Source organism: Paracoccus sp. P2 (assembly GCF_046335115.1).
GTDB lineage: Bacteria > Pseudomonadota > Alphaproteobacteria > Rhodobacterales > Rhodobacteraceae > Paracoccus > Paracoccus pantotrophus.
Genome location: NZ_JBGOSN010000005.1, coordinates 108,170 through 195,931 on the forward strand (window position 1 = coordinate 108,170; position 87,762 = coordinate 195,931).

Below are 87,762 nucleotides of genomic sequence, written 5' to 3' on the forward strand. Positions count from 1 at the left end.
ATTGGTTCGTGTCTTCCGGCACCGAACCGGCAGCGACCGAGCCGCCCGCCGCGCCGGCCGTCTCGTCCGAGCCCGCACCGGTCGATGACGGCGCCGTCTCGGTCGAGCCGCCGGCCGATGCTGCTCCGGCCGATCCCGCTGTTCCCGAGCCGGCCGAGCCTGCCACCCCGGCTCCGGCCAACTAAGGCGTCCCTCCCGGCGCCTTCGGGCGCCCTCTCTCTCCAGGGCCGGGGGGCGTTGTGCCCCTCGGTTCCTTGCCGTGTCATCTGCGACGGCCGAACAGGCCGCCCCTCCCATGCGCTGCGCCGCCGCGCCGTGCCCTTGTTCCCGGCCCCCGCCATCCTTGCCAGCCGTGCAGCCCCGCCGGGCATCGCGGGCTGCGGATGCCTTGCCGGGCCCCTGCCTTCCATCGCCGCCTTGCGCGCCCGGCCGACCCTCTGGGCGCCGGCCCGCCTGCGCGCCTTGCCGCCCAAGGAGTGATCCATGCTGACCCTGACCTGTCCCTATTGCGGCGTCGCGGCCGAGGAAACCGAGCTGCAACCCGGCGGCGAGGCGCATCTGAAGCGCTTCGGTCCCGGCTCGTCGGATGCCGAGTTCGAGGCCTATCTTTTCGCCCGCAAGAACCCCAAGGGCGTGCATTTCGAACGCTGGCGCCATGCCTATGGCTGCGGCAAGTGGTTCCTGGCGGCGCGTGACACCGCTACGCTGCAGGTCTTTGGCACCTACAGCGCCCAGACCCCGCATCCCACGCCCGAGATCGTCGCCGCCATCCAGGCTGCGCGTCCCGACTGGCAGCCCGACTGGCCCGAAACCTCCGCCGAAACCCCTGTCGATACCCCCGCCGAAAGCCTGAACGCATGACCCGGACCGGACCCTTCCGCCTGCCGCGCGGCGGCCGCCTGATCGACCGCGCCTATCAACTGCCCTTCCGTTTCGACGGCCGCCAGATGCGCGGGGTCGCGGGCGATACGCTGGCCTCGGCCCTGCTGGCCAACGGCCAGCTGATGATGGGCCGCAGCTTCAAGTATCACCGCCCGCGCGGCCCGATCGCCTCGGGCGCCGAGGAACCGAACGCGCTGCTGGGCCTCGGTCAGGGCGGCCGGTTCGAGCCGAACCAGCGCGCCACCACCACGCCGCTGGTCGCCGGCATGGTCACCGCCAGCCAGAATTGCTGGCCCAGTCTGAACGCCGATATCGGCGCAGTGAACAACTGGCTCTATCGCTTTTTCCCGGCCGGTTTCTATTACAAGACCTTCATGTATCCGCGCGGCTTCTGGAAACATGTGTTCGAGCCGATCATCCGCCGCTCGGCCGGCCTGGGCAAGGCCCCGACCGATCCCGACCCGGACAAGTACGAACAGGCCTATGCCCATGTGGACGTGGTGGTCGTCGGCGGCGGCATCGCCGGGCTGGCCGCGGCCCGCGACGCCGCGCGCCGGGGCAAGTCGGTCTGGCTGGTCGAGCAGGCACCGCATTTCGGCGGCCGCACGCCGACCGACCATGCCGACGGCCAAGCCCGCGTCGATGCGCTGCTGGCGGAATTGCGGGGGATGGAGAACGTCACCCTGCGCCGCTCGACCCAGGCGACCGGGCTTTACGACCACGGTTATCTGCTGGTGCGGGAATCGCTGGCCGATCACGACCCGAACGCGGGCATCCCGCGCCAGCGCCTGTGGCGCATCCGCGCGGGCCATGTGATCGTCGCCACCGGTGCGCTGGAGCGGCCGCTGAGCTTTGCCGGCAATGACGTGCCAGGGGTCATTCTGGCCTCGGCCGTGCGCGATTACATCGACCTTTACGGCGTGGCGCCGGGCCGGCGGATCGTCGTCGTCACCAATAACGACGATGCCTATCGCACCGCGCTGGCGGCGCTGGATGCCGGGCTCGAGGTCGCCGCGGTGATCGACGCGCGCAGTTCGGCCACGGGGGCGCTGCCCGCAGCGGTGCGCGCCCGCGGCCTGCGCGTCCTGACCGGCAGCGCCATTGCCGGCATCAAGGGCGGCCAGGCGGTCGAGGCGGTCAAGATCTGCGCCCATTCCGGCTCGGGCCAGGTCACCGAGACCGTGGATGCCGATTGCGTCGCCATGTCCGGCGGCTGGTCGCCGGTGGTCCACCTGTGGAGCCATTGCGGCGGCAAGCTGAACTGGTCCGACGCGCAGTCGATGTTCGCCCCCGACCCGAACCGCCCGCCGACCGGCGCCGACGGCAAGGCGATGGCCAGCTGCGCGGGTGCAGCGGCGGGCGACCTGCTGGTCCCGGAACTGACCGGCGCGCAGGCGGAATCCGCGACCATGCCGGTCTGGGTCATGCCGGCCCACGCCACGCGCAAGATGAAGTTCAAGATGTGGCTCGACTTCCAGAACGACGTGAAGGTCTCGGATGTCGAACTGGCCGCGCAGGAAGGCTATCACAGCGTCGAGCATACCAAGCGTTACACGACCCTCGGCATGGCGACCGACCAGGGCAAGGTCAGCAACATCAACGGCCTTGCCGTGCTGTCCCATGCGCTGAACCAGCCGATCCCGGCCACGGGCACGACGACCTTCCGCCCGCCCTATACGCCGCTGACCCTGGGCACCATCGCCGGCGAGGCGCGGGGCGAGATCTTCCAGCCCTTGCGCAAGACGCCCATGCATGGCTGGCACGAAAGCCGCGGCGCCTTCTTCGAGCCGGTCGGCCACTGGCGCCGCCCCTATTGCTACCCGAAGGCGGGCGAAAGCCATGGCGACGCGGTGGCGCGCGAGATCCGCGCGGTGCGGGCCTCGGTCGGCACGCTCGATGCCTCGACGCTGGGCAAGATCATCGTCAAGGGCCCGGATGCGGGCAGGTTCCTCGACATGATGTATACCGGCATGATGTCCACGCTGCCGGTGGGCAAGTGCCGCTATGGGCTGATCTGCAACGAGAACGGCTTCCTTGTGGACGACGGCGTGGCCGCGCGGCTCAGCGAGGACACCTGGCTGGTGCACACCACCACCGGCGGCGCCGAGCGCATGCACGGCCATTTCGAGGACTGGCTGCAATGCGAATGGTGGGACTGGAAGGTCTGGACCGCCAATGTCACCGAGCAATGGGCGCAGGTCGCCGTGGTCGGCCCGAAGGCCCGCGTGCTGCTGGAGCGGCTGGGCGGCATGGACCTGTCCCCCGAGGCGCTGCCCTTCATGGGCTGGGCCGAGGGCCAGATCGCCGGCATTCCCGCCCGCGTCTATCGCATCAGCTTTTCGGGTGAACTCAGCTTCGAGGTGGCGGTGCCGGCGAACCGCGGCCTTGAACTGTGGGAAAGGCTGCATGAGGCCGGGCGCGACCTGGACGTTACCCCCTACGGCACCGAGGCGATGCATGTCATGCGCGCCGAAAAGGGCTTCATCATGATCGGCGACGAGACCGACGGCACGGTGATCCCGCAGGATCTGGGCCTGAACTGGGCGATCAGCAAGAAAAAGGCGGATTATATCGGCAAGCGCGCGCAGGAGCGCAGCCACATGACCGATCCCCGGCGCTGGAAGCTGGTGGGGCTGGAAAGCGTCGACGGCCGGGTGCTGCCCGACGGCGTCTATGCGGTGGAAGAGGGCGTGAACGCCAACGGCCAGCGCAAGGTGCAGGGCCGCGTGACCTCGACCTATATGTCGCCGACGCTGGAGCGGCCCATCGCCATGGGCCTGGTGCGGCAGGGGCCGGAACGCATGGGCGAGGTGCTGGAGTTCCCGGTCGCGGGTCAGGAAAGCTACAAGGCGCGGATCTGCGATCCGGTCTTCTACGACAAGGAAGGGAGCCGGGCGAATGGCTGAGGCACTGGCGAAGATCTCTCAGGTGCAGGACTGGGGCATGATCCAGATCCGCGCCGACCTGGCGCGGGCGGGCGAGGCCATCGCCGCGGCGGCCGGGGTGGCGCTGCCCGGACAGGGCCGCATCACCACCGACGGCAGCCGCTCTCTCGGCTGGATGTCGCCGGACGAGCTGCTGCTGGTCCTGCCGTGCGCCGAGGCGGCCGAGGCGCTGGCCGCCCTGCAGGACGCGCTTGCGACTGAACACGCGCTGGTGCTGGATGTCAGCGACATGCGCGCGGTGTTCCGCATCCAGGGCGCCCGCGCGCTGGACGTGCTGGCAAAGCTCTGTCCCGCCGACCTGGCGGCCATGCCCGAGGACGGGCTGCGCCGCACCCGCGCGGCCCAGGTCGCCTGCGGCATCTGGCGCGAACCGGGCGGCTATGTGCTGATCGGCTTCCGCTCGGTCACCGACTACCTGCGCGGCATCCTGACCGGCGCGGCGGCGCCGGGCACGCAGCTTAGCCCGCGCTAGGACTTGTGGCGGCGGCAGGGCGGCGTATGGATGGGGGGTGAAAGCCACCCGGTTGATTCCATGCGCGCCGCCCTTGTCTTGCCCTGTCTCCTCGCCGGCCTGGTTTCACCGGGCCCCGCCGCCATGGCGCAGGCCTGGGGGCAAGAGCCGCCGGTGGTGATGATGTGCCAGATCCTCGACGAAAGCGGCACCGGCTGGGTGCCCGAGTTCATCATGATGACGCGCCAGACCGCCGGCCCGCGCCAGGGCCGGATCGAGGTCTTCGACCCGATCCTGCAGCGCATCGTCGGCCAGCCGATCGAGGCCAGGATCACCGCCGATGACCGCACCAGCCGCAGCTATGGCTGGGCGCTGGCCGGGGTGCGCAATGCCTCGGGGCAGCGGACCGAGCGGCTGGACTTTCGGCTGACGGTGCAAAAGGCCGATGGCAGCGCGCGGGTGACGGTGACGGCGCTGGGCTATGACAACATCATGACCGGGACCGGGGCCTGCGGCTCTCCTGGCGGGGGATAGGGCAGGAACCCGCGCCGCCTTGAAGGCGTTTAGCGGCCGACAGGGCTTTTCCCCGTTTGGCAGCTGTGCCAGAACAGATTCCGAAACCGTTGGAAAGGAAACCGAAAATGGCCTTCACGCTTCCCGATCTTCCCTATGCTCACGACGCGCTGGCTGCTGGCGGCATGTCCAAGGAGACGCTGGAATACCACCACGACAAGCACCACAAGGCCTATGTCGACAAGCTGAACGAGCTGGTCGCCGGCACCGAATGGGAAGGCAAGAGCCTTGAGGACATCGTCAAGGGCACCTACCAGTCGGGCGCCGTGGCGCAGAACGGCATCTTCAACAATGCCAGCCAGCATTGGAACCACGCCCAGTTCTGGGAAATGATGACCCCGAACCCCGGCGCCATTCCGGGCGAACTGGAAAAGGCCCTGACCGAAGCCTTCGGTTCGGTGGACGAGTTCAAGAAGAAGTTTTCGGAAGCCGGCGTCGGCCAGTTCGGCTCGGGCTGGGCCTGGCTCGTCAAGGACAAGGACGGCAGCCTGAAGGTCACCAAGACCGAGAACGGCGTGAACCCGCTCTGCTTCGGCCAGACCGCGCTGCTGGGCTGCGACGTGTGGGAACACAGCTATTACATCGATTTCCGCAACGCCCGGCCGAAATACCTGGAAAACTTCCTCGACAAGCTGGTGAACTGGGAAAACGTGGCCTCGCGCCTCTGATCCCGGCAAGGCATCGCGTCAAGGCCCGCCCCGTTCGGCGGGCCTTTTCCGTGGCGGGCGGAATCGGGTTGCGGCGCGGCGCATCCGGCGCCAGTCTTCGCCCGATGCGCAAGGAGACGAGATGAAACCGCTGCTGCCCGCCCTTTGCCTGGGCCTGATCCCCCTTGCCGCGCCGGCGCAGGATGCGGGGCTGGTCATCCATGGCGGCTATGCCCGCGCCGCCGATCCCCGTTCCGGCGCCGCCTTCATGGTGATCGAGAATCGCGGCGCCGGGGCCTGCACGCTTTCCTCGGTCGCCTCGGACGCGGCCGAGCGGGTCGAATTGCATACCCATCGCGACGAGGGCGGCGTGATGCGGATGGTCAAGGCGGGTCCGATCCGGATCCCCGCCGGCGCCCGGCACGAACTGGCGCGGGGCGGCGATCACGTGATGCTGATGGGATTGAAGCAGCCGCTTGCGGATGGCGAGGAACTGGCGCTGACGCTGGATTTCGGCCCCTGCGGCACGGTCCGGGCCCGCCTGCCGGTCGACAACAAGCGCATGCCCGGCCACGCGCATTAGCGCCGGGCTTCGGCCCTTTCGATCAGCGCCTCGACCTTGGGGCCCAGCGATTGCACGATCAGCCCGACCCCTTCGGCCGAGGCATGCAGCCCGTCGGGTTGCAGCATGGCCTTGTAGCCCTCGTCCGGCAGGTCGAAGAGCGGCTGATACAGGTTCTCCATCAGCAGCGCATCGTGCTGCGCGGCCATGCGCGGCCATATCTCGGCCCAGTCGCGGCGCAAGGGGTCGTCATGGTCGGGCGAGGCGATGCCGACCAGCAGCAGCGGCCGGCCGGTCTTGCCGGCCTGGCCCAGGATCGAATCCAGGTTGTCTGCGACCATGGCGGGGGAAAAGCCCATCAACAGGTCGTTGCCGCCCAACTCGACGATCACCGCATCGGGCTTGTGGCGGGCCAGCGAATAGCCGATCCGCACCCGTCCGCCCGCCGTGGTGTCGCCCGAAAGCCCGCCGTTCAGCACCAGCACGTCATGGCCGCGCGCCCTCAGCCAGTCCTGCAATTGCGGCACCAGCCCGTGCTTGCGCGGCAGGCCGTAGCCTTCGGTCAGGCTGTCGCCGAAGGCCAGGATGCGCAGCGGCGTCGCCGCCGCCATCGGTGCGGCCGCAAGGGCCAGGATCAGGACAAGGGCTTTCAGCATCATGCGGCACGCCTCAATCGCAACGCGTTACTGACCACGAAGACCGAGGACAGCGCCATGGCCCCGGCCCCCAGCATGGGTGACAACTGTGGCCCGCCAAAGGGCACCAGCGCCCCCATGGCCACGGGAATCAGGGCCACATTGTAGCCGAAGGCCCAGAACAGGTTCTGCCGGATATTGCGCATGACGCTGCGTGACAGGCGGATGGCCCGCGCCACGCCCATCGGATCGCCGCCGACCAGCACCACCTCGGCCGATTCGATGGCGACATCGGTGCCGGTGCCGATGGCAATGCCGGTCTCGGCCGCGGCCAGCGCCGGGGCGTCGTTGATGCCGTCGCCGACAAAGACCGTGCCGGGGCCCATCTCGCGGATGGCGGCCAGCTTGCCCTCGGGCAGCACGCCGGCGGTCACGCGGTCGATGCCCAGCTGGCGGCCCACCGCCTCGGCCGTGGCCTGCACGTCGCCCGAGATCATCGCGGTTTGCAGGCCAAGCGCGTGCAGTTCGGCCACGGTCTCGGCCGCCTCGGGGCGGATGGGGTCGGCCAGGGCCATGGCGGCGGCGTGCCGGCCGTCCACGGCCAGATGCACCGGGGTCGCGCCATGCGCCGCCCAGCCCTCGGCCGCGGCGATCAGGGCGGGGGCGGCGGTGATGCCCGCCTCGGCCAGCGCGGCGGCATTGCCGATCAGCAGCGCGTGCCCCTCGACCCGTGCCGAAAGCCCGCGGCCCGCCGCAGCCTGAACCGCCTCGGCCGTGGGCAGCTCCAGCCCCTTGCCGTGCGCGGCGCCGACGATGGCGGCCGCCAGCGGGTGTTCCGAACGCGCCTCGGCCGCGGCGGCAAGACGCAGGGCGTCCAGGGGCGCGATCTCCTCGGCCTCGATGGCGGTCAGGGCGGGCGCGCCTTGCGTCAGCGTGCCGGTCTTGTCGAAGCCGACGATGCGCGCCTCGGCCAGCCTTTGCAGCGCGTCGCCGCGCCGGAACAGCACGCCCAGTTCCGCGCCGCGCCCGGTGCCGACCATGATCGAGACCGGCACCGCCAGCCCCATGGCGCAGGGGCAGGCGATGATCAGGACCGCAATCGCCGCGACCAGCGCCTGCCCCAGCGCGCCGGCAAAGATCATCCACAGCGCGAAGGTCAGGGCCGCCAGCCCGATCACCACCGGCACGAAGACCGCGGTGATGCGGTCCACCAGCGCCTGCACCGGCAGCTTGGTGGCCTGCGCGTCCTCGACCATGCGGATGATGCGGGCCAGCACCGTGTCGCCGCCGGTCGCGGTGACGCGATAGGCCAGCGCCGCGTTGCCGTTCACCGTGCCGCCGGTCACGGGATCACCCGGCTGCTTGGCGACCGGCACCGGCTCGCCGGTCAGCATGGATTCGTCGATGGCGCCGCTGCCCTCGGTCAGCACGCCGTCCACCGCCACCCGCTCGCCGGGGCGCAGATGCACGATGTCGCCGGGATGCAGTTCGGCCACCGGGATTTCGACGATGCGGCCGTCGCGCTCGACATGGGCGCTGTCGGGAGCAAGTTCGATCAGCCGGCGGATGGCGTCGCCGGCCTGGCCCTTGGCGCGGGCTTCCAGCCAGCGGCCCAGCAGGATCAGCGTGACGATGACGGCAGCGGCCTCGAAATAGACATGCACCGAATCCGGCGGCAACAGGCCCGGCGCGAAGGTCGCCACCGTCGAATAGAGCCAGGCCGCCGAGGCGCCGAGCGCGACCAGGCTGTTCATCTCGGGTGCGCGGCGCATCAGCGCGGGGATGCCGATGCGGAAGAACATCCGCCCCGGCCCGGCCAGGACGGCGGTGGTCAGCAGGAACTCCAGCACCCAGAGCGTGCGCTGGCCGATGGCCATGTGCAGCCAATGATGGAAGGCGGGAAAGGCATGGCCGCCCATCTCGGCGACAAAGACCGGCAGGGTCAGCACCAGGGCGACCAGGAAATTGCGCTTCAGCGTGGCCGCATCGCCGCCATGGTCGTGCATGTGATGGCCGGCCTCGGCCTGCACCTGCGCCGGATAGCCCTTGGCGGTCACTGCATCGGCCAGCGCCTGCGGCGCGATGGCGGGGGAATGGCGGATGGTGGCGCTGCCGGTGGCCAGGTTCACCTGCGCCGTGGTCACGCCGGGCAGCGCGGCCAGCGTCTTTTCGACCCGGCCCGAGCACGAGGCGCAGGTCATGCCCTCAATGGCCAGGCGGGTTTGCTGCGGCTCGGCCGGGTAGCCGGCCCGCGCCAGCGCCTCGACGGCGCGGGGCAGGGCCTCGGGCGCGGCCAGGCGGAAATGCGCCCGGCCGGTGGCCAGGTTGACCTGCGGATCACGGACGCCCGGCACGGCGGCCAGCGCCTTTTCGACGCGGCCCACGCAAGAGGCGCAGCTCATGCCCGAGACGGTCAGCTCGGCATCGTTTGGGTGATGTTTCATCGGATTGTCCTGTCAGAATGGCGAAAGAAGGCGCGATTCAGACAGGGTGTGGCGGAGCCTGCGGATGGTGCGGTGCGTGGTGCAGAAGCTGCTGGGGCAGCGGCCCGTCGCCCGGCGCGGGGCGCCAGCGCAGCGGATGGCCATCGCCCGCCAGCATGGGACGGGCCAGGCGCGGACGGGCCGCGACATGGCAGCGGCAACCGCGCCCGCCCCGGCCCCGGCACAAATGCGGGGCGCGCACGGGCGCGCGACGCGGCGGGCGGCGGATGGAGGCACAGGTCGCGCAGGTCATGGCGGGCGGTCCTTTCCCGATGCAAGCTAGGCACGTTTGCCGCGCGTTTCAACCGCGTCACGGCGCTTTGAGTTGATCCCGGCCGCCCGAGCGGTTAGGCGCATGGTCAAGAAACGCAAGGATTCAGGACGGACAGATGAACCGCAGACAGATGCTGATGGCCGCCTTGCCGCTGGTGGCCGTGCCCTCGCTGGCCCTGGCACAGGCCCAGCCCGCGGCGCTGACCACCAAGGCCGAGCCCCGGCGCGATCCCTATGCCCCGACCGAGGTCTCGATCCGCAACGATTTCGAGGTCGGCAGCATCGTCGTGGTCTCGAAGGATTTCTTCCTCTATCACGTCATCGCGCCTGGCCGGGCGGTGCGCTATGGCGTCGCGGTGGGCAAGGCCGAGCTGGTCTGGAAGGGCCGCGCCACCGTCGGGCGCAAGACCGAATGGCCCAGCTGGACCCCCACGCCGGCGATGATCAAGCGCAATCCCGGCCAATATGCCAAATGGGCCGACGGCATGCCGGGCGGCCCGTCCAACCCGCTGGGCGCGCGGGCGCTGTATCTTTACGACGCCAGGGGCAACGACACCTCGATCCGCATCCATGGCACGACCGAGCCGAACTCGATCGGCCGCGCCGTCTCGAACGGCTGCATCCGCATGCGCAACGAGGCGGTGATGGACCTGTTCGAGCAGGTGCCGATCGGAACCCCGGTCTACGTCTACTAAGTGGACATCCGCCTGACATCGCTGTCGGACCCGGTGCTGTCCGGGTTCGATACCGTCATCGACACGCGCTCGCCTTCGGAATATGCCGAGGATCACCTGCCGGGCGCGATCAACCTGCCGGTGCTGTCGGACGAGCAGCGCGCGCAGGTCGGCACGATCTACAAGCAGGTTTCCCCCTTCGATGCCCGCAAGCTGGGCGGCGCCATGGTCGCCGCCAATGCCGCGCGTCATATCGCCGGGCCGCTGGCGGGTTTCGGCGGCGGCTGGCGGCCGCTGGTCTATTGCTGGCGCGGCGGCCAGCGCTCGGGGGCCTTCGCCACCATCCTGTCGCAGATCGGCTGGCGTGTCGGCCGCATCGAGGGCGGCTACAAGGCCTGGCGGGCGCTGGTGGTGGCGCGGGTCACGGCACCCGTGGCCGCGCCGGTGGTGGTGCTGGACGGCAATACCGGCAGCGCCAAGACCGAAATCCTGGCGCGGCTTGCGGCGCGCGGCCACCAAGTCATCGACCTGGAGGGGCTGGCGAACCATCGCGGCAGCCTGTTCGGGGCGCTGCCGGGCGGCCAGCCATCGCAGAAGCTGTTCGAAAGCCGCCTCGCCCTGGCGCTGGAGGCGCTGGACCCCGCGCGGCCGCTGCTGGTCGAGGCCGAAAGCTCGCGCATCGGCGCGCTGAACCTGCCACGCGGCATCTGGCAGGCGATCGCGGCGGCGCCGCGCATCCGTCTGGCCGTGCCGGTCGAGGCCCGCGCCGCCTATACCGAACGCGCCTATGCCGAGACCTGCGCCGATCCCGAGGCCGTGGCGCGGATCGTGGCGCTGTTGCGGCCCTTGCACCCGGCCGAGCGGATCGAGGGCTGGTTGCGCCTGGTCGATGCCGCCGACTGGCGCGGGCTGGCCGAGGGGCTGATGCGCGACCATTACGACCCACGCTATGAGAAGCACCGGGCGCGCCATGACGACGGTCGCGGGCCGGCGGTGGCGCTGGACGGGCTGGACGACCTCGAGGCCGCCGCTTCGGCGGTCGAGGCGGTGCTGGCGGGGCTTGAGCTTGCCGGGCCGGCGCCGGCGGCACGCTCGGCGGCCTCCGGCGGGGATATTTGAACAAGAAAGAAGCCGGGGTCAGGCGCCCTGGCCAAGGAAGCGGCGCAGGATGCGTTCCAGCTTGGCCGCGCCCAGCGGCGCCATGGCCTTGGTATGTTCGTGGCTGATCGATTCGTCCGAGAGGCCGGCGCCCATATTGGTGATGACCGAGACGGCGGCGCAGCGCAGGCCCAGGAAGCGCGCCAGGATCACCTCGGGCACGGTGGACATGCCGACCGCATCGGCGCCCAGGATGCGGGCGGCGCGAATCTCGGCCGGGGTCTCGAAGGAAGGCCCCGAGAACCAGCAATAGACCCCCTCGGGCAGCGCGATCCCATCGGCCTCGGCGGCGGCCCTGAGCCCGGCGCGGAGGCCCGGGTCATGGGCGTCGGTCATCGGCACGAAGCGCGCCTCGCTGGGTTCCCCGATCAGCGGATTGGTGCCGGCGAAGGCGATGTGGTCCGACAGCAGCATCAGGGATCCCGGCGGCATCTCGGCGCGCAGGCTGCCCGCTGCATTGGTCAGGATCAGCTGCCGGGTGCCGAGTGCCTTCAGCACCTCCAGCGGCAGGCGCATGACATCGGCGCGGCCGGATTCGTAGTAATGCGCCCGCCCGCCCAGGACCGCGACCCGCCGCCCCTCCAGCTGTCCGACGACCAGTTGCGGCACATGGCCCGACACCCCGGCATGCGGAAAGCCCGGCAGGTCGGAATAGGGGATCGCCACGCCCTCGACCGCCGCCGCCAGATGCCCGAGCCCCGAGCCGAGGATCAGCCCGTATTCCGGCGGCGCGTCCCCCGCCCGGCTGCGGATCAGATCGGCGAGTTCAGCGTTCCTTGACATAGGGCTCTCCTCCGGCGCGGGGCGGGATGGCGCGGCCGACGAAGCCGGCCAGGATGATGACGGTCAGGATATAGGGCAGGGCGTTCATGAACATCGAGGGCACGGTCACCACCCCCAGGTCGAGATTCGGGAAGCGGTTCGCCACCGCCTCCATCAGCCCGAACAGGAAGGTGGCGAAAAGCGCGCTCCATGGCCGCCACTTGGCGAAGATCAGCGCCGCCAGCGCGATGAAGCCGCGCCCGGCGGTCATCTCCTTGACGAAACCGGCCGAGATGCCGGTGGCGAGATAGGCGCCTGCGAGGCCGCAAAGCACCCCGCAGATCATCACGGCGGCAAAGCGCAGCCGGGTGACCGAGACGCCAGCGGTATCGACCGAGGCCGGGTTCTCGCCCACCGCGCGCAGCCGCAACCCGAAGCGGGTGCGATAGAGCACCCACCAGGTCAGCGGCACCATGGCGAAGGCGATATAGACCAGGATGGTGTGGCCCGAGATCAGCTCGGCATAGACCGGCCCGATCACCGGCACCGGGCGCAGGCTGTCGGCGAAGGGCAGGGTGATCTCGCCGAACCGCGCCGCGCCGGAGAGCGAGGGCGTGCGCCCGCCCAGCCCGAAGATCTTCTGCCCCAGAAGCACCGTCAGCCCCGAGGCGAGGAAGTTGATCGCCACGCCCGAGATCAGCTGGTTGCCGCGAAAGCTGATCGAGGCGAGGCCATGCAGCCCGGCCATGGCCGCGGCGCCGGCGATCCCGGCCAGCAGCCCCAGCCAGGCGCTGCCGGTGGCATAGGCGACCGAGGCCGAGGTGAAGGCCGCCATCAGCATCTTGCCTTCCAGCCCGATATCGAAGACCCCGGCGCGCTCCGAATAAAGCCCGGCCAGGCAGGCCAGCAGCAGGGGCGTCATCAGCCGCACCGCTGAATCGAGGATCTGGATCACGGTCGCGAAATCCATCACGCCCCCTTCCGGCGCAGCGCCGTGAACAGCCGTTCCAGCGGCATGCGCACCATGTTGTCCAGCGCCCCGGTGAACAGGATCACCAGCGCCTGGATGACCACGATCAGCTCGCGCGGGATCGAGGTCCACAGCGCCAGTTCGCCCCCGCCCTGGTAGAGGAAGCCGAAGAGCAGCGCCGCCAGGAATACCCCGAACGGGTGGTTGCGGCCCATCAGCGCCACGGCGATGCCGATGAAGCCGGCGCCCTCGACCGCGTTCAGCATCAGCCGCTCGGCCTCGCCCATGACGTTGTTGATCGCCATCAGCCCGGCCAGCGCCCCCGAGACCAGCATGGCCAGGACCGTGATCCGCACCGGCGAGATGCCGGCGTAAAGCGCCGCCTGTTCGGACTTGCCGAAGGCGCGGATCTCATAGCCCGGCCGCGTATGCCAGATCAGCAGCCAGACCAGCAGGCAGGCGGCGATGGCGACGAAGAAGGTGACATTGGCGGGCGTGTTCCGGCCCCATTCGAAGCCGAGCCCCAGCGCCATGTCCGAAAGCTTCGGCAGATGCGCCGCCGCGGGGAACCGGGCCGAGGCCGGGTCCATGCTGCCCACGGGCCGCAGCAGGTTGACCAGGACATAGTTCAGCAGCGCCGCGGCGATGAAATTGAACATGATGGTGGTGATGACGATATGGCTGCCGCGCCGGGCCTGCAGCCAGGCCGGGATCAGCGCCCAAAGCGCCCCGAACAGCGCCGCCCCGACCGCCGCCGCCGGCAGAGCGAAGGCCCAATGCGGCCAGGGCAGGGCCAGTACCACCAGCGCGACGCCCAGGCCCCCCAGGGCGGCCTGCCCCTCGCCGCCGATGTTGAACAGCCCGGCATGATAGGCGACCATGACCGCCAGGCCGGTGAAGATGAAATTCGTTGTGTAATACAGGGTGAAGCCCCAACCATAGCTGGATCCCAGTGCGCCCTGGACCATCACCTTCAGCGCCTCGACGGGATCTTCACCGATAGCCAGGATCACCAGTGCCGAGATGCCAAAGGCCAGCACCAGAGAAATCAGCGGCGTCAGGATCACATCCGCCCATTTCGGCATTCGCTCCATCAGCCCGCCTCTCCCGGTTTTCTCCGTTTTCCAAATACCCCCGCCGGAGGCATGCGACGGCTCATCCCGCACCGCCGCCGGCATCCGTCGCCGGCGCGGCCGCCGGCGGGATCGCCGCCTCGGGCGGCGTCAGGGCGGGATCGACCCCGGCCATCAGGCAGCCCAGATCTCCGGTCGTCGCCCCTTCGGCCGGGCGCTCGCCCATGACGCGACCGTCGAACATCACCGCGATGCGATCCGACAGCGCCATGATCTCGTCGAGCTCGACCGAGACCAGCAACACCGCCTTGCCGGCATCGCGCAGCGCCAGGATGCGCTTGTGGATGAACTCGATGGCGCCGATATCAACCCCGCGCGTCGGCTGGCCGATCAGCAGCAAGTCCGGGTTGCGCTCGACCTCGCGCGCGACCACGATCTTCTGCTGGTTGCCGCCCGAGAAATTCCGGGCCGTAAGGTCCGGGTCCGGCGGGCGGATGTCGAAACGCTCGATCTTGGCCATGGCATCGGCGCGGATGGCGGCATTGTCCATCAACGGGCCGCGCTGGAACTCGGGCGCGTGGTGATAGCCGAAGGCCGTGTTCTCCCAGGCGGTGAAATCCATGATCAGCCCTTCGGCCTGCCGGTCCTCGGGAACATGGCCGATGCCGGCGCGGCGCCGCGCGCGGCCGTCGGCCTCCGGACCATGCAGCGGCAAGGGCCGGCCATTGAGCCGGATCTCGCCCTGAAGCTTTGCCCCCGCCTCGGGAAAGCCGCCCAGGATCTCCAGCAGTTGCGTCTGGCCGTTGCCAGCCACGCCGGCGATGCCCAGGATCTCGCCTGCCCGGATCTCCAGGTCGATGCCGCGCAGCCGCTCGACGCCCTCGGCATCGACCATGCGCAACCCCCGCACTTCCAGCACCGGCGCGCCCGGCCGGGCGGGTGGCTTTTCCACCCGCAACAGCACCTTGCGGCCCACCATCAGCTCGGCCAGCTCGGTCGGGCTGGTCTCGGCGGTCTTGACCGAGGCCACCATCTCGCCGCGCCGCATGACCGAGACATTGTCGGTGATCTCCATGATCTCGCGCAGCTTGTGGGTGATCAGGATGATGGTCTTGCCCTCGTCCTTGAGCCCGCGCAGGATGCGGAACAGGTGGTCGGCCTCGGCGGGGGTCAGCACGCCGGTTGGCTCGTCCAGGATCAGGATGTCGGCCTGGCGATACAGCGCCTTCAGGATCTCGACCCGCTGCTGGTGGCCGACCGACAGTTCCTCGACCAGCGCATCGGGATCGACCTGCAAGCCGTATTCGGCGGCCAGCCGCTTCAACGTGCCGCGCGCGCGGGCCAGCGAGGGATGCAGGAGCCCGCCGTCCTCGGCGCCCAGGATCACGTTTTCCAGAACGGTGAAGTTCTGCACCAGCTTGAAATGCTGGAACACCATGCCGATGCCGGCGCGGATCGCGGCCTGGCTGTCGGCGATGGCGACGGGCTGGCCGCCGATCTGGATCTCTCCGGTATCGGGGCGGTAGAAACCGTAAAGGATCGACATCAGCGTCGATTTCCCGGCGCCGTTTTCGCCGATGATGCCGTGGATCGTGCCGCGCCGCACGACCAGGTCGATGTCCTTGTTGGCCTGCACCGGCCCGAAAGCCTTGGAAATCCCGCGCAATTCGATCGCCGGGGCGGGCGCGGCCGTCATCTACTGCACCGGGCAGGTATTGTCGGTCATGTAGTCATGCACCTTGATCCCGCCCGATTCGATGGCCTGGGCGGCGGCGTCGACGGCGGTGGCGATCTCGTCCGAGATCAGCGGCTTGTTGTTGTCGTCCATGGCCAGCGACACCCCGCCCGAAGCCAGGTCCATGACCCGGACGCCCGGCTCGACCTCGGTCCCGGCCTTGAAGGCCTCGTAGACGGAAACATCCACGCCCTTGACCATCGAGGTCAGCACCTGGCCCGGATGCAGGTGGTTCTGGTTGCTGTCCACGCCGATCGACAGCACGCCAGCATCCGCCGCCGCCTGCAAGACGCCGATGCCGGTTCCGCCCGCCGCGGCATAGACCACGTCCGCCCCCTGCGAGACCTGCGCCTTGAGCAGCTCGCCCCCCTTCACCGGGTCGTTCCAGGCGGCGGGGGTGGTGCCGGTATAGTTGATGATCAGCTTGCCGTCCGGCCGGGTGGCCTTGAAGCCCTGGGCATAGCCGCATTCGAATTTGTGGATCAGCGGGATGTCCATGCCGCCGATGAAGCCCACCGTGCCCGATTTCGACGCCAGCGCCGCGGCGACGCCGGCCAGGTACGAGCCCTGCTCCTCGGTAAAGACCACGGATTGCACGTTGGGCTGCTCGACCACCATGTCGATGATGACGAATTTCGTGTCGGGATAATCCGGCGCGATCTTGGCCAGCACCTCGCCAAAGGCAAAGCCGGTCATCACGATGGGATTGGCGCCCGATTGTGCCAGCCGGCGCAGGGCCTGTTCGCGCTGCGCCTCGGATTGCATCTCCAGTTCCTTGTAGGTGCCCCCGGTCTCGGCCTTCCAGCGTTCGGCGCCGTTATAGGCGGCCTCGTTGAAGGATTTGTCGAACTTGCCGCCCAGATCGAAGATCAGCGCCGGATCGGCCAGGGCTGCGACGGGCAGCAGGGTCAGGCAGGCGCCGGCGAGCAGGGATTTCATCAGGGACATGTCGGACCTCAAGACGGTTTGCGGGCGAGTCGGCCCAGGATGTTCGGATTAGGGCGCATGGGCCGGAATCCGTCAACAATCTTGTCTTGGGTCAGAGGGTGCGCCGCATCAGCACCGCATCCAGGCCGGGCGCGTAGTAATTCCGCCGCTTTCCAAGGGTTTCCCAGCCCGCGCCGGCATAAAGCGCCATGGCGGCCGCATTGTCCGCCGCGACCTCCAGGAAGGCCTCGCGCGCGCCGTGCGCCCGTGACGTGGCGGCGAATTCGGCCAGCAGCGCCGAGGCCAGCCCCTGCCGCCGCGCCTCGGGCGCGACGGCCAGCGTCAGCAGCTCGGCCTCGTCCGCGATGGCGCGGCCCAGCAGGAAGGCTTGCGGCCGGGTCAGCAGGAAATTCGGCGGGCCGGCCAGCAACGCCTGGAACTCGGCCGCCGTCCAGGGCCGCGGATGCGCGGCAAAGCAGCGGCCGTGCAACGCCGCCAGGTCGTCGGGCGTCATGACAGGATCAGCGGGCCGCGGTCGCGCGCCGGCGCGGCATCGGCCGGGCGCAGATAGATCGGCGCCGGGCGCGGCAGGTCCGGCTGGTCGCGGCGGGCGGCGGCGATGCGGGCGATGGCCTCGGCCAGCGGCATCACCGCGGGCAGGGGTGCGGGGCCGGGCGGCAAATCATGCGCGGGGGCCTGTTGCGGCCGGGTGGCCTGCCCGGTGCCGAAATCCTGCCAGATCACCTCGCCCGCACGCGCGGGCAGCGCGACGCGGCAGGGGCGGGGCAGGCCATGTGCGGCGGCCTCGGTCGCGCTGACGCCGATGGCGGGGATGCCCAGCGACAGCGCCAGCCCCCGCGCCGCCGCGACCGAGATGCGGATGCCGGTGAAATTGCCCGGCCCGATGCCGCAGCCGATGACGGACAGGTCGCGCCAGCCCAGGTCCGCCTCGACCAGCAGCTCTTCCAGCAGCGGAAACAGCCGCTCGGCCTGGCCGCGGGCCATGTCTTCCTGGCGCTGGACCAGCAGGCGGTCGCCTTGCAGCAAAGCGGCCGCGCAATGCGCGGCCGATGTGTCGAAGCCCAGCGAAAGCGCCTCAGCCAACGGGCCGCACCTCGGTCACTTCGGGGATGTAGTGGCGAAGCAGGTTCTCGATGCCCATCTTCAGCGTCAGCGTGGACGAGGGGCAGCCGGCGCAGGCGCCCTGCATGTGCAGATAGACCACGCCGCGGTCGAAGCCGTGGAAGGTGATGTCGCCGCCGTCCTGCGCCACGGCCGGGCGCACGCGCGTATCCAGCAGTTCCTTGATCTGGTTGACGATTTCTGCGTCGGGGCCGTCCTGGTCGTTATGGGCGCTGGCGGTCGCGCCCTCGATGGCTGGGGCGCCGGACTGGTAATGCTCCATGATCGCGCCCAGGACCGAGGGCTTCAGATGGTCCCAGACCGCGTCCTCGGCCTTGGTCACGGTCACGAAATCCGAGCCGAGGAAAACCCCGGTCACGCCTGGCACGGCAAAGATGCGGCGCGCCAGCGGGCTGGTCGCGGCGGCCTCGGCTGCGGGAAAATCGGCGGTGCCGCTGCCCAGGACGGTTTCGCCCGGCAGGAACTTCAGCGTCGCGGGGTTCGGGGTGGTTTCGGTCTGGATGAACATGGCGCGGGCTCCTTTGTGGCGGATATGGGGATCGAAGGGCGGACAAGTCAAGTCGGAGGGCCGCACGGCGGGCGGGCGGCCTTGAGCACGCGAAGAAACAGCATGTGCAGAAATCGCCATGGGCATGGCCGAAAGGGCTGCCCGCCAGCGCGGCAGGGACGCGATCTGCACGGTGCCGGGGGTCATTCCGGCCGCGCCGGCGCGGCAACGGTGCCGGGACCAGGCGTCGGCCAGGCGCAGCGACCATCCGCCGCAGCGGGCGGTTCGTCAGGTGATCTGCTCCAGCCGTTCGCGCGAGATGTCGCCGGGCACGATGGTGACGGGGCAGGGCAGGTTTGCCACCTCGCGCGTCAGCCGGGTGACCAGCGGTCCCGGCCCCGCGCTTTCGGTCGAGGCGGCCAGCACCACCACGCCGATCTCGGGATCGTCGTGGATCTGGGCCAGAAGCTCGGCGCCCGGCTCGCCCTCGCGCACCACCAGTTCCGGCTCGATGCCGGGACGGTCGCGCATCCATTTGGCAAAGACCTCGTAATGTGCCTCGATCCGCTCATAGGCTTCGGCGCGCATCACGTCGGCGACGCCCATGCCGTGCTGGATGGCCGTGGTCGGAATGACCGCGAGTACCTGCACCCCGCCGCCGGTCTTGGCCGCGCGCAGGGCGGCATAGCGGATGGCGTTCAGGCATTCGCGGGAATCGTCCAGAACCACCAGAAATTTCCGCATGAATCCGCCCCGGTTGCCCCAGAATGAGCAAAGACTGGCCGAAAGCTGGGGTTTGCGCAAGTGCGGCGCAGTTTATCCCTTGCGCTCATTCAAAATTAACGAGTGCTATGGTAGGGGGAGGATGGTAGCCACAAGCCAAATGCGGGACAGAATTGTGACGATTCTCCAGGACTGGGAAAAAGCCGACATTGCGCGGCTCGCCACAGTGGCCCAAGACGAGATGTCGTGGTTCAAGGACCATGTGCATCCCCCCGCCATGACCACCATGCCCCTGTCGAAACGGGTATTCGACATCACCCTGGCGCTGCTGGCCCTGGTGCCGCTGTCCATCGTCATGGCGGCCTTTGCCCTGATCCTGCTGGTCGTGCAGGGACGGCCGATCTTTTACGCGGCGCCGCGGATGGCGGCGCCGGGGCGGACCTTCACCCATCTCAAGTTCCGCACCATGTTGCGGCAAGAGGGCGATTTCGGCGTGACCGGCGCGCACAAGGCTTGGCGCATCACGCCGCTGGGCCATTTCATGCGCCGCACCCGCATCGACGAATTGCCGCAGCTGTTCAACATCCTCAAGGGCGACATGAGCTTCGTCGGGCCGCGCCCGACCATCCGCGAATATGTCGAACGCTATCCCGCGGTCTATGGCCAGGTGCTGAAAAGCCGCCCCGGCGTCACCGGCCTGGCGACGCTGATCTACCACCGCCACGAGGACCGCATCCTGCGCCGCTGCAAGAGCGCCGAGGCGACCGAGGCCGCCTATGCCCGGCGCTGCCTGCCCACCAAGCTCAAGATCGACCTGATCTACCAGAGGAACCGGACGCTGGCGCTGGATCTGTGGATCATCTGGCGCACCGTGCTGATCGTGCTTTACAAGGACGAGCGGCCCCGGCGCCGCGGCCGCAAGTAAGGTCCGCGGCGATTTTTCCGATCTTCGCGGATCCCCCGCCCCCGCCGGGCGTTATGGCGGCATATCCGTCGTAGACCCACAGGATCCTGACGCGACCGGCGCGGAAACGGAAAGGGAAAGGCTTGCAGCGTAAGGCGCTCGTTACCGGAGGGGCAGGGTTCATCGGCAGCCACCTCGTCGACCGGTTGCTCGCCGCCGGAGAGGAGGTCGTCGTCCTCGATGACCTGTCCAGCGGCAGGGCGGACAACCTGCCCCCGCAGGTGCGGCTGGTCCGGGGCGATGTCTGTGACGCCGATCTGCTCGGCAGGCTGCTGGCCGGGGTGGATTGCATCTTTCACCTTGCCGCGCGGGTTTCGGTGCAGCTTTGCATCTCGGACTGGATGGGGGCGCATCGCGTCAACCTGGGCGGCACCATCGCCGTGCTGCATGCGGCGCATCGGGCCGGCAATATCCCGGTCGTCCATGCCTCCTCGGCGGCGATCTACGGCAACCGCGCGGGCGCGACATGCCGCGAAACCGACCTGCCCCTGCCGATCTCGCCCTATGCCGCCGACAAGCTGGCCGCCGAGCATCAGGCCGCCGCCATGGCCGAGGTGCATGGCCTGCCCTCGGTCGGGCTGCGCTTCTTCAATGTCTATGGCCCGCGCCAGGATGCGGCCTCGCCCTATGCCGGGGTGATCTCGAAATTCTGCGCCAACCGGCTGGCGGACCGGCCGCAGGTGATCTTTGGCGATGGGCAGCAGAGCCGGGATTTCATCTGTGTCGCCGACGTGGTCGAGGGTCTGTTGCGTGCTCGCGACCTGGCCGGCCAGGCGCCGGGCGCCCAGGTCTTCAACCTTTGCACCGGGACCGAGACAACGCTGCTGGAGCTGGTGCGCCAGATCGACGCCATTGCCGGGCGGGGGGCCAGCGCCATCGAACACGCGCCGGCGCGTTCCGGAGACATCCGTGCCTCTTGCGGCTGTCCGCAGGCCGCGCGCGACCGGCTGGGCTTCGCCGCCGCCACGGATATGCGATCCGGGCTGGACAGGCTCTGGGACGCGCTGGTCGCGGCCGGCTAGTTCAGCGGGCCCTCGGGAAAGGGCGGGGGCTCATAGCCCACCCCGGTCAGGTAAAGCCCCTGCGACGGGCAGACCGGTCCGCAGGCGGCGCGGTCGCATGCGGCCAGCGCCTCGGCCACGCGGCCGGGCGGCCAGGCGCCGGCGCCGACCCGCTCCAGCGTGCCGACGATCGAGCGCACCTGGTTGTGCAGGAATGACCGCGCCCGCAGGGTAAAGCGGTATTCGCGGCCCTGCGGGATCCGGGCTTCCTCGATGGTCAGTTGGTCCAGCGTCTTCACCGGGCTTTTCGCCTGGCACATGGTCGAGCGGAAGGTGGTGAAATCGTGCCGGCCCAGCAGATGCGCCGCGCCGGCGCGCATGGCCGCCAGGTCCAGCGGATGCGCCACCTGCCAGGCGCGGCCGCGGTCATGCGTCAGCGGTGCGCGGCGCGAGACCAGCCGGAACAGGTAGCGCCGCTCATGCGCCGAGAATCGGGCGTGGAAGTCGTCCGCCACCCGCGCTGCGGCCAGGATGGCGACGGGGGCGGGTTTCAGGTGCCAGTTCAGCGCCTCGGACAGCCGGAACGGATCCCAGTCGCGCTGCAGGTCGGCATGGGCGACCTGGCCGGTGGCATGGACCCCGGCATCGGTGCGCCCGGCCGCCGCGATCCGCGCCCCGGCCGCGAAGCCGGGGTCGAGCCGGCCGAGCGCCGCCTCGACGGCGCCCTGCACGCTGGGCCGGTCGGCCTGGGCCTGCCAGCCGGCGAAGGGGCCGCCGTCATATTCGATCAACAGGGCGAAGCGGGGCATGGCTAGCGGCGCGGCTTTTCCGATTCGTGCGGGATCAGCAGGTCATCAAGCGTCATCGGGCGCTGCAATTCGGCGGGTTCTGCGGGCGCGGGCCGGGGCCTTACGCCTTCGCGTGCCAGCCGGTCGCGCAGCACACTGATCTCGATGTCCAGGTCGGTGCGGCCGCCTTCCAGCAGCCGGGCGCTGCGGGCGGCGAATTCGGTTTCCAGGTCGTCCAGCAGCGTCTCGTAATCCTGGCGCGTACGCGGGTCGCGGGTCTGGGCGTAGAGATCGGCGAACTTGACCGTCGCGTCGCGCGCGCCCTGCAGGTAGACGCTGAGATAGCGGCGCAGCGCGGCGATGGTTTCGGGATTGTCCTCGACATGGGCGAAAAGCGCGCGCGCGGCGGCGGCGAACATGGCGACGCGGGCCTCGAGCCGGCGGTCGCCGGTGCGCAGGATGGCATCCTGCATGGCCTTCAGATGCGCCTCGCCCTCGGCCAGGATGCGTTGGGCGCGGTCCTGTCGGACGCCGTCGACGCCTTCCATGCCCTTGTCGCGCATCGGGTCGCTGCCGAAGGCGAGCCAGTGCAGCATGGCGCCGGCGACGCCGATCACCCCGGCGCCGGCATCGGCGCCCGGCACCCAGGCGCCGATGGCAAGGCCGAGCCCGGTCAGGATGCCGCCGAAGAGCTTGCGCGGGATCGCTGGGCGGCGGGCGACGCGGCGGGCGTCATAGGCAGCCTCGGCCTGCAAGCCCTGGCGCGTCATCCACATGCCCCAGGCGAGGCTGCCGAAGGCGACGAGATGCAGGGCGAGCCCGGCCGGATCCTGCCAGAAGGCGCTGATGAGGAAAGGGGTCGCCATGATCGTGACCCAGCGGGTGCGCGATTCCAGCGGATGCCGGATCTCGCCCGGCGCGGGGCGGGCGGGTATGCGCGGGCCGGTTCCGTCCGGCCGGGGCTGCGGCGAGAAGCGGCCGCCGAAACGCCTTGCCATCGCCGCCCCCTCAGCCCGCGCCCAGGAAGGCGGCATAGAGCGTCAGGCCCATCAGCAGAAAGAAGGACAGGCGCTGCATGGCTTTGCGGGACATGGGCTTCCTTTCGGCGCGTCGGTCGGTTGGTCGGGCAATCTTGCCCGCAGGATATAGGGCCTTGGGTGCCGGAACGGAAGGGCGCGGCGGCCGGGGGCTCTGCCCCCCGCGCCTCAAGCGCCCCTCGACGGGGCGCATGAGGCGCTCCCCCCGGAGTATTTGCAAAACGGAGAAAGCCGGCCTGGGGCGGCTGGTTGCGGCATGCGGGGCAAATTGGAGCGGGTGATGGGAATCGAACCCACGTATTCAGCTTGGAAGGCTGCTGCTCTACCATTGAGCTACACCCGCGTTGCGCCTTTCTATAGGGGCTGGCGCGGGCTCGTGCAAGCGTCGCGCGCTTGACGGTCGCATGCCGGCGGGGCAAGCAGGCGGCATGATCGATATCCGTCCCGTGGCCAATATCGTCGGCAAGGTCGTCGTCACGCTGGGGGCGGCGATGGGGCTGCCCATGCTGGTCGATTGGTGGCATGGCGACCCGCATTGGCTGATCTTCCTGGAATGCGGCATCCTGACCATGCTGGCCGGCGGGCTGGTGGCGCTGTCCACGCGGCAAAAGGACAAGTCGCTGACCATCCAGCAGGTCTTCCTGCTGACCGCGATGCTGTGGCTGGTGGTGCCGGTGGCCGGCGCGCTGCCCTTCATGCTGGGCGCGCCTCAGGCCGGCTTCACCGATGCCTATTTCGAGGCCATGTCGGGCGTCACCACCACCGGCACCACCGCGTTCCCCGATCTCGACAACCTGCCCAAGGGCACGAACCTGTGGCGGGCCTTCCTGAACTGGGCGGGGGGGCTGGGGATCATCGTGGTCGCCATGATCTTCCTGCCGGTGATGAAGGTCGGCGGCATGCAGTTCTTTCGCTCCGAGGGTTTCGACACGCTGGGCAAGATCCTGCCCCGCGCCTTCGACATCGCGCGCGAGATGACCGGGGTCTATATCGCCATGACCGCCAGTTGCATGGTGGTCTATATCCTGCTGGGCATGAAGGGCTTCGATGCGCTGGTGCTGGCGCTGTCCACCTGCTCGACCGGCGGGTTTTCCCATTACGACGCCAGTTTCGCGCCCTTCATCGGGCCGGCGGAATATGCCGCCGCCTTCTTCATGATCCTGGCCTCGATCCCCTTCATCCGCATGGTGCAGCTGATCCGCGGCTCGGCCGAGCCGATCTGGCGCGACATCCAGGTCCGGGCCTATCTGCGCTGGACCTTCTATGCCATCGCGCTGGTGGTGCTTTACCGCCTGCTCTGGCTCAAGGCGAAGAATCCGTTCGACGTGATCCGCGAGACCACGTTCAACGTCGTCTCGACCTTTTCCGGCACGGGCTTTGCCTCGGCCGACGTGACGCAATGGGGGCATTTCCCCTTTGTCATCCTGATCGTGGTCGGGCTGATCGGTGGCTGCACCGGCTCGACCTCGTGCTCGGTCAAGGTGTTCCGCTATCTGGTGCTGTTCCAGGCGGTCAAGGCGCAGCTCAAGCGCATGCAATCGCCGCACCGGGTGTTCCCGCTGCTTTACGGTGGCCGCCCGCTGGAGGAGGACGTGGTCGATTCGGTCATGGCCTTCTTTACCCTGTTCATCCTGTCCTTCGGTCTGCTGATCGTCGGGCTGGCGCTGACCGGGCTGCATCCGCGCACGGCGCTGACCGCGGCCTGGACCGCCATCGCCAATGTCGGCGTGGTCTGGGGGCCGGAACTGACGCCCGAGGGGGCGGTGACGGATTTTCCCACCGCATCGAAATGGCTGATGATCTGGGGGATGTATCTGGGCCGGCTGGAGCTGATCTCGGTGCTGGTGCTGTTTTTGCCGCGGTTCTGGCGGGCCTAGAGCCGCCTAGTCCTGCGCTGCGGCCGGGGCGATGGCCGGGGCTTCGGGCTGGGCCTCGGCCGCGCCGGGGGCGAAGCGGGCCAGACTGTCCGAGATCTCGGCCGCCAGCCGGTGCTGGTTCTCGGGGTCCGAGACCGGCCAGATCAGCACGAAGCCCTGCACGCGGCCATCGACCACCCGGCCCTCGGCATGGCCGATATGGGTCTGGTTTCGGCCGTCCAGCACGACGCTGCCGCGTTCCACCTTGCGCTCGGGTGCCGGCACCCAGCCGAGCGCGGTGACGAGGCCGGTCAGGTCCAGCATCTCCTGCTGGCCGCCGGGCTGGCTGAACAGGATCAGCGCCGCGCCCGAGCCGTCCTTGGGCCCATAGATCGACAGCGCGCGCTCGGCGCGGTCGAATTGCAGCTTTTCCATCGGCGCGGGCAGCATCAGGCCGGTATGGGCGTCGCGCAGCTCGGCCAGGCCCATCTCGGCCCGCCAGGCCTCGCGGCGGCGGATCAGTTCGGTCATGGCGGTCGCGGTATCGGGCGAGGTGCGCAGGCGCAGGATTTCCTCGGCCATGGCGGCGCGAGTCTTGGGGCCGTCCTTGCCGTCGATGGCGCCGTCGTAATGGCCGGCCCAACGCAGGGCGCGCTGGATCTGTTCGAGCGGCGGCATGGGCACCGGCGCCGCATCCGGGGCAGGGGGGGCGCCCAGATCCGGCACCTTGCCGATGATCGCGATCTCGCCCATCTCCTCGCCCGGCGCGAGGAAGGCGTCCCTGGGCACGGCGCCCGCATCCCGGAACGCCTGGAGCCAGGCGGTGCCGGTCGCCCGATCCATCGGCCCGAAGCCGATGGCCAGCCGGCCGTTCGGCAGGGTCCACAGCCCGGCCTCGGGCAGGGTCTCGCGCCATTTCGCCAGCAATTCCTCGGCCCGCGCGCGGTCGGTGGTGGATTCGAGGCGCAGGAAGAACTGCTCGGGCGCGGGCTCAGCCGCGGTGCCGGCATCGGTGGTCGGGGCCGCATCCGCGCCGGCCAGGTCGCCGGGGAGGGGCTCGTCCTCTGTGGCCGCGGGCTGGGCCTGGGGGAAGGTCGAGGCATTGCCGGCGGATGCCGCCGCCTGGGGATCGGCGTCGGGTTCGGCGGCCGCGTCGCCGATCCGGGTCAGTTCGCGTCCCTCGGCGGCGGCCAGGAAGCTGTCGCCCGGCACCTTGCGCTGCTGCTTCAGCTGTTCCAGCCGCGCCGCCGCCTCTGCGCGCGGCATCGGGCCAAGCGCGATCCCGACCCAGCCGTCGGCCAGCGGGAAGGTCACGACATCGGGAAACTGCGCCCCCCAGTTGCGGGCGGTGTCGGCCGCGGCCTGCGCGCCGCGCTTGGCCTCGATGCGGATCAGCACATCCTCGGCCTGCGCGGCAAAGCCCAGAGACAGCGGCAGAGCCGCACCGATGACGAATGCAAAGCGCCGCATGGGCATGTCCCTCTCATTGACCCTGCGCCGCCCTCTGCCTAGAAGGCGGCAGACATTTCCTGCCAGTTATGCCGAAGGAAGCCCCGATGACCAGCCCAAAGGACCATCAGACGGCGAAACCCGTCTGCTTTCAGGACGTGATCCTGCGCCTGCAATCCTATTGGGCCGCACAGGGCTGCGCGGTGCTGCAACCCTATGACATGGAGGTCGGCGCCGGCACCTTCCACCCGGCCACGACGCTGCGCAGCCTGGGCGCGCGTCCCTGGGCCGCGGCCTATGTCCAGCCCTCGCGCCGACCGACCGATGGGCGCTATGGCGAGAACCCGAACCGGCTACAGCATTACTACCAGTATCAGGTCATCATCAAACCCTCGCCGCCGAACCTGCAAGAGCTTTACCTGGGCAGCCTTGCGGCCATCGGCCTCGACCCGATGATCCACGACGTGCGCTTTGTCGAGGACGACTGGGAAAGCCCGACGCTGGGCGCCTGGGGGCTGGGCTGGGAGGTCTGGTGCGACGGCATGGAAGTCAGCCAGTTCACCTATTTCCAGCAGGTCGGCGGGCATGACTGCCGCCCGGTTTCGGGCGAGCTGACCTATGGGCTTGAGCGGCTGGCGATGTATGTGCTGGGGGTCGAGCATGTGATGGACATGCCCTTCAACCCGCCCGGCAGCCCGATCCCGCTGAGCTATGGCGACGTCTTCCGCCAGGCCGAGCGCGAATATTCCCGCTGGAACTTCGAACAGGCCGATACGGAGATGCTGCTACAGCATTTCAAGGATGCCGAGGCGGAATGCGACCGCATCCTGGCCGCGGCCGAGACGGACGGCGCCGGGCGGCGCATCCCGATGGCGCATCCCGCCTATGACCAGGCGATCAAGGCCAGCCACCTGTTCAACCTGCTCGACGCGCGCGGCGTGATCTCGGTCACGGAACGCCAGGCCTATATCGGCCGCGTCCGCGCGCTGGCGAAACGCTGCGCCGACCTGTTCGTGACCACCGAGGCCGCGGTCCTGCAAGCGGAGGCGGCGGCATGAGTTCGGGCAAGATCGTCGCCTCGATGCTGGTGCTGGTGGCCGTCATGGCCGGCCTCGCCGTCTGGTATCTGCAGGTCTATGGCTTCTACGACCCGGTGGACGAGATCAGCGGCGCGCAGGACATCGTCGTCACCGACGCGCAGGGCGCCACCCATCCGGTCGCGGTCGCGGATTTCAAGGCCATCGACGCGGCAAGCTCGCCCATCCGCTATCGCGCCTGCTTCACGCTGGATCCGGCCGAACTGGCCGATGCCGCGCCCTATGACGGCGCGACGCCGTTGAACGGGCCGGGCTGGTTCAAGTGCTATTCCGCCCGGGCGCTGACCGCCGACCTGGAATCGGGCGCGGCGCGCGCCGTGCTGGGCCAGGCCGAGATCCGCCCCGACGTGGACCGGGTGATCGTGGTCTATCCCGACGGCCGCGCCTTTGCCTGGCACCAATTCAACGACAAGACCCCCGAACGCGGAGTGATGGACTGATGCCCGACCTTCTGATCGAGCTTTTCTCGGAGGAGATCCCGGCGCGGATGCAGGCCCGCGCCCGCGAGGATCTGAAGAAACGCGTCACCGACGGGCTGGTCGACGCAGGCCTGACCTATCGCTCGGCCGGCGCCTTCTCGACCCCGCGCCGGCTGGCGCTCGCCGTCGAGGGGCTGAGCGCGCAAAGCCCGACCACGCGCGAGGAGCGCAAGGGCCCCCGCACCGACGCCCCCGAGGCGGCGCTGGAGGGCTTCCTGCGCTCGACCGGGCTGACCCGCGAGCAGCTGGAGGCGCGCGACGACAAGAAGGGCCAGGTCTGGTTCGCGGTGGTCACGAAGCCCGGCCGCCCCGCCGCCGAGATCGTGGCCGAGGTGCTGGAACGCACGATCCGCGACTTCCCCTGGCCCAAGTCGATGCGCTGGGGCGCGGGCAGCCTGCGCTGGGTGCGGCCGCTGCATTCCATCATCTGCCTGCTCTCGGACGAAGCCGGCGCCAGCGTGGTGCCGCTGGAGATCGAGGGCATCCGTGCCGGCAGCACCACCCGCGGCCACCGCTTCATGGCGCCGGAGGAGATTGCCGTTTCGGGCTTCGAGGATTACGCCGCGAAACTTCGCCGCGCCCGCGTCATGCTGGACCCCGCCGAACGCGAGGCCGCGATCCGGCAGGAGGCGGCGAACCTCGCCTTTGCCCGCGGCTGGGAGATCGTGCCGGACGAGGGCCTGCTGACCGAGGTCGCGGGCCTGGTCGAATGGCCGGTGGCCCTGATGGGCGCCATCGAGGACCGTTTCCTGGCGCTGCCGCCCGAGGTGCTGCAAACCTCGATGAAGGAGCACCAGAAGTTCTTCTCGGCCCGCAATCCCAAGAGTGGCCGCATCGAGGGCTTTGTCACCGTGGCGAATATCGAGACCGCGGACCATGGCGAGACGATCCTGAAAGGCAACCAGCGCGTGCTGGCGGCGCGCCTGTCCGATGCGGCCTTCTTCTGGGACAACGACCTGCGCGAGGCCAAGGCCGGGATGGGTGACTGGGCCGAGGGGCTGAAGCACGTCACCTTCCAGAGCAAGCTGGGTTCGCAAGCCGACCGTATCGCCCGCATCGCCGCCCTGGCGCGCAAGATCGCGCCGCTGGTCGGCGCCGACCCGGATCAGGCGGAACAGGCGGCCAGGGTGGCGAAACTCGACCTGCGTTCCGCGATGGTCGGCGAGTTCCCGGAACTGCAAGGCATCATGGGCCGCTACTACGCGCTGGCGGCCGGCCTGCCCGAGCCGGTGGCCGACGCCGCCCGCGACCATTACTCGCCTTTGGGGCCCTCGGACGCGGTGCCCTCGGCGCCGGTGTCGGTGGCGGTGGCGCTGGCCGACAAGCTCGACACGCTGACCGGCTTCTGGGCCATCGACGAAAAGCCCACCGGCTCGAAAGATCCCTTCGCGCTGCGCCGCGCTGCGCTGGGGGTGATCCGGCTAATCACAACCAATAATCTGCGAATTCATCTCGATGACATTGCGGAGATGGCTGCCTCCATCCAGCCCACATTCGAATATAGTAAGAGAGAGCAGTTCCCCGGCGGGCTTTCGGACGAACAGGCAATGACGGAAATCGTCTCTTCCGTCTCGGTGGCGGCAGCCGTTGCCCGGACGCTTCGAGACTTCTTCCACGACCGCCTGAAGGTCCACCTGCGCGACCAGGGCATCCGCCACGACATCATCGACGCGGTGCTGAACATGCCCGGCAGCGACGACCTGGTGCTTCTGGTCAACCGCGCCACGGCGCTGAACGACGTGCTGAAGACCGAGGACGGCGCCAACCTGCTTCAGGGCTTGAAACGCGCCGGCAACATCCTCGCCCAGGCCGAAGAGAAGGACGGCGTCGAATACAGCTTCGGCGCCGATCCGAAATTCGCCGAGACCGACGAGGAACGCAGCCTGTTCGCCGCCCTCGACCAGGCCGAGCCGGCGATCCGCGAGGCCGTCCGGCTCGAGGATTTCCAGGCCGCGACCCAGGGCATCGCCAGCCTGCGCGCGCCCATCGACGCCTTCTTCGAGGCGGTGCAGATTAATACCGACAACCAGATCACCCGCCGCAACCGGCTGAACCTCTTGTCGCGCATCCGCGAGGCCGGCCGGCTGATCGCCGATTTCGGCCGCATCGAGGGCTGAGCGCCGCTTCTTTCTTGTCCAAATATCCTGGGGGAAAGCGCCTGCGGCCCCGTCCGGGGGCGGCAGGCGCTTGGGGGCAAAGCCCCCGCCACCCCCGCAGCTTGCGCTGTTCTTCGCACTTGCAGCAATGCGCCGGCCATGCCTAATGTGACGGCATCATGACCGCGCTGACAGATCCAGGTGCCATCGTCGAAATCACCCCCTCGGCGGGGATCCAGACCGCGCGCCATGGCTGGCGCGCGAAATGCCTGCAACGCCTGATCCGCATGGAACTGCCGGTGCCGACCAGCTTCGCGCTGTCGGCCGAGGCGGTGCGCGCCATCGCCGCCGGCCAGATGCCAGACCGCGCGCGCCTGGCCGCCATCATGGAACGCGCCGACGGGCTGGTCAGCGTGCGGCCCTCGGCGATGAACCCGGCCTGGGGCGGGCCGGGCACGGTGCTGAACGTGGGCATCAACCACGAATGCCACGCCCGGCTGGTGAAAAGCCGCGGCAAGGCGGCGGCGGATGCGATCTACCTGGGCTTCGTGCAATCCTATGCCATCCATGTCGCGCGGCTCGACCCCGACATGTTCTCGGACAGCGAGGGCGGGCTTGCCGCCGCCCTGCGCGCCTATGAGGACGAGACGGACGAGGAATTTCCCCAGGATCCGACGCGCCAGCTGGCCGAGGTGCTGCGTAGCATGGCGCGGGCCTGGGACGGGCCGACCGCGCGGCTCCTGCGCCAAGCCAAGGGGGCGCCGGCCCTCGCGCCGCTGGGGCTGGTGGTGCAGGACATGGCGCTGGCCATCGGGCCGGGCGTCACCGGTTCGGGCACCATCCAGTTCGTCGACAGCGTGACCGGCACGCCGCGCATCACCGGCCGGTTCCGCGGCCAGACCCAGGGCCGCTCCAAGGGCAAGGGGGCCGAGACGCTCTACCTGACCCGCGACCCGCGCGGCCCCTCGCTCGAGGAAGCCGCGCCCGAGGTCTTTGCCGACCTGGTCCGCTTTGGCGTCGCCGCCCGCGAACGCCTGCGCGAGGAGATGCAGATCGAATTCGTCGTCTCGGACAGCCGGCTGGCGATCATCGACGCGGTGCGGGTCAGCCGCAGTTCGCGGGCCAGCGTGCGCATCGCCGTGTCGCTGGCCCGCGACGGCATCATCCCGGCCGAGGAGGCGGTGATGCGGGTCGAGCCGCGGGCGCTGTCGGACCTCTTGCACCACCAGGTCGACCCGCGCGCGCCCCGCGACGTGATCGCCCGCGGCATCAATGCCAGCCCCGGCGCCGCCACCGGCCGCATCGTCTTTACCGCCGCCGCCGCCCAGGCCGCCGAGGCGCGGGGCGAGCGCTGCGTGCTGGTGCGCCGCGAAACCGTGCCCGAGGACATCCGCGGCATGCATGCTGCCGTCGCCGTCTTGACCGAGCGCGGCGGCATGACCAGCCACGCGGCGGTGATCGCCCGCGGCATCGGCCTGCCCTGCATCGTCGGTGCCAGCGGCATCGCCATCGACACGCGCGCCCGCACCATGCTGGTCGGCGGCCGATTGTTCCACGAGGGCGAGGAGATCACCATCGACGGCACCTCGGGCGAGGTGCTGGCCGGCGCCGCCGAGATGCTGGAGCCGGCGTTGGACGACAGCTTCACCCAGCTGCTCGAATGGGCCGATGCGCATTGCCGCATCAGGATCCGCGCCAATGCCGACACGCCCGAGGACGCCCGCACCGCCCGCAGGTTCAACGCCCAGGGCATCGGGCTGTGCCGCACCGAGCACATGTTCTTCGACGACGAGCGCCTGCCGGCCATGCGCGAGATGATCTTCGCCGGCAAGCCCGAGGACCGCCGCCTGTCGCTGGAGCGGCTCCTGCCCATGCAGCGCAGCGATTTCGCGGCGCTGTTCGAGATCATGGCCGGGCTGCCGGTCACCATCCGCCTGTTCGACCCGCCGCTGCACGAATTTTTGCCACATGACCGCGAGGGGATGCGGGAACTGGCCGAATCGCTGGACCTGCCCTTGTCGGACGTGACCCGCCGGGTCGAGGCGCTGTCCGAGTTCAACCCGATGCTGGGCATGCGCGGCGTCCGGCTGGGCATCACCGTGCCCGAGATCTATGACATGCAGGCCCGCGCCATCTTCGAGGCCACCATCGAGGCCAGCCATAACGGCGACCCGGTGGTGCCCGAGATCATGATCCCGCTGGTTTCCGCCCGGCGCGAGGTCGAACTGGTCAAGACCCGCATCGACGCGGTCGCCGCCGCCGTCCGCAACGAGACGCGCAAGGATTTCACCTATCGGCTGGGCGTCATGGTCGAGACGCCGCGCGCCGCGCTGCGCGCCGGCGACATCGCCGAGCATTCCTCCTTCTTGTCCTTTGGCACCAACGACTTGACGCAGATGACCTATGGGCTGTCGCGCGACGATGCCGGCCGCTTCATGGGCACCTATGTCAACCAGGGCGTCTATTCCGAGGATCCGTTCCACATCCTCGACCGCGACGGCGTGGGCGAGCTTGTTGCCATCGGCACCGAGCGCGCCCGCAGCCACAAGCCCGACATCACCATTTCGGTCTGCGGCGAACATGGCGGCAACCCGGAATCCATCGCCTTCTGCCTGCGGGCGGGGGTGAACTATGTCTCCTGCTCGCCCTTCCGGGTGCCGGTGGCGCGGCTCGCCGCGGCGCAGGAATCGATTCTCATGGGCCGGGAAGCGGCGGAATCGACGGCCGGGGCCGAGTCCTAGGACCAGCCGGTTTTGGCCGGAATCTGCCCGTCCGCCGATTTTCCGTCGGCGGGTTTCCGCCAAAATCGTTTGATTTCAATCGAATCGCGTCACTCACGTGCATGTGGGCTGGATCGGTCCGCCCTGTTTCGGGCCTTTAACGCCAGACCGCCGCCTCCGGGGCGACCTCGGGGCGGACCTTCCGACGAACCAGACCGGGCCGGGCCCGGACCGAAAACAGGACCAACATGTCGATTAGCAAGTCATGGCTGGCGCGCGTTTCCGTGTGTGTGGCTGTCGCCCTTTCCCCTGTCGCAACCACTCCGGCCATGGCCGATGGCAAGCATCAGGTCGCCTATGAAACCAAGGCCGGCCGCGCGCGCCAGGCGACCGTGAAGATCGATCCCGCCGATCTGCAATGCCTGTCCGAGGCGCTGTATTTCGAGGCCCGCGGCGAAGGCGTGCAGGGCCAGCAGGCCGTGGCCGAGGTGATCCTGAACCGCGTCGATCACCCGCGTTTTCCCCAGACCGTCTGCGGCGTGGTGAACCAGCGCGGCCAGTTCACCTATAACAAGAACGCCCGCATCCGCGAAAAAGGCACCTATGCCAGGGTGCAAAAGGTGGCCATGGCGGCCCTGGCCGGCGCGCCGCGCACCCTGACCAACGGCGCGACCTATTTCCACGCCCGCGGCGTGAACCCCTCCTGGTCCAAGCGGTTTGAGCGCACGATCCGAATCGGCAGCCATACCTTCTACCGTTCGGACCGCCGGCTGGCCTCGAACTGAGGCGGCGCCCCGAGGCGGCGTCGCAAATCTGCTGCCCGATGCGCGGCCCTGTCCCTTGCGGCGGGGCCGTTTTCCTGAAAACACGGGTGGCATGGACCAGCCTGACCGTATCCACCTGCGCGACTACATCCTTTCGGCCGAGATCGGCGCGTTCCAGACCGAACGCGGCCAGCCGCAGCGGCTGCGCTTCAACATCGACGTGGAACTGGCGAGCCATGTCGTCGGCGTGAATGACGAGGTGGACAGGATCCTGTCCTATGACATCCTGACCGGCGCGGTTGCGGCGGGGCTGGCGGATCGCCGCTATGACCTGCTCGAGACGCTGGCCGAAAAGATCGCTGCGCAGATCCTGGCGCATCCGCGCGCCGCGCAGGTCTCGGTCACGGTCGAGAAGCTGGACCGCATCCCCGGCGCGCTGGGGGTGACGCTGGTGCGCCGCCAGGCGCGGGTCGAGGCCGACCCGGTCCGGGCGCCGATCCGGGTGATCTTTCACGGCCGCGACCTGGCGCTGCCCGACGGCGCGGTGGCGCTGGTCCCGGACGCGCCGGGGCTGCCGCTGCCGCAGGGCGGCAACCTGCGCGAGGTCGAGCTGCTGGCGCTGGACCAGGCCGCCTGGGCGCTGGCCGGCCATCTGGGGCTGACCGTGGCCGACAGCCGCACCGAGCTGGACTGGGCCGCGACCGAGGGCCGCGCCGTGGTCTGGGCGCCCGCGCGCATGGTGCGCGACGTGGCCGGGCTGGCGGCCGAGCCGCAGGCGCTGGCGCTGTGGCTGGCCGAGCGGCTGGGGGCGAGCCGGCTCGACTGGGCGCTGCCCGAGGGTGCGCCCGAGCCGGCTGTACCGACGGGTTTCTGCATTCCGACCGCACGGCTTTGATCTTCGTGCTTGAATCGCCCGCGCACCGGCGTAGAGACGCGAAGCATGACCGATTACTATCGCCCGATTCCCTGTGAGACGGGCCGCTGGCAGCTTGCCGGCGGCTGGGTGCGCTTTTCGCAATGCGAGCTTTTGCGCCGCGGCGAGGCGCCGCGCGTGGTGGACGGCGCCCCCGATGCGGTGCTGGCGGCGCTGACCGCGCCCCGCGCGCCGCTGCTGGGCCTGTCACTGGACAGGCCGCGCATCATGGGCATCGTCAATACCACGCCCGACAGCTTTTCGGACGGCGGCGCCTATGACGGGGCCGAGCAGGCGCGGCTGTTGGCCGCACAGGGGGCCGAGATCCTGGACATCGGCGGCGAATCGACCCGGCCCGGCGCGCGCGAGGTGCCCGCGGCCGAGGAAATCGCCCGCGTGACCCCCGCCATCGCCGCGGGCCGCGGGCTGGCGGCGGTCTCGGTCGATACCCGCAAGGCCGAGGTGGCGCGGGCCGCCGTCGCGGCGGGGGCGGGGCTGGTCAACGATGTCTCGGGCTTCGACTTCGACCCGGCCATGGCCGGGACGGTGGCCGCGGCGGGCGTGCCGGTCTGCCTGATGCACGCCCAGGGCATCCCCGAGACCATGCAGGACAACCCGACCTATGGCGACGTGCTGCTGGATGTCTATGACGCGCTGGCCGAGCGCATTGCGCGTGCCGAGGCGGCGGGCATCGCCCGCGACAGGATCGTGATCGATCCGGGCATTGGTTTCGGCAAGACGCAGGCGCATAATCTGGCCATCCTGCGGCGGATCTCGGTCTATCACGGGCTGGGCTGTGCCGTGCTGCTGGGGGTGTCGCGCAAGCGGTTCATCGGCAGCATCGGCGGTGCCGAACGGCCGGCGGACCGGGTGGCGGGCACGCTGGCGGTGACGCTTTCCGGGGTCGCGCAGGGCATACAGATCCACCGCGTCCATGACGTGGCGGAAACACGGCAGGGCCTCGCCCTCTGGCGGGCCGTGACCACAGAAACGAATTGAGCGGGGCAAGATGAGCAGGAAACTTTTCGGCACCGACGGCGTCAGGGGCCGTGCCAATACCCACCCGATGACGGCCGAGATGGCGCTGCGCCTGGGCGCCGCCGCCGGCCGCTATTTCCGCCGCAACGGCGAGGACCACCATCGCGTCGTGATCGGCAAGGACACGCGCCTGTCGGGCTACATGCTGGAGAATGCGCTGACGGCGGGGCTGACCAGCACCGGCATGAACGTGCTGCTGCTGGGCCCGGTGCCGACGCCGGCGGTGGGCTACCTGACCCGCTCGATGCGGGCCGATGTGGGCATCATGATCTCGGCCAGCCATAACCCGGCCGCGGACAACGGCATCAAGTTCTTTGGTCCCGACGGCTTCAAGCTTTCGGACGAGGCCGAGGCCGAGATCGAATCCATCGTGGCGGGCGAGATCGTTCCGGCCCAGCCGCAGAATATCGGCCGCGCCAAGCGCATCGACGACGGGCGCGGGCGCTATGTCGAATATGCCAAGACCACCTTCCCGGCCGGGCAGCGGCTGGAGGGGCTGAAGGTGGTGGTGGATTGCGCTAACGGCGCCGCCTATCGCGCCGCGCCGGACGTGCTGTGGGAACTGGGGGCCGAGGTGATCCCGCTGGGGGTTTCCCCGAACGGCCACAACATCAATGACGGGCTGGGCTCGACCCATCCCGAGGCCTGCGCCCAGGCGGTGCTGGAACATGGCGCTGACATGGGCATCAGCCTGGACGGCGATGCCGACCGGGTGATGATCGTCGATGAAAAGGGCCAGGTGGCGGATGGCGACCAGATCATGGCGCTGCTGGCCGACCGCTGGGCGGCGCAGGGCCGGCTGCGGGGCGGGGCGCTGGTGGCGACGGTGATGTCGAATCTGGGGCTGGAGCGGTTCCTGCAGGGCCGCGGGCTGCGGCTGGAGCGCACCGCCGTCGGCGACCGCTACGTGGTCGAGCGGATGCGCGGCGCCGGCTTCAACCTGGGCGGCGAGCAGTCGGGCCATATCGTGATGACCGATTACGCCACCACCGGCGACGGGCTCATTGCCAGCCTGCAATTCCTGGCGGCGCTGGCGGATGGCGGCAGGTCGGCCTCGGAACTGGTGGCGCAGTTCGAGCCGGTGCCGCAATTGCTGAAGAACGTGCGCTATGCTGCCGGTGCCGATCCGCTGTCGGTCGATGCGGTCCAGGCCGAGATTGCGCGGGCCGAGGCGCGGCTGAACGGCTGCGGCCGGGTGCTGATCCGCAAGTCCGGCACCGAGCCCCTGATCCGCGTCATGGCCGAAGCCGAGGACGAGACCGTGCTGCGCGAGGTGGTCGAGAACATCGTCGCGGCGGTGGAGAAGGCGGCCTGACCGCCCTGGGCGCGGCGCCGGTGGCGGGCTTGGCAGGAGTATTTAAGAAACGGTGAAACGGGTGCGGGCGTGCCATGCGGGCTTGGCCCGGCGTTTTCACCGTTTTACAAATACTCATGCGGCGGCGACGCTGGCGTGGTCGCATGGGTATTTGGGGAACAGAGAAGTTCGGACGCCCGGCTAGGGGGTGGTCGGGTCGTGGTCGTAGAGCCAGGCGAAACGCTCGATCAGCCGGGCGGGGGCGAGGCGCGAGACGGCGCGCAGCCCGGCATGGGCGACCGCGCGGGTCGGGCCGCGCAGGTGGTAGTTGCGGGCATTGGCATTGGCCGCCTCGACGATGCGCCGGCAGCGCGGCTGGCGCAGGGCCTGGAACCGCGCCAGCGCGGCTTCCTGGTCCGGGCCGGCATCGAGGCAGGCGGCCAGCACCCAGGCATCCTCGATCGCCATGACCGCGCCTTGCGCCATGAAGGGCAGGGTGGGATGGGCGGCGTCGCCGATCAGCGCCCGCCGGCCGTCCTGCCAATGTGCGGCGACCGGATGACGGAACAGGCCCCAGATGCCGACATCCTGAACCTGCTCCAGCCATTCCGGCACCGGGCCGCCGAAGCGGGCGAAGGCGGCGCGCAGCTCGGAGGGCTCGCCGGGGGTGGACCAGCCTTCCTCCTGCCAGTCCGGCCGCTCGACCACGGCGACGAGATTGCGCTGGCCCTGGCCCAGCGGATAGCTGACCAGGTGCCGGCCCGGTCCCATGAAGACCTGTGCCACCGGCGCGGCATCGGGCTCGGCCGGGATCAGCGCGCGCCATGCGGTCTGGCCGGTGAAGAAGGGGGTCTCGGGGCCGTTCAGCGTCGGGCGCAGGCGGCTTTTCACCCCATCCGCGCCGATCAGCAGCGGCACGTCGGGCAGTTCGGTCACGTCATGGCCCAGCTTGATGCGGGCGCCGGCTTCGCGCGCGGCCTGTTCCAGCAGGGCGACCAGCCGGGCGCGATGCACCAGGCGGAACGGATCGCCGGGGCGATGCCGCGCCAGGTCCAGCCGCGCCACCATGCGGCCGGTCGAATCGCGCAGCTCGACCCGCTCGGAGGGCAGCGAGATCGCCCGGAACCGCGATTCGAGCCCCAGCGCCGCCAAGACCCGCATGGCATTTGGCGAAATCTGCAAGCCTGCGCCGACCTCGCGCAACGCCCCCGCGCGTTCCAGCACCGTGACCTCTGCGCCGCGCTGCGCCAAGGCGCAGGCGGCAGTCAGGCCGGCCACGCCTGCGCCGATGATGGTGACGGGATGATGCTTCAGGCCGGACATGGCGCCCCTGACTGCGAAAGCGGCCCCGAAGGGGCCGGCGGGTCAGTCGTCGCGATGCACGCGCTCGCGCCGCTCGTGGCGTTCCTGCGCTTCCAGGGTCATGGTGGCGATGGGGCGCGCGTCCAGCCGCTTGAGGCTGATCGGCTCGCCGGTCATCTCGCAATAGCCGTATTCGCCGGTCTCGATGCGGCGCAGCGCCGCGTCGATCTTGGCCACCAGCTTGCGCTGGCGGTCGCGGGTGCGCAGTTCCAGCGAGCGGTCGGTTTCCTCGGAGGCGCGGTCGGCCAGATCGGGCACGTTGCGGGCGCTGTCCTGAAGACCTTCCAGCGTTTCCGCGGATTGGTCCAGAAGTTCCTGCTTCCATGCGATCAGCTTGCGGCGGAAATATTCGAGTTGCCGTTCATTCATGAAAGGTTCGTCTTCGGCGGGGCGATAATCTTCGGGCAGAAAGGTCTGGGCTTTCATCGTTCCTCCGGGAGCCGGGCGACTGGATGCCCGATCCTTGGCGCCCGCATAAAGTATGGCAGACCAATTGTCACTAGGCCATTCCGACAGGTCGGGCCTGCGGCTTGCGAAGCGGGCGGGCGCTGGCTAGGGTCGCGCAGATTGCGCAAAGGACAGGCGAATGCAGTTTTCCTCGACCGAAACCTATGTGGCTCCTGCCGACCTGGCCATGGCCGTGAATGCGGCGATCACGCTGGAACGCCCGCTGCTGGTCAAGGGCGAGCCGGGCACCGGCAAGACCGAACTGGCGCGGCAGGTCGCGGCCAGCCTGGAGTTGCCCATCATCGAATGGAACGTGAAATCGACCACCCGCGCGCAGCAGGGGCTTTACGAATACGATGCCGTGTCGCGGCTGCGCGACAGCCAGCTGGGCGAGGCGCGGGTTCACGATATCGCGAACTACATCCGCAAGGGCAAGCTGTGGCAGGCCTTCGAGGCGCCGGGCAAGGTCGTGCTGCTGATCGACGAGATCGACAAGGCCGATATCGAGTTTCCGAACGACCTCTTGCAGGAACTCGACCGCATGGAGTTCCATGTCTACGAGACCAGCGAGACGGTGGTGGCCCGGCACCGGCCGGTGGTCATCATCACCTCGAACAACGAAAAGGAACTGCCGGACGCCTTCCTGCGCCGCTGCTTCTTCCACTACATCCGCTTTCCCGATGCAGAGACGCTGAAGCGCATCGTCGAGGTGCATTATCCCGGCCTGAAGCCGCGGCTGCTCGACGAGGCGCTGACGCAGTTCCTGGAGCTGCGCGAGGTGCAGGGGTTGAAGAAGAAGCCCTCGACCAGCGAACTCCTGGACTGGCTCAAGCTGATCCTGGCCGAAGATCTGGCGCCCGAGGACCTGCGGCGCCCGGCCGGAGAGATGCTGCCCAAGCTGCATGGCGCGCTCTTGAAGAACGAGCAGGACGTGGCGCTGTTCGAGCGGCTGGCCTTCATGGCCCGCCGCCAACGCTGAGGGCGGCAGCGATGATCCGCGCGCTTCGCCCCGAGGATCGCAAGGGCTGGCAGCGGCTCTACGAGGGCTACCAGGCCTTCTACGGCTTCGACGACCGGCCGCCGTCGTTCTACGACCGCGCCTTCGACCGGCTGATGGCACGCAACCCGCGCGACTTTCACGGTCTGGTGGCCGAGGCGGAGGGCCGGCTGCTGGGTCTGACGCATTACGTCTTTCACCCGAACCTGTGGCGCGAGGAGGGGGTCTGCTATCTGCAGGATCTGTTCACCGCCCCCGAGGCCCGCGGCCGCGGCATCGCCCGCGCCCTGATCGAAGGCGTCTATGCCGAGGCCGACCGCGCCGGCGTGCCTGCCGTCTATTGGCTGACGGCCGAGGACAATTATCCGGGGCGAATGCTCTATGACCGGATGGCGGTGAAGTCGCCCTTCATCCGCTACAATCGCAAGCTGTGATGCGCCTGTAAGGCAAGGGGCGGCCCGAAGGCCGCCCCCGCGATCCGCTGTCCCTCGCCTCAGCGCAGGCCGGTGGCTTGCAGCAGGCCCTTGCGCTTGGCCTCGTAGTAATAGCCGCGGGCATACCATTTCACCGCGGCATCCTTGTCGCCGTCGGCGACCATATAGGCGCCGCGCAGGTATTTGACGCCGTATTTCAGGTTCGTCTCGGCATCGAGCAGCCCGGCGGGCGGGCCCTGATAGCCCATGCCGCGCGCGGTGGCGGGCAGGATCTGCATCAGCCCGTAATAGGGGCCGTTGCGGGCGCCGGGACGATGGGTCGATTCGCGGATGATGACGCGCTGCACCAGGTCCACCGGCACATCGTATTCCGCCGCGTATTTGTTGATCAGCCGGCGCAGTTCCGGTGTCTCGTTCGGATGCAGCGCCGCGACCTGGGCGGCCGAGGCGCGGGGTTCGACCAGATAGCGGCGGTCGGGATCGACCCGGTTGTCGCCGCAGGCGCCGACGGCCAGCGTGCCGGCCAGCGCCAACAGTCCGAGGATGGATTTCATGACTGCCCCTTGTCTTTTCATTGACCAAGGGATTAGCCGCAGCTGCCAGAGTCGGGGAAATCAAAAGACAGGACCGCCCGGTTCAGGGGCGGTCCATTGGCGGAAACCCGCCGCAACATGGTGCCGGTTTCGGTGGCGATCCGCCGATCAGGCGTGGATCGCGCCGTCGCCGCAGGCCAGCGCCGCCTCGCGCACCGCTTCCGAGCAGGTCGGATGGGCGTGGCAGGTCAGTGCGATGTCCTGGGCCGAGGCGCCGAATTCCATCGCCACGCAGACCTCGTGGATCATCTCGCCGGCATTCGGGCCGATGATGTGGCAGCCCAGCACCCGATCGGTCTCGGCATCGGCGATCATCTTGACGAAGCCCTCGGCCTGGAACAGGGCCTTGGCGCGGGCATTGCCCATGAAGGGGAACTTGCCGACCTTGACCTTGCGGCCGCTTTCCTTGGCGGCCTCTTCGGTCAGCCCGACCGAGGCGACCTCGGGCGTGGTATAGATCACGCCGGGGATCACGTCGTAATTCACATGGCCATGCTTGCCGGCGATGACCTCGGCCACCGCCATGCCCTCGTCCTCGGCCTTGTGGGCCAGCATCGGGCCCGGCACCGCGTCGCCGATGGCGTAGATGCCCTTGACGCTGGTCTGCCAGTGTTCGTCGATCTGGACGAAGCCGCGATCGGTCAGCGCGACGCCGACCTTGTCCAGGCCCAGCCCGGCGACATAGGGGCGGCGGCCGGTGGCGACCAGCACGCATTCGGCCTTGATCTCATGCTCGCTGTCGTCCTTGCGCAGCTTGTACTTGACCTCGGCCTTGCCCTTTTCGACCTCGACCTCGGACACGGCCGCGCCCAGGACGAATTTCAGCCCCTGTTTCGCCAGGATGCGCTGGAACTGCTTTTGCACCTCGGCGTCCATGCCGGGGGTGATGGCGTCCAGGAACTCGACCACCGTTACCTCGGCGCCGAGCCGGGCATAGGCCGAACCCAGTTCCAGCCCGATCACGCCCGCGCCGATCACCACCATCGACTTGGGGATCTTCGGCAGCGACAGGGCGCCGGTCGAATCGACGACGATGCCGGCGGCATTATCGACCTCGACCCCCTTCAGGCTGGCCGGTTCCGAGCCGGTGGCGATGACGATGTTCTTCGTCTCGTGGACGGTGTCGCCGACCTTGACCTTGCCGGGCGCTTCGATGCTGGCCCAGCCCTTGAGCCAGTCGATCTTGTTCTTCTTGAACAGGAACTCGATGCCCTTGGTATTGCCGGCGACCGTCTCGGCCTTGTAGCCCTGCATCTTGTCCCAATCGACCTTGGGCTTGGCGCCCATCAGGCCCATCTTCTCGAAATTCTCGTGGGTCTCGTGCAGCATGTGGCTGGCATGCAGCAGCGCCTTGGAGGGGATGCAGCCGACGTTCAGGCAGGTGCCGCCCAGCGTCTCGCGTCCCTCGACGCAGGCGACCTTCAGGCCCAGCTGGGCGGCGCGGATCGCGCAGACATAGCCGCCGGGACCGGCGCCGATCACGATCAGGTCATAGGTGGACATTCAGGTCTCCTTGCAGTTCGCGGCGCGCTTGCCGGCGCCGCCCGTTCGGTTCAGGTGAATAAGGCGATCAGGATCATCGCCAGCGTGGCGACGAACCCCACCCCCCAGATGACCGAGCGCCAGGGCGACCAGCCATAGGCATAGGCGGGAATATAAAGCAGCCGCGCCAGCAGGTAGCTCCAGGCGCAAAGCACGGTCAGGGCCGAGCCGGCATCCGACAGCACCACCAGCACGACGGCGATGGTAAAGAGGATCAGTCCCTCGAAATGATTGTCCGCAGCGCGGCGCAGCCGTCCGGTCAGCGCGGAAAACTCCGGCTGCCTGTCGCGCGGGCTGGCGTTCCATTTCGCGCCGACATCGCGGTTCATCGAGGCGGCGGCCAGGCCGATCTGCACGGCTTGCAGCAGCGCGGCCAGCGCCAGGGCGGTGGTTTCGGCGGCCATCAGGCGGTCTCGACCAGGTGGAAGGCGGTGGCCGAGACGCCGGCCTGGCTGTTGAAGACCCCCGCTGCCCCTTCCAGATAGGCCCTGGCCACCGCCGCGTCGCCCACCTGGAACAGCGCCCAGGCGCTCTGGTCGTTCTCGCGCCACAGCTGCAGCAGCGACAGGCCGCTATTGCCGCGATCCTCGGCATCGGCGTCGAAGGCGGCCTTGAAGGCGGCGTAACCGGCGATGGTGTAATGGGCGATCATCTGGGTCATGGGGGACTCCTCCGTTTCGGCCCGGCTTCCCGTCGGGATGAGCGGCAAGGCGGCCCGGTGCGGGTCAACGGATACAGGCCGGAAAGAGTTGCGCGGCGGCTTCCTGGGCGCGCCGGGGGCGGGCCTGCCGCCCCCGGCAGGCCGGGATCACAGGTCCATGAGCAGGCGGCGCGGATCCTCCAGTGCTTCCTTGACGCGCACGAGGAAGGTCACGGCGCCCTTGCCGTCCACGATGCGGTGGTCGTAGCTCAGCGCCAGGTACATCATCGGCCGGATGACGATCTGGCCGTCCACGACGACCGGGCGGTCCTGGATCTTGTGCATGCCCAGGATGCCCGATTGCGGCGGGTTCAGGATCGGCGAGGACATCAGCGAGCCGTAGACGCCGCCGTTCGAGATGGTGAAGGTGCCGCCCTGCATTTCCGCCATGGTCAGCTTGCCGTCGCGGGCGCGGGTGCCCAGCTCGGCGATCTCCTTCTCGATCCGGGCGAAGCTCTTCTGGTCGGCATCGCGTACCACCGGCACCACCAGGCCGCTGGGCGTGCCCACCGCCACGCCCATGTGGACGAAGTTCTTGTAGACCACGTCGCCGCCGTCGATCTCGGCATTGACCTCGGGCACTTCCTTCAGCGCGTGGCAGCAGGCCTTCACGAAGAAGGACATGAAGCCGAGCTTGACCTTGTGCTTCTTCTCGAACTGGTCCTTGTAGGTGTTGCGCAGGTCCATGATGCCCTTCATGTCCACCTCGTTATAGGTGGTCAGCATCGCGGCGGTGTTCTGCGCGTCCTTGAGCCGGCGGGCGATGGTGGCGCGCAGGCGGGTCATCTTGACCCGCTCCTCGCGCGCCGCGTCATCGGCCGAGCTGGGCGCGCGCGGCGCCTGGGCCGGGGCCGGGGCCGGGGCGGGCGAGGCGGCGGCCGGTGCCGTAGCCGCGCGGGCCACGTCCTCCTTCATCACCCGGCCGTCGCGGCCGGTGCCGGTGACGGCATCGCGGCTGACGCCGGCCTCGGCCATGGCCTTCTTGGCCGAGGGCGCATCCTCGACATCCTTGCGCGGTGCGGGGGTTTCCGGGCCGGCGCCGGGCGATTGCACGGCGGCTGCGGCAGCAGCAGGGGCCTCGGCCCCGGGGGCCGCGGTCGCGCCCTCGGTGATGACCGCCAGCCGGGCGCTGGCCTCGACCGTTGCGCCCTCGGGGGCGAGGATCTCGGCCAGCACGCCCGCGGCGGGAGCCGGAACCTCGACCGAGACCTTGTCGGTCTCAAGCTCGCACAGCATCTCGTCCTGCGCGACCGCATCGCCGACCTTCTTGAACCAGGTCGCCACCGTGGCCTCGGTCACGCTTTCGCCCAGGGTGGGCACCATCACGTCGACGGATTTTCCGCTCATCTTTCTCTGTCCTTCCTGAGCCTTCGTGCCCGCATCAGCCTTGGGCAACATTTCTTCCGGGCCGGCATCGCCCTGTTCCATGATCTGTGCGAGCAGCGCGTTGGGCGCGACCACCGTGCCTTCGGGCGCGACGATCTCGGCCAGCTTGCCGGCGACGGGCGAGGGCACCTCGACCGTCACCTTGTCGGTTTCCAGCTCGCACAGCATTTCATCCACGGCGACGCGGTCGCCCGGTTTCTTGAACCAGGTGGCCACCGTCGCTTCGGATACCGATTCCCCAAGCGTGGGGACGCGTAGTTCCACTGCCATGTCAGGCCCCGATGGTGATGGCTTCGTGGACCAGGGCCTCCTGCTCGGCCTTGTGGCGCGAGGCAAGCCCGGTGGCCGGCGAGGCCGCTGCATGGCGGCCGACATAGCGCGGACGGCCATGCTTGGCGCCGATGCGCGACAGCACCCATTCGATATTGGGCTCGACGAAGGTCCAGCCGCCCTGGTTCTTGGGCTCTTCCTGGCACCAGACGATCTCGGCATCCTTGAAGCGTTCCAGCTCCTTGGACATGCTGTGGGCCGGGAAGGGATAGAACTGCTCGAGCCGCAGGATATAGACATCCTCGGCCCCGGCGGCGTCGCGGGCCTGCAAGAGATCGTAATAGACCTTGCCCGAGCAGATCACCACCCGGCGGATCTTGTCGTCCGGGGCCAGCTTGAACTCGGACTTGCCGCGGTCGGCATCGTCCACCAGCACGCGGTTGAAGGTCGAGCCGGCCAGGAACTCGTCCGCCGTGGACAGCGCCAGCGGGTGACGCAGCAACGATTTCGGCGTCATCAGCACCAGCGGCTTGCGGAAGGGCCGCTTCAGCTGCCGGCGCAGGATGTGGAAATAGTTCGCCGGCGTGGTGCAGTTCGCCACGATCCAGTTGTCCTCGGCGCACATCTGCAGCCAGCGTTCCAGCCGGGCCGAGCTGTGTTCCGGGCCTTGGCCCTCGTAGCCATGCGGCATCAGCATGACGAGGCCCGACATGCGCAGCCATTTCTTTTCGCCCGAGGTGATGAACTGGTCGAACATGATCTGGGCGCCGTTGGCAAAATCGCCGAACTGGGCCTCCCACATGACCAGGCTGTTCGGCTCGGCCAGAGAATAGCCGTATTCGAAGCCCAGCACCGCATATTCCGACAGCATCGAGTCGATGACCTCGTAGCGCGCCTGCCCGCCGCGGATGTGGTTGAGCGGGTAATAGCGTTCCTCGGTCGCCTGGTCGATGAAGGCCGAATGGCGCTGCGAGAAGGTGCCGCGGGTCGAGTCCTGTCCGGCCAGGCGCACCGGATGCCCTTCCAGCAGCAGCGAGCCGAAGGCCAGCGCCTCGCCGGTCGCCCAGTCGAAACCCTTGCCGGTCTCGAACATCTGCTTCTTGGATTCCAGCAGGCGGCCGACGGTCTTGTGCAGGTCGAACCCTTCGGGCACGCGGGTCAGCGCGCCGCCGATCTCGGCCATGGTCTCGGGCGCGATGGCGGTCTGGCCCAGGTTCTCCTCGGCATGCTCGGCCTCGAGCCCCGACCATTTGCCGTCCAGCCAGTCGGCCTTGTTCGGCTTGAAGTTCTTGCCGACCTCGAACTCCTCGTTCAGATGGGCCTGGAAGGCGGCCTTCATCTCCTCGATCTCGCCCTCGGGGACCAGGCCGTCGGCGACCAGTCGCTCGGTATAGCGTTGCAGCGTGGTCTTGTGGCCCTTGATCTTCTTGTACATCACCGGGTTGGTGAACATCGGCTCGTCGCCTTCGTTGTGACCGAAGCGGCGATAGCAGAAGATGTCGATGACCACGTCCTTGTGGAATTTCTGCCGGAACTCGGTCGCGACCTTGGCGGCATGGACTACGGCCTCGGGGTCGTCGCCGTTGACGTGGAAGATCGGCGCCTCGACCATCAGCGCGATGTCGGTCGGATAGGGCGAGGTGCGGCTGAAATGCGGCGCGGTGGTGAAGCCGATCTGGTTGTTCACCACGATATGGATGCAACCGCCGGTGCGGTGGCCCTTGATGCCGGAAAGCTGGAAGCATTCCGCGACGATGCCCTGGCCGGCAAAGGCCGCGTCGCCGTGCAGCAGGATCGGCAGCACCGCCGTGCGATAGGTCTGGTCCGACAGCTGGTCCTGCTTGGCGCGCACCTTGCCCAGCACCACCGGGTTCACCGCCTCCAGGTGCGAGGGGTTCGCGGTCAGCGACAGGTGGACGGTGTTGTCGTCGAAGGTGCGGTCCGACGAGGCGCCGAGGTGATATTTCACGTCGCCCGAGCCGTCCACGTCGTCGGGCTTGTAGCTGCCGCCCTGGAATTCGTGGAAGATGGCGCGATAGGGCTTGCCCATCACATTGGCCAAGACCGACAGGCGGCCGCGATGCGGCATGCCGATCACCACGTCCTTGACCCCCAGCGCGCCGCCGCGCTTGATGATCTGCTCCATGGCCGGGATCAGCGCCTCGCCGCCGTCAAGGCCGAAGCGCTTGGTGCCCATGTATTTCACATGCAGGAACTTCTCGAAGCCCTCGGCCTCGACCAGCTTGTTGAGGATGGCGCGGCGGCCTTCGCGGGTGAAGGCGATCTCCTTGCCGTAGCCCTCGATCCGCTCCTTGAGCCAGGCGGCTTCCTCGGGGTTCGAGATGTGCATGAATTGCAGCGCGAAGGTGCCGCAATAGGTGCGGCTCATCAGGTCGACGATCTGGCGGATCGTGGCGATCTGCAGGCCAAGCACGTTGTCGATGAAGATCGGCCGGTCCAGGTCGGCCTCGGTGAAGCCATAGGTCTTGGGGTCCAGCTCGCCATGGTCGGGGATCTCGCGCATGCCCAGCGGGTCCAGGTCGGCATGCAGGTGGCCGCGGATGCGGAAGGCGCGGATCAGCATGATGGCGCGGACGCTGTCCAGAACCGCGCGCTTGAGCTGCTCGTCCGTCAGGTTCACGCCCTTTTCGCCGGCCTTGGCGGCGATCTTGTCCAGAGCCGCCTTGGCCTCGGCCTTGGGCAGCATCGGCCATTCGCCGGTCAGCGCCGCGGTGGTGTCGTCCGCGGGCAGCGGCGGCCAGTCGGCGCGTTGCCAGCTGGCGCCCTTGGCCTCGCGGGTGACCACGGCCTCCTCGTCGCCCAGGCTGCGGAAGAAGGCGTCCCACGCCTGGTCGACCGCCGCCGGGTTCTGGGCCCACTGGCCGTAAAGCTGCTCGACATAGGCCGCGTTATGGCCTTGCAGGAAGCTCGAATCGTGGAAGGCCGAGTTTGGGGATTGATCGTTCATTGGCTTGCCTCCGGGAAGTCCTTATCCGTTCGCGCCCGGATCAGGGGCGGTCGCATTGTTCTGGCCATGTCCGGGAGCGGTCCCGGTGATCAGCCTGGTCTGAAGATCCTGATACCATGCCGGCAGCCCGGCGCGCGGCTGGCGCAGCAAGGCGGGCAGGTGGCGGCCGGCCAGCAGGGCGCCGCGGAACTGCGGCAGATCCCAGCGGGCGCCGGCGATGTCCTTGGGCAGTTCGGCCAGCGCCATGCGCAGGTACCACAGCCCATAGCGGGCCAGGTCGCGCCCCTGCCGTTCGGAATTGCGGCGTACGAAATAGGCGATGTTGAGCAGGGCCAGCATGGCGCTGATCCGGCGCCGGTCTCGGCCCGCAGCCGCCTCGAGGTGGTGGATCAGCGCATCGGGCGCGATGGCCAGCATCCCGTGCCGGCCAAAGCGATAGCTGGCATCCAGATCCTCGGCGATGGAACTGCCGACCAGCCCTTCGTCGAAGGGCTCGCGCAGCGCCAGGTGGCGGCGCAGGGTCAGGGCGAAGCCGACGATGAAATCGACGCGCAGCAAGCCCTGCGGCAGGGTGGCATCGCCTTGCCAGCGCCGCTCGGGGCGATCATAGCCCAGGAAACGCTGCTCGGCCGGAATCATCAGCAGGTGGCGCAGGGCAAGGTCGATGCTGCGCTGCACCGGCCCTGACCGGCCCGCGGCCAGCTTGGCGGCTGGGTTGGTGCGCTTGCTCTCACCCCCGCCCGTCACGCCATCCGAGCCGGTGTTCCGGGCCGAGATCGCCACGATGCGGCCCTGGGTGTCGGCGCGGTATTGCGCCATGATCCGCCCGGCGCAATCGGGATGCAGCAAGGCGTCGTCATCGATCATGAACAGGATGTCGGCCCGCGCCAGCGCGACGGCCTGGTTGCGCTGCACGGTCAGCGATTTGCGCCGGGCCGGCACATAGGTCAGCGGACAGCCGCCGGCCGCGGCGATTACCGCCTCGACCCTTTCGCGGTTCTGCGCCCAGTCGGCGCTGGCATCGACGATGACGATTTCGGCCGGCCGCTCGGTCGAGGCGAGCGCGGCGCGCACGCAGTCGCAAAGCTGCTTGCCGCGCTGGTAGGTCGAAACGCAAAGCGCCCAGTCCTGCGCCGCCACGGACGAGGCGGGGCGTTTCGCCGGCGGAGGGGGCTGCGGGATCATGCCGCGCCCCGGCTTGGCAGGGCAGGGCCGCGGGCCGGGCAGGGCGCTGTCCCGGCGGTTCTGGCGACGATCTGGCGACGACGGCGGTCCAATCTGGCACCTGCTGGTAAGGTCTGGCGCGGCCCCCGGTAAAGGTAGGCAGGGGCCGCGCCCAAGTCAAAAGCCTTGCGGCATTGTTACCGGCCGAGTGCTTTCAGCACCGCCTCGCCCAGGCCCGCGGGGCTGTCGGCGACGACGATGCCGGCCGATTTCATGGCCTCGATCTTCGATTCCGCGTCGCCCTTGCCGCCCGAGACGATGGCGCCGGCATGGCCCATGCGGCGGCCCTTCGGCGCGGTGCGCCCGGCGATGAAGCCGGCGGTCGGCTTCCACTTGCCCTTGCGCTTCTGCTCGGCCAGGAACTCGGCCGCCTCTTCCTCGGCCGAACCGCCGATCTCGCCGATCATGATGATCGACTCGGTCTCGGGGTCGTCCAGGAACATGCGCAGCACGTCGATATGCTCCATGCCCTTGATCGGGTCGCCGCCGATGCCGACCGCGGTGGACTGGCCCAGGCCGACATCGGTGGTCTGCTTGACCGCCTCATAGGTCAGCGTGCCCGAGCGCGACACGACGCCCACCGATCCGCGCGAGAAGATCGAGCCCGGCATGATGCCGATCTTGCACTCGCCCGGCGTCAGGATGCCGGGGCAGTTCGGGCCGATCAGCTGCGACTTGCTGCCTTCCAGCGCGCGCTTGACCTTCATCATGTCGAGCACCGGGATACCCTCGGTGATGGCGACGATCAGCGGGATCTCGGCATCGATGGCTTCCAGGATCGAATCGGCCGCGAAGGGCGGCGGGACATAGATCACGGTCGCATTGGCGCCGGTTTTTGCCACGGCCTCGTGGACCGAGTTGAAGACCGGCAGGTCCAGATGCGTCGTGCCGCCCTTGCCGGGGGTCACGCCGCCGACCATCTGCGTGCCGTAAGCGATCGCCTGTTCGGTGTGGAAGGTGCCCTGGGATCCGGTGATCCCCTGGCAGATGACTTTGGTGTCTTTGTTGACGAGAACGGCCATTAGCCTCTCCTTAAGCGATTACGGAAACACGAAAGTCGCGCGGGCCGATCTTCTCGAAGAAGAGCCGCGTTCCGTCTTTCGCGTTGATATTTTTATAGAACGTCCCAATGGCATCCTTTGCCCTGATGCGAAGAATCCATTTGCCCGTTGCAATATCAGTTTCGAACGAGCCGACCGTATGGAGCTCGACGGTGATCGGCTTTCCTGCCTCCGACTTGTTTCCTCCGCCGAACGAGTCGGCGGGGAACAAATCTCTGATTGGGCTGACCGGGATATGATTGTTATCCACGTTTCCAGCCGTAATCTCGACAGCTTTGCCTTCCACCGCCTTGGCCATGGTGGTCAGCCCTTCACCGCCTTCACGATCTTCTGCGCCGCGTCCGACAGGTCGTCCGCCGCGATCACGTTCAGGCCCGATTCGCCGATGATCTGCTTGCCCAGCTCGACATTGGTGCCTTCCAGGCGCACGACCAGCGGGACTTGCAGCCCGACTTCCTTCACCGCGGCGATGATGCCTTCCGCGATGATGTCGCAGCGCATGATGCCGCCGAAGATGTTGACCAGGATGCCTTTGACGTTCGGGTCCGAGGTGATGATCTTGAACGCCTCGGTCACTTTCTCCTTGGTGGCGCCGCCGCCGACGTCCAGGAAGTTCGCGGGCTCGGCGCCGAACAGCTTGATGATGTCCATCGTCGCCATCGCCAGGCCGGCGCCGTTGACCATGCAGCCGATCTCGCCGTCCAGCGCGATGTAGTTCAGGTCGAATTTCGACGCCGCCAGTTCCTTGGGGTCTTCCTCGGTCTCGTCGCGCAGCGCCAGCACGTCGGGCTGGCGATAGAGGGCGTTATTGTCGAAGCCCATCTTCGCGTCGAGGCATTTGAGGTTGCCGTCCTTCATCACGATCAGCGGGTTGATCTCCAGCATCTCCATGTCCTTCTCGATGAACATGCGATACAGGTTCTTGACCAGCGCCACGCATTGCTTGACCTGCGCGCCCGTCAGGCCCAGGGCGAAGGCCACGCGGCGGCCGTGGAAATCCGAAAGCCCCGAGGCCGGATCGACGCTGAAGCTGACGATCTTTTCCGGGGTCGAGGCCGCGACTTCCTCGATGTCCATGCCGCCCTCGGTCGAGGCGACGAAGCTGATGCGCGAGGTGCCGCGATCGACCAGCAGCGCCAGGTACAGCTCGCGCTCGATGTCGCTGCCGTCCTCGATATAGATGCGGTTGACCTGCTTGCCGGTCTCGCCCGTCTGGTGGGTGACGAGGGTGCGGCCCAGCATCTGGCGGGTCAGTTCCTCGGCCTCTTCCACCGATTTGGCCAGGCGGACGCCGCCCTTCTCACCGGCTTCCTTTTCCTTGAAGTGACCCTTGCCACGACCGCCGGCATGGATCTGGGCCTTGACGACCCAGAGCGGCCCGTCGAGTTCCCCCGCCGCCGCCTTGGCCTCGTCGGCCTTCATCACCACCCGCCCGTCCGAGACCGGCGCGCCGTATTGGCGCAGCAACGCCTTGGCCTGGTATTCATGGATGTTCATCGTCTTCCCCCGCAGTTGTCGGTTGGCGGGGCTTGTGGCACATTCCACGCACGGCCCAAAGCACTATGATCGGCGAAATCCGTAAAACACGCGGGAATCCGCCTTTTGTGATCACAGGTTTCGGAGCTGTGATCGCAAATCTGCGCCAAGGGCCTGGGCGCCTTGGGGATCCGCTGCTTGCAGGGGGTGTGGGGCGTGGTTCCGCGGCTGGTCGGCCGGGGTCGTGCGACGGATCGAATCATCCCATGCCGCGGGCCTGGGCTGGACGATTGGACCCGCGCGCGTGGGCGGCCCGGCGCGCGCCTTGATGGTCGCGGGCGCCAGCGGCTTCCAGGGCGTACCGTCGGGCGCCGACTGAGCCTTGAAGTTGCGGCCAGCCGAAAGAACCAGCTGTTCGCTGTTCGCCCACGGCGGCGATGAACGGACGGCGCTAATCCATGAGCTTCACCAACTGGTGCAGCCGGTCCTGTGCCTCGGTCGCGTCGAGCTGGACGTTGATGCTGATCCCTGTCATTGAAAAACCCTGTATTCAGCCCTATATTTGCTGCTGCCGGAGACGACTGACTGGTGATTGGTCCTGGTAAGTCGAAGGTGCGGCGGTCGGATCACCCCGGCCGCTATTTTCGTTTCCAGCGCAGTTTGCCCACCCTCTGCTTGTCGATATGTCGGTAATCCGGCTTGGCGCGGTTGTAGGACGCATAGCCCGTGACCCCTTGCCAGCGGTTGCGCGACAGTTCGAACATCGTGAAGAGCGACGTGTCGGGATCGACGCGGATGTAGCGGTGCGTCAGCAGCAACGCGGCCAGGGCCGATTGGACCCGCGCGCCTGGGCGGCCCGGCCTTGCCGCCCGGCATAAAAAGATTCATGGCTCTGCAATCGAGCGAATGACCGCTTCGTCCCGCTGAATCGCGCAAAGCGGACCCTGAGCATCAGAGTTCTTGACAGACATGCCCCAATAGAGAGGCCCCGCCGTTGCCGGCGGGGCCTTTCGTTTCGCGCGACCTTGCCGATCAGGCCAGGCTGGCGTCGATGCCCTTGCAGGCCGCGACCAGCCCTTTGACCGCATCCACGGACTTGTCGAACATCGCCTGTTCGTCCTTGTCCAGGGTGATGTCGATGACGCGCTCGATGCCGCCGGCGCCGATCACGGTCGGCACGCCGACATAAAGCCCGTCCAGGCCGTAGGCGCCCTTCACATAGGCTGCGCAGGGCAGCACGCGCTTCTGGTCCTTGAGATAGGCTTCCGCCATCTCGATGGCCGAGGTGGCCGGTGCGTAGAAGGCCGAGCCGGTCTTCAGCAGGCCGACGATCTCGGCGCCGCCGTCGCGGGTGCGCTGCACGATGGCGTCCAGCTTGTCCTGGGTGGTCCAGCCCATCTTGACCAGGTCGGGCAGCGGGATGCCGGCGACGGTGGAATAGCGGGTCAGCGGCACCATGGTGTCGCCATGGCCGCCCAGCACGAAGGCGGTCACGTCGCGCATCGAGACGCCGAATTCCAGCGACAGGAAGTGGCGGAAGCGTGCCGAATCAAGCACGCCGGCCATGCCGACGACCTTTTCATGCGGCAGGCCCGAGAACTCGCGCAGCGCCCAGACCATCGCGTCCAGCGGGTTGGTGATGCAGATCACGAAGGCGTTCGGGGCGTGCTGCTTGATGCCCTCGCCCACCGATTTCATGACCTTGAGGTTGATGCCCAGCAGGTCGTCGCGGCTCATGCCCGGCTTGCGGGGCACGCCGGCGGTGACGATGCAGACATCGGCGCCGGCGATGTCGGCGTAATCGTTGGCGCCCTTCATGACGGCGTCGAAACCCTCGGACGGGCCCGATTGCGCGATGTCCAGCGCCTTGCCCTGGGGCGTGCCCTCGGCGATGTCGAACAGGACGACGTCGCCCAGTTCCTTCATCGCGGCCAGATGCGCCAGCGTGCCGCCGATCTGTCCCGCACCGATGAGTGCGATCTTGGGTCGGGCCATGTTAACCTCCGATTTCCATGATGGTTCGCGCGGTGGCCTAGTCCCTCGGGATGAGAATCGCAAGCCTTGGCTGCGGGTCGGACGCGAAATCGGCCGATGTCAACCGCTAACGGGACAATGCCGCCCCGCATTGCCGCCGTCCGGCCGCTGGATTAGTCCGGGGCGGTGACAACGGAGCGCGCCGATGGAGATGCTGGGCTGGGTGCTGGCGGTGATCGCCGCCTTTTCGATCGGGCTGGCCAAGGGAGGGCTGTCCATGGTCGGCACCATATCGGTGCCGCTGCTGGCGCTGGTGATGTCGCCGGTGCAGGCAGCGGGCATCCTGCTGCCGGTCTATATCGTCTCGGACATTGGCGGGCTGATCGCCTTTCGCCGCGATTTCGATCCGCGGGTGCTGCGGACGCTGGTGCCGGGGGCGATCACCGGCATCGCCCTGGGCTGGGCTACCGCCCATCACGTCGATGACGCCCAGGTCGGGCTGATCGTGGGCGTGATCGGCATGGCTTTCGCGCTGAACGCGCTGCTGCGCAGCCGGATCGGCGCCAGCGCCCGGCCGCCGCGCTGGGGGGCGGGCAGCTTCTGGGGCACGATCTCGGGCTATACCAGCTTCGTGTCGCATTCCGGGGCGGCGCCCTATCAGGTCTATGCCCAGCCGCTGCGCATGACGCCGATGACCTATGCCGGCACCACGACGATCTTCTTTGCCATCTGCAATGCGGTGAAGCTGATTCCCTATGCCCTGCTGGGCCAGCTTTCCGCGCATAACCTGTCGGTGGCCGCCGTGCTGATGGTGCCAGGCGTGCTGGGCGTTCTGGCCGGGCTGTGGCTGGTGCGGCGAATGTCGCCGCGAATCTTCTATGGCTTCATCACCTGGGCACTGATGCTGGTTTCGGCCAAGCTGATCTGGGACGGGATTTGACGCCGCAGTGCGGCAAATCGGCGCTTGCGATTCGCTTCTTTTCCGGGCAGGTTCGCGCAAGATTATTACGCGAGGCCCCGATGACCCGTCCCTATCGTTCCGTCCTCTATATTCCGGCCGCCAATGCGCGGGCCATGGAAAAGGCCCAGGCGCTGACCGCCGATGCGATCATCTTCGACCTCGAGGACGCGGTGGCGCCGGCGGAAAAGGTGGCGGCGCGGGACTTGCTGGCCAAGGCGTTGCAGGCCGATTACGGCGGCCGGGTGCGGATCGTGCGCATCAACGGCATGGACACCGAATGGGGCGAGGGCGATGCCCGCGCCTTTGCCTCTGGCGCCGATGCGGTGCTGGTGCCCAAGGTCAGCCGCGGTGCCGACCTGGACCGCGTGGCGGCGCTGGTGCCCGACACGCCGCTCTGGGCGATGATGGAGACGGCCGAGGGCATGCTGAACGCCGCCGAGATCGCCGCCCATCCGCGCCTGAAGGGCATGGTGATGGGCACCAACGACTTGGCCAAGGAGCTGAACAGCCGCTTCCGCGCCGACCGGCTGCCGATGATGGCCGGGCTGGGCCTGTGCCTCTTGGCGGCGCGGGCGCATGGCCGGGTGATCGTGGACGGCGTCTTCAACGCCTTCAAGGACGAGGAGGGCTTGCGTGCCGAATGCGAGCAGGGCCGCGACATGGGCTTCGACGGCAAGACCCTGATCCACCCGGCGCAATTGGCCATCGCCAACGAGGTCTTTGCACCGTCCGAGGCCGAGGTCGATCTGGCCCGCCGCCAGATCGAGGCCTTCGACGAGGCGCAGGCCCAGGGCAAGGGCGTCGCGGTGGTGGACGGCCGGATCGTCGAGAACCTGCATGTCGAGACCGCCCGCGCCACCCTGGCCAAGGCCGCGGCGATTGCCGAGCTGGCGGGGTGATGGCAAAGTAAGCGCCGTTAACATCCAGCAAAAGGACAAAGCCAGATGTTCATCCTGATCCTTGGCGTGGCGTTGTGGTGGGCGGCGCATCTTCTCAAGCGGCTGGCACCGGGGCTGCGCGACCGGCTGGGCCGGGGTGGCGTGGCGGGGGCGCTGGCGGTCTCGGTGGTGCTGATGGTGATCGGCTATCGCATGGCGGACGGCCCCTATTGGTGGGGCGCGACGGCCGCCCTGAAGGGCGTCAACAACCTGCTGGTGCTGCTGGCCTTTTACCTTTTCGCCGTTGCCGGCATGAAGACCCGCCTGGCCCGCCATCTTCGCCACCCGCAGCTGACCGGCTTTGCGCTCTGGGCCTTTGCGCATCTCTTGCCGAATGGCGACCTGCCCAGCTTCGTGCTGTTCGGCGGGCTGCTGCTTTGGGCGCTGGCCGAAATGGCGGTAATCAACCGCGCCGAGCCGGGCTGGACCCCGCCCGCCGGGCCCTTCCCGGTCCGCAAGGAGGCGATGGCCGCGGTCGGCGCCGTCGTGCTGTTCGGGGTCGTGGCGCTGATCCACGCCTGGTTGGGCTACAACCCCTTTGGAGGCTGACATGCCGAAGATCTATCGCCTGCTGACCGAGGACGACACCTCGGCCTTCTGCCACAAGGTCAGCGAGGCGCTGTCGAAAGGCTGGGCGCTGCATGGCGACCCCGCCTATGCCTTCGACGCGGCGCGCGGCGTGATGCGCTGTGCCCAGGCCGTCACCAAGGAGATCGAGGCCGATTACCACCCGGACATGAAACTGGGCCAGCAATAGGGAACCACTATGAGCAAGACCAATCCCGGCCGCTTCTTCGAGGATTACCGCGTCGGCCAGGTGATCCGCCACGCCGTGCCGCGCACCGTGGCCGAGGGCGAGCGTGCGCTTTACCACGCGCTCTACCCGGCGCGGCACGCACTTTATTCCTCGGACGAGTTCGCGGCGGCCTCGGGGCTGGAGGGCAGCCCGCTGGACGACCTGATCGCCTTTCACATCGTCTTCGGCAAGTCGGTTCCCGACATCAGCCTGAACGCGGTGGCGAACCTGGGCTATGCCGAGGGGCGCTGGCTGAAGCCGGTCTGGCCGGGCGACACGCTGCGCGCCGAATCCGAGGTGATCGGGCTCAGGGAGAACTCGAACGGCAAGTCCGGCGTGGTCTGGGTCCGCACCCGCGGGCTGAACCAGCTGGACGAGGTGGTGCTGGATTATGTGCGCTGGGTCATGGTGCGCAAGGGCGATGCCGCGGCGCCGGCGCCCGAGCCGGTGGTGCCGGAGCTGGCGAAATCGGTGGCGCCCGCCGACCTGGTGCTGCCCGAGGGGCTGGATTTCGCGCAATACGATTTCGGCCTGGCCGGCGAGCCGCATCGCTGGGGCGACTACCAGATCGGCGAGGTCATCGACCATGTCGACGGCGTCACCGTCGAGGAGGCCGAGCACATGCTGGCCACCCGGCTGTGGCAGAACACCGCCAAGGTGCATTTCGACGCTACCTTCCGCGAGGATGGCCGGCGGCTGATCTATGGCGGCCATGTCATCAGCATGGCCCGCGCGCTCAGCTTCAACGGGCTGGCCAATGCGCAGATGATCGTGGCGCTGAACGGCGGGGCCCATGCCAACCCCTGCTTTGCCGGCGACACGATCCGCGCTTGGTCCGAGGTGCTGGACAAGGCCGACACCCATGCGCCGGGCGTCGGCGCGATCCGGCTGCGGCTGGTGGCGCACAAGGGCGCGGCCGGTGATCACGCCCTGCGCGGCGAGGACGGAAAATATGCCCCGCAGGTGCTGCTGGACCTGGATTACTGGGCCCTGATGCCGAAATGACCGCCTTGCGCCCCGGCGCGGCCGGCTCGCGAATCGCGGCTGCGCCGGGGTTGAACATGACCAAATCCCTCGGTTATCCGGGGAAAACCGGCGAGTCCGCCCTGATACCGCAATCATTCGAACCGGCCGGAGCCCGCCCGTGATCACAGCCGGTGTTTGCGTGATCACAAACTCGGAAAATCTGTCGCTTATCCGCCTTACGTCTGGCATCCACCCGTGACAGATGCGACAAGACGGCTAAAAGCAAACCCAATTTCGGCCAGCCCTCGCCGCCAGCCGTAGCGTGCGGGGCCTGAACGCAGGAGAGCGCATCATGGCTGACGTCAACCGGGGCAACCGGCCACTGTCACCGCATCTGCAGGTCTATCGCCTGCCACTTGCCGCAATCACTTCGATCATGACCCGCATCACCGGCCACGCCCTGGTCGCAGGGATCGTGCTGATCACCTGGTGGCTCGTTGCCGCTGTCACCTCGCCCGGCGCCTTCGCGGTGGCCGACTGGGTGGTGCGGTCCTGGCTCGGCTTCATCATCCTGACCGGCTCGATGTGGGCGCTGTGGTATCACCTGCTCGCCGGGCTGCGCCACCTGGCCTATGACGCCGGCTACGGCCTGGAGATCGAGGAAGCGCGGAAGTCCAGCCAGGCGCTGATCGCGGGCTCGGTCGTCTTGGCCGTGCTGACGCTGATCGTCTTTTTCGTGTTCTGAGGAAAGGGCAGGGATCATGCGTTACATCACCCCCCGCAAAGCCGCCGAAGGCCTGGGCTCGGCCCACGAAGGCACCCAGCACCACTGGGCCATGACCGTCAGTGCCGTGGCGCTGACCGTGCTGACGCCGCTGTTCATGATCGTCGTGGCCCGCGCCATCGGCCTGTCGCAGGAACAACTGCTGGCCTATTTCGGCCGCCCCTTCCCGGCGCTCATCACCGCTTTGTTCGTGATCGTGGGCATGGTCCACTTCATCAAGGGCACGCGGATCATGATCGACGACTATTTCCAGGGTGGCACCCGCAAGGCGGCCATCATCTTTTCCGTCATCTTCGGCTGGGCGGTGATCGCCGCCGCTGTCTATGCGCTGGCCCGGATGGGCCTTGGCGCGATCGTCGTCCTCTGAGGTTCCGCCATGGCTGCTTACAAATACGAAACGCACGAATATGATGTCGTGGTCGTCGGTGCCGGTGGCGCGGGCCTGCGCGCGACGCTGGGCATGGCCGAGCAGGGCCTGCGCACCGCCTGCGTGACCAAGGTCTTTCCGACCCGCTCGCATACGGTCGCGGCACAGGGCGGCATCGCCGCCTCGCTGTCGAACATGGGCCCCGACAACTGGCAGTGGCACATGTATGACACCGTCAAGGGTTCGGACTGGCTGGGCGATACCGACGCCATGGAATACCTGGCGCGCGAGGCCCCCAAGGCGGTTTACGAGCTGGAGCATTACGGCGTGCCCTTCTCGCGCACCGAGGAGGGCAAGATCTACCAGCGCCCCTTCGGCGGCCACACCACCGAGTTCGGCGAAGGCCCGCCGGTGCAGCGCACCTGCGCCGCCGCCGACCGCACCGGCCATGCCATCCTGCACACGCTCTATGGCCAGTCGCTGAAGGAAAAGGCCGAGTTCTTCATCGAATATTTCGCCCTCGACCTGATCATCACCGACGGCGCCTGCACCGGCGTGGTGTGCTGGAAGCTGGACGACGGCACCATCCATGTCTTCAACGCCAAGATGGTGGTGCTGGCGACCGGCGGCTATGGTCGGGCCTATTTCAGCGCCACCTCGGCCCATACCTGCACCGGCGACGGCGGCGGCATGGTGGCGCGCGCCGGCCTGCCGCTTCAGGACATGGAATTCGTGCAGTTCCATCCGACCGGCATCTACGGCTCGGGCTGCCTGATCACCGAGGGCGCGCGCGGCGAGGGCGGCTACCTGACCAACAGCGAGGGCGAACGCTTCATGGAGCGTTACGCACCGACCTACAAGGATCTGGCCAGCCGCGACGTGGTCTCGCGCTGCATCACCATCGAGATCCGCGAGGGTCGCGGCGTCGGTCCCAACAAGGACCACATGCATCTGAACCTGATGCACCTGCCGCCGGAAAGCCTGGCCGAGCGGCTGCCGGGCATCTCGGAATCGGCCAAGATCTTTGCCGGCGTCGATGTGACGCGCGAGCCGATCCCGATCCTGCCGACGGTGCATTACAACATGGGCGGCATCCCCACGAACTATTGGGGCGAGGTGCTGAACCCGACCGTCGAAAGCCCGGACCAGGTCTTCCCCGGCCTGATGGCGGTGGGCGAGGCCGGCTGCGCCTCGGTCCATGGCGCGAACCGGCTGGGCTCGAACTCGCTGATCGACCTGGTGGTCTTCGGCCGCGCCGCGGCGATCCGCGCCGGGCAGGTGATCGATCGCAAGGCGGCGATCCCCAGCACCAACAAGGAACAGGTGGACAAGGCGCTGGACCGCTTCGACCGCATCCGCAACGCCAACGGCTCGGTGCCGACGGCCGAGCTGCGGCTTGAGATGCAGCGCACCATGCAGGCCGATGCCGCGGTGTTCCGCACCGACAAGACCCTGGCCGAGGGCGTCGAGAAGATGAAGGTGATCGCGGCCAAGATGGACGACCTGAAGGTCACCGACCGCAGCCTCATCTGGAACAGCGACCTGATGGAGACGCTGGAGCTGACCAACCTGATGCCCAACGCGCTGGCCACCATCGTCGGCGCCGAGGCGCGCAAGGAAAGCCGCGGCGCCCATGCCCATGAAGACTACCCCGAGCGGGATGATGCCAACTGGCGCAAGCACTCGCTTGCGTGGATCGAAGGCAACGATGTTAAACTGGCCTATCGGCCCGTGCACCTCGAGCCTCTGACCACGCAAGAGGAAGGCGGGATCGACCTGAAAAAGATCGCACCCAAAGCGAGGGTTTACTGATGCGTCTTCCCCTGATCCTGACCGCCGCTGCGCTGGCTCTTTCCGGCTGCGTGGTGCAGAACCCCGGCATGGCGCCGGCGCCGCTGCCGCCGGTCGCGGCCCCCGCGCCGGATGCGGCGATCCGTTCCTCGGCGCGCGTCGTCGTCAACCGCGAGATGGCGCGGCGCCTGCCCGGCGCCAATGTCGCGCCCTATACCGATTGCGTGATGCAGAACGCCACCAGCGCCGAACTGGCCAGCATCGCCGAGGCCGGCGCGGCCGGGGCAGGGGATGCGGTGGCCGCCATCGTCGGCCGCCCGGCGACCACGCAATGCATCGCCGGCGCCGCGGCGGCGGCCAAGCGGGCCGCCTGATGGCCTGGCGCGGCGCGATTGGCCCCGGCCTTGCCCCGGTTCTGCTGGGGCTGGCGGCCTGCGCGCCCGCGCCGGTGCGGATCCCGGTCGCCGAGGCCGAGCGCGTCTGCATGGTCCAGGCGCTGGATGCGCGGTCGCCGCGGACCCAGGTCGGGCTGGGGGTCGGCTCGGGCGGCTATCGCGGCGGTTTCGTCAGCGTGGACCTGTCCTCGGACCAGAGCCTCGGGCGCGACCCGTCCCAGGTCTTCGACCGCTGCGTCCTCAACCGCTCGGGACAGATGCCGACGCGGCCGCTTTACCAACAGCCGGGCTGGGGGGTGCATTGACGCCCTCCGCCCAAGCCACCGCATGACGGCCTGATCGCAAGATGACGGCCTGACCACCAGGAGTTACCCAATGGTCCAACTTACCCTTCCCAAGAACAGCCGCATGCGGGTCGGCAAGACCTGGCCGAAACCCGAAGGCGCGACGAACGTCCGCCGCTTCAACATCTATCGCTGGGATCCCGATACCGGCGAGAACCCGCGCATCGACACCTATTTCGTCGACATGGACAAATGCGGCCCGATGGTGCTGGACGCGCTGATCAAGATCAAGAACGAGATCGACCCGACGCTGACCTTCCGCCGTTCCTGTCGCGAGGGGATCTGCGGCTCCTGCGCGATGAACATCGACGGCGGCAACCATCTGGCCTGCATCTTCGGCATGGACGAGATCAAGGGGGACGTGAACATCTATCCGCTGCCGCATATGCCGGTGGTCAAGGATCTGGTGCCCGACCTGACGCATTTCTACGCCCAGCACGCCTCGGTCCAGCCCTACCTGATCACCGAGACGCCGACCCCCGACAAGGAATGGCGCCAGTCGATCGAGGACCGCAAGAAGCTGGACGGCCTCTATGAATGCGTGATGTGCGCCAGCTGCTCGACCGCCTGCCCGAGCTACTGGTGGAACGGCGACCGCTACCTGGGCCCGGCGGCCCTGCTGCATGCCTATCGCTGGATCATCGATTCGCGCGACGAGGCCACGGGCGAGCGGCTGGATGCGCTTGAGGATCCGTTCAAGCTATATCGCTGCCACACGATCATGAACTGTACCAACACCTGCCCCAAAGGGTTGAACCCGGCCAGGGCCATCGCCTCGATCAAGCACATGATGGTGGACCGGATCGTCTGATTTGCACGGCCGTCATGGCCGGTATGCCGTGATATGCCGTTTGACGCCGCGTCGCAGAGGTAGATTTTTCTGCGGCGCGGCATTATCTTTTCCGGCGGGGAAGAGCATCACTTCGACCCGGAGACCTTCGGATGAAAACCCTTGCCGAGACCCAAAAACCCAGTGCCAACCTGACCGTGCTGAAGCCGGCCAAGTCGGCAGACCGCGTGGCCCTGGCCGTGCTGGAGCAGATGTACGGCTATTTCAGCTTCGATCCGATGCCGATGGAAGCCGACATTCGCCAAGCCGCCTGAAGCGCGGCGCCTTGCCCGCTCGCGCGGGCCTTCCAGCGCGGCTTCCCGGCCGCGCTTTTGTCATTCCCGCAAGGCGTTTGCTGCGCGCTTTCTTGGGTATTTGGAGAACAGAGAAGCCAGGCCACATCTCCAGCTTCTCTGTTCTCCAAATACCCATGCGGCAGGGCGGAGAGGCGGGATGAGAGCGGCTTGCGATGCCACGGCCGCGCGCATAGCATCGCCCCATGACCTGCATCATTCCCGAAGACGCTGCCGAACGCCGGGCTGTCCGCCCGGTCATCTGCTATCCGAACGAGACGCTGCCCGATCCGAACCTGTCCGGTTTGCAGGCGCTGCGGCTGACGGCGCGCAAATCCGGCGAATGCCTGGTGCCCCCGCGCGAGGCGCGTTGCTTTCACGTCCCGGCCGGGCATTTCTTTCGCATCACCAGCGTCGAGGGGCCGCAGGTCGGCGATCTGAATCTGTGGTCCGCCGCCGATCCGCGTGAGCGGTTCTATTCCGGCAAGACCCGTGCCCTGCATGGCACGCATCTGACGCGCGGCCATCGCATGTGGTCCAGCTTTCCGCATCTGCGCCCGATGGCCACGGTGGTCGAGGATACGCTGGAATGGTATGGGATCGACGAATACGGCGCCTCGGTCCATGATGTGATCGGCACGCGCTGCGATCCCTATACCCATCGCCTGCTGAACGGGCAGGACTACCACCATTGCTGCCATTCCAACCTGGTCAATGCGCTGATGGCCGAGCTGGGCCTTTCGCGCCAGGAGGCCGAGCCCCTGGTGCATGACGTGCTGAACGTCTTCATGTGCACCGGCTTCACCCGCGACACCGGCCAGTATTTCATGAAGGCAAGCCCGGTGCGTCCGGGCGACCACATCGAGTTCTTCGCCGAGATCGACCTGATCGGCGGACTTTCGGCCTGTCCGGGCGGCGATTGCGGCAGCGAGCATTCCAGCGACGCCGCCGCCTGTCATCCGCTGCTGGTCGAGATCTTCGCGCCGGCCCGGCTTGCGGGGCGGGCAGAACCGGAACCCAGCACCTATCGCTGGCCCTGAGGGCGGGCTAGAGCGAGATCGGCCGCATCACCTCGGGTTCGATCACCTGCACGCCCGGCAGGCCGGCCTTCAGCGCCTCGGCATCCTGCGCCAGCAGCGGGAAGGTCTTGTAATGGCAGGGGATCACGGTCTTGAAGTCGAAATACTTCCGCGCCGCCCAGGCCGCCCGGTCCATGTCCATGGTGAAATGCCCGCCGGCGCAGAGGATGCCGATATCGGGCCGGTGATATTCGCCCATCCACGCCATGTCGGCCATGATGTCGGTATCGCCCGAGACATAGATCACATGGCCTTCGCCGGCGATCATGTAGCCCGACTCGTGCCCGGCATAGACCGGTCCCTCGTTGCCGTCGAAGGACGAGGAATGGCTGGCATTGACCATCGTCACCTTGGCGCCGCCCAGATCGACGGTGCCGCCCTTGTTGAAGCCGATGCCCTCGATGTCCTGATGCGTCTGCCAGGTGTTGATCAGGTCGTAGATGCCGACGACCGGGATCTTCAGCTCGCGCGCGATCGACAGCGTGTCGCCGGTATGGTCGCCATGGCCATGGGTCAGCAGGATATGGGTGGCGCCGCGGATCGCCTGGTCGCGGCTGCCCTCGGGGAACATCGGATTGCCGGACAGCCAGGGGTCGATCAGGATTACCGCCTGTTCTATCTCCAGCCGGAAGCCGGAATGGCCAAGCCAGGTCAGTTTCATGGGAGGGCTCCTTTTTCTTGCGTCGCCGCATCCTGCCAAGCCGGGCGGCGGGCGTAAAGTTCTGCCTGCGCGAGTGCTTGCCCCGCCCCGGCCGCCCCGGTAAAACCCGGCGCAAGCGAAAGGAGCCTCCCATGGCGATCACCGAGGACGAAGCCCGCAAGGTCGCGCATCTGGCGCGGATTGCGGTCAAGGACGCCGACCTGCCCGCGCTGGCGCAGGAGCTGAACGGCATCCTGCATTTCATGGAACAGCTGAACGAAGTCGATGTCGAAGGCGTCGAGCCGATGACCGGGGTCGAGCCGATGCGGCTCAAGCGGCGCGAGGACATCGTTACCGATGGCGAGATGCAGGATCTGATCCTGAAGAACGCGCCCGATGCGCGCGAGGGCTTCTTTGCCGTGCCGAAGGTGGTGGAATGAGCGACCTGAACAAATTGACCATCGCCGAGGCCCGCGACGGGCTGCGCAAAGGCGATTTCACCAGCACCGAGCTGACCGAGGCCTGCCTGGGCGCCATCGACGCCGCCGGCGCGCTGAACGCCTATTCTCACAAGACCCCGGAAAAGGCCCGCGAAATGGCAGCGGCGGCCGACAAGCGCATCGCCGCGGGCGACGCGCCCGCCATGTGCGGCATCCCGCTGGGCATCAAGGATCTGTTCTGCACCCGCGACGTGCCGTCGCAGGCTGCGAGCCGGATCCTGGAAGGCTTCCTGCCGCAATATGAATCGACGGTGACGCAGAACCTGTGGGATGCCGGCGCGGTCATGCTGGGCAAGCTCAGCATGGACGAATTCGCCATGGGCTCTTCCAACGAGAGTGCCTGCTACGGCCCGGTGGTCAACCCGTGGAAGGTCGACGACCGGCAGCTGACGCCGGGCGGTTCCTCGGGCGGTTCGGCGGCGGCGGTGGCGGCGGACCTGTGCCTGGCCGCGACCGGCACCGATACCGGCGGCTCGATCCGCCAGCCGGCGGCCTTCACCGGCACGGTGGGGCTGAAGCCGACCTATGGCCGGGTCAGCCGCTGGGGCGTCATCGCCTTTGCCAGCTCGCTGGACCAGGCCGGGCCGATGACGAAATCGGTGCGCGACGCGGCGATCATGCTGGGCGCCATGGCCTCGGTCGATGCCAAGGACTCGACCAGTGCCGAGCGCCCGGTGCCGGATTACGAGGCGGCGCTGACCGGCGACATCCGCGGGCGTCGCATCGGCATTCCGCGCGAATACCGCATGGAAGGCATGTCGGACGAGATCGACGCGCTCTGGCACCAGGCGGCCGAGATGCTGCGCGATGCCGGCGCCGAGGTGGTGGACATCACCCTGCCGCATACGAAATACGCGCTGCCGGCCTATTACGTCATCGCGCCGGCCGAGGCCTCGTCGAACCTCGCGCGCTATGACGGGGTGCGCTATGGCCGCCGCGCGAAGCTGGGCGCCGGCGACGGCGTGGTCGAGATGTATGAAAAGACCCGCGCCGAGGGCTTCGGCCCCGAGGTGCAGCGCCGGGTGATGATCGGCACCTATGTGCTGTCGGCGGGCTTCTACGACGCCTATTACAACCGCGCCCGCAAGGTCCGCGCGCTGATCAAGCGCGACTTCGACCAGGTCTTTGCCGATGGCATCGACGCGATCCTGACGCCCGCCACCCCCAGCGCCGCCTTTGGCCTGGGCGAGATGTCGGGCAAGGATCCGGTCGAGATGTATCTCAACGACGTCTTTACCGTCACGGTGAACCTGGCCGGACTGCCGGGGATTTCGGTGCCGGTGGGGCTGGACCGGCAGGGCCTGCCGCTGGGAATGCAGCTGATTGGCCGGCCCTGGGACGAAGGCGGGCTCTTGAACCTTGCGCAGGGCCTCGAATCTGCGGCAGGATTTGCGGCGAAGCCCTCGCGCTGGTGGTGAGCGGCCTCAAACCGGAGAGAATGATGCGGAACCTGGCGATCCTGGCCCTGCTTGGCCCCGTTCTTGCCCTGGCCGGCTGCGGCGAGAATACGGGCTGGAACCCGAATTACAGCGCCATGCACAATGGTTCGCCCTATGCGGAATACCTGCAGGCGCGCGAGGTCGCGCTGCATGGCAAGGGTCCGGTGCCCAAGGTGATCCCGATCGCCTTGCCGGCGCAGGCGCCCACCGCGGCCCAGATCGCCGGGACGGCAGCCAAGCCGCGCGCTTCGGCTGCCGCCCGTCCCGTGCCTGCCCCCGCCACAGCGTCTCCGCCGGCTGGGGCACCGGCGGCGGCTCAGGCCGCGACGCCCTCGCTGGTGCGTTATGCGCAGCAGGAAAGCCAGGCGCCGGGCACGCGCAAATACCAGCGCAGCGGCAGTTCCGAATCGGCGGCGGCGCGGGCCTGCCGCAGCTATGCCAGCGCCGACGTGGCGCAAAGCGCCTTCCTCGCGGCGGGGGGGCCGGTGATCGACCCGCGCGGGCTGGATCCTGACGGCGACGGTTTCGTTTGCGGCTGGGATCCGCGCCCGCTGCGCCAATCCGGGCTTTGAGCCCTTCGCCCAATCACGGCGACCGGCGCGGGCAGCGGCCCTCGCTGGTCGTGCTCCATTATACCGGCATGGCGGACGGGCCTTCGGCCCGCGCCCGGCTCTGCGACCCCGAGGCCGAGGTCAGCGCGCATTGGCTGGTCCATGAGGACGGGACGACCGAGGCGCTCGTCCCCGAGGATCGCCGCGCCTGGCACGCGGGCGCCGGCTCCTGGCAGGGGCGCGAGGACGTCAATTCGCGCAGCATCGGCATCGAGCTGGTCAATCCCGGCGACCGTCCCTTTCCCGAGCCGCAGATGGCGGCGCTGGAGAGGCTGCTGGGCGCCATCATGGCGCGCTGGTCCATCGGGCCCGAGGGCGTGATCGCCCATTCCGACATGGCGCCGGGGCGCAAGATCGACCCCGGCCCGCGCTTCGACTGGCGCCGGCTGGCCTTGCAGGGGTTGGCGGTCTGGCCGGATGGATCGGGCGCCGACCTGTCCTTGGCCGAGAGCCTGTCCCGCATCGGCTATCCGGACGAACCGGCGCGGCTTGCCGCCTTCCGCCTGCGTTTCCGCCCCTGGGCCGACGGCCCCGAGGACGAAACCGACCGGCGCATGGCCGCGGCGCTGGCCTGTTCCTGGCTTCTTCCTTGTCCAAATATCCCGCAGGGGGAGGCCGCCGCGTCTGCGGCGGGCGGGGGACGCGAAGTCCCCCCTTCACGGCCCTAGAACAGCGCCTCGATCCGCCGGGCCTCCTCGGCCAGGCCGTAAGGCGGGTTCAGCACCACCATGCCCGAGCCGATCATGCCATGGCCCGGCCGTGCCGGCGGGAACCGCAGCTCGGACAGCAGCGCCTCGGGATGGTTGCGGCGCAGCGCCTCGACCATGGGCGCATGGCGGAGATCGGCCAGGATCGGATACCACAGCGCGATCACGCCGACATTCCACTTGCGCGCCAGCTGGGCGACATGGCGCGGGATGGCGTCGTAATCGGCCTTGACCTCATAGCTCGGGTCGATCAGCAGCAACCCGCGCCGCGGCATGGGCGGGCAGATCGCCTGCGCCATCTGGAACCCGTCCTGCCGGTGCAGATGCGCAAAGCCCGCGACCTCGGCCAGGGCCGCGTGTTCGGCCGGGTGCAGCTCGGCCAGATGCGCCACGTCGCCCGGCCGCAGGAAATGCCGCGCGATCAGCGGCGAGCCGGGATAGGCCGTGGCGCCATGGCGGGCACGCACCGCGTCCAGGGCAAGGCGCAGCGGGTGATCCGCGGCCAGCCAATCCTCGGACAGGGCGCGGGTGATGCCCGCCGCTGCCTCGCCGGTCTTTTCGGCCTCGGGTGCTGCCAGGTCGTAGAGCCCGCGCCCGGCATGGGTTTCCAGATAGCTCAGCGGCTTGGGCTTGGCGGTCAGATAGGCCAGCATCCAGGCCAGCAGCGCGTGCTTGTGCAGGTCGGCCAGGTTTCCGGCGTGATAGGCGTGCTGATAGGACAACATGTCCCGCGATTAACCCGATGGCCCGGAAATGAAAAGCGGCGGTGCCCAGGGAGGAGGAGGGGGCACCGCCGCGCAACGCTGGCCCAGGGAGGAGGAGGGGCCGCGTATGGGGCGCGGCAATGGCAGGGAGGAGGAGGCCATTACCGCGTGCTGCCGGTCCCAGGGAGGAGGAGAGGACCGTCGCATTCCGTTCCGCCTTGCGGCGGTGTTTTGGCGGCGCCCTCCAGGGAGGAGGAGGGGAGGGCGCCGCGCAGAACGGGAAGCCCAGGGAGGAGGGGGCTTCGCCGTGTCGGTTTGGCGGCGCCTCCGGGAGGAGGAGAGAGGCTGCCGCCGGACCGCGAGACCCAGGGAGGAGGAGGGGTCTCGCCGTATAGGGTGCGGCAATGGCGGGGGGGAGGAGGCCATTACCGCGTGCTGACGGTCCCAGGGAGGAGGAGAGGACCGTCGCATTCCGTTCCGCCTTGCGGCGGCATTCTTGGCGGCATCCCCAGGGAGGAGGGGGAGCCGCCTGCACCGTGAAGCCCAGGGAGGAGGAGAGGCTTCACCGTATCTGGCGGCGGCATCCTCAGGGAGGAGGAGGGAGGATGCCGCCTGAACCCGGACCCAAGGGAGGAGGAGTGGGTCGGGTGTTCTATTCGCTTACTTCGTGCCCCAGGCGGCTTCGTAAGCCACGCTGCGGATATTGCTGCGGCTCAGCCCCAGATCGGCCAGTTCGCGGTTGGACAGCTCGCCCAGTTCGCGCAGGGTCTGGCGATAGACCGCCCGGCGGGCCATGTGGTCACGCAGATTGGCCACGAATTTCGCGATCGCGCCGTTGCCGGCGATGTCGTTGCGGTGCATACCGCCATGGATCAGATCGAGAACAGCCATTTCATTCACTCTTTCGTCTTGCGGATGGCGCGGTCGGTTTTCCCTGTCGCGCTGTTGAGACGAACATGGGCCCTTTTCTGCATCTGCACAATGGCTGCGGGCGAGATGCTGCTATGCAGAATCGGCATGGCTGTTTCTGGGCTTCGGGGTCAACTCGTTAATAATCCGTGAATTTTTCAGGCCTTTTACAAGCTCGATCAAGTTTCTCTAGCGGATCGGTCGTATTTTACGCGGGGTCACAGGGGGTTAGCGTTATCAGCCCGCAAGCCCGGCTTGCCCATCCCCGCGCGAATTGCGATGCTGCGGGCGCTTTGATGCGGGGGTAGCCATGACCATCTCACGGGAACGTGTGCTTGCGGAACTTGCCCAGATCGCGGTTCCGGGCGGCGGCAACCTGGTTTCTGCCGATCTGGTGCGTGCGCTCAACGTCGAATCGGGCGTGGTGCGATTCGTCATCGAGGCGGCGGATGCCGGTTCCGCCCGCGCGCTGGCCCCGGTCGAGGCCGAGGCGCAGCGCCGGCTTTCCGCCCTGCCGGGGGTCGAGAAGGTGCAGATCGTCACCACCGCCCCCGCCGCACCGCGCGGCGCGGCGCCGCAGGTTGCGGCGCGCTCGGGCGGCGAGGCGCCGCCCAGTCTCAAGATCGGCCGCCACCCGACGCCCCAGGCGGGGCCGGCCCCGGTCAGCGGCGTGGCACGGATCCTGGCCATCGGCTCGGGCAAGGGCGGGGTCGGGAAATCCACGCTGACCTCGAACCTGGCGGTGGCGCTGGCGCGCAAGGGGCGGCGGGTCGGGCTGCTGGATGCGGATATCTACGGCCCCTCGCAGCCGCGGATGCTGGGCCTGACCNGTGGCACGGATCCTGGCCATCGGCTCGGGCAAGGGCGGGGTCGGGAAATCCACGCTGACCTCGAACCTGGCGGTGGCGCTGGCGCGCAAGGGGCGGCGGGTCGGGCTGCTGGATGCGGATATCTACGGCCCCTCGCAGCCGCGGATGCTGGGCCTGACCGGGCAGCGCCCGACCAGCGACGGCCAGATGATCGAGCCGCTGCACGCCCATGGCGTGACCGTCATGTCGCTGGGCCTGATGATGAAGGAAGGCGAGGCCGTGGTCTGGCGCGGCCCGATGCTGATGGGCGCGCTGCAGCAGATGCTGAACCAGGTGAAATGGGGCGAGCTGGACGTGCTGCTGGTCGACCTGCCGCCCGGCACTGGCGACGTGCAGCTGTCCTTGTGCCAGAAGGCGCAGGTCAGCGGGGCGATCATCGTCTCGACCCCGCAGGACGTGGCGCTGATCGACGCCCGTCGCGCCATCGACATGTTCGGCAAGCTCCAGACCCCGGTGCTGGGGCTGGTCGAGAACATGTCCACCTATATCTGCCCGAATTGCGGCCATGAGGCGCATCTGTTCGGCCATGGCGGCGTCGCTGCCGAGGCGGCGGCGCTGGGGCTGCCCTTCCTGGGCGAGATCCCGCTGAACCTCGACCTGCGGCTTGCGGGCGATGCCGGCACGCCGATCGCGGCCGGTGACGGCCCGGCGGCGCAATCCTTCGCCCGGCTGGCCGAGCGCCTGATCGCCGGCGGCATGGCCTGACCCGGCCTTTCGGACCCGTTCGGGAAATCACGGGAACGGGTCCGGGAAAACATGGGAATGGGTCCCGGATTCCGAATCACCGCGGCGTGAGTGCTTGTGAAGGCCAGCCGAATCCGCAAGCTTTCGTCCTTTTCGGTGGAAGAATCGCCGCTTGAGGGGAGCTTGGGGGACGATTCCGGGAAATGGTGGGATTTATTTGCCACATCCCGCCAGCATACCATATTTAGTGTCTCCTTTATCCCTGCATCCGATACCTTCCCCTCTTGTCGCGCGGTTGTGAATTTGTTCGCGCCGTGTTCGCCGGCAAGAGCCCGCCTGTGCTGGTGCCGCGACCAAACAAATCCATTGCGTCCCATGAAATCCCATGGCATCCCTTGGTTCACGGAACGGGCTCAAGGGGCAGCAAGACCCCAAAGGCGACAAGCAGCTTTCATACAGGCAACCCGTTTCCGAACGACCCCTGCGGCGCGCGAGCAGCACCTCCCCCAGGTGGCGCGAAACGCAGGGCGCGATCCCCGAAACTACGGGGCCCAGAGATGGGAACGAGGGCGGCGGATCGGGCAGTGGCAGCAGCCCGGTCCGCCTTTCCTTTTCGGCAAGACCGGAAAGGTCGGGACAGTGAAAGGAGGGCGCGCCCTTGGCACGCCGTTTCAGAGGGTCGGAAGAGGTCAAGGTGGACGCGAAGGGCCGCGTTTCCATCCCGGCCAAGTTCCGCCGGGTCTTTGAAGCCTCCGATCCCGACTGGCAGGCCGGCAAGCGCGCGCAACTGGTCATCGTCTACGGCACCCGCGACTGGAACTGGCTGCAGCTTTTCACCATCGAGGCGATGGAGGAGATCGAAGAGGGCATCGCCCGCATGCCGCGCGGCTCGGCCGCCCGCAACCTCCTGGAAAACATCTACCAGGGCCATGCCGACGAGGCCGAGATCGACGGCGACGGCCGCCTGGTCCTGCCGCAGAAGCTGCGCGAGAAGATCGGCCTGACCGACAGCGCCTTCTTCATCTCGGCCGGCGACAGCCTGAAGGTCTGGACCCCCGAGGCCTATGCCGAGGAAGAACGTGCGCTGGAAGCCCGCGTGCCGGAACTGGAGCCGGGCGCCGATCCGCTGTCGCTGCTGGCCCCCGCCGCGGCGAAGGACGAGGGCTAGGGCATGGCCGAGGCGCCGCATATCCCCGTCCTGCTTGGCCCGCTGTTGCGGGCCGTTCAGCCTGTGCAGGGCACCTGGGTCGACGGCACCTTCGGCGCCGGCGGCTATGCCCGCGGCCTGCTGGAGCAGGGCGCCGACCGGGTGATCGGCATCGACCGCGACCCGGCGGTCTTTCGCATGGCCGAAGCCTGGGCGGGCGAATACGGCGACCGGCTGCGGCTGGTCCAGGGCACGTTCTCGGACCTCGACAGGCTGGCCGGCGGGCCGGTCGACGGCGTGGTGCTGGACCTTGGGGTCAGCTCGATGCAGCTCGACCAGCCCGAGCGCGGCTTTTCCTTTCTGCGCGACGGCCCTCTGGACATGCGCATGGGCGGCGACGGTCCCTCGGCGGCCGACCTGCTGAACACGGCGCCCGAGCAGGTCATCGCCGACGTGCTGTATCTTTACGGCGAGGAACGCGCCTCGCGCCGCATCGCCAGGGCCATCGTCGCGGCGCGGCCGCTGAGCCGCACCGGCCAGCTTTCGGACATCGTCGCCGGCTGCCTGCCGCGGCCGAAGCCGGGACAGAGCCACCCCTCGACCCGCGCCTTCCAGGCGATCCGCATCTGGGTGAACGACGAATTCGGCCAGCTGGTCGCCGGGCTTGCCGCGGCCGAGCGGGCGCTGCGGCCGGGCGGCAAGCTGGCTGTGGTCAGTTTCCACTCGCTCGAGGATCGCATCGTCAAGCGGTTCATGCAGGCGCGCTCGAACAGCGCCGGCGGCGGCAGCCGCTACGCGCCCGAGGCCGCGCGCGAGGAGCCGGCCTTCACGCTGCCCTTCCGCCGCGCCATCGGCGCCGACGAGGCCGAACTGGCGGCGAATCCGCGCGCGCGCTCGGCGCTTTTGCGCGTCGGCATCCGCACCGCGGCGCCGGCTGGCCGGGTCGATCCGGCGGCCCTGGGTCTGCCGCTGCTGTCCGAAAGGGGGGCGTGATGCGTTCGGTGCTTCACCTTCTGACCGCGCTTTCGGTGATGGGTCTGGCCTTCTGGGCCTATCGCGAGAACTATCGCACCCAGGCCGCCATCAGCGAGATGAGCGACATCCAGCGCCAGATCGGCCGGCTGCGCGAGGATCTGGGCGTGCTGCGCGCGGAATGGGCCTATCTGAACCGGCCCGAGCGCCTGCGCCAGCTGGTCGACCTGAATTTCGAGCGGCTGAAGCTGGTGCCCTTCGGCTCCGATCAGTTCGTGGACGTGGGGCAGGTGGCCTTTCCGGCGCCCAAGCTGTTCCAGCCCGCCCCCGGCACGGATGCCGACCTGCCGGTCGAACGTCCCGCCGGCTTCCCGCCCCGCAGACCACAGGAGAGCACGCCATGATCCGCACCCCGCTGCGCCCGCTGGCCCGCATCCTTCGCGCCCGCGAAACCGGCGAGAATCCCGATGCCATCGAGGCCGCGAACCGCGCCCAGAGACATGCCGCGATCCAGGAAAGCGCGCGCGGCAGCGCCCGCACCCGGCTGTTCTTCATGTCCTGCGCCTTCGCGCTGGCCTTTGGCACCGTGGGCGCAAAGATGGGCGTGCTGGCCGCCAGCCAGCCCAGCGAACCGCGGGTGCAGACCACCGGCGCGCAGATCATCTCGCAACGCGCCGACATCACCGACCGGCACGGCCGGGTTCTGGCCACCAACCTGCTGACCCATTCGCTTTACGCCCATCCGCAGCAGATGGTCGAGCCCGAGCGCGCGGCGCGCGAACTGGTCCGCATCTTCCCCGACCTGGATATCGAGCGGCTCAACAAGGATTTCACCGGCAAGCGCACCTTCGTCTGGATCAAGAAGAAGATCAGCCCCGAGCAGATGCAGGCCGTCCATGACATCGGCGAGCCGGGCCTGCTGTTCGGCCCGCGCGAGATGCGGCTTTACCCGAACGGCCATATCGCCGCCCATATCCTTGGCGGCGCCACCTTCGGCAAGGAGGACGTGGCGAGCGCCGAGGTCGTCGGCGTCGCCGGCGTTGAAAAAGCCTTCGACCACTGGCTGCGCGATCCGGCCAATGACGGCGCGCCGCTGGCGCTGTCGCTGGACCTGACCGTCCAGGCCGCCATGGAGGAGGTGCTGGGCAACGGCATGAAGGTCATGAACGCCAAGGGCGCCACCGGCATCCTGATGGAGGTCAAGACCGGCGAGATCCTCGCCATGGCCAGCCTGCCCGATTTCGACCCCAACGACCGGCCGCGGCCGCTGCTCAAGGGCGATCCCTCGGACAGCCCGCTGTTCAACCGCGCGGTGCAGGGGCAATACGAGCTGGGTTCGACCTTCAAGATCTTCCCGGTGGCGCAGGCCATCGACCTCAAGCTGGTCAGCCCGGCCACGATGATCAACGCCAAGGCGCCGATGAAGATCGGCAAATACCTGATCAACGAGTTCCGCGGCCATAATTACGGCACGCTTTCGGTGACGGACATCATCGTGAAGTCCTCGAACGTCGGCACCGTCCGCGTGGCCCAGCTGCTGGGCGCCGAGCGGCAGAGGGATTTCCTGGAAAAGCTGGGCTTCTTCGAGCCGACCCCGATCGAGATGAGCGAGGCGCCGACCGGCAAGCCGCTGGTGCCGAAACGCTGGCCGGCCGTGACCTCGGCCACCGTGGCCTTCGGGCACGGGCTGGCGGCCAGCCCGCTGCATCTGGCCGCGGCCTATGCGACTGTCGCGAATGGCGGCAAGCGGGTGATGCCGACGCTGATCCACGACCGCCGCCCGCGCGGCGGCGAGCAGGTGCTGTCGTCCGAGGCCGCGCATATCGCCGTGCAGATGCTGCGCCAGGTCGTCGTCCGCGGCAGCGGCCGCAGCGCCAATGTCGAGGGCTACGAGGTCGCGGGCAAGACCGGCACCGCCGACAAGCCGCGCCCGACGGGGGGCTATTACGGCAACAAGGTGGTCTCGACCTTCGCCTCGGTATTCCCGGCCAGCGATCCGCAATATGTGCTGGTGCTGTCGCTGGACGAGCCCTCGACCATCGGTCCCGGCGGAGAAAGCCGGACCGCAGGCGCCACCTCGGCCCCGGTAGCGGCCGAGGTGATCCGCCGCGTTGCGCCGCTGCTGGGCCTGCGTCCCAGCACGGAAACGCAGCTGCCGATGGTTGAACGGCCTTTGCCGGATCGGCTAAAGCTCGTCTCGAACTGATGAGCGGAGGCTTCGTGACCGAGCGGGCGATGCGGCTGTCCCTTCTGGGGCTGAGGGGGGACAAGGGGCGCGACCCCGAGATAACGGGTCTTGCCGTCGATTCGCGGCAGGTCAGGCCGGGCCATCTGTTCGCGGCGCTGCCGGGCTCGGCCGCGCATGGGGGCGAGTTCATCCAATATGCGCTGCGCCAGGGGGCGGGCGCGATCCTGACCGACCGCAAGGGGGCCGAGATCGCCGCCGAGGTGCTGGCGGGTGCCGATGCCGCGCTGGTCGTGGCCGAGGATCCCCGCGCCGCGCTGGCCGGAGCCGCCGCACTGTGGTTCGCTGCCCAGCCCGAGACCATGGTCGCCGTCACCGGCACCTCGGGCAAGACCTCGGTCGCGACCTTCACCCGGCAGATCTGGCAGGCGCTGGGGCACAGGGCGATCAGCCTGGGCACCATGGGGGTGCAGGGCGACTACCAGGCCAAGCTGGCCCATACCACGCCCGAGCCGATCACCCTGCACCGGGTGCTGGCCGAGGCGGCGGAAGCGGGCGTCACCCATGCGGCGATGGAGGCCAGTTCGCACGGGCTTGACCAGCGCCGGCTGGACGGGGTGCGGCTGAAGGCCGGCGCATTCACCAATTTCAGCCAGGACCACCTGGATTATCACAAGGACTTCGACGAATATTTCGCCGCCAAGGCGCTGCTTTTCGATCACCTGCTGGACGAGGGCGCCGGGGCGGTCGTCAATATCGACGACCCGCGCGGCCGGCAGATGGCGCAGATCGCGCGCGAACGCGGCCTGGCGCTGATGAGGGTCGGTAAGGACGGGTCGGCCGACCTGCGCATCCTTGGGCAACGCTACGATGCCACCGGCCAGGATCTGCGCTTCAGCTTCCGCGGGCAGGCGCATCTGGTGCGGCTGGCGCTGATCGGCGGCTTCCAGGCGGAAAACGTTCTGGCCGCCGCCGGCCTGGCCATCGCCGCCGGAGACGAGGCGGCGCGGGTGATCGAGACCCTGCCCGGCCTGACCACGGTGCGCGGCCGCATGGAACTGGCGGCGGTGCGGGAAAACGGCGCGGCGGTCTTCGTCGATTACAGCCACAAGCCCGGCGCCTTGGCCTCGGCCCTGCAAAGCCTGCGCCCGCATGTCATGGGCCGCATCATCGTGGTCTTCGGCGCCGGCGGCGACCGCGACCGCCTGAAGCGCCCGCTGATGGGCGAGGCGGCGCGGCAATTCGCCGACCTGGTCTATGTGACCGACGACAACCCCCGCAGCGAAGACCCGGCCGCGATCCGCGCCGAGGTGCTGGCCGGCGCCGGTCCCGATGCCATCGAGGTCGGCGACCGCGCCGAGGCGATCCTGCGCGGCGTCGATGCCTTGCAGCCCGGCGATGCGCTGCTGATCGCCGGCAAGGGCCACGAGACCGGCCAGATCATCGGCAACGACGTTTATCCCTTCGACGATGCCGAGCAGGCCTCGGTGGCCGTCGCGGCGCTGGATGGCAAGATATGACGCTCTGGACCTCGCAGGATGCCGTCGCCGCGACCGGCGGCCGCGCCACCCGCGACTTCGCGGTCACGGGCGTTTCCATCGACACGCGGACGATCCGGCCGGGCGATCTGTTCATCGCCCTGCAAGCGGCCCGCGACGGCCACGATTTCGTCGCCCAGGCCTTGCAGAAGGGCGCCGGCGCCGCGCTGGTCAGCCGCATCCCCCATGGCGTTGCCGACGATGCCCCGCTGTTGGTCGTTCCCGATGTCCTGCCGGCGCTGGAGGCACTTGGCCGCGCCGGCCGCGCCCGGATGGGCGGCAAGGTCATCGCCATCACCGGCTCGGTCGGCAAGACCTCGACCAAGGAGATGGCGCGCATCGCGCTGGCCGGGCAGGGGCAAATCCATGCGGCCGAGGCCAGCTACAACAACCATTGGGGCGTGCCGTTGACGCTGGCGCGCATGCCCCAGGACACCGATTTCGCCATCATCGAGATCGGCATGAACCATCCGGGCGAGATCGAGCCGCTGGCCCGCCTCGCCCGCCCGCATGTCGCCATGATCACCACCGTCGCCGCAGCGCATCTGGAAGCCTTCGGCGCCATCGAGGGCATCGCCCGCGAGAAGGGCGCGATCTTCCGCGGGCTGATCCAGCCGGGCACCGCCATCCTGCCCGAAGATCTGCCTGTCACCCAGATTCTGCGCGACTGCGCGGATGAAGCGGGCGCCATCGTCATCGGTTTCGGCCAGCAGGGCATGGCCCGGCCGCTGACAGCCGAGACCGCGGACGGCGCGACCCGGGTCCGCGCCCGCGTGCTGGGCGAGGCGGTGGATTTCACCCTGGCAACGGCCGGCACGCATTTCGTCATGAACGCGGTCGGCGTTCTGGCGGCGCTCTCGGCCGCGGGGGCCGACCTGGCGCAGGCGGCGGCACGCCTTTCCGACTGGCGCCCGCCGCTGGGCCGCGGCGCGGTCGAGGATCTGGGTGGCATCCGGCTGATCGACGATGCCTATAACTCCAACCCCACCTCGCTTTCGGCCGGGCTTGCGACGCTGGCGCGGCTGACCGGCGGGCGCCGGGTGGCGATCCTGGGCGACATGCTGGAACTGGGGCCCGACGAGATCGCGCTCCATGCCGGCATGGCCGCGGATCCCGCCATGGAGGCGGTGGACCTGGTCCATACCGCCGGCCCGCGCATGCGCGCCCTGCACGAGGCGCTGCCTCAGGCCCGTCGCGGGCAGCATGCCGAGAGTGCCGCCGAACTGGCCGAGCGCGCCCGGGAGCTGGTCGCGCCCGGCGATATCGTGCTCGTGAAGGGTTCGAAGTCCTCCAAGGTCTCGACGGTGGTTGACGCGCTGCGGCGGACGCGCCAAAGCACGCCGCCTGGCGAAAGGACAGCGTAATGCTCTATTGGCTCACGAACCTCTCCGACGGCGGGGATTTCTTCAACCTTTTCCGCTATATCACCTTCCGCGCCGGGGGTGCCTTCTTCACGGCGCTGCTCTTCGGCTTCTTCTTCGGCCGGCCGCTGATCGACCTCTTGCGCCGCAAGCAGAAAAAGGGCCAGCCGATCCGCGACGACGGGCCGGAAAACCATTTCTCCAAGGCCGGCACCCCGACCATGGGGGGGCTCTTGATCCTGGCCGCGCTGACCATCGGCACATTGCTCTGGGCGCGGCTCGACAACGGCTATGTCTGGATCGTGCTGCTGGTCACGCTGGGCTTCGCCGCCATCGGCTTTGCCGACGACTATGCCAAGGTCACGAAGCAGCATCACGCGGGGCTCTCGGGCAAGGTGCGGCTGCTGATCGGGCTTGGCATCGCCGCCGCCGCCGGCGCGGCGGCCGCCTGGGCCCATCCGGCGGCGCTAAGCGGCGAACTGGCGCTGCCCTTCTTCAAGGATGCGCTGATCAACCTGGGCCTGCTCTACGTGCCCTTCGCGGTGCTGGTTATCCTGGGCGCGGCCAATGCGGTGAACCTGACCGACGGGCTGGACGGGCTGGCGATCATGCCGGTGATGATCGCCGCGGGCAGCTTCGCGGTGATCGCCTATATGGTCGGCAACGCGAATTTCGCCAATTACCTGGGCGTGCATTTCGTGCCCGGCACCGGCGAGCTTGCGGTCTTCGTCGCGGCGCTGATCGGTGGCGGGCTGGGTTTCCTGTGGTATAACGCCCCCCCCGCCGCGGTCTTCATGGGCGATACCGGCAGCCTCGCGCTCGGCGGCGCGCTGGGCGCCATCGCGGTGGTCACCAAGCACGAGATCGTCCTGGCCATCGTCGGCGGGCTTTTCGTGGTCGAGGCGCTCAGCGTCATCATCCAGGTGCTCTATTTCAAGCGCACCGGCAAGCGCGTCTTCCTGATGGCCCCGATCCACCACCATTTCGAGAAGAAGGGCTGGGGCGAGGCGCAGATCGTCATCCGCTTCTGGATCATCGCGCTGATCCTGGCGCTGATCGGGCTTGCGACGCTGAAGCTGCGCTGACAGGCTTTCTCCGTTTTCCAAATACCCTCGGGGGGTCCGGGGGGCGAAGCGCCCCCGGCCTGCCACAGCGAAGGAAACAGCATGATCCCGGTCCAGGGCGTCGAGAACCAGACCATCGCCGTGCTCGGCCTCGGCCGCTCGGGCCGCGCCACCGCCGCCGCGCTCGCTGCCGGCGGCGCCCATGTCGTCGCCTGGGACGACGGTGTCGATACGCGCGAACAGGCCCAAGCCGACGGGCTGCGCCTTCTCGACCTGACCCGCGACCAGAACTGGGACGGCATCGCCGCGCTGATTGCCAGCCCCGGCATCCCGCATCTCTACCCCAAGCCGCATCCGGTCATCGCGACGGCCTATGCGCTCGGCGTGCCGGTCGACAACGACATCGGCCTGTTCTTCCGCAGCTTCGCCACCGCGGAATGGGAACGCTTCGACACCACCCCCCGCGTCATCGCCGTCACGGGCTCGAACGGCAAGTCCACCACCACGGCGCTGATCCACCACATCCTGAAGGAGGCTGGCCGCCCGACCCAGGTCGGCGGCAATATCGGCACCGGCGTCTTGTCGCTGGAACCCGCCCATGACGGGGAGGTGGTGGTGCTGGAGCTTTCCAGCTACCAGACCGACCTCGCCCGCGCCCTGACCCCCGATGTCGCGGTGTTCACCAATCTCTCGCCCGACCATCTCGACCGCCATGGCGGGCTGGGCGGCTATTTCGCCGCCAAGCGCCGGCTTTTCGCCGAGGGCGGACCAGACCGCGCCGTGATCGGCGTCGACGAGCCCGAGGGCCGCTATCTTGCCGGCCAGCTCGCCATGGCCGCTTCGGACGACCGGGTGATCCGCATCTCCTCGGGGCAGAAGCTCGACCGTTTCGGCTGGTCGGTCTTTGCCCGCAAGGGCTTCCTTTCGGAATACCGCAAGGGCCGCCAGGTCGCCGCGATCGACCTGCGCGAGGTCAGGGGCCTGCCGGGCGAGCACAACCACCAGAACGCCTGCGCCGCCTATGCCGCGGCCCGCGCCGTCGGCATCGCGCCGCGCGAGATCGAGCGCGCCTTCCACAGCTTCGAAGGGTTGCCGCATCGCAGCCAGACGGTCGCCGAGATCGGCGGCGTGGCCTGGGTCAACGACAGCAAGGCCACCAATGTCGATGCCGCCGCCAAGGCGCTGGCCGCCTTCCCGCGCATCCGCTGGATCGCCGGCGGCATGGGCAAGGATGGCGGCATCGAGGCGCTGGCCCCCTTCCTCGGCAATGTCACCAAGGTCTATCTGATCGGCCATTCCGCCCGCGACTTCGCGCTGCAGATCGGCCAGACCCCCTATGAGATCGCCGAAACCATGGAGCAGGCCGTCGCCCGCGCCGCAGCCGAGGCCCAGCCGGGCGAGACCGTGCTGCTCGCCCCTGCCGCCGCCAGCTTCGACCAATACCCCAACTTCGAGAAACGCGGCGAGCATTTCACCGCCCTGGTCAAGGCGCTGCAAGGCTGATCTTCACCGTTTCCCAAATTCTCACGCTCCAGGGCTGCCAGGCGCGGCGCGTGCAGGACATGGCGAGGATCTCATCATGCCGATCAGGGCACGGCACCCGGCTTCTTCGTTCCTTAAATACCCATGGAACCGCCCAGCCAGGAGCCGGGCTCGCATGGACAAGGCCCCGGCGGAACCGGGGCCTTGCCCTTGTGACACGGATCAGAAGGAATAGCCGATGCGCATTGCGATCGCCCAAGCCTCGCTGTCGTCCATCCTGGCGACTTCCGTCTTGTTGCCGCTCGGTCCCACGCCCAGCGTGGCGTTGCCAAGCTTGGTGTAGTTGATGCCGGTGGTGATCTTGATGTTGTCCATCGTATAGATCGCGGCCACCGTCACCGCCTTGCGGCCGTTCACCGGGGCCAGCGGCGAAACCGTGTCGCCCTCGCTCGGTTCATAGAGGAACGAGACCGAACCCGACCAGTTCTCGGTGAATTTGCGCCCTATGCCGATGGTATAGGTGGTCGTGTCCTCAAGCTCGACGAGGGGGATCTCTCCAGCGGGAGAGGCGATCGGGAACAGGAAGTTGTCCACCTCGAACTCGGACCATTTCACCCAGCGGATCGAGCCGAACAGCAGCGTATCGGCGGCGATGCCGGTCTGGCCCTCCAGCGTCCAGCTGCGCGGCGTCTTGACGGTATGTTCGCCGGTGAAGGTCATCGGCAGCGGGCCGCCGCTTTCGGTCATGTCGAAATCATGCTCGATGGGCGAATTGTAGGTCAGCGAAACCCGGGCTGCGATCTCGGGCATCTCATAAGCCACGCCGGCGACCCAGCCGATGCCCCAGGCATTGTCGATGTCCAGGTTATAGCCCGAGGTGGTGGCGTAGCCAGCGCCATGCAGCCGGACGTTACCATCCGCATTCGAACCACGAATACCGCCATGCACCGAGAAGTTGTTGTCGAACTTGTAGCGCAGCAATGCGGTATAGGTGGTCGAGTTGACCTCGACCCGCGTGCCACCCAGCACCGGCGAATTCGCCGTGGGATAGAGGACGTCGGCACCGAAGGGCTGTTCGACGATCAGCGCGCCGGACAGGTTCTCGTTGAACTGGTGCTTGTAGGCCAGACCGAAGAAGCCATAGCCTTGGGCCACGTCGCCTGTCGAGAAGCCCGCCACATCCCTGCCGCGCACGGTGGGATTCACCCCGCCGAAGCTCAACTCCAGGTAATTCCCGCTTTCGAACAGCGGTGCCAGCGATTGCGGCGCGCGCTCGATCCCGCCGGCCAGAACGGGCGCGGCGCTTGCCAGCAGGGCGCCGATGCCGGTGACGATCCTTTTCATGGTTTTCCTCCCTAGCCAGGTTCGCGTCGAACCCCTTGGTTCAACCTGCGGCAGCCTGCCTGCTTGCGTCAATCGCCCCCGCCCGGTAACGCGGCGTTCTGACGCATCCGGCCGCTCTGGCGTGGCCTGCCGGCAACGCTATGACATGAAGGATCAAGGAGGTCCGTCATGCGCTTTGCCCCACCCCGGCTCAACCCGGCCGGCCTCTGGCGCCGGGTTCCGCCCGCGATCTTTCCGCCGCTGCTGGGCGCGCTGGGGCTTGCCCTGGCCTGGCGCGGGGCGACGGCGCGCTTCGGCCTGCCGCCGGGGCTATCGGGGATGATGGTGGGCATGGCGGTCGCGGGTTGGGGCTTTGCGATCCTCGCCTATGGCAGCAAGTTGATGCGCCGCCCCAGCGTGCTGGTCGAGGAATTGCGCGTCCTGCCCGGCCGCGCCGGCATCGCGGCGGCGCTGGTCGGCATCTATGTCGCGGCGCAGCTGCTTGCCCCCTTTGCGCCGGCCTTGGCCCAGGGGGTGCTGGTCGCCGGCATGGCGGCGCAGCTGGCCTTCTGGGCGGTGGCGATCCCGGTCATGGCCCGCACGCCGGGGCAGGGGCGGGTGACGCCGGTCTGGCAGCTGACCTTCGTCGGCCCCATCGTCGCCGCGCAGGCGGCCGCCGGCTTCGGCTGGACGGCGCTGGCCCAGGCGCTGTGGTGGCCGATGGCGGCGACGGCCGGCTTCGTCTGGGCCGCCAGCCTGTATCAGGCGCTGACCGAGCGGCTGCCGGCGCCCCTGCGCCCGCTGCTGATGATCCACCTGGCCCCCATCGCCATGCTGGGCAATGTCGCCGCCGCGCTTGCCTGGCAGCAGGTGGCGCTGGTCCTGGCCTGGGCCGCGGCCGCGGCGCTGGTCCTGGCCGCCCTGCGCCTGCGCTGGCTGGTCGAGGCGGGGTTCTCGCCGCTCTGGGGTGCCTTCACCTTTCCGCTGGCGGCGACGGCGGGGTTGTGGACCGCGGTCTCGGGCTTTGCGCCGGGCTGGGCGCTGCCGGCGCAGATCCTGCTGGTCGCGGCCAGCCTGGTGGTGCTGCCGATCCTGTTCCGGGTCTGGCGTGCCTGGGCCAGCGGCGGGCTGGCGATGAAAACCAACGCGGCCATCGCCTGACGGGCTGGACAATCCGGCCGGCGCGTGAAATGGGAAACTGCCAAACGAACCCCTGACAAGGATGCTCCCATGCAGATTCGTGAGGCTTTGACCTTCGACGATGTTCTCCTCGTTCCTGCGGCGTCCTCGGTGATGCCCTCGACCGCCGACGTGACGACCTATGTCACCAAGCAGATCCGCATGAACATTCCGCTGCTCTCCAGCGCCATGGATACCGTCACCGAAAGCCGTATGGCCATCGCCATGGCACAGGCCGGCGGCATCGGCGTGATCCACCGCAACCTGACCGCCGAGCAGCAGGCCGACGAGGTCCGCCGGGTCAAGCGTTTCGAATCGGGTATCGTCTACGACCCGATCACCCTGACCCCGGACCAGACCATCGCCGACGCCAAGGCCCTGCAGGAACGCTACAACGTCACCGGCTTTCCGGTGGTGGACGCGGCCGGCCGCGTGGTCGGCATCATCACCAACCGCGACATGCGCTTTGCCAACAGCGACGACATGCCGGTGCGGGCGGTGATGACGGCCGAGAACCTTGCCATCCTGCGCGAGCCCGCCGACCGGGCCGAGGCCATCGACCTGATGAAGGCGCGCCGGATCGAGAAGCTGCTGATCACCAATGCCGAGGGCAAGCTGACCGGCCTGCTGACGCTGAAGGATACCGAGAAATCAGTGCTGAACCCCCTGGCCTGCAAGGACGAGTTGGGCCGGCTGCGCGTCGCCGCCGCCTCGACCGTGGGCGACGAGGGCTATGAGCGCAGCCTGGCGCTGATCGAGGCGGGCGTGGACCTGGTGGTGATCGACACCGCGCATGGCCATTCCGAGGGCGTGGCCCGCGCCGTTTCCCGCATCAAGGCGCATTCGAACGCGGTGCAGGTCATCGCCGGCAACGTGGCGACGGCCGAGGCCGCCCGCGCGCTGGTCGATGCCGGCGCCGATGCGATCAAGGTCGGCATCGGGCCCGGATCGATCTGCACCACCCGCATCGTCGCGGGCGTGGGTGTGCCGCAGCTGACCGCGATCATGGATGCGGCGCGCGGCGCCGGCGACGTTCCGGTCATCGCCGATGGCGGCATCAAGTTTTCGGGCGATTTCGCCAAGGCCATCGCGGCGGGGGCGTCCTGCGCCATGGTCGGCTCGGCCATCGCCGGCACCGACGAAAGCCCCGGCGAGGTGATCCTGTACCAGGGCCGCAGCTTCAAATCCTATCGCGGCATGGGCTCGCTGGGTGCCATGGCGCGGGGTTCGGCCGACCGCTATTTCCAGAAGGACGCGGCCAGCGACAAGCTGGTCCCCGAGGGGATCGAGGGCCAGGTGCCCTACAAGGGCTCGGCCGCCGCGGTGATCCACCAGCTTGTCGGCGGCCTGCGCGCCGCCATGGGCTATACCGGCAACGCCACCGTGGCCGAGATGCGCGGCGGCTGCCAGTTCGTGCGCATCACCGGCGCCGGGCTGAAGGAAAGCCACGTCCACGACGTGCAGATCACCCGCGAAAGCCCGAACTACCGGCTGGGCTGATCCGGCCTGCGGCGGGGCCGGCCACGGGCCCCGCTTACCGAATCTTAACCGCCCTGCGCTAGAGACGGCCAGAGAGTCCTTGTCTGTGGCCGTTTCATGTTCCGTCTTGTTGCAATCCTATATGCTCTGGCGCTGGTCCTGGCGCCTATCCGCGCGCTGGCGCTGCCCTCGGCCGAGGTTTGCGAATGGGCCGCGCAGCAGGCGGCCGCGGAAAGCGGGGTGCCCGCCGACATCCTGGCTGCGCTGACCCTGACCGAGACCGGGCGCCGGCTGGACGGGATCGTGCGCCCCTGGGCCTGGAGCGCCAATGCCGAGGGCGAGGGCACCTGGTTCGACGATCCCGCCAGCGCCGTCGCCTTTGCCCAGGATCGGCTGTCCCAGGGGCGCACCAATCTCGACATCGGCTGCTTCCAGCTGAACTATCGCTGGCACGGCGGGCATTTCTCGTCGGTGGCGCAGATGTTCGATCCGCTGGAAAATGCCCGCTATGCCGCCCGCTTCCTGCGCCAGCTGCATGACGAGACCGGTGATTGGCGGCAGGCGGCGGGGGCGTTCCATTCCCGCACCCCGGCCCATGCGCAGCGCTACCTGGCCCGTTTCGATACGCTGCTTCAGATGCTGCGCGAACAGGGATATGCGGGCCTGGCGGTTTCGCCCGAGACCTATAACAGCTTCGCCGCGATCGGCACCGCCCGACGCAGCCGGCTGCGCGAGCGGGTGATGCTGCTGGGCGCACCCCTCGGCAGCGATGTGACGGGGCGGCCCGGTTCGCTGGCGGTGCTGGCCGCGGGACGCTCGCCGCTGGCGGCTGGGGGTGAACCGATGATCTCGATCCGTCTGGCAGGGGCTGAAGGCGAAAGGGCTTCGCTCTGGCGGCCGGGGATGCTGGCCGGACGGGATTGACAAAGCCCGGTCGGCGGCTTTTCTGGACGCCATCCGCCATCCGCCATCCGCCATCCGCCATCCGCCATCCGCCATCCGCCATCCGCCATCCGCCATCCGCCGCGCCTGGGACGCTGCCTGACATGACGCCCGCCGCCCGTGCCGCCGCGGCCATCGCCATCCTCGACCGCATCCTCGACGGGCAGGCCGCCGAGGCGGCGCTGATCCGCTGGGCGCGCGCCAGCCGCTTTGCCGGCTCGGGCGACCGCGCGGCGGTGCGGGATCTGGTCTTCGACGCCTTGCGCCGGCTGCGGTCGCGTGCTGCCCTGGGCGGGGCGCTGTCCGGGCGCGGGCTGCTGCTTGGCATGTGCCGCGAAGAGGGGCTCGACCCGGAGGCGCTTTTCACCGGCGAGGGCCATGCGCCGCCGCCGCTTTCGGATACCGAGCGCGCCGCGGGACGCGCGCCGATGCCGGACGAGGCGCTGGACCTGCCCGGCTGGCTCTTGCCGCTGTGGCGCCAGGCGCTTGGCCCGGATGCCGAGGCGGTGGCGCTGGCCATGCGCGACCGTGCGCCGGTCTGGCTGCGGGTCAACCTGCGCCGCGCCGATCCTGCCCGCGCCGCCGCCGCGCTGGCCGGTGAGGGCATCGTGACCGTGCCCCATCCCGATCTGCCCACCGCGCTGCGCATCGCCGAAGGCGCCCGGCGCTTGGCCCCCAGCCGCGCCTATCGCGAAGGGCTGGTCGAATTGCAGGATCTGTCGCCGCAGATGGCCTGCGCGGCGCTGCCGGCGCGGGGCAGCGTGCTGGATTTCTGCGCCGGCGGCGGCGGCAAGGCGCTGGCGCTGGCGGCGCGGGGCGCGAGCCCGGTGGTCGCGCATGACATCGACTTGGCGCGCATGGCCGATCTGCCGGCGCGCGCCGAACGGGCGGGGGTGCGCATCCGTCTGGCGGCGCCAGGCCAGGTGGCGGGCCGCTTTGACACGGTCGTCGCGGACGTACCCTGTTCGGGCAGCGGAACCTGGCGGCGCAGCCCGGATGCCAAATGGCGCCTGACCCGCGACGATCTGGATCGGCTTGCAAGCCGGCAGGCCCTGATCCTGGAGCAGGCGGCGGGTTTCGTTGCCGAGGGCGGGCACCTTGCCTATATGACCTGCTCGGTTTTGGCCGCCGAAAACGACGAACAGGTGCAGGGTTTTCTGGCCCGCGATCCCCGGTTCGAGCAGATCCTGGCGCGGCATTTTTCCCCGCTTTCCGCCTCGGACGGCTTTTATCTGGCCCTGATGCGCCGCCGTTAACCCTCTGTTAACGCGCATGCGCTATGCAGCGGAAAAAGGCGGGTCGCGAGGGCTTGGATGAATTCGGAACGGGCGGAATCCCTGCGGGCGGCGCAAATCGTGCTGCCTTTCCTGACGCTGCCTGCGGTGGTCGGGGCGCTTTGGCTGGCCTTGCAGCCCCGGCAGGCCGCGGGGGGCGCGACCTTCCTGGCGGTGGGGGCGGCAGTGACCGCCTGGTATCTGCTGGGTGGGGCCATCTCGGTCCGTCATCTCTGGCGCGGGCTGGCGGTGCGGCGCGATCTGAACCAGGTGCTGCCCACCCTGCGGGACCATGAACTGCCGGCCTTTGCCGTCGGTCCGGACGGCCTGGTTCTGGCGCAGAGCCAGGCGGGGCTGGACCGGCTCGGCGACCTGGTCGGCCGGCATGTGCAGGATGCGCTGGGCCGGCGCCATGCCGATCCGAAGACGCTTTGGAACGATCTGGGCCTTGGCCTGGCGCGCAGCGGCAAGGTGCGTGCCGACCTGGGCGATGCTGGGCAATATCTGGTGACGCGGCGGGCGGGTTCGACCATCCAGCTGTGGCAGGCGACCGCGCCCGAACGCCCGGCGCAGCCCGCCGCACCGCCGCCGCGGGCAGACGGGGACGATTTCGACCTGCTTCCCGTCTCACTGCTGATCCTCGATCCGGCGGCCAATGTCGTGCGCGCCAATACCGCCGCCTGCGAGCTGCTGGGCGGGCCGGTTCTGGGCCAGAACCTGGCCGCATTGCTGGACGGGCTCGGGCGCGATCTGGCGGGCTGGATCTCGGATGTCAGCGCCGGCCGCACGGTCGGCGGCAGCGAGGTGCTGCATGTCAGGGCCGAGGGCCCAGACCGTTTCGTGCAGCTGTCGCTGACGCGCGGCCGGGACGAACATGTGACCGCCGTGCTTTCCGATGCCAGCGCGCTCAAGACGCTCGAGGCGCAATTCGTGCAAAGCCAGAAGATGCAGGCCATCGGCCAGCTCGCCGGCGGCATTGCCCATGACTTCAACAACCTGCTGACCGCGATCACCGGGCATTGCGACCTGCTGATGCTGCGCCACGACAAGGCCGATCCCGATTATGCCGACCTGGACCAGATCAGCCAGAACGCGAACCGGGCGGCGGCGCTGGTCCGGCAACTTCTGGCGTTTTCGCGCAAGCAGACGCTCAAGCCGCAGATCATGGATCTGCGCGACACGCTTTCGGAGCTGACGCATCTGCTCAACCGGCTGGTGGGCGAACGGATCGTGCTGACCTTCGACCACGACCCGGCCCTGCGGATGATCCATGCCGACCGCCGCCAGCTGGAGCAGGTGATCATGAACCTGGTGGTGAATGCCCGCGATGCCATGCCCGAGGGCGGCGACATCGCCATCTGCACCGACAATCTCCGGCTGGAGGCCAGGACCGAATTCGGCCGCGCCACCCTGCCGGCCGGGGACTACGTCCGCGTTCAGGTCCGCGACCAAGGCTGCGGCATTGCCCCCGACGATCTGGCCAAGATCTTCGAGCCTTTCTTCACCACCAAGCGCACGGGCGAGGGGACCGGGCTTGGCCTGTCCACCGCCTATGGCATCGTGAAGCAGACCGGCGGCTATATCTTCTGCGACAGCACGCCGGGCGAGGGCAGCTGCTTTTCCCTGTTCTTCCCGGCCCATGACCGAGGCATCCCCGAAGAGATGCCGGCCCCGGCCGCCGGTCCGATTCGCGCGCGCCGCGAGGTCGAGGCGACGGTGCTGCTGGTCGAGGACGAGGCGCCGGTGCGCGCCTTTGCCAGCCGGGCGCTGAAGCTGCAGGGCTTCGAGGTGCTCGAGGCCGCCTGCGCCGAAGATGCCCTGTCGCTGCTGGCCGACCGGCGGCTTGTGGTCGATGTTTTCGTGACCGACGTGGTGATGCCGGGCATGGACGGCCCGGCCTGGGTGCGCACCGCGCTGCGCGACCGGCCCGGCACGAAGGTCATCTTCATGTCGGGCTATGCCGAGGACATCTTTTCCGAGGGGCGACCGCCCGTGCCGGATGCGGCCTTCCTGGCGAAGCCGTTCTCGCTTTCGGATCTGACCGCGCTGGTCACGCGGCAATTGGAGGGCGGCGCCTAGCGCGGATTCGACTTAGTCCGGGTCATATCCGGCGGGCTCGAAGTAGTTCCGGCATTCCTCGGGGGTGAAGGCGGATAGACAGTCGGCGACGGCTGACC

85 protein-coding genes, 1 tRNA gene and 3 pseudogenes (1 of these 89 running past the window's edge) are annotated in these 87,762 nt (G+C 68.5%); 54 read left to right on the forward strand and 35 right to left on the reverse strand.

Annotated elements, in window-relative coordinates; all coding sequences use genetic code 11:
• The 7 genes from ACDP63_RS05180 to ACDP63_RS05210 form a co-directional block, all read left to right on the forward strand.
• Positions 1-185 carry the 3' portion of a hypothetical protein gene (locus ACDP63_RS05180; protein ID WP_024842964.1) on the forward strand. Its footprint begins 70 nt before the window's first position, so the window shows 185 of its 255 coding nt (coding positions 71-255); its start codon lies beyond the left edge, outside the window; the stop codon is at positions 183-185.
• Positions 186-483: 298 nt separating this feature from the next.
• Complete coding sequence (locus tag ACDP63_RS05185) at positions 484-861, forward strand: sarcosine oxidase subunit delta (RefSeq protein ID WP_024842963.1); 378 nt, start codon at positions 484-486, stop codon at positions 859-861.
• On the forward strand, positions 858-3,788 hold the full coding sequence (locus tag ACDP63_RS05190) for a sarcosine oxidase subunit alpha family protein (protein ID WP_024842962.1): 2,931 nt from the start codon (positions 858-860) through the stop codon (positions 3,786-3,788). Before ACDP63_RS05185 ends, ACDP63_RS05190 begins: the two co-directional genes overlap by 4 nt.
• Positions 3,781-4,299, forward strand: coding sequence for a sarcosine oxidase subunit gamma (locus tag ACDP63_RS05195; protein ID WP_024842961.1), 519 nt, complete (start codon positions 3,781-3,783; stop codon positions 4,297-4,299). The genes ACDP63_RS05190 and ACDP63_RS05195 overlap by 8 nt, the downstream gene beginning before the upstream one ends.
• Positions 4,300-4,359: 60 nt before the next feature.
• Positions 4,360-4,812 (forward strand): hypothetical protein, encoded by a 453-nt coding sequence (locus tag ACDP63_RS05200; protein WP_024842960.1) that lies wholly within the window; start codon positions 4,360-4,362, stop codon positions 4,810-4,812.
• A gap of 107 nt (positions 4,813-4,919) precedes the next feature.
• Complete coding sequence (locus ACDP63_RS05205; protein ID WP_024842959.1) at positions 4,920-5,519, forward strand: superoxide dismutase; 600 nt, start codon at positions 4,920-4,922, stop codon at positions 5,517-5,519.
• A 121-nt stretch (positions 5,520-5,640) separates the two neighbouring features.
• Entirely contained in the window at positions 5,641-6,081 is a 441-nt protein-coding gene (locus ACDP63_RS05210) for a copper chaperone PCu(A)C (protein WP_024842958.1), read from the forward strand.
• On the opposite strand, the gene ACDP63_RS05215 is transcribed toward ACDP63_RS05210, so the two are convergent.
• Positions 6,078-6,719 carry an arylesterase gene (locus ACDP63_RS05215; RefSeq protein ID WP_024842957.1) on the reverse strand — a complete coding sequence of 214 codons (642 nt, stop codon included), beginning with the start codon at positions 6,717-6,719 and terminating at the stop codon, positions 6,078-6,080. The two genes, ACDP63_RS05210 and ACDP63_RS05215, sit on opposite strands and share 4 nt — an antisense overlap.
• The gene (locus ACDP63_RS05220) at positions 6,716-9,139 is read right to left on the reverse strand and encodes a heavy metal translocating P-type ATPase (protein ID WP_409927846.1); all 2,424 of its coding nucleotides are present in this window, start codon (positions 9,137-9,139) and stop codon (positions 6,716-6,718) included. Before ACDP63_RS05220 ends, ACDP63_RS05215 begins: the two co-directional genes overlap by 4 nt.
• 428 nt (positions 9,140-9,567) lie before the next feature.
• Here ACDP63_RS05220 and ACDP63_RS05225 point away from each other — a divergent pair, with 428 nt between their 5' ends.
• The gene (locus ACDP63_RS05225; protein ID WP_024842955.1) at positions 9,568-10,146 is read left to right on the forward strand and encodes a L,D-transpeptidase; all 579 of its coding nucleotides are present in this window, start codon (positions 9,568-9,570) and stop codon (positions 10,144-10,146) included.
• A complete protein-coding gene (mnmH, locus tag ACDP63_RS05230; protein ID WP_024842954.1) occupies positions 10,147-11,244 on the forward strand; it encodes a tRNA 2-selenouridine(34) synthase MnmH in 1,098 nt (365 codons plus the stop codon).
• 18 nt (positions 11,245-11,262) lie between these two features.
• On the opposite strand, the gene ACDP63_RS05235 is transcribed toward mnmH, so the two are convergent.
• The 9 genes from ACDP63_RS05235 to ACDP63_RS05275 form a co-directional block, all read right to left on the reverse strand.
• The gene (locus tag ACDP63_RS05235) at positions 11,263-12,066 is read right to left on the reverse strand and encodes a purine-nucleoside phosphorylase (RefSeq protein WP_024842953.1); all 804 of its coding nucleotides are present in this window, start codon (positions 12,064-12,066) and stop codon (positions 11,263-11,265) included.
• A complete protein-coding gene (locus ACDP63_RS05240; RefSeq protein ID WP_024842952.1) occupies positions 12,050-13,015 on the reverse strand; it encodes an ABC transporter permease in 966 nt (321 codons plus the stop codon). Before ACDP63_RS05240 ends, ACDP63_RS05235 begins: the two co-directional genes overlap by 17 nt.
• Positions 13,015-14,109 (reverse strand): ABC transporter permease, encoded by a 1,095-nt coding sequence (locus tag ACDP63_RS05245; RefSeq protein WP_028709904.1) that lies wholly within the window; start codon positions 14,107-14,109, stop codon positions 13,015-13,017. The genes ACDP63_RS05240 and ACDP63_RS05245 overlap by 1 nt, the downstream gene beginning before the upstream one ends.
• A 61-nt stretch (positions 14,110-14,170) precedes the next feature.
• Complete coding sequence (locus ACDP63_RS05250) at positions 14,171-15,784, reverse strand: ABC transporter ATP-binding protein (RefSeq protein ID WP_024842950.1); 1,614 nt, start codon at positions 15,782-15,784, stop codon at positions 14,171-14,173.
• The gene (locus tag ACDP63_RS05255) at positions 15,785-16,771 is read right to left on the reverse strand and encodes a BMP family protein (protein WP_024842949.1); all 987 of its coding nucleotides are present in this window, start codon (positions 16,769-16,771) and stop codon (positions 15,785-15,787) included.
• A 91-nt stretch (positions 16,772-16,862) separates the two neighbouring features.
• Positions 16,863-17,264 carry a GNAT family N-acetyltransferase gene (locus ACDP63_RS05260; RefSeq protein WP_024842948.1) on the reverse strand — a complete coding sequence of 134 codons (402 nt, stop codon included), beginning with the start codon at positions 17,262-17,264 and terminating at the stop codon, positions 16,863-16,865.
• Positions 17,261-17,854, reverse strand: coding sequence for a tRNA (adenosine(37)-N6)-threonylcarbamoyltransferase complex dimerization subunit type 1 TsaB (tsaB, locus tag ACDP63_RS05265; RefSeq protein WP_024842947.1), 594 nt, complete (start codon positions 17,852-17,854; stop codon positions 17,261-17,263). The genes ACDP63_RS05260 and tsaB overlap by 4 nt, the downstream gene beginning before the upstream one ends.
• Complete coding sequence (locus ACDP63_RS05270) at positions 17,847-18,401, reverse strand: NifU family protein (protein ID WP_024842946.1); 555 nt, start codon at positions 18,399-18,401, stop codon at positions 17,847-17,849. Before ACDP63_RS05270 ends, tsaB begins: the two co-directional genes overlap by 8 nt.
• Before the next feature lie 267 nt (positions 18,402-18,668).
• A complete protein-coding gene (locus ACDP63_RS05275) occupies positions 18,669-19,124 on the reverse strand; it encodes a universal stress protein (protein WP_024842945.1) in 456 nt (151 codons plus the stop codon).
• Positions 19,125-19,278: 154 nt separating this feature from the next.
• Between ACDP63_RS05275 and ACDP63_RS05280 the strand changes: the two genes are divergently transcribed.
• Both ACDP63_RS05280 and ACDP63_RS05285 read left to right on the forward strand, forming a co-directional pair.
• Positions 19,279-20,028 carry a sugar transferase gene (locus ACDP63_RS05280; RefSeq protein WP_409927847.1) on the forward strand — a complete coding sequence of 250 codons (750 nt, stop codon included), beginning with the start codon at positions 19,279-19,281 and terminating at the stop codon, positions 20,026-20,028.
• Positions 20,029-20,150: 122 nt separating this feature from the next.
• Positions 20,151-21,089, forward strand: coding sequence for an NAD-dependent epimerase/dehydratase family protein (locus ACDP63_RS05285; RefSeq protein WP_024842943.1), 939 nt, complete (start codon positions 20,151-20,153; stop codon positions 21,087-21,089).
• Here the strand turns inward: ACDP63_RS05285 and truA are convergent.
• The 3 genes from truA to ACDP63_RS05300 all read right to left on the reverse strand — a co-directional run bounded on the left by truA (position 21,086) and on the right by ACDP63_RS05300 (position 23,236).
• Positions 21,086-21,877, reverse strand: a complete 792-nt coding sequence (gene truA, locus ACDP63_RS05290; protein ID WP_024842942.1) for a tRNA pseudouridine(38-40) synthase TruA — start codon at positions 21,875-21,877, stop codon at positions 21,086-21,088. The genes ACDP63_RS05285 and truA overlap by 4 nt on opposite strands.
• A 2-nt stretch (positions 21,878-21,879) precedes the next feature.
• Positions 21,880-22,854 (reverse strand): 5-bromo-4-chloroindolyl phosphate hydrolysis family protein, encoded by a 975-nt coding sequence (locus ACDP63_RS05295; protein ID WP_024842941.1) that lies wholly within the window; start codon positions 22,852-22,854, stop codon positions 21,880-21,882.
• 308 nt (positions 22,855-23,162) lie between these two features.
• Positions 23,163-23,236, reverse strand: a tRNA-Gly gene (locus tag ACDP63_RS05300).
• Between the two features lie 85 nt (positions 23,237-23,321).
• Here ACDP63_RS05300 and ACDP63_RS05305 point away from each other — a divergent pair.
• Positions 23,322-24,770, forward strand: coding sequence for a TrkH family potassium uptake protein (locus ACDP63_RS05305; RefSeq protein WP_024842940.1), 1,449 nt, complete (start codon positions 23,322-23,324; stop codon positions 24,768-24,770).
• Positions 24,771-24,776: 6 nt separating this feature from the next.
• Here the strand turns inward: ACDP63_RS05305 and ACDP63_RS05310 are convergent, their stop codons facing one another.
• Positions 24,777-26,219, reverse strand: coding sequence for a peptidoglycan-binding domain-containing protein (locus ACDP63_RS05310; RefSeq protein ID WP_028709906.1), 1,443 nt, complete (start codon positions 26,217-26,219; stop codon positions 24,777-24,779).
• An 86-nt stretch (positions 26,220-26,305) separates the two neighbouring features.
• Between ACDP63_RS05310 and ACDP63_RS05315 the strand changes: the two genes are divergently transcribed.
• The 8 genes from ACDP63_RS05315 (at position 26,306) to glmM (ending at position 36,620) form a co-directional block, all read left to right on the forward strand.
• Entirely contained in the window at positions 26,306-27,256 is a 951-nt protein-coding gene (locus ACDP63_RS05315) for a glycine--tRNA ligase subunit alpha (protein WP_024842938.1), read from the forward strand.
• Entirely contained in the window at positions 27,253-27,735 is a 483-nt protein-coding gene (locus ACDP63_RS05320; protein ID WP_024842937.1) for a DUF6446 family protein, read from the forward strand. The genes ACDP63_RS05315 and ACDP63_RS05320 overlap by 4 nt, the downstream gene beginning before the upstream one ends.
• The gene (gene glyS / locus ACDP63_RS05325; RefSeq protein WP_024842936.1) at positions 27,735-29,891 is read left to right on the forward strand and encodes a glycine--tRNA ligase subunit beta; all 2,157 of its coding nucleotides are present in this window, start codon (positions 27,735-27,737) and stop codon (positions 29,889-29,891) included. Before ACDP63_RS05320 ends, glyS begins: the two co-directional genes overlap by 1 nt.
• Positions 29,892-30,049: 158 nt before the next feature.
• Entirely contained in the window at positions 30,050-32,611 is a 2,562-nt protein-coding gene (locus ACDP63_RS05330; protein ID WP_024842935.1) for a putative PEP-binding protein, read from the forward strand.
• Between the two features lie 308 nt (positions 32,612-32,919).
• A complete protein-coding gene (locus ACDP63_RS05335) occupies positions 32,920-33,375 on the forward strand; it encodes a cell wall hydrolase (RefSeq protein WP_231486597.1) in 456 nt (151 codons plus the stop codon).
• A 91-nt stretch (positions 33,376-33,466) separates the two neighbouring features.
• A complete protein-coding gene (locus tag ACDP63_RS05340; RefSeq protein ID WP_024842933.1) occupies positions 33,467-34,249 on the forward strand; it encodes a dihydroneopterin aldolase in 783 nt (260 codons plus the stop codon).
• Between the two features lie 45 nt (positions 34,250-34,294).
• Positions 34,295-35,266: a dihydropteroate synthase gene (gene folP / locus ACDP63_RS05345; protein WP_024842932.1), complete on the forward strand. Its 972-nt coding sequence runs from the start codon at positions 34,295-34,297 to the stop codon at positions 35,264-35,266.
• A gap of 10 nt (positions 35,267-35,276) precedes the next feature.
• Entirely contained in the window at positions 35,277-36,620 is a 1,344-nt protein-coding gene (gene glmM / locus ACDP63_RS05350; RefSeq protein WP_024842931.1) for a phosphoglucosamine mutase, read from the forward strand.
• A 180-nt stretch (positions 36,621-36,800) separates the two neighbouring features.
• Here glmM and ACDP63_RS05355 read toward each other — a convergent pair.
• Together ACDP63_RS05355 and dksA are read right to left on the reverse strand one after the other, a co-directional pair.
• Positions 36,801-37,931: pseudogene (locus tag ACDP63_RS05355) on the reverse strand (FAD-dependent oxidoreductase); the annotation flags it as partial.
• A gap of 33 nt (positions 37,932-37,964) precedes the next feature.
• Positions 37,965-38,387 carry an RNA polymerase-binding protein DksA gene (gene dksA / locus ACDP63_RS05360; protein ID WP_024842929.1) on the reverse strand — a complete coding sequence of 141 codons (423 nt, stop codon included), beginning with the start codon at positions 38,385-38,387 and terminating at the stop codon, positions 37,965-37,967.
• A 160-nt stretch (positions 38,388-38,547) separates the two neighbouring features.
• On the opposite strand from dksA, the gene ACDP63_RS05365 reads away from it, so the two are divergent.
• Both ACDP63_RS05365 and ACDP63_RS05370 read left to right on the forward strand, forming a co-directional pair.
• Positions 38,548-39,387, forward strand: a complete 840-nt coding sequence (locus tag ACDP63_RS05365; RefSeq protein WP_024842928.1) for an AAA family ATPase — start codon at positions 38,548-38,550, stop codon at positions 39,385-39,387.
• Positions 39,388-39,398: 11 nt separating this feature from the next.
• Complete coding sequence (locus ACDP63_RS05370; RefSeq protein ID WP_024842927.1) at positions 39,399-39,839, forward strand: GNAT family N-acetyltransferase; 441 nt, start codon at positions 39,399-39,401, stop codon at positions 39,837-39,839.
• A gap of 59 nt (positions 39,840-39,898) precedes the next feature.
• On the opposite strand, the gene ACDP63_RS05375 is transcribed toward ACDP63_RS05370, so the two are convergent.
• From ACDP63_RS05375 to mdh, 13 genes are all read right to left on the reverse strand, one after another.
• On the reverse strand, positions 39,899-40,393 hold the full coding sequence (locus ACDP63_RS05375; RefSeq protein ID WP_024842926.1) for a lytic transglycosylase domain-containing protein: 495 nt from the start codon (positions 40,391-40,393) through the stop codon (positions 39,899-39,901).
• Between the two features lie 147 nt (positions 40,394-40,540).
• Entirely contained in the window at positions 40,541-41,935 is a 1,395-nt protein-coding gene (lpdA, locus tag ACDP63_RS05380; RefSeq protein WP_024842925.1) for a dihydrolipoyl dehydrogenase, read from the reverse strand.
• Between the two features lie 50 nt (positions 41,936-41,985).
• A complete protein-coding gene (locus ACDP63_RS05385; RefSeq protein WP_024842924.1) occupies positions 41,986-42,378 on the reverse strand; it encodes an MAPEG family protein in 393 nt (130 codons plus the stop codon).
• Complete coding sequence (locus ACDP63_RS05390; RefSeq protein ID WP_024842923.1) at positions 42,378-42,635, reverse strand: hypothetical protein; 258 nt, start codon at positions 42,633-42,635, stop codon at positions 42,378-42,380. Before ACDP63_RS05390 ends, ACDP63_RS05385 begins: the two co-directional genes overlap by 1 nt.
• A gap of 147 nt (positions 42,636-42,782) precedes the next feature.
• Positions 42,783-44,330, reverse strand: a complete 1,548-nt coding sequence (odhB, locus tag ACDP63_RS05395; protein WP_024842922.1) for a 2-oxoglutarate dehydrogenase complex dihydrolipoyllysine-residue succinyltransferase — start codon at positions 44,328-44,330, stop codon at positions 42,783-42,785.
• 1 nt (position 44,331) lies between these two features.
• Positions 44,332-47,298, reverse strand: coding sequence for a 2-oxoglutarate dehydrogenase E1 component (locus ACDP63_RS05400; protein ID WP_024842921.1), 2,967 nt, complete (start codon positions 47,296-47,298; stop codon positions 44,332-44,334).
• 21 nt (positions 47,299-47,319) lie between these two features.
• Positions 47,320-48,483 carry a glycosyltransferase family 2 protein gene (locus ACDP63_RS05405; protein WP_024842920.1) on the reverse strand — a complete coding sequence of 388 codons (1,164 nt, stop codon included), beginning with the start codon at positions 48,481-48,483 and terminating at the stop codon, positions 47,320-47,322.
• A gap of 176 nt (positions 48,484-48,659) precedes the next feature.
• The gene (sucD, locus tag ACDP63_RS05410) at positions 48,660-49,544 is read right to left on the reverse strand and encodes a succinate--CoA ligase subunit alpha (protein ID WP_024842919.1); all 885 of its coding nucleotides are present in this window, start codon (positions 49,542-49,544) and stop codon (positions 48,660-48,662) included.
• A 10-nt stretch (positions 49,545-49,554) separates the two neighbouring features.
• Positions 49,555-49,881: a hypothetical protein gene (locus ACDP63_RS05415; RefSeq protein ID WP_028709910.1), complete on the reverse strand. Its 327-nt coding sequence runs from the start codon at positions 49,879-49,881 to the stop codon at positions 49,555-49,557.
• 5 nt (positions 49,882-49,886) lie between these two features.
• Complete coding sequence (gene sucC / locus ACDP63_RS05420) at positions 49,887-51,080, reverse strand: ADP-forming succinate--CoA ligase subunit beta (protein ID WP_024842917.1); 1,194 nt, start codon at positions 51,078-51,080, stop codon at positions 49,887-49,889.
• Positions 51,081-51,191: 111 nt separating this feature from the next.
• Positions 51,192-51,515 (reverse strand): phage virion morphogenesis protein, encoded by a 324-nt coding sequence (locus tag ACDP63_RS05425; RefSeq protein WP_081750455.1) that lies wholly within the window; start codon positions 51,513-51,515, stop codon positions 51,192-51,194.
• A gap of 182 nt (positions 51,516-51,697) precedes the next feature.
• Positions 51,698-51,877 carry a PBECR2 nuclease fold domain-containing protein gene (locus ACDP63_RS05430; protein WP_024842916.1) on the reverse strand — a complete coding sequence of 60 codons (180 nt, stop codon included), beginning with the start codon at positions 51,875-51,877 and terminating at the stop codon, positions 51,698-51,700.
• Between the two features lie 214 nt (positions 51,878-52,091).
• Positions 52,092-53,054 (reverse strand): malate dehydrogenase, encoded by a 963-nt coding sequence (mdh, locus tag ACDP63_RS05435; protein WP_024842915.1) that lies wholly within the window; start codon positions 53,052-53,054, stop codon positions 52,092-52,094.
• Positions 53,055-53,238: 184 nt separating this feature from the next.
• Here mdh and ACDP63_RS05440 point away from each other — a divergent pair, with 184 nt between their 5' ends.
• The 13 genes from ACDP63_RS05440 (at position 53,239) to ACDP63_RS05500 (ending at position 62,537) form a co-directional block, all read left to right on the forward strand.
• Positions 53,239-53,973, forward strand: coding sequence for a sulfite exporter TauE/SafE family protein (locus tag ACDP63_RS05440; protein WP_028709911.1), 735 nt, complete (start codon positions 53,239-53,241; stop codon positions 53,971-53,973).
• A gap of 80 nt (positions 53,974-54,053) precedes the next feature.
• Positions 54,054-54,893: an HpcH/HpaI aldolase/citrate lyase family protein gene (locus ACDP63_RS05445; protein WP_024842913.1), complete on the forward strand. Its 840-nt coding sequence runs from the start codon at positions 54,054-54,056 to the stop codon at positions 54,891-54,893.
• 45 nt (positions 54,894-54,938) lie between these two features.
• Complete coding sequence (locus ACDP63_RS05450; RefSeq protein ID WP_024842912.1) at positions 54,939-55,481, forward strand: NnrU family protein; 543 nt, start codon at positions 54,939-54,941, stop codon at positions 55,479-55,481.
• A gap of 1 nt (position 55,482) precedes the next feature.
• Complete coding sequence (locus tag ACDP63_RS05455) at positions 55,483-55,689, forward strand: DUF1737 domain-containing protein (protein WP_024842911.1); 207 nt, start codon at positions 55,483-55,485, stop codon at positions 55,687-55,689.
• A gap of 9 nt (positions 55,690-55,698) precedes the next feature.
• On the forward strand, positions 55,699-56,733 hold the full coding sequence (locus ACDP63_RS05460) for a MaoC family dehydratase (RefSeq protein ID WP_024842910.1): 1,035 nt from the start codon (positions 55,699-55,701) through the stop codon (positions 56,731-56,733).
• A gap of 313 nt (positions 56,734-57,046) precedes the next feature.
• The gene (gene sdhC, locus ACDP63_RS05465; protein WP_024842909.1) at positions 57,047-57,439 is read left to right on the forward strand and encodes a succinate dehydrogenase, cytochrome b556 subunit; all 393 of its coding nucleotides are present in this window, start codon (positions 57,047-57,049) and stop codon (positions 57,437-57,439) included.
• A 16-nt stretch (positions 57,440-57,455) separates the two neighbouring features.
• Positions 57,456-57,845: a succinate dehydrogenase, hydrophobic membrane anchor protein gene (gene sdhD / locus ACDP63_RS05470; RefSeq protein ID WP_011746913.1), complete on the forward strand. Its 390-nt coding sequence runs from the start codon at positions 57,456-57,458 to the stop codon at positions 57,843-57,845.
• A gap of 9 nt (positions 57,846-57,854) precedes the next feature.
• Positions 57,855-59,657, forward strand: a complete 1,803-nt coding sequence (gene sdhA, locus ACDP63_RS05475) for a succinate dehydrogenase flavoprotein subunit (protein ID WP_024842908.1) — start codon at positions 57,855-57,857, stop codon at positions 59,655-59,657.
• Positions 59,657-60,010, forward strand: coding sequence for a hypothetical protein (locus ACDP63_RS05480; protein ID WP_024842907.1), 354 nt, complete (start codon positions 59,657-59,659; stop codon positions 60,008-60,010). Before sdhA ends, ACDP63_RS05480 begins: the two co-directional genes overlap by 1 nt.
• Positions 60,010-60,336: a hypothetical protein gene (locus ACDP63_RS05485; protein ID WP_028709912.1), complete on the forward strand. Its 327-nt coding sequence runs from the start codon at positions 60,010-60,012 to the stop codon at positions 60,334-60,336. The genes ACDP63_RS05480 and ACDP63_RS05485 overlap by 1 nt, the downstream gene beginning before the upstream one ends.
• A gap of 70 nt (positions 60,337-60,406) precedes the next feature.
• A complete protein-coding gene (locus ACDP63_RS05490; RefSeq protein WP_024842905.1) occupies positions 60,407-61,186 on the forward strand; it encodes a succinate dehydrogenase iron-sulfur subunit in 780 nt (259 codons plus the stop codon).
• Between the two features lie 131 nt (positions 61,187-61,317).
• Entirely contained in the window at positions 61,318-61,479 is a 162-nt protein-coding gene (locus ACDP63_RS05495; protein WP_155984333.1) for a hypothetical protein, read from the forward strand.
• Between the two features lie 224 nt (positions 61,480-61,703).
• The gene (locus ACDP63_RS05500) at positions 61,704-62,537 is read left to right on the forward strand and encodes an urea carboxylase-associated family protein (protein ID WP_024842904.1); all 834 of its coding nucleotides are present in this window, start codon (positions 61,704-61,706) and stop codon (positions 62,535-62,537) included.
• Between the two features lie 7 nt (positions 62,538-62,544).
• On the opposite strand, the gene ACDP63_RS05505 is transcribed toward ACDP63_RS05500, so the two are convergent.
• Entirely contained in the window at positions 62,545-63,237 is a 693-nt protein-coding gene (locus tag ACDP63_RS05505; RefSeq protein ID WP_024842903.1) for a metal-dependent hydrolase, read from the reverse strand.
• Between the two features lie 131 nt (positions 63,238-63,368).
• Here ACDP63_RS05505 and gatC point away from each other — a divergent pair, with 131 nt between their 5' ends.
• Genes gatC through ACDP63_RS05525 form a run of 4 tightly spaced genes read left to right on the forward strand, consistent with a single transcriptional unit; the run spans position 63,369 to position 66,434 of the window.
• The gene (gene gatC, locus ACDP63_RS05510; RefSeq protein ID WP_024842902.1) at positions 63,369-63,656 is read left to right on the forward strand and encodes an Asp-tRNA(Asn)/Glu-tRNA(Gln) amidotransferase subunit GatC; all 288 of its coding nucleotides are present in this window, start codon (positions 63,369-63,371) and stop codon (positions 63,654-63,656) included.
• Positions 63,653-65,134, forward strand: a complete 1,482-nt coding sequence (gene gatA / locus ACDP63_RS05515; RefSeq protein WP_024842901.1) for an Asp-tRNA(Asn)/Glu-tRNA(Gln) amidotransferase subunit GatA — start codon at positions 63,653-63,655, stop codon at positions 65,132-65,134. The genes gatC and gatA overlap by 4 nt, the downstream gene beginning before the upstream one ends.
• Positions 65,135-65,154: 20 nt before the next feature.
• Complete coding sequence (locus ACDP63_RS05520) at positions 65,155-65,727, forward strand: hypothetical protein (RefSeq protein ID WP_231486607.1); 573 nt, start codon at positions 65,155-65,157, stop codon at positions 65,725-65,727.
• Positions 65,724-66,434 (forward strand): N-acetylmuramoyl-L-alanine amidase, encoded by a 711-nt coding sequence (locus ACDP63_RS05525; protein WP_231486595.1) that lies wholly within the window; start codon positions 65,724-65,726, stop codon positions 66,432-66,434. Before ACDP63_RS05520 ends, ACDP63_RS05525 begins: the two co-directional genes overlap by 4 nt.
• On the opposite strand, the gene rlmJ is transcribed toward ACDP63_RS05525, so the two are convergent.
• From rlmJ to ACDP63_RS05540, 3 genes are all read right to left on the reverse strand, one after another.
• A complete protein-coding gene (gene rlmJ, locus ACDP63_RS05530; RefSeq protein ID WP_028709913.1) occupies positions 66,431-67,198 on the reverse strand; it encodes a 23S rRNA (adenine(2030)-N(6))-methyltransferase RlmJ in 768 nt (255 codons plus the stop codon). The two genes, ACDP63_RS05525 and rlmJ, sit on opposite strands and share 4 nt — an antisense overlap.
• 639 nt (positions 67,199-67,837) lie before the next feature.
• A complete protein-coding gene (locus ACDP63_RS05535) occupies positions 67,838-68,068 on the reverse strand; it encodes a DUF1127 domain-containing protein (protein WP_024842899.1) in 231 nt (76 codons plus the stop codon).
• Positions 68,069-68,073: 5 nt separating this feature from the next.
• On the reverse strand, positions 68,074-68,196 hold the full coding sequence (locus ACDP63_RS05540) for a hypothetical protein (protein ID WP_256233523.1): 123 nt from the start codon (positions 68,194-68,196) through the stop codon (positions 68,074-68,076).
• A 200-nt stretch (positions 68,197-68,396) separates the two neighbouring features.
• On the opposite strand from ACDP63_RS05540, the pseudogene ACDP63_RS05545 reads away from it, so the two are divergent.
• The 10 genes and pseudogenes from ACDP63_RS05545 to murD all read left to right on the forward strand — a co-directional run.
• Positions 68,397-68,903 (forward strand): annotated as a pseudogene (locus ACDP63_RS05545) (P-loop NTPase); the annotation flags it as partial.
• A 13-nt stretch (positions 68,904-68,916) separates the two neighbouring features.
• Positions 68,917-69,660, forward strand: a pseudogene (locus tag ACDP63_RS05550) (Mrp/NBP35 family ATP-binding protein); the annotation flags it as partial.
• Between the two features lie 637 nt (positions 69,661-70,297).
• On the forward strand, positions 70,298-70,807 hold the full coding sequence (gene mraZ / locus ACDP63_RS05555) for a division/cell wall cluster transcriptional repressor MraZ (protein WP_024842897.1): 510 nt from the start codon (positions 70,298-70,300) through the stop codon (positions 70,805-70,807).
• 3 nt (positions 70,808-70,810) lie between these two features.
• On the forward strand, positions 70,811-71,779 hold the full coding sequence (gene rsmH / locus ACDP63_RS05560) for a 16S rRNA (cytosine(1402)-N(4))-methyltransferase RsmH (RefSeq protein WP_028709914.1): 969 nt from the start codon (positions 70,811-70,813) through the stop codon (positions 71,777-71,779).
• Positions 71,779-72,162 (forward strand): hypothetical protein, encoded by a 384-nt coding sequence (locus ACDP63_RS05565; RefSeq protein WP_024842895.1) that lies wholly within the window; start codon positions 71,779-71,781, stop codon positions 72,160-72,162. Before rsmH ends, ACDP63_RS05565 begins: the two co-directional genes overlap by 1 nt.
• On the forward strand, positions 72,159-73,964 hold the full coding sequence (locus ACDP63_RS05570) for a peptidoglycan D,D-transpeptidase FtsI family protein (protein WP_024842894.1): 1,806 nt from the start codon (positions 72,159-72,161) through the stop codon (positions 73,962-73,964). Before ACDP63_RS05565 ends, ACDP63_RS05570 begins: the two co-directional genes overlap by 4 nt.
• A complete protein-coding gene (locus ACDP63_RS05575) occupies positions 73,964-75,463 on the forward strand; it encodes a UDP-N-acetylmuramoyl-L-alanyl-D-glutamate--2,6-diaminopimelate ligase (RefSeq protein ID WP_374327619.1) in 1,500 nt (499 codons plus the stop codon). Before ACDP63_RS05570 ends, ACDP63_RS05575 begins: the two co-directional genes overlap by 1 nt.
• A complete protein-coding gene (murF, locus tag ACDP63_RS05580) occupies positions 75,460-76,845 on the forward strand; it encodes a UDP-N-acetylmuramoyl-tripeptide--D-alanyl-D-alanine ligase (protein ID WP_024842892.1) in 1,386 nt (461 codons plus the stop codon). The genes ACDP63_RS05575 and murF overlap by 4 nt, the downstream gene beginning before the upstream one ends.
• Positions 76,845-77,927, forward strand: a complete 1,083-nt coding sequence (mraY, locus tag ACDP63_RS05585; protein ID WP_024842891.1) for a phospho-N-acetylmuramoyl-pentapeptide-transferase — start codon at positions 76,845-76,847, stop codon at positions 77,925-77,927. The genes murF and mraY overlap by 1 nt, the downstream gene beginning before the upstream one ends.
• Before the next feature lie 81 nt (positions 77,928-78,008).
• The gene (murD, locus tag ACDP63_RS05590; protein WP_024842890.1) at positions 78,009-79,409 is read left to right on the forward strand and encodes a UDP-N-acetylmuramoyl-L-alanine--D-glutamate ligase; all 1,401 of its coding nucleotides are present in this window, start codon (positions 78,009-78,011) and stop codon (positions 79,407-79,409) included.
• Between the two features lie 201 nt (positions 79,410-79,610).
• Here the strand turns inward: murD and ACDP63_RS05595 are convergent, their stop codons facing one another.
• Complete coding sequence (locus ACDP63_RS05595) at positions 79,611-80,732, reverse strand: OmpP1/FadL family transporter (protein ID WP_024842889.1); 1,122 nt, start codon at positions 80,730-80,732, stop codon at positions 79,611-79,613.
• Positions 80,733-80,900: 168 nt separating this feature from the next.
• On the opposite strand from ACDP63_RS05595, the gene ACDP63_RS05600 reads away from it, so the two are divergent.
• From ACDP63_RS05600 to ACDP63_RS05620, 5 genes are all read left to right on the forward strand, one after another.
• A complete protein-coding gene (locus ACDP63_RS05600; protein ID WP_024842888.1) occupies positions 80,901-81,872 on the forward strand; it encodes a hypothetical protein in 972 nt (323 codons plus the stop codon).
• 69 nt (positions 81,873-81,941) lie between these two features.
• Positions 81,942-83,390 (forward strand): IMP dehydrogenase, encoded by a 1,449-nt coding sequence (guaB, locus tag ACDP63_RS05605; RefSeq protein WP_024842887.1) that lies wholly within the window; start codon positions 81,942-81,944, stop codon positions 83,388-83,390.
• Between the two features lie 96 nt (positions 83,391-83,486).
• Complete coding sequence (locus ACDP63_RS05610) at positions 83,487-84,293, forward strand: hypothetical protein (protein ID WP_024842886.1); 807 nt, start codon at positions 83,487-83,489, stop codon at positions 84,291-84,293.
• A gap of 122 nt (positions 84,294-84,415) precedes the next feature.
• Complete coding sequence (locus tag ACDP63_RS05615; protein WP_024846194.1) at positions 84,416-85,567, forward strand: RsmB/NOP family class I SAM-dependent RNA methyltransferase; 1,152 nt, start codon at positions 84,416-84,418, stop codon at positions 85,565-85,567.
• Between the two features lie 57 nt (positions 85,568-85,624).
• On the forward strand, positions 85,625-87,664 hold the full coding sequence (locus tag ACDP63_RS05620; RefSeq protein ID WP_024846195.1) for a PAS domain-containing hybrid sensor histidine kinase/response regulator: 2,040 nt from the start codon (positions 85,625-85,627) through the stop codon (positions 87,662-87,664).
• The last annotated feature ends 98 nt before the right edge of the window (positions 87,665-87,762 follow it).

Bases quoted from the DNA above. Each gene is read 5' to 3' on its own strand.
- ACDP63_RS05185 (WP_024842963.1), top strand. From the start codon at position 484: ATGCTGACCCTGACCTGTCCCTATTGCGGCGTCGCGGCCGAGGAAACC.
- ACDP63_RS05190 (WP_024842962.1), top strand. From the start codon at position 858: ATGACCCGGACCGGACCCTTCCGCCTGCCGCGCGGCGGCCGCCTGATC.
- ACDP63_RS05195 (WP_024842961.1), top strand. From the start codon at position 3,781: ATGGCTGAGGCACTGGCGAAGATCTCTCAGGTGCAGGACTGGGGCATG.
- ACDP63_RS05200 (WP_024842960.1), top strand. From the start codon at position 4,360: ATGCGCGCCGCCCTTGTCTTGCCCTGTCTCCTCGCCGGCCTGGTTTCA.
- ACDP63_RS05205 (WP_024842959.1), top strand. From the start codon at position 4,920: ATGGCCTTCACGCTTCCCGATCTTCCCTATGCTCACGACGCGCTGGCT.
- ACDP63_RS05210 (WP_024842958.1), top strand. From the start codon at position 5,641: ATGAAACCGCTGCTGCCCGCCCTTTGCCTGGGCCTGATCCCCCTTGCC.
- ACDP63_RS05215 (WP_024842957.1), bottom strand. From the start codon at position 6,719: ATGATGCTGAAAGCCCTTGTCCTGATCCTGGCCCTTGCGGCCGCACCG.
- ACDP63_RS05220 (WP_409927846.1), bottom strand. From the start codon at position 9,139: ATGAAACATCACCCAAACGATGCCGAGCTGACCGTCTCGGGCATGAGC.
- ACDP63_RS05225 (WP_024842955.1), top strand. From the start codon at position 9,568: ATGAACCGCAGACAGATGCTGATGGCCGCCTTGCCGCTGGTGGCCGTG.
- ACDP63_RS05235 (WP_024842953.1), bottom strand. From the start codon at position 12,066: ATGTCAAGGAACGCTGAACTCGCCGATCTGATCCGCAGCCGGGCGGGG.
- ACDP63_RS05240 (WP_024842952.1), bottom strand. From the start codon at position 13,015: ATGGATTTCGCGACCGTGATCCAGATCCTCGATTCAGCGGTGCGGCTG.
- ACDP63_RS05245 (WP_028709904.1), bottom strand. From the start codon at position 14,109: ATGGAGCGAATGCCGAAATGGGCGGATGTGATCCTGACGCCGCTGATT.
- ACDP63_RS05250 (WP_024842950.1), bottom strand. From the start codon at position 15,784: ATGACGGCCGCGCCCGCCCCGGCGATCGAATTGCGCGGGATTTCCAAG.
- ACDP63_RS05255 (WP_024842949.1), bottom strand. From the start codon at position 16,771: ATGTCCCTGATGAAATCCCTGCTCGCCGGCGCCTGCCTGACCCTGCTG.
- ACDP63_RS05260 (WP_024842948.1), bottom strand. From the start codon at position 17,264: ATGACGCCCGACGACCTGGCGGCGTTGCACGGCCGCTGCTTTGCCGCG.
- ACDP63_RS05270 (WP_024842946.1), bottom strand. From the start codon at position 18,401: ATGTTCATCCAGACCGAAACCACCCCGAACCCCGCGACGCTGAAGTTC.
- ACDP63_RS05275 (WP_024842945.1), bottom strand. From the start codon at position 19,124: ATGCGGAAATTTCTGGTGGTTCTGGACGATTCCCGCGAATGCCTGAAC.
- truA (WP_024842942.1), bottom strand. From the start codon at position 21,877: ATGCCCCGCTTCGCCCTGTTGATCGAATATGACGGCGGCCCCTTCGCC.
- ACDP63_RS05295 (WP_024842941.1), bottom strand. From the start codon at position 22,854: ATGGCAAGGCGTTTCGGCGGCCGCTTCTCGCCGCAGCCCCGGCCGGAC.
- ACDP63_RS05305 (WP_024842940.1), top strand. From the start codon at position 23,322: ATGATCGATATCCGTCCCGTGGCCAATATCGTCGGCAAGGTCGTCGTC.
- ACDP63_RS05310 (WP_028709906.1), bottom strand. From the start codon at position 26,219: ATGCGGCGCTTTGCATTCGTCATCGGTGCGGCTCTGCCGCTGTCTCTG.
- ACDP63_RS05315 (WP_024842938.1), top strand. From the start codon at position 26,306: ATGACCAGCCCAAAGGACCATCAGACGGCGAAACCCGTCTGCTTTCAG.
- ACDP63_RS05320 (WP_024842937.1), top strand. From the start codon at position 27,253: ATGAGTTCGGGCAAGATCGTCGCCTCGATGCTGGTGCTGGTGGCCGTC.
- glyS (WP_024842936.1), top strand. From the start codon at position 27,735: ATGCCCGACCTTCTGATCGAGCTTTTCTCGGAGGAGATCCCGGCGCGG.
- ACDP63_RS05330 (WP_024842935.1), top strand. From the start codon at position 30,050: ATGACCGCGCTGACAGATCCAGGTGCCATCGTCGAAATCACCCCCTCG.
- ACDP63_RS05335 (WP_231486597.1), top strand. From the start codon at position 32,920: ATGGCCGATGGCAAGCATCAGGTCGCCTATGAAACCAAGGCCGGCCGC.
- ACDP63_RS05340 (WP_024842933.1), top strand. From the start codon at position 33,467: ATGGACCAGCCTGACCGTATCCACCTGCGCGACTACATCCTTTCGGCC.
- folP (WP_024842932.1), top strand. From the start codon at position 34,295: ATGACCGATTACTATCGCCCGATTCCCTGTGAGACGGGCCGCTGGCAG.
- glmM (WP_024842931.1), top strand. From the start codon at position 35,277: ATGAGCAGGAAACTTTTCGGCACCGACGGCGTCAGGGGCCGTGCCAAT.
- dksA (WP_024842929.1), bottom strand. From the start codon at position 38,387: ATGAAAGCCCAGACCTTTCTGCCCGAAGATTATCGCCCCGCCGAAGAC.
- ACDP63_RS05365 (WP_024842928.1), top strand. From the start codon at position 38,548: ATGCAGTTTTCCTCGACCGAAACCTATGTGGCTCCTGCCGACCTGGCC.
- ACDP63_RS05370 (WP_024842927.1), top strand. From the start codon at position 39,399: ATGATCCGCGCGCTTCGCCCCGAGGATCGCAAGGGCTGGCAGCGGCTC.
- ACDP63_RS05375 (WP_024842926.1), bottom strand. From the start codon at position 40,393: ATGAAATCCATCCTCGGACTGTTGGCGCTGGCCGGCACGCTGGCCGTC.
- lpdA (WP_024842925.1), bottom strand. From the start codon at position 41,935: ATGTCCACCTATGACCTGATCGTGATCGGCGCCGGTCCCGGCGGCTAT.
- ACDP63_RS05385 (WP_024842924.1), bottom strand. From the start codon at position 42,378: ATGGCCGCCGAAACCACCGCCCTGGCGCTGGCCGCGCTGCTGCAAGCC.
- ACDP63_RS05390 (WP_024842923.1), bottom strand. From the start codon at position 42,635: ATGACCCAGATGATCGCCCATTACACCATCGCCGGTTACGCCGCCTTC.
- odhB (WP_024842922.1), bottom strand. From the start codon at position 44,330: ATGGCAGTGGAACTACGCGTCCCCACGCTTGGGGAATCGGTATCCGAA.
- ACDP63_RS05400 (WP_024842921.1), bottom strand. From the start codon at position 47,298: ATGAACGATCAATCCCCAAACTCGGCCTTCCACGATTCGAGCTTCCTG.
- ACDP63_RS05405 (WP_024842920.1), bottom strand. From the start codon at position 48,483: ATGATCCCGCAGCCCCCTCCGCCGGCGAAACGCCCCGCCTCGTCCGTG.
- sucD (WP_024842919.1), bottom strand. From the start codon at position 49,544: ATGGCCGTTCTCGTCAACAAAGACACCAAAGTCATCTGCCAGGGGATC.
- ACDP63_RS05415 (WP_028709910.1), bottom strand. From the start codon at position 49,881: ATGGCCAAGGCGGTGGAAGGCAAAGCTGTCGAGATTACGGCTGGAAAC.
- sucC (WP_024842917.1), bottom strand. From the start codon at position 51,080: ATGAACATCCATGAATACCAGGCCAAGGCGTTGCTGCGCCAATACGGC.
- mdh (WP_024842915.1), bottom strand. From the start codon at position 53,054: ATGGCCCGACCCAAGATCGCACTCATCGGTGCGGGACAGATCGGCGGC.
- ACDP63_RS05440 (WP_028709911.1), top strand. From the start codon at position 53,239: ATGGAGATGCTGGGCTGGGTGCTGGCGGTGATCGCCGCCTTTTCGATC.
- ACDP63_RS05445 (WP_024842913.1), top strand. From the start codon at position 54,054: ATGACCCGTCCCTATCGTTCCGTCCTCTATATTCCGGCCGCCAATGCG.
- ACDP63_RS05450 (WP_024842912.1), top strand. From the start codon at position 54,939: ATGTTCATCCTGATCCTTGGCGTGGCGTTGTGGTGGGCGGCGCATCTT.
- ACDP63_RS05455 (WP_024842911.1), top strand. From the start codon at position 55,483: ATGCCGAAGATCTATCGCCTGCTGACCGAGGACGACACCTCGGCCTTC.
- ACDP63_RS05460 (WP_024842910.1), top strand. From the start codon at position 55,699: ATGAGCAAGACCAATCCCGGCCGCTTCTTCGAGGATTACCGCGTCGGC.
- sdhC (WP_024842909.1), top strand. From the start codon at position 57,047: ATGGCTGACGTCAACCGGGGCAACCGGCCACTGTCACCGCATCTGCAG.
- sdhD (WP_011746913.1), top strand. From the start codon at position 57,456: ATGCGTTACATCACCCCCCGCAAAGCCGCCGAAGGCCTGGGCTCGGCC.
- sdhA (WP_024842908.1), top strand. From the start codon at position 57,855: ATGGCTGCTTACAAATACGAAACGCACGAATATGATGTCGTGGTCGTC.
- ACDP63_RS05480 (WP_024842907.1), top strand. From the start codon at position 59,657: ATGCGTCTTCCCCTGATCCTGACCGCCGCTGCGCTGGCTCTTTCCGGC.
- ACDP63_RS05485 (WP_028709912.1), top strand. From the start codon at position 60,010: ATGGCCTGGCGCGGCGCGATTGGCCCCGGCCTTGCCCCGGTTCTGCTG.
- ACDP63_RS05490 (WP_024842905.1), top strand. From the start codon at position 60,407: ATGGTCCAACTTACCCTTCCCAAGAACAGCCGCATGCGGGTCGGCAAG.
- ACDP63_RS05495 (WP_155984333.1), top strand. From the start codon at position 61,318: ATGAAAACCCTTGCCGAGACCCAAAAACCCAGTGCCAACCTGACCGTG.
- ACDP63_RS05500 (WP_024842904.1), top strand. From the start codon at position 61,704: ATGACCTGCATCATTCCCGAAGACGCTGCCGAACGCCGGGCTGTCCGC.
- ACDP63_RS05505 (WP_024842903.1), bottom strand. From the start codon at position 63,237: ATGAAACTGACCTGGCTTGGCCATTCCGGCTTCCGGCTGGAGATAGAA.
- gatC (WP_024842902.1), top strand. From the start codon at position 63,369: ATGGCGATCACCGAGGACGAAGCCCGCAAGGTCGCGCATCTGGCGCGG.
- gatA (WP_024842901.1), top strand. From the start codon at position 63,653: ATGAGCGACCTGAACAAATTGACCATCGCCGAGGCCCGCGACGGGCTG.
- ACDP63_RS05520 (WP_231486607.1), top strand. From the start codon at position 65,155: ATGATGCGGAACCTGGCGATCCTGGCCCTGCTTGGCCCCGTTCTTGCC.
- rlmJ (WP_028709913.1), bottom strand. From the start codon at position 67,198: ATGTTGTCCTATCAGCACGCCTATCACGCCGGAAACCTGGCCGACCTG.
- ACDP63_RS05535 (WP_024842899.1), bottom strand. From the start codon at position 68,068: ATGGCTGTTCTCGATCTGATCCATGGCGGTATGCACCGCAACGACATC.
- ACDP63_RS05540 (WP_256233523.1), bottom strand. From the start codon at position 68,196: ATGCCGATTCTGCATAGCAGCATCTCGCCCGCAGCCATTGTGCAGATG.
- rsmH (WP_028709914.1), top strand. From the start codon at position 70,811: ATGGCCGAGGCGCCGCATATCCCCGTCCTGCTTGGCCCGCTGTTGCGG.
- ACDP63_RS05565 (WP_024842895.1), top strand. From the start codon at position 71,779: ATGCGTTCGGTGCTTCACCTTCTGACCGCGCTTTCGGTGATGGGTCTG.
- ACDP63_RS05570 (WP_024842894.1), top strand. From the start codon at position 72,159: ATGATCCGCACCCCGCTGCGCCCGCTGGCCCGCATCCTTCGCGCCCGC.
- ACDP63_RS05575 (WP_374327619.1), top strand. From the start codon at position 73,964: ATGAGCGGAGGCTTCGTGACCGAGCGGGCGATGCGGCTGTCCCTTCTG.
- murF (WP_024842892.1), top strand. From the start codon at position 75,460: ATGACGCTCTGGACCTCGCAGGATGCCGTCGCCGCGACCGGCGGCCGC.
- mraY (WP_024842891.1), top strand. From the start codon at position 76,845: ATGCTCTATTGGCTCACGAACCTCTCCGACGGCGGGGATTTCTTCAAC.
- murD (WP_024842890.1), top strand. From the start codon at position 78,009: ATGATCCCGGTCCAGGGCGTCGAGAACCAGACCATCGCCGTGCTCGGC.
- ACDP63_RS05595 (WP_024842889.1), bottom strand. From the start codon at position 80,732: ATGAAAAGGATCGTCACCGGCATCGGCGCCCTGCTGGCAAGCGCCGCG.
- ACDP63_RS05600 (WP_024842888.1), top strand. From the start codon at position 80,901: ATGCGCTTTGCCCCACCCCGGCTCAACCCGGCCGGCCTCTGGCGCCGG.
- guaB (WP_024842887.1), top strand. From the start codon at position 81,942: ATGCAGATTCGTGAGGCTTTGACCTTCGACGATGTTCTCCTCGTTCCT.
- ACDP63_RS05610 (WP_024842886.1), top strand. From the start codon at position 83,487: ATGTTCCGTCTTGTTGCAATCCTATATGCTCTGGCGCTGGTCCTGGCG.
- ACDP63_RS05615 (WP_024846194.1), top strand. From the start codon at position 84,416: ATGACGCCCGCCGCCCGTGCCGCCGCGGCCATCGCCATCCTCGACCGC.
- ACDP63_RS05620 (WP_024846195.1), top strand. From the start codon at position 85,625: ATGAATTCGGAACGGGCGGAATCCCTGCGGGCGGCGCAAATCGTGCTG.